Raw genomic sequence first — 115,343 nt, 5'->3', positions numbered from 1 at the left:
GGGACCGGCAAGTGGACCGGCATAGAGGCCCTCGATCACGGCGTACCCGTCACGCTCATCGTGGAAGCGGTCTTCGCCCGCTCCCTCTCCGCATTCAAGGACGAGAGGGTCCACGCCGCCGAGCTCCTGGGTGAACCGCTCGTGCCCTGGAAGGGTACGGAAGAGGAGAGAAGCCGCCTCGTCGACGACCTCGAGAAAGCCCTCCTCGCGGCGAAGATGGTCTCCTATGCACAGGGGTTCATGCTCATGAGGGAGGCCTCGCGCACCTATGGATGGGACCTCGACTTCGGGAAGATCGCCACGCTCTGGCGCGCGGGATGCATCATACGCAGCGTGTTCCTGGACACGATACGGGAGGCCTACAGGAACGAACCCGGACTCTCCAACCTCCTGCTGGCCCCCTACTTCAAGGAGACCATCCTCGAGGCCGAGGCCTCGTGGCGCAGGGTGGTGAGCACCGCAGTGACCCACGGGATCCCCACCCCCGCCCTCTCCTCGGCACTCTCCTTCCTCGACGGCTACCGCACCTCCAGGCTCCCCGCGAACCTCATCCAGGCCCAGCGGGACTACTTCGGTGCCCACACCTACGAGCGGGTAGACAGGCCACGGGGCCAGTTCTTCCACACCAACTGGACCGGCAGAGGGGGGGCCACCACCTCGGGGACCTACACGGTGTGACATCGAGGCGGCCATAGAAGAGAGGGGAGCAGATGTCCTGCTCCCCTCTTTGTGTCCCACCGTGTGTACGAAACGGATCGAGGAGGTGGCTACCGCGCGAGCCACCCTCCGTCCACCGCCACCACCGATCCGGTCATGTAGTCGCTCGCGGGAGAGGCGAGGAAGACCACCGCACCCTTCAGGTCGTCGGGCGAGCCCCACCGTCCCGCGGGAATCCGTCCCAGGATCTCCTTGTTCCGCACAGGATCCTCGCGCAGGGCACGGGTATTGTCGGTCTCGATGTAACCGGGAGCGATCGCGTTCACCTGGATGTCGTACTTCGCAAGCTCGTTCCCCAGTATCCGGGTGAGCCCCAGTACACCGCTCTTGCTCGCGGTATACGAGGGGACCCTGATACCCCCCTGGAAGGAGAGCATCGAGGCGATGTTGATGATCTTCCCCCCGGTTCCCTGTTCCTTCATCCTCCGCGCCACCGCCTGCGAGAGGAAGAACACCGATTTGAGGTTCACGTTCATCACCTCGTCCCAGTCCTCCTCCGAGAACTCCAGTATGTCGTCCCTCCGGATGATACCTGCGTTGTTCACCAGGATGTCCACCTTGCCGAAGGCCTTCACCGCCTCCTCCACGATCCTCTCCACCGGCTCGATGGAAGAGAGATCGGCCTCCACCCAGAGATACCGCCGACCGAGAGAGGTGATCTCCCTCTCCAGCCCGGGTTCCTCGCTGCGCATGACTGCCACGATATCGGCCCCCGCCTCCGCGAGGCCCAGGGCGAGCGCCCGACCTATCCCCCTCCTGCATCCGGTCACGATGGCCACCTTACCGTCGAGCTTGAACATGTCGAGAATCATCTGAGCACCTCCATGGGTACGGTATCCATATCGGTATAGGTCTGGTTCTCGCCGATCATGCCCCAGATGAAGGCGTAGTTCGAGGTCCCCACACCCGAGTGTATCGACCAGCTGGGAGAGAGCACGGCCTCCTCGTTCCGCATCACGATGTGGCGCGTCTCGTGGGGCTGCCCCATGAGATGGAACACCACCTGATCGGCGGGGAGTTCGTAGTAGAAGTAGACTTCCATCCGGCGCTCATGGGTGTGGGTGGGCATGGTGTTCCACACGTTGTGGGGCTTGAGGAGGGTGACCCCCATGCAGAGCTGGCACGTCTCAAGCACGTCGGGATGGATGAGCTGGTAGATGGTACGGGCATTGGAGTTCTCGTCGCTCCCGAGCTCGAGCTTCCTCGCATCCGTGAGGGTGATCCTCCTGGAGGGATACTCCTTGTGAGCCGGAGCAGAGAGGAAGTAGAACTTCGCAGGGCTCGTCCCCTCCTTGCTCATGAAGGAGACCTCACGAGCCCCCTTGCCTATGTACACGGCCTCGTTCTTCGCAATCTCGTACGCCGTGCCGTCGATGGTCACCACGCCGGGGCCGCCTATGTTGACCACTCCCCCCTCCCTCCGCTCGAAGAAGTACTCGGTGCCGAGCTCCTTGGAGGCACCCAGGGTGAGCCGGCCCTTCACGGGATGGAGGCCTCCCACGATGATCCTGTCGTTGTGGCTGTAGACGAGCCTGATCACGTCGGCCTGAAAGAGGTCGGTGACGAGGAACTCGTTCCGGAGTCTCTCGGTGTCGAACCCCTTCGCGTGTTCGGGATGTATACTATACCTCACTTCCATCATAACTTATCTCCTTCCTGTTATTTTGGTCTCATGAAAAATCTTACCCCCATCATTAGATCATGTCAATCTGACAACAATGTTTATGAGAACTAAAATGTTGACCTCCCCATCTTCCTGTCGTATACTGGATTCCGAATCTCATCTCCATGCAGGAGACGACCATGAGCCATACATCCATCGATCCGCTCTCTGTCGCCCGGGAGGCGGCCGAATCTCTCATGCACCGGTATCCCGATCCAGCCGAGCTCCCGCCCGCTCACAGGTGGCACTACCACCAGGGAGTCTTCCTCCTCGGGATGCTCAAACTCTGGGAAGAGACGGGGGAAGACCGCTACCTCGAATACGTGAAGGCCTACGTGGACGCGCTGGTCGACGAACAAGGCAACCTGGAGCTGGCTACCACGGAACTCGACGCCATGCAAGCCGGCAACCTCCTCTTTCCCCTCCATGAACGATACGGAGAGGCCCGCTACAAGAAAGCCATGGACTACATCCTCGGTCTCCTCGAGGGATTCCACACCACCCCCGAGGGAGGATTCTGGCACAAGGAGAAGTACCCCAACCAGCAATGGCTCGACGGGCTCTACATGGCAGGTCCCTTCTCCGTACACTACGCATCCCTCTTCGGACGACCTGAACTCTACGATTTGTTCGTGAAACAGGCCCTCCTCATAGAGCGACACACCCGCGACCCGCAGACGGGCCTCCTCAGACATGCCTTCGACTACAGCAAGCAGGCCCCCTGGGCGGATCCGGTCACCGGTATAGCCCCGGAGGCATGGGGGCGGGCCCTCGGCTGGTTCCCCGCAGCCCTCCTCGACATCCTCGATCACCTTCCCCCGTCACATACCGGCTACCGAGTCCTCGAAGAGATGTTCCGTGACCTCATGGGGCCCATCGTGCGGGTCCAGGACAGGGCCACGGGGCTCTGGTTCCAGGTCCTCGACAAAGGGCACGACCCTTCCAACTGGCTCGAGACATCCTGCTCGGCCCTCTTCCTCTACTCCCTCTCCAAGGGGATCCGCACGCACCGCCTGCCGGTGGATCCCTATATCACCCATGCCCGGAAGGCCTTCCAGGGAATCGTGGGCAAGACATCCCGTGACCCGGAGGGCTATCTCCACATCCACGACATCTGCATAGGCACCGGAGTGGGAGACTATCGGCACTACCTCGAGCGACCCCGCTCCATCGACGACCTGCACGGTGTGGGGGCCTTCATACTGGGATGCGTGGAGTTCCACCGGACGAGGGAGAGTATCTAGCCCTCGTCGTTCTCGAGCACGAAGAAACTGAGGCTCTCCTGCACGCGGGCGATACTCTGCTGGGTCTCGGCGTTCTCCTTCCGGAGGACGTCGAGCACCTTTTCGATCTCCTCGGACTGGCCCCCAATCGCTTTCATCGCCTGCTCGATCCGCTGTGTGAGCTCGTTGAGTCTGCCTGCCGCATCGAGGATGTGGGCATTCCCCTCGGCCATCTGGTGTGAGCCGTCCTTCACCTGGGCGGTGATGGAGCGCATCTCCTCGAGGGCCTGGAGGATCTGGGTACCCCCCGCCCGCTGTTCGTGGAGCGCGTTCCCCACCTGCTGGATGTAGGAAGCGACTCCCTCGAGCCGTTCGAGAATGAGCTCGAAGGTGCTGAAACTCGCCTGCGAAAGCCCCACCATCTCCTCGATGGCCCTCCGGATGTCCCGTATGCTCTCCCGGATACGCTTCGAGTGGTTGGTGGTCTGCTCGGCGAGCTTCCTGATCTCGTCAGCCACCACGGCGAACCCTTTGCCCTTCTCTCCCGCGTGAGCGGCCTCTATGGCGGCGTTGAGAGCCAGGATATTGGTCTCGGAGGCCACACCGGAGATGATCCTGTTCGCCTCTTCCAGCTGTTTCGACGTGTCGCGAATGACTTCGGCGAGCTGCACCAGGTTCTGGAGCCCCGACTTCCCCTCCTCGGAGGCACTCTGGAGGGTGGTGAAGTTGTCCGAGAGGGCTTCACCCATCCGTCCGATGGCCTCCACGTTCTTCACCATCTGTTCCACTGCGGTGGCCGACTCCTCGATCGAGGACGACTGCCGCGAGATGGCCTCGGAGAGCATCTCGATGTTGCGGGCCATCTGCTCCACCGCGGAAGAGGTCTCCACGATGCTCGTATTCTGTGCTTCGATATCCGACGAGGTACGGTCGAGCTGGGAGAGTATGTCCTCCACGGCGTGGGAGGTGTGGTCCACCGCCTGGGCGAGGGCCCCTCCGCTCCGGGCCACGAGGCTCATCTCCTCCTGCACCCTCCCCACCGTCCGGCGTATCCGCTCCACGAATCCGGAGAAGAGGTTGAGCATGAAGGCCATCTCATCCCGCCCCCTGATCCTGGGCGGCACCTCGAGATGTCCCCGCGAGACCTTCTCGATGCTCTGCTGAAGGAGGCGCACCCGCCTCACCACGAGGAGCCTGAGCACCATCACCACGAGGAGCCCCTGCACCGCCAGGGCGATCAGGGCCCCCACCCCGCCCAGGGCGAGGATCCGGAACATCCCTTCGAGGAGTTCGGCGCTTCGGGCCACCCCCACTACGAGCCAGGGGATGTCGTGGTAGAGCACCCACGAGTAGGCGATGGCCTCCCCCCCTCTCCGCAGGGTACCCGATTTTATGTTCCGCTTATAGAGCTGCTGGAAGAGCTCGGTCTGGGAGATGTCCGAGAGGAGCAGGGCGCTGTTCGGATGGGCGATGATCCTCCCCTCCCCGTCGACGATGTAGAGGTAGCCCGTCCTTCCGAACACGTTCTCCGAAAAAAAGAGCGTGTAGAAGTTGGAGATATCCACGAAGGCCCCGAGGAAACCCAGGAGCTCGCCGTCGCGTAACACGGGGGTCACGAGCATCATGCCCGGCCGTCCTTCCTGGAGGAGCACCGCCCCGGGGATGAGGATGGGTTCCTTCTTTATCAAGGCCTGGTTCCGTATCTCAAGGGGATCGAAACGCACTCCTCTCGCCTCACCGACCACGGGCGTCGCATCGGCTCCGTAGATCACCACGTCCGCGAAGAACCGTCCCTCCTCCGCCATCACCTCGGAGGCGATCTTCCGGAGCTCCTCCACATCCCCTTCGGAAAAGGCCTCTTGGACCTCGTCATCCTCCGCCTCCTCGGCGAGACGGACCCTCAGCCCTCCCATGAACAATTCTATGGTCTCGGACGCCTGATCCGTGGTATTGAGCATATCCTGAAGTTGAAGCGAGAGCACATATTCGGAGGCCTGGTGTCCCCAGAACACGAAGAGACCGATGAAGAAGGCCCCCATGATAAGCGAGAGGAGCAAGACCAGTCTGCGACTCAGGTACCCCCTGGGCGCTCCATGTGTGAGATTCGTATTCATCCCTCATTCCTCTAGTGTGATATCAGAATCAAGTATAACAGGTGCACTGCGGTTTTTCCATCCGGCACACCCGTTTTTACACAAAACTCCGTATATACTATCAATTCTTTTTCAAAAATAAACTTAATTAAAAAACAAGGTGATTACCATTTTTGAGCCACCTGTGGTATAATACCGAAGAGAGAGGTGGCACGGATATGGACGTCGTAAGTCTTTCAACACTTGCAAGCGATAGAGAGAAAACGGTCTCCTATCTGAGAGAGAAAGGTCTCCTCGTCACGTACACCCGGTGTCCCTTCTGTGGAAGTGAGCATATAGGCGAGGTGAGACGAGAGAAGTACAAGTGCTACCAGTGCAGGAAAGAGTGGAGCATACGACGAGGGAGCATCTTCGAGGGGATGAAGCTCTCCTGGGAGAAGATCCTGTGGGCAATGAAGCTCTTTGAGATGGAAGTTACCGCCCACAAGGCGGCTTTGCAGTTACGGCTCTCCTATGAGGTGACGCTGAGGCTCTACACATTGTTTCGGAAGGCGATATGGGTCCACACCCAGAAGGAGGGGAAGAGCCTGCTCGAAGGTGAAGTAGAGATGGACGAAAGTTATTTTGGAGGAAAGAGAAAGGGGAAGAGGGGGAGAGGGGCGGCAGGGAAGATTCCTGTGTTTGGGATTCTTGAGCGAGGGGGAAAAGTGCAGGTGGAAGTGGTGGAGCAGGTAAGTGCGGAGGAGCTTGTACGACTGGCAGTGGCCAAAGTGAAGCGGGGGTCGCTTGTGTATACCGACCGGTTCAAGAGCTATGATGGGCTTGTGAGCTATGGATTCAGGCACAAGCGGATTGATCACGGGAAGCGATTTGCGAATGGGAAAGTGTACATCAATGGGATAGAGGGGTTTTGGAGTTATGCGAAAGGGCGGCTGCTCCAGCATCACGGGGTGAGTGTAGAACGTTTTCCGCTCTACTTGAAAGAATTGGAGTGGCGGTATAATCATAGGGAGGAGGATCTATTCGAGCTTCTGCTGGAGGTACTTAGAGAGTACTCCCGGGTGGCAAATAATGGATAATCACCAATTGGTAAGTGAAGCCGTGACGGTGGTGTAATCATTAGAAGAGAGGATGCCTCCCCACCCCTGCTCTGAAAGAAAGATATCGGCTTGGTCCTGAAGGAAAAGGGTGAGATTCACAGTAGACTTGTACGTGATATCGATCTGAGAATAGGAAGACCAGTCGGCAGGTGTGGACCAGACGAATTCTGCCCACATATCAGTAGAAGATGAAGTCATTCTGAACGCCCCTTCGGTATCATCCACTGAGTAGTCCTGCACTCTAGAGGAAGCAGGGGAGAAAAGCTCATACAGCTCTTGGGGTCCGAGCACAACCCCCGACTTCGGAGAAGGGGAAGGCGAGGGGTGTTCTTCATCTGTCGTCCCGGTCGGGCACCCTCCCCCAAGCAGCAACACCCCACTCAGCAAGAGGAATAACACGGACCTATGGATAACTCTGCGACTCATACGTACGCCTCCCTTAAGCAAAATGCCTCCGTCTATGACGGAGGAGGGAGGGGGTGCTCAAGGCACCCCCGTTTCCCTCTACTTCATCTCAACATGAGACCAAGCGAGCGACCCCTTGTAGTGGATGTACCAGTACCCATCAGATGCAGGGGGCACCTGATGCTGTGCCACCCACCTATTGGTGTAATCGTTCCCGTTGATCTCAAGAAGATCGAGATTCCAGGAGTTCACATATCTTCCCCAATCCACCGTGGTGGAAAAATCATCGGTCTTCCATAAGTATTCTCCCGCCCCATCATAGGAAAAGGGGAGATCCATCTCGAGATACTCACCGCTGGTAGGCGCGGGGGTCGGAGTGGAACTGGGCGTTGGGGTCACGGTCGGGGTGGGTGTAGGCGTAGGGGTCGGGGTGGGTGTTGCCCCGGAGGAGGAGAGGTTCACCTCGTACGCACTTATGGCGAAGTCACGCCCTCCTGGAGAGGAAGTGATCTCCCATCCGAACTGGAGCTGGTCTACCTCCACATCGCCTATCCAGCCTGCACCCTGTAGCCACTCGAGGATCGCCTTTATATCCACTGTGCCCGAATCCAGAGCCGAGCGCCTCACAAAGGAGAAGACCTCCTGGGAACCGTTCGTTCCCCTGTACACATTCCAGGTATGGCCTCCCACCGTGATATCGGTGTAGACCGGAACTGGATTGCCTGAACTGTCCCACTCATAGGAGATGGGCTTTACGGCACCCACATAATTCATCCAGAGCATCACTTCATAGGCGTAGTCAGCAAGCCACACATCGTATGTCGAGTTGTAAGCACCGTCGGAGGGGCGGGTGGAGATGGTGAAGGAACTCGTGAGCGCCTCCAGCTCGCTTATCCGTAAATTGAGCATCCTGCTCACATTGGGATATGATTTGACCCCTCCTGTGTCAGGATGGTCCGCCCATACTCCCCAATCATAATAGGCGTTCGCCCATATCCTCTGCGATCCCGCTCCACTACCCCACACGTTGTTATAGAGCGTGTACTCTCCATCGGTCCACGTGGCCCACTGATCCCAGGACTCCCATACTGCTCGCGATGAGATCTCACCGGTTGCACCGGGAGACACGACCTCAGTACATCCTCCCAGCAGCAAGAGGGCTGCAAGGACTGCACCCCATAGGGCTCTTGTGTGTTCCATGAACACCTCCCATAAGACGGATTCTTCATTCCGCTCACAGCGGAAGGTACCCATCCTCACCGCTGGGAGCTATTCGAACTCCCAGTACACGATCCCCCTCCCGTTTGTTCCCATATACACTCGGCCATAAACCCGACGATCCCCCGTGATACACATCGCGACGCCGCACTGTTGAGAAGAGTCGTTCACTCGAAGCCAGGTCTTCCCTTCGTCATCCGACTGCCACACCCCCCACCCACCCCGATACTTCATCTGGGTGTACACTGCAGGGTAGTGACTGTCAGAGGCGGCCTTTCCGAACCCTACAGCCCGGGCCCACTCCACCCCAGGAATACGTTCCCACGTTTTACCCCCATCCTTTGAACGGAGGAGTCCTCTTTTTCCCGCAGCCACCCAGAGATGGCCTTCCTTCCCAAACACCGCCCGCATGTTGAGCTCCGTAATAAGAGATGGATCCACCTTGAAATCGATCTCGTTCACCAACACGAATGATCTCGCCCCATCAGTACTCTCGTACCATACCCCATCCTTGTAGGCATAGAATCGGGAGGGGTTCACCCGATCAGAGATGACCTTTGCAAAAGGAGGGAGCCCTTCACAGGGAGTCCAGGTTCGACCATAGTCAGAGGACCAGTGGGGGATGATCTCCACCCCCTCCTCTCCTGGAGGAGCCCACACAATCGTCGTACCATCGGCAGAGATGGCCGCCGAGCCCCCCCAATTCTTGCTCGTCCCTTTGAGTTTCCGGGGCACCGGCTTCCACGTCTTTCCCCCGTCTCTACTCACCCCGAGGGTTCCATCCCCCATCCGGATGATGATCGAGGGGACATGCTCAGCAAAGTCCACATCACTCACCGAGCCTATGTAAGGATTCGTGATCATAGGCTGTGCCTTATCAAGTTCAAAGTGAACGAACCCACCTATATCTCCCATACCGCTCACGAGTGGTGCCCCCTCCGGGAGACTCTCGAGATCGAGCACCGCAGTCTCTTCAATACCTTCAGCCCCCACAAAGATGTGAACCTTCTCACCTCTATCCCAGGCAGTGAGATTCTCGGTTCGGTAGAGGGTTGCTCCTGTCCCATACATCATGACATCGGAGTTGAAGGGATCTATGGCGAGCGCAGTGATCATCCATCCAAGCTTTGGACTTTCCTCGGGAGGGGCCTTTCGGGTCCCCCAGTCGAGCCAGGGAGCCAGGGAGTAATCGAGGGTGTAGTGATCCACCCTGGTAGGCCATTCAGTGATCTCCCATATCGGTTTCCACGTCTTTCCACCATCGGTGCTGCGATAGAGGATCTCATCAGGCCACCACTCATTAAGGGTGGACGCCACCAAGACCTGAGGATGCTGCCAGTCCACGGCCACTGCACCCACACCCCTATCGTTCGTACGATGCGAAGGATCCGGATCATGGGGAGGAAGGGAGATATCCTCCCATGTCCTCGTGTTGAAGGAAAATTTCCATATCGCCCCACCCTCATAGCTTGAATTGAACGGACCACACCCCGCATGGTAGGCCACGATCAGGGCCCCTTCAGGAGAGTAGATCCCCTTCACCGGATAGTATTTCCCCAATGGATCGTTCGAGGAGAGGAGACCGTGTTCCTTCACTCCCTCGAAAATCTTGCCTGGCTGACCTTCCAGAGGGTGCCAGGAGTCCCCCCCGTCCAGGGATTCATAGATTGTGGGACCGGTATCGATCACCCCTACGTATATATGCTTCGATCCCTCACCCAGCTCTCCAGAAGTCGGATCAAAGACCACCCATGGAATCCCGTAGAAGAACTTGTGCCCCACATAGGTGTAGAAATCTGCATCATAGACATTGCCTGTCACCGGGAACGACTCCACACGTTCCCAGGTATAACCGTGATCTCTCGATCTCCAGAGTCCTTGACCGAAGGAACCGAAATACACGATCCTGTTATCGTTTGGATCGATGGCGAGCCGCTCTCCCATCCCCCTCCCCGGCATGTTACCGCCCATCCGGAACGGCATCTCTACTCGGGTAAAAGTCTCTCCATAGTCCTCCGAGACGAGCATCTCGGCAGGCCCCTCGGTCCAATCAGTGGTATACATCCCCGCGGCGATGATGAGTCTGTTCGGCTCCACTGGATCGGTTGCGATACTCGCAATACCATACTGGTCATAGTCCTCAGGTCCCAGAAAGTCGATGAGAGGGATCCACTTTTTAGAGGAGGGATCCCATCGATAAGCCCCTCCTATATCGGTACGGAGGTACCAGAGATCCTTCTCCGAGGGATTGAAAATGATCCCGGGGATATACCCTCCACCTACGACCTTCACCTGCTTCATCGTCCTAATCCCTCGCGTATCTGTTACTCCTCCCTCCTCTGTTACAGAAGGGGAGACGCACGCAGTAGCGAGGAATCCCACACTGAAAAGGAGGATGACAAGCAGCACTAAAGATACGATCTTCATTTTCACTGGAGCCCCCTCATTCAGCCCGTATGCCTCGTGAGGTGTCGAACACGATGGAAGATCCTCTATTCAACACAATTCCCATGGAGGAGACCCGGCTTGGATCCCACTCCATGTTTCCCCAGGCCTGGGAGAGGTTGGTGATATCGATGATAATGGTCTCCCACTCCCCTGTGCCGTAGAGGGCTCCCCAGCCTGCAGTCCAGGCACTGTTCCAGTTGGCATCCGCAGTCGTGATGACAAAAGTGGCACCTCCAGTGAGCTTCACCGGTATGAGCAGGTTTGCATACCCCGAGAGATCCACCGGAGGCTCGATGTCAAAGTAGATGCCTCCGCTCTCCCCAGAGAACTCCACATACACGAGGGATCCCTCATCCCTGCGCGCACCATCCGCCCGTACCCGTACGATGGGAAGGAGGATCCCCTCCTCGACAGCAACACCTTCCCTCACCGTCTCATTTTCCTCTGCGTGGCCAGCTGGAGTGGAAACAGTGACACATGAGGGAAGAAGGAAGAGTACTCCCCAAAAGAGGACCCACCAAAGAAGCTTCACATGCCTCTTCATAGACATCCTCCTCTTTTCTCATACGTCTATTATGGAGCTGTTGAGAGGATCGGTCTTTGCGAATGTTGCGCATTGTGCGAACGAAATTGCGGAAACCTGTACTACACCTGCATACAAAAACCCTGCCGGCTCTGCGCCGGCAGGGCAGGAGGTACCGTATCCCGGATCACTCCGGGAACTGGAAGCCTGGATTCCAGAGCTCTATCCGCTCTCTCAGGAGACGGTTGAACTCTTCGGTAAGCCTGGGGAGACCGGCCTCTTCCATCTCCTTGAGGTAGGCGTCCCAGATTTCGTCGAACTTCTCGGGCGGCGCCATGATCGCCTCGGGGATTCTCCTCATCCCTATATCGTCACGCACCCTGTTGTCGATGGCCACGAGATCGGAATCGTCTATGCGAACCATCCACGCAGCGCCGTAGGGTTTGGGCGGGAACTCATCCGGTCCGGGGAAGAGATCCATCCACATCCTGGCTCCGTAGCCGGCGAGGACCTTCTTTTCCACCTCGGTATAGTTCTTGATCTGGTCCTCTGGCTCACTGTCAGGCATGATGTAGTTTCCGGTGGAATCCTTGATGCGGCCCCACTGCGGGAAGGGATAGCTGTAGTTCCCTATGCCCGTCTTCTTGGAAAAAGCGGGGTCGGTCCGCCGCATCTCGTCGATCTCGGGAAGGAAGACCCGTTTGCCGTTCTCGTCGTACTTCCAGTGGACACCCTCGATACCCCAGTGGGTGAGTATCTGCGCCTCCTCGGTCGCCAACCAGTCGAGGAACTCGATGGCCCTCGCGGGGTCCTTGCAGTCCACGGTGAGGGCGACGCCCCATCCGCCCGTATATCCCGGAGACTGGTTCACCCGGCATACCACGTCCTCGCTGATAACGATGGGGTACTGGCCGTACATCCGTTCTTCCATCCCTGCCTGCCTCAGTGCAGTGACAGGCTCTGAGATCTCCCACCCCGCATCAGCCAATGCGAGCACACGACCTGAGGCGATCTTGGCCTTGTACTGATCGTACTTCTGGATGAAGCTCTCCTTATCAAGGAGCCCCTCGTTCCACATGTGGTTGAGCCACCTGAAGTACTCCCGTTCGATCTCCCGGGTGTGGTGGCGCACCGCACGGAAGGTGGTCTGATCCACATACCACTCACCGTCGTCCGATCCACCCGTGGCAGCCCACGCCGGGTTGGTCACCGAGATGAGGAAGCGCCACCCGTCGGCGAGCAGTGTCATGGGGATGGTGGGCTGCCCATTGATCGTGGGATGTTTCGCATGGTAGGTCTTGATCGCATTCTCGAAATCCTTGAGAGTCTCGAGACGGGGGAAACCCAGCTCGAGGACCACGGCGTGCTGGAGCCAGAAGAGTCCGTTGGGCACGATGATCGGGTCGTGGACAGGATAGCTTCCCACGTAGTAGATGTGGGGATCTTCCTTGCTCCATCTGAGCCGATCGTAGAACTGGCCGTACATCTTCTTCAAATTGGGACCGTACTGGTCGATGAGTTCGTCGAGCTGGAGGATTCCGCCTGCATCCTTGAGCAGGTTGAGATCCCCCTTGGCGTAGACCAGATCCGGGTAGTCGCCGCTCGCGGCCATCACCGCGAGCTTCTGCTTGGGATCACCCACGGCGAACTCGATCTCCAGCGTCACCCCAGTGCGCTTCTTGATCTCCTGGGCTACCGGACTCTGGAACTCGTCCCAGTTGGGGTTCACCTCTGCGTTGAACATGGTGAACGTGATCGGCGTCTTGGTGCCGACCGTAGTCTCGGCGGCTTTCTCCCCCTGACCCGTGGCGAACACCACCATGGGGATAAGGAGGATGAGAGGCAGCAGTCTCTTCATCAGACACCTCCTGGTTAAGGTATACATTCCGCCCGACGGGCGGCTCGCCTACTGTTTCAAGGCCCCGAGCACCAGCCCCCTGGTGAAGTACTTCTGGAGGAAGGGATACACACAGAGGATGGGCACCGTGGCCACGATGGTCATCGCCATACGGATGGACTCAGGAGAGACCCTCCGGGTCTGCTCGGTGAGGGCATAGCTGTAGATATCCTGGGCCGAGGCCGCGGCCTGGGACTGGACGTTGGTGAGGATCTTCTGAAGTTCGAACTGGAGGGTCGTGAGGTACTTGTTGGAACTCGCGTAGAGATAGGTGTCGAACCACGAGTTCCAGTGTCCTACGGCGATGAAGAGTGCGATGGTGGCAAGCACAGGGAGACACAAGGGCATCACCACCCGTGAGAAGATCACGAAGTCGTTCGCCCCATCGATCTTGGCCGACTCCTGGAGCTCGTACGGCAGTCCCTCGATGTACGACCGCAGGACGATCACGTTGAAGGCACTGATGAGTCCGGGGAGGATGTACACCAAGAAGTTGTTGATGAGCCCCAGCGATCGTATGAGCATGTAGTCCGGGATGAGTCCCGCGCTTATGTACATGGTCATCACGAAGATCCCGGTGACGAACCTGCGCGCGAAGAAGTCCCTCCGGCTTATCGCATAGGCCACCATCGCGGTGGAGACCAGTCCCGTCACCGTCCCCACTGCGGTCCTCAACACGGACATCACCGCACCCCTCACCACACTCGGATAGCTGAACAGGTAGGCGTAGTTCTCCAGGGTGAATTTTCTCGGAAAGATGGTGATACCTCCCCGCACCGTGTCCACAGAATCGTTGAGGGATATGGCGAGGACATTGAGAAAGGGATAGAGGGTCGCGATCCCCAGGAGGATCATGGCCGTATAGTTGAAGGCATTGAAGAGGGCATCCCCTCGCTTCGCCCTTCTGTAGCGTTCCCTTACCATCACCGACTGCATCACCTACCTCCTACAGCACCCGCATGCCTGTGGTCTTCTTGCTGAGCCGATTCACCGTGAAGAGGAGGATGAGGCTCACCACCGACTTGAAGATCCCCGCGGCCGTCCCCAGGGCATACCGCCCGCTTCCTATCCCGTAGTCGAGCACATACAGGTCGAGCACGTCCGCATACTCCTTGGTGAGGGGAGTCCTCAGGAGGAACTGTTTCTCGAAGCCGATATTGATGAGGTTCCCGATACTCATGATGAGTATCACGATCACCGTGGGCATGATCCCCGGAAGGGTGATGTGCCACATCTTCCTGAACCTCCCTGCCCCGTCCATGGTGGCAGCCTCGTAGAGCTCCGGGTCTATGCCGGCGATCGCCGCGAGGAAGATGATGGAGTTCCATCCTATTTCCTTCCAGACATCAGAGAAGGTCACGACCCACCAGAAATAATGAGGCTTCGTGAGGAAGGGGACCGGCTCCTTCACCACCCCCAGAGAGAGGAGAAACTCGTTGAGGGGCCCCGAAGGACCGAGCATCTGGAAGACCAGGCTCGCCACGATCACCCAGGAGAGGAAGTGCGGCAGGTAGGTGATGGTCTGGATCACACGCTTGAAGAACATGTGCCGTATCTCGTTGAGGAAGAGGGCGAGCACGATAGGGAGGGTGAAGCCAAAGGCGAGACCCAGGAGGCTCATGGCGAGGGTGTTCCTCATCACCTCCCAGAACTTGAGATCTTGGAAGAGGATGATGAAATATTTGAGCCCCACCCACTTCTGCTGGAAGAAAGAAAGGCCTGGCTTGTAATCCTGAAAGGCCATGGTCCAACCCCAGAGGGGCAGATACCTGAAGATGATCACCCATATCACAAAGGGGAACGACATGAGTATGAGGTATCGCTGATTGACCAGCGTGGACCACCAGGAGGTCCCCCCTCTAAGCGAAGAAGAGGTCTTCGCGTGGTGCACTACACTCGCAGGCATCACTCATCTCCTTTCATAAAACTGTTCCTCCGTGTCATCACCTTCCACCGGTCTTCACCGCCCGGGGGGCATAGGCCCGCCGGTACTGGGCCGGGGTGAGTCCCGTGAACCTGTGGAAGAGCCGGATGAAGTAGCTCATATCGTTGAATCCGCACTCGTACGCCACGTTGAGCACCTTCTCGTCGCTCTCAATGAGCATGGCCATGGCCTTATGAACCCTGTAACGGTTGATGAACGCCACCGGCGTCCTTCCCGTGAGTCGCTTGAACTCCCTGATGAAATGGTACTTGCTGAGGTAGACCAACTTCGCCAGGTCATCCACCGAGATCTCCTCCTGATAGTGTTCCTTGATGTACTCGAGCGCAGGGAGGATCTTCTCCACGGCATAGACATCGCCTGCAACCTCGGATTTCTGGACCACCCCGTTCGAGAAGATGAGGGAGAAGACCTTGAACAGGGCCCCCTTGATACCCAACTCGTATCCCGGCCCCTTGTGATCTGCGAGATCCACCACCTCCATGAGCTCATGAAGAACGGCCTTTCCCCACAGGGTCTTGCGTGAGATCACCCCGGGGAACGAGAGGAGCCGCTTTTTGATCCCTGTGAAGTAACGCTTGTGGCATACGTCTTGGACCTCCCCCTCCAGGAGGTCGAGATGGAAGACCAGGGCGATGAAGTGGAAGGGCTGGTGGTCGAGTGATTCGGCGGCGTGAAAGGTCCTGGGAGGGATGAAGAGGGCCTCTCCCTCTCCTACCTCCACGAACTCTCCATCCCTGAGCACCCGGGCGTTCCCCCGCACCACCAGGAGAAACTCCATCTCCTCGTGCCAGTGAGGATCTATGGTGTAGCGACTGAAGTATGGATAACGCAAATAGTTATCGTAAAGGGCAAACGGGAAATCCTCGGTCCCATGTCTCCGATCTTCCTTGTCCTCAGGATGAAGGATGGGTTCCATGAGCTCACTCCTCTTCTCTGTGCTTACAAAACGATCCATAGTATCTCGGCCTCCCCTCTCCAGGAGATCGAGAGGTCATGGCTCCCCGAGGGGAAATGGAAGGGGATCACCACCTCCTTCCACTCATCCCCTGTGAAAGGAAGCGCACTCGCAATATTCACACTCTTCATACCGGATTCGACACGCAGCCCGGCTCCTTCCCCCCTATTCCTCACGAGAAGACGCATCTCTCGCCTCTCCGCCGCGCACTCCACCTTCTTGAACCGCACACGGGCGGTAGCTCCGGATGAGGGACGGAGTGCGGGGTAGAGATCTCGCCCCTCCACGAACCTACAGCCCTCGAAGTCGTCACACAGGGAGACAGGGATGCGAGTACCTGCAGTCCAGCAAGGAGGACCGGAAGCCTCCAGGGTGACCTCCTCTTCAAGGTGGATATCACGAGAGGACGACCCCACCTGGACCTTCCAGCGTCCTGGGATGGGGATGCGACGTCCGGCCGCAGGATGCCAGAACGAGAAGTCCCCGGCCGCAAGAAGCCAGGTAAGTTCTCTCTCTTCCCCCGGCACCAGGTGCACCCGGTCGAACCGCACCAGCACCTTCCTGGGAGAGAATGCTCCCATTGCAGGCGGCACGAGGTAGCACTGTACTACCTCATCGGAGGCCACAGCTCCCACGTTCCTCACCCTCACCTTGACCGTGAGTTCTGTCTCGGGCGTGAGTCGTGACGGTGAGCACTCCATACCTGTGTAGACACACTCCGTATAGGAGAGGCCGTAGCCAAAGGGGTAGAGGACGTCCTCTTCACGGGCATACCAGTAGGTCCTTCGCCCCTTGTGGATCTGGTAGTCGAAAATGCTCGAGAGCACAGAGGAGGATCGATACCAGGTGAGGCTGAGGCGTCCTGCGGGCGAAACATCGCCCAAAAGCACGTCAGTGAGCGCCCGACCCATCTCCTGCCCGCCGTGGGAGGAATAGAGGATGGCAGGGAGGTGTTCGTCCTCCCACGCAATCGAAAACGGATAGCTCCCTATGAGGATAAGCGCGGTGCGGGGATTCGCCTCAAAAGCAGTACGCACCAGAGCCTGCTGGAGGGGAGGAAGGATGAGGTCAGGACGGTCTACGGTCTCCTTGCCGTTGATGTAGGGGTTGTTTCCGCAGAAGGCCAGGACCACATCAGCCTTCCCCGCCAGTTCCCGGACCCGCTCGAGTCCCTCATCCACCACTTCGAGTTCGAACAGCTCGCGCATGGTATCGGCCCGATCTGAGAGATGCACCCTACCCGAGACATCACAGGAAAGATACTTCCCGTGCCAGGTGCGGATCGCATAGAGCCCTCCCACACGTTCTTCAAGGGAAAAGACCTCCTGGACGAACCAACCGCGCACCTGTTCCGCTGTGGCTGAGAGGTGAGTACCTTCAGGCGCGCAGGTGAGATACCTCCGGGAGGCCACGGACCTGAAGGTATGGCTTCCCCACCCCCAATCGAGCCAGTCCCAGAGGCCCTCTGCTGCCGGTATTTCCCCCGGGGGGGAGAGGGAGATATTCCCCTTTTCGTCTGATGCGAGCCACCGGTGGTAGGCAGCAGATCGGAATCTCACCCGTGAGGAACCTTCCTCATACCAGACCTCCGCACCAGTGAGCCGCTCCTTGAGGGCATCGAGGGGCGTGACTACATAGGGGAGGGTCCCGCTGTACCAGTCGGTGTGCACCTCATGTGCAAGGGGACCTACCACCGCCACTCTCTTCAGAGTATGTGCGTGCAGGGGGAGGAGGCCCCGGTTCTTGAGGAGCACCACGCTTTTCTGAGCGGCTTCCCGGGCAATCCGGGCATGGGAAGGAGCACACAGGGCGTCCTTCGTGATACCGGCGTAGGGATTCCGATCTGGGGGATCGAATTCGCCAAGCCTGAACCGTATGCGGAAGATGTTCCTGAGCGCGGTATCCAGGTCTTCCTCTTTGAGGAGCCCTCGCTCCAGGGCATGGCGAAGGGAGTCGATCACGATGGTGCGGTCATCCTCGGTGATGGCATCCACTCCGGAGCGGATGGTGGCGGCGATGGATTCGACGTGATCCTCGAAATAGGCATGCATCCCCACCGTCATACCGAAGTCCGCTGCATCGGTCACCACGAAGCCCGGAAGGCCCCACTCCTCTTTCACCAGCCTCTTCACCGCAGGGTGGATGAGGCATGGTATGCCGTTGACCGCGTTGTAGGCGGTCATGATGCACGTGACGCGTGCCCTCTCTATGATCCGCCTGAAGACCTCGAGGTAGTAGTTGTGCATGAGCCAGGGGTGCATCTCGGAGGAGGAAATACCCCGATCTGTCTCGTTGTTGTTTGCGAAGAAGTGCTTGAGGGTCGCTCCCATCCTGAGGTAGAAGGGGTGATCGCCCTGCATCCCCCTCACCAGGCTTCCTGCGAGCTCCGAGGCAAGGCACGGGTCCTCACCGTAGGCCTCTTCGGTCCTCCCCCAACGGGGATCCCTCACCAGGTCCACCGTGGGTGCCCAGAGGGTAAGGCCGAACTCGGTCCCCAGGATATCCCGGTAAGCCCGTGCCTCCACCCCTATCACCTCGCCGATGCGTCCAAGGAGATCCCTATCCCATGTGCATGAAAGCCCTACAGGCTGAGGGAAGACCGTGGCCTTACCTACCCATGCCACACCGTGGGCTGCCTCTCCTCCAATGGGATAGGGATCGATCCCTAACCTGGGAACAGCCGCCTGACGCACAGGAATGAGGGAGATTTTCTCCTCCAGCGTGAGGCGAGAGACAAGATCGTTCACCCTCTCCTCGAGGGGAAGATCCGGGTTTCTATAAAGTTCTTGACCTGGAGAAACATCCCTCCTCACATACACCTCACACACATGGCAGTATCACGATTGTATCACCCCCCCGATGCCCTGGCTAGGAAGATATTGGCCAAAAGTTGGACAATATTGCTCTTTTAGCCACCGCCCTCACAAAAAAAGAGGGACGGGCTCTACCGTCCCTCTTCAGAGAGAAGTCTCACCTCCCCCTCTCTCGAGAGGGAACATTCCACAGATCCCTCTCCCGCATCCCCATGTACCACCAGCCTCGCTTCTGAGAACCCGTTACTCTCGAACCTCACCCTTTCTCCCATTCTCTCGAGTCGGAGCGAGGCTACCCCCCTCCCCCGGGCATCCACCTGTTCCCACGAGACAACACCCGGCGAGGGCAGAAAAGCCTCACACACAATCCCTCGCGTGTAGTCGTACACCGCCCCTTCTTCTCTCCCCAGGATCACCAGCGACCCTTCCCGCTGGAAGAGGGGAAGGGAAAAGTAGTCGTATGTCCTCCTGAACCACCCTGGCCCTCTGAGCACCTCACCATCGAGGAGGTGGCGCCAGAGCCCTGGAGGAAGGTAGAACTCCACCTCGCCGCTCTCGCTGAAGACCGGGGCCACGAGAAGCGCAGGACCGAGCAGGTACTCCCTATCCACGTAGCGGCATCCAGGATCGGCTGGAAACTCCAGGAGGAGAGGCCGCATCACCGGCACGCCCCGCCTATGGGCCTCAACCGCTACGGTGTAGAGATAGGGCATGAGGCGGTGCTTGAGGGAGGTGAAGAAGCGCACCACCTCCACTGCCTCCTCGTCGAAGAGCCAGGGCACCCTGTAGGACTCGTTCCCGTGAAGCCTGCTGTGGGAGGAGAGGAGCCCAAAGGCCACCCAGCGCTTGTAGAGGTCGGGCGTCGCGGTCTTCTCGAATCCTCCTATGTCGTGACTCCAGAACGCAAATCCAGAGAACATGAGGGAAAGCCCTCCGCGGAGACTCTCTGCCATGGACTCATAGGTGGAGACGCAGTCGCCTCCCCAGTGGACCGGGAATTGCTGTCCCCCTGCTGTGGTCGCACGGGCAAAGCAGACCGCCTCTCCCCGTCCTCTCTTTCTCTCCAGCACCTCAAATACCGTCCGATTATAGAGAAACGAATAGTAGTTGTGCATCCGAATAGGGTCCGACCCGTCGTAATAGACCACATCCACCGGGATGCGCTCACCGAAGTCGGTCTTGAAGGAATCCACCCCCATCTCCAGGAGGTCCTCAAGCTTCGAGGCAAACCACTCACGCGCGCGCGGATTGGTGAAATCCACGATCGCCATCCCCGCCTGCCAGTCATCGGTCTGCCACACCGTGCCATCGGGCCTCTTGAGGAAGAACCCACCCTCAAGGCCTTCCATAAAGACTTCCGACTGCTGGGCGATGTAAGGATTGATCCACACGCACGAGCGTACTCCCTGTTCCTTGAGCCAGGCGAGGAGGCCCTCCGGATCGGGGAACCGCTCCCTGTCCCAGAGGAAGCTCGTCCAGTGGAGTCCCTTCATCCAGAAACAGTCGAAGTGAAACACACTCAGGGGGATTCCCCGGTCCTTCATCTCGGTGACAAAGCTCCGTACCGTGGCATCATCGTAGTCCGTGATAAAGGAGGTGGTGAGCCACAGACCAAACGACCAGGCGGGAGGAAGGGCCGGCTTGCCGGTAAGATCGGTGTACTTCTCGAGCACCTCCATAGGGTCCGGCCCGTATATGATGAAGTACTCGAGCCGTTCGCCCGGCACACTGAACTGAACCCTGGAGACCTTCTCCGAGCCCACCTCGAACGAGACCGGGCCCGCATCGTTCACGAATACCCCATAGCCCCTCGAGCTCAGGTAGAAGGGTACGTTCTTGTAGGCGAGCTCGCTGCTCGTCCCGCCATCACCGTTCCATATCTCCACCACCTGGCCGTTCTTGACAAACGGGGTAAAACGCTCACCAAGACCATAGATCAACTCGTCCACACTGAGCCGTAACTGCTCATGGAGGAAGGCCTCGCCCTCCGAAGTGACCACATAACCCAGGTTCTTCTCCTTCGAGTCGGTGAGGAACCGCCCCTCTCCCAGGAACTCGAGTCCCCACCTGGTGGTGGAGAGCCGCGCCGAAAGCCTCCCGGAAGAGACCATCAGGGCCTCCTCGGCCTCCTCTACCCGAAGGGGAAGGGGGCTCCTCCTCTCCGGGAGGAGGAGATCGGGGGCCTTGGGCACTCCTCCGAGGTGATGTACCACTTCCACACCGAGGACATCTTCCCTCGGCGACCATATCCGCACCGTGAGGAGGGGGACGTTGAGGGTATCACCCCTGTGTCGAACCTCTGTGCAGAGCACATAAGCCTTTACCTCTGTCTCCTCCCTGATCACCTCCCACACCGTACGAGGGAAAAAAGGAGTCACTCCCTTGCGCATCCGCCAGTACCCGTCGGTGAACTTCATCACGCCTCCTGGAGAAACCTCTTTATAAGAGACACTATAAAAGCGATCTCCCCGTCTATTCTATGCGAATTTTCCCCACGTCATCTTGGCCAATCTTGTGCTGAACATGGACAAAATTGCTCTCACCACCTATAGGAGAGTAGGGAGACAGCATAACACCCTGCCCTTCCTCTATCAGAACCCCGCTCGTGCAGAAAAAGGAATGCACCAGGAAATCTTTCCCTCGACATTCTCTATCTGGAGGCTCACATCGAACCAGCTGTTGGCGTCAAACCCCCACTCCACTCCTATGTTATATTGAGGTTCAAAGGCGAAATCTTCATTGAAAAGAAGAGGAACATCTCCCTGCTGCTGAATCCTCACATAAGGAATATACGTGCTGAGTGCATATGAGACTTTCACATCAAATGTCATGTACGAGGGGTCATCAGATCCACCAGTAAGTCGGAAGGTGAGTGGTATATGAGCCTGAAGGGAAAAATCTTCGAACGAATAGGAGAAATAGGGATCGAGTGAGATTCCTTGAAGCGCAAGGGGATCATCCGATGTCCCCCATGCGGACGCACTGGTATCGAATCTGAAGACAAATTGAAGGAATCCATACATTCCCTCAATGGCGGAGACGTCGAATCCGAACTTTGCGATTTTCTGCTCATGGGGTATCTCGGATGTTCCTTCTCCGAAACCATCATCTCGGAAAGAAGCTCCCACCGATCCTATTCCTGGAAAGGAGTATTTTACCACCGCTCCGTATCTCAGATCATTGGAGATGAGCTCTCCTTCCTGCATGAATCGAGTACCAAACCCCGGAGTGATTCCAAAGGCAAGATAGAGATTCTCCATCGGAGAGAGTTCCACTCCCACTCCTCCGCCTTCGTATCCTGCGTAGTTGGACCATCGAGTATCCCATGCCTGATACTGAGCATAACTCGCACCCGCAGGTGTTTGCCACCAGTCTAGCTGCTCTGTATAGAGATAAGACCCTACGTTTCCCACCGAGACAGTGACTACATCTATAGGTTTGAACCACACCTTTATTGATCTCAGCCTCAACAGGTTATCCTTATTGTTCTCCAATGGATACGCCCACACTCTAAAGTACATCCCGGCTCGTTTCCCGTTCACCCACACAGTGAGGGAGTCATCGTCCTTCTGCTCCTGGTTATTGAGAAGGAAACCATTCGTACCCCACACTTCACCTGTCATATAGGCACTCGCGCCTACCTCCCCAAAAAGAGGAAGGAGGAATGAAAGAAGCATTCCACAACAAAGAATCACCTTTTTCATGTGCCCCTCCTCATGATAAAGAATGGAACCTCCGACAGAGGACCTAGGGACACATGATAGGACTTCTTTCCCGTGGAGTCGTGGGAAATATTGCTCGTTTATTGGGGGATGTTGCTTCTTCAACCACTATGGGGGAGGAAGACACTCATCCTCATGATCAGTCCACCCTCCCCACCCCATCCGCGCTCCTCACCCGCAGCACCCCGGCCTCCACCCCCCACCGCGCCCCGTACTCCCCCAGCACCCCCTCGAGCCCATCCGCCACTCCCTCCCTCGCGAGCACCAGCACCGAGCCACCGAACCCCCCTCCCACCATCCGAGCCCCGTACACCCCCTCCACACCCTCCACCCGCTCCACCAACCAGTCGATCTCCTCGCAGGAGACCTCGTAGTCGTCCCGGAGACTCCGGTGCGAGGCAGAGAGCAGCCTCCCCACCTCCGCCACATCCCCCCTTTCGAGGGCATCCACCGTCCGCATCACACGCTCGTTCTCCGTGAGCACATGCCGCGCCCTCCGGCGGAGCGGATCGGGAAGCCCATCCACCTCCTCCGGCCGCACCTCCCTGAAACTCCCCTTCCCCAGCCGCTCCAGCACCGCCGCACACTCCGCCCGCCTCGTGTTGTACCCCGAGGAGGCCAGCTCGTGCTTCACCCCCGAGTTCACCAGGAAGAACTCCGCCCCCGGAAGAGAAATCGGCACCAGCCTGAACTCGCGCGTGTGCGTATCGAGGAGCAACGCGTGCCCCTCCCGCCCATGCGCCACCACGAACTGATCCATGATCCCGCACCGCATCCCCACGAACTCGTTCTCCGCCTCCCACGCCGCCTCCACCAGGAGATCCCTGTCCAGCTCGTACCCGCTCGCCGCACACACCGCCGCCCCGGTCGCCACCTCCAGGGCCGCCGAACTCGAGAGCCCCGCACCATCCGGCAGCGTGGCCCTCACCAGGAGCCGGGCCCGCCTGAGCGAAAGACCACGCTTCCTCAACGCCCACACCACCCCGGCCACATAGTCCGACCAGTCACCTCTCCGCTCATCAGGGGAGAACGGCACCTCCTCCCCCGTCCTCTCAGACCACACCACCCACCGATCCGACGGCTCCACCTCCACCTCGATCCACCGATCGATCGCAAACGGGAGGACGAACCCATCGTTGTAGTCGGTGTGCTCGCCGATGATATTCACCCTACCGGGCGCCCTGAACCTCATCCTGAACCTCCTTCACACAGGCTGCGAGACGTGCGGCCGCCTCCTCCGGCGGCACCGGATTGATGAACGCACCCGTCCCCGTCTCCACACTCGCCATCCACTTGAGCTTGTCCTTATCCCTCTTGGGAGGATCGAACTCCACGTGAAAGTGGAAGAACGGCGAGGCCACCCTAAGCGGAGCCGGGAAGAACATCATCATGTAGGGAAACGGTTCATCGAAGAGCCGATCGTAGGCCGCGGTCACGGTCTTGAGCATCCGTGCAAACTCGGCCCGTTCCTCGAACGAGAAGTACATGAGGTTGTCCACATGCCTCACCGGGTAGATATGTACCTCGTAAGGGAACCTCGCGTAGAACGGCACGAGGGCCACGAAGTGCTTCCCCTCCAGGATGATCCGCTCACCCCGGGCCCGCTCCTCCTCGAGCACCGCACACACCGGACATCGTCCGTGCTCCTCGCCGAAGGCCGCCGCCGCCTCCACCTTGGCCTTCACCCGGGGCGGGAGGAAAGGAAAGGCATAGATCTGACCATGCGGATGAGGGAGTGAGGCCCCCACCTCCTTCCCCCTGTTCTCGAAGATGAACACATATTCCACGAACGACAACGATGAGAGCTCCCTCATCCGATCGCACCACATGTGGACCAGCTTCTCCACCTGAGCGGTCTCCATCTCGGGGAGGGCCCCCTCGTGTTTCGAGGTGTACACCACCACCTCGCATACCCCTCTCGCCGCCGCCCGCCTCAACACCGGCGAGAGATCCTCCACCTCCTCGGCCTCACGGGAGAGCGAAGGAAAGCGATTCTCGAAACTCACCAGGTCGTAGTCCCCCGGAAGCTCGAGCCCACCCGGGCAGATGGGGCACTCGGACTGACCCGGCTGCACCGGCCGCCGCTGCGTGGCCCCCGAGACGATCACCCACTCACCGGTGAGCACGTTGTAGCGGAGTTCCATAGCTACTCCTCCCTGTGGTAGTACGTAAATCGCCGACCATCCCGCTCCTCCACCCGCCGCGAAAGACCAAGGGCCTGCTCCTCCCTCTCCAGCACCGTCCCATGAGGAGGCACCGTGGTGCCCTCCACCACCTTCGCCTCTTCAGAGAGGTTCACCAGAAGCCGCACCATCCCGCTCCTCGTCCCCTCGGAGATGACCTCATAGCAGGCCTCACCACACCTGCGCACATGGGGCCGCCCCCCTGTGAGGGACAGGGCCTCGTGCAGGAGCGCCTTTCCCTCCTCATCAACCAGGGCCAGGTCATCGCTGTCCACCAGCATCCCGTCGAGCGCCCCGGCCGTCAACGCGAACGTGCGCCTCTCCTCCTCAGAGAGCGAGATCCGCTCCTTCCTCAGGAGGAGGCAGTCGGGATCGTTGAGCCAGAACCGTCGGTGCATGAAGGCACGGTGGAGGGCGTTGCGGAGGGCGTACCGAATCGCCGGCGCACCGTTGTCGGGGATACTACGATCCCAGAAGGGAGTGGTGTCGGGCCCGATCCGCATCCCGTCCACCAGACCCACCGAGGGGAGGAGCGGCGCCCCGCACCCCAGGATGAAGGCATCACCGACCGCCTCCCGGATCGTCTCGAGTCCCATCCGGTAGGCCTCCACCGGGCTCACCTTCAGGTATCGCTCCCCCGGAACAGCCCCTGCGAAGAGAAAGTCTATCTTGAAGTACTCGTACCCTACAGCCCTAAGCGAGGAGAAGAGCCCCGTGAGGTGATCCTGCACCTCGGGATTCGAGAGATCGAGTGCATGGATGTCCTTGTCCCAGTTCCTGAAGGCCACACGCGGACGACCGTCCTCCTTCACGAACCACTCCGGATGCTCCCTGAAGACCCGGGAGGTGGAGGAGGCACAGAACGGAGCGGTCCATATCCCCGGCCTGAAGCCCGCCTCCTTGATCACCCTCGCCATCTCCTCCACCGACGGAAACCCCTCCCTCGGCTCGAGCCAGTCACCGATATCGGCCTCGTAGGCATCGTCCACCTGGAAGACCTCGAACGGCCATTCCCTCGCACGGGCGAGGTTCTTTCGCACCTCATCCCAGGTGAGGTCGAGGAAGTAGTGGTACCAGCTGCACCACCCCAGAGGCGAGTACGCAGGTACCCGCGCCCGGTTCTCCCTCCCCGCCATGGTCGCATACCCCTCCAGAAGCTCCCACATTCTCGCCCCCTCCAGCACCACAAGCGGCTCGAGGGGGACCGGCTCCTCGAACTCCCTGTCGAAGAACTCGAGGTAGCCCACCAGTTCCTCCCCCTCCACGGTGAAGAACCCGTGCGCATACCGCGAGGTGAGGAATCCCGCCATCCCGTGCTCCCATGCCACCAGGTAGTCGCTCACCACCCCCTCGCGCATGAGCTCAGGCACCGGGGAGACGGTATACCGCCAATCCTCGTACTGACGCTCGCCCCAGGGGAACCGCCACCCCTCATCCACAAGTGGACATGCCCCCCATGACTCCCACGAGTGGAGCAGAAGGGGGAACCGGAGCGGCAGACGCACCACCTCGAGCCGTCCCGGCCTCCCCTCCACGGTCCCACGTACCACCCAGCCGAGGGGTACACGTTCGACCTGGAACGAGAGAGAGCCTCCTTCGAAGGAATGGACGAAACACCCTTCCTGTACATGCACACCACACAGCCTCACCTGTTCCTCCTTACCACCGATCTCCTCCTTTATCGCACCCACGGCCCCATCTGTCAAGTTTTCCCTCACCATGCCCTTGGTTCCACCGACTTATTGAAAAAATTATGACCCGGTACACGTCGGAATATCAGAACTACACTATGTTTCGGTAAGAATTTCTTCATTTTCTCGGTTTCGTTACTTTTTCCAATTTTTGAAAATTTACTGCATTCTCCCCACACCCTATCCTGGGATACAGCCCGCGCGATGCGCGGAGTCCACTACACCACTACGGAGGTCGCTATGCGACACAAGATCTTCACTCCCCTGTGGCTCCTCCTCGGAGCGCTCCTTCTCACACTCCTCCTCGGAGGGTGCGGAAACGAGATCTTCGGCTCACACACCGATGTGGCCGATGATGTGGGGGCGAGAGCGACCAGCTCCCTCCAGATCGGGGTGGACCTCTCAGAGGCACTCTATGCCCAGAACCACGGGGTCCAGTACAGGGACACGAACGGTCAGGTGAAGGACGTCTTCCAGATCTTCAAGGATCACGGCTACACCTGGGTGCGTGTCCGCGTCAACGTCGATCCGCCCGACAATCCCAACTACGCCATGTTCACCGACCTCACCTATGCGAAACAGCTCGGTGCCATCGCCAAGAGCAAGGGGTTCAAACTCCTCGTCGACTTCCACTACTCCCACTGGTGGGCCGACCCGGGTAACCAGTGGACACCCTCTGCCTGGCAGACGAGCAACATCAACACCCTCTGCACCTATGTGTACAACTGGACCAAGGATGCGATTACCCAGCTCAGGAATGCCGGGGCGGCGCCCGATATGGTGCAGATCGGCAATGAGATCACCAACGGCCTCCTGTGGGACCTCGGCGGCCCCTATCGGTCAGGTGGCTCATGGCGCAATATGGCATGGCTCATCAATTCCGGCATCAACGGGGTGAAAGATGCAGGAAGCAGCGCCAAGATCATGATCCACCTCGATTCCGGCGGGAGCCGATCCACCACCCAGAACTGGATCACCAACTTCCGGAACAACGACGGCCAGTGGGGGGATGTGAACGCCATCGGTCTCTCCTACTACACCATGTGGCAGGGCTCGCTCAGTGATCTTTCGAACAACCTCTCCTATGTGAACTCCCTCGGTAAAGAAGTATACATCGTGGAAACGGCCTACTACTGGGACACCAATCTAAAGGGCTACTCAGGAAGCCAGGTGCCCTATCCCCAGACTCCTCAGGGCCAGTACCAGTTCCTCCAGGCACTCAAGAACACGGTGTCTGCATACTCCAACGTCAAGGGCATCTTCTACTGGGGAGCCGCCTGGTGCCAGTCTTCGAAGTGGCTCAGCGCCCCCGGCTGGTCCGACGACGACGCCTCCCGAAGGTCCCTCTTCGACGATGACGCCGTGGCCACCATGGGCATCGACGGTCTGTTCTAACAGTCCCTCCGGGGCGGAGCTCTCGGGCTCCGCCCTTCTCCTCCCTCCGTTTCTCTCCATAAGTCCATGTTGATTTTTTTCTCGATTTATTCTACACCTGAACAATCCAGTCGACATCAACAAGCCCTGGAGGTGACATGAAAACCCACAAGATCGCAGTGATCCCTGGAGACGGCACAGGTCCCGAGGTGGTGGCCGAGGGAGTAAAGGTCCTCACGGCAGCCGCAGCGAAGTATGGATTCAAACTCGACTTCACGTATTTCGACTACGGCGGCGAACGCTACCTCAAGACCGGGAAGATCATTTCCGACGAGGAAGTGCAGGAGCTCACCCACTTCGATGCCATCTACCTCGGCGCCATAGGCCACCCAGACGTGAAACCCGGCATACTCGAGACCGGACTTCTCCTCAAAATCCGCTTCGACCTCGACCAGTACATCAACCTCAGACCGGTCAAGCTCTATCCCGGCGTCGATTGTCCGCTCAAAGACAAGGGGCCCGAGGATATAGACTTTGTGGTGGTCCGTGAGAACACCGGTGGGATCTACACCGGACACGGCGGCGTCACCCGAAAGGGTACTCCTGACGAGATCGCCACCCAGGTGATGGTCTACGACCGGAGGACCGTGGATCGCTGCCTCGAGTTCGCCTTCGAACTGAAAAAACGGCGGAATGCAGAGAGCGAGAAGTCCCGCAGCAAGCCCATCCACCTGGTCCACAAACGCAACGTCCTCACCCACTGCGGCGATCTCTGGTACCGGGCCTTCGAAGAGATGGGCGAGAGAGAGTATCCCGACATCCCCAGGGACTACATGCACGTGGACGCCACCACCATGTGGTTCGTGAAGAACCCCGAGTGGTTCGACGTCCTGGTCACGGAGAACCTCTTCGGTGACATCATCACCGACCTGGGTGCCATGATCCAGGGAGGCATGGGAATCGCCGCAGGGGGGAACATCAATCCGGAAGGCGTCTCCATGTTCGAACCCATCGGAGGCTCGGCCCCCAAGTACACCGGGAAGAAGATGATCAACCCTCTCGCCGCCATAGAGGCAGGAAGGATGATGCTCGATTTCCTCGGTGAGCACGAGGCGGCAAAGGCCATAGAGAAGGCGGTGGCCCTCACCTGTACGAAACTCGAGAGCCTCTCTGCAGGCAAGATGGGATACAACACCGAAGAAGTAGGCGACATGGTCGCCGAAGCGGTGTGACGGGCGAAGAGCGCATCGTTCGACAGGGGGCACGAGGCCCCCTGTTTTTTTGAGGTTCTTTACTTTTTGGACGAACTCTTCATTTCCACTGCCCCTCGTTTCCGCTATACTCACTACGAAATCCACCCGTGAAGGAGGATCCATGCGTTTCGTGCTCACAGGCGGAGCAGGGTACATAGGGAGCCACGTGTACCGGCTTCTCAAGGAACGAGGTCATGAAGTCGTGGTCTACGACAATCTCTCACACGGACACAGGGAGGCTGTGGAGCCTTCAGACCTCAGAGTCGGAGACCTCCACGACACCGAGAAATTCCGCGAGGTCCTCCTCTCCTTCAGGCCCGATGTGGTGATGCACTTCGCCGCATTCATCGAGGTGGGGATCTCCACGGAACGGCCCCTCGAATTCTTCGAGAACAACACCGTGGGGACCATCCGGCTCGTGCAGGCCATGATGCACACAGGGGTCCACCACTTCATCTTCTCGTCCACTGCTGCAGTCTACGGCCATCCCGAGAGGGTGCCTATCTCCGAGGATGCGCGGCTCACACCGGTAAACCCTTACGGAAGCAGCAAGGTGATGGTGGAGGAGTTCCTCCGGTCCCTCTCGGAGTGGAGCTCTTTCCGATACGTGGCGATACGGTACTTCAACGCCGCAGGGGCTGCCGAAGACGGATCCATAGGAGAGGCACACGACCCGGAGACCCACCTCATCCCTCTCATCCTCAAGGCTGCAAAGGGCGAACGCCCGCACATCACCATCTTCGGCACCGACTTTCCCACCCCCGATGGCACGGCCATCCGCGACTACATCCACGTCACAGATCTCGCCGAGGCCCACCTCCTCGCCGCCGAGTACCTCATGGACGGGGGGGAGAGCCAGGCCCTCAACTGCGGCTACTCCCGCGGCTACAGTGTGAGAGAGGTGATCGACACGGCGAAGAAGGTCACCGGCCGCGAATTCCCCGTCATCGAGGGGGATCGGAGGGCCGGCGATCCTCCTGCCCTGGTGGCCGACTCGTCACGTATGAGGACCATTCTGGGGTGGAAGCCAACCCGGGACGACCTCGCGTACATCATCAAGACTGCGTGGAACTGGGAACTCAACCGTAGGTACTGAGAGCCCGAGTACAGGAAGAGCCCCGGCGAGCCGGGGCTCTTCCTCTCACAGAGGCATTCACGACTTCAGCACCACGTACCCGTAACCGGGCAGGATGAGGGCACCCCGACGCTCCCCTTCTTCCACCATGTCCCTCCACGTGCCCTCGGAAAGATCCACGACCACGGGGTGCTCCCTGAAATTGAGGAGCCACAGGTAACGGGTTCCATCCTCCCCCACTCGCACCGACACATCCACCCCCTCCGGCACCACCCTGAGCGCCGGCACCACCCCTGCCTCCTCCATGAGCTCCCCCACCAGACAGTCGATGCCCTGCTGCGCAGGCAAGGTCCCCACGTAGTAGGCCCACCCCTCACCTCGTCTCACCCGCGTCGCCGCCGGACTCCCCGCGTAGAACCCGTTCCCATACACCGCGCGTACCTCCACCCCCTCATCCTCCACCGCGAGCACGTCGCACAGGAGGCGCCCCTCACACACCCCCCACACCCCTGCCACCTGCCGCACCTCCCCCTCCACCAGCACATCCACCTCCCGGCTCCGCACTCCCACCAGCCCCCTCAAGGGCCCCGGAAACCCACCCACATGGCAGAGGTCATGCTCCTCCACCACACCGCTCCACACTGTGGTCACGAACACCCCGCCTCCCTCCACGAATCCCCTCACCCGCTCTGCCCACTCCTCCTTCACCATGTACCAGAGCGGCGCTATCACCACACGATACGCAGACCAGTCTCCCTCTGGATGCAGGACATCGCACCCCACCCCCCGCCGGTGCCAGGCATCGAACCACCGCCAGCACTCCTCCACGTAGTCGAGCCGCCCATCGTTCCTCGGCCCCTGCGCATCCTCCATCGCCCATCGATTCTCCCAGTCGAAGACCACCGCCACCTCGGCCTCCACCCTGCTCCCCTTTACCTCTGCAAGCCGCTCCAGCACCCCTCCCAATTCCCTCACCTCCTGGAACACCCGGCTATCCGTACGCCGGTCGTGGTACATCACCGCACCGTGGAACTTCTCGGACCCACCCCGACCCGCACGCCACTGGAAGTACTGGACCGAATCCGCGCCGTGCGCCACTGCGTGGAGCGAGGAGAGCACGTGCATCCCCGGCCGCTTCGGCTTGCTCCACGGCTGCCAGTTCGTATGGCTCGGCGTACTCTCCATGAGGAGGAAAGGCTTCCCACCACCCAGACTTCGGTGGAGGGCATGCGCCCACGCCACCCCACTCGCGAGCACCCAGTCCCTTCCCGCAGGATCCCAGTTGTGATCGAGATCCCCACTCGCCACCCTCGGCGTCTCAGTTCCCCTCCCATGCCAGAGGGGATAGCTATCCCATGAGACCACGTCCAAGTGCGAGGCAAGCCGGAAGTAGTCGAGATCCCTCTGGAACCCCATGAGATTGGTCGTCACCGGGAGGGAAGACCCTCCATCCCTCAAGGCCCGCACCTCCACCAGCATGAACTCCACGGTCTGGTGCGTCACAAATCGACGCCAATCGAGGTTGAGACCGTGCAGATTGGGCTCACCAAGGGGGGAAGGCGATGCGATCTCCTCCCAACGCGTGTACCTGTGGCTCCAGAAGGCCGTCCACCACGCCCGATTGAGGGCCTCAAGATCCCCCTCATACCGATCGTAGAGCCATCGCCTGAAGGCCTCCTGACACAGATCGCAGTGGCACTCTCCTGAGAACTCGTTCGAGATGTGCCAGAGGATCACATGATCCCTCCGACCGTACCGCTCCGCGAGCCTCCTGTCGAGTTCGTACACCTTCTGACGGAACACCGGCGAGGTGAAGCAGTGGTTGTGTCGCTCGCCGAACAGACGCCGCCTCCTATCCGGTCCCACCCTGAGCACCTCGGGATACTTGTACGCGAGCCACCTGGGCCTCGCCCCGGACGGCGTGGCAAGAATCACCCGGATCCCCGCTCTCTCGAGCCTCTCCATCACCTCATCCATCCACTCAAACGAATACACCCCTTCCTCGGGCTCAAGGAGCGCCCAGGAGAAGGTCCCCAGCGTCACCGTATCGATCCGCGCCTCCCTCATGAGCGCGATATCCTGCTCGAGCACCTCGGGATCGTCGAGCCATTGATCGGGATTGTACTCGGCACCATGAAGAATCCTATGCTGCATATACTGTTCCTCCACACACAAGTGATAATGGATCTGCCCGCTCGGGTCATCCATGAGAACACCGCACCCACGGTCCGACCCGGTATCCGAAGCCCACGCCCCCTTCAGGAGGCCATCTCGCCCCTCCGCTGCGCCCGCTTGAGCCGGGCCTGTTTCCTGTACTCATTGGGCGTCAGACGGGTATACTTCTTGAACACCGCGTGGAAGTGCTGCTTGTTCGTGTACCCCACCATCTGCGGTATCTCGTACACGGGCGCCTCGGTGTTCACCAGGAAGTGGATCGCCCTGCTCACCCTCACCTCGTTGATGTAGTCCGTCATCGAGACACCCACGTACTTCTTGAAGAGCTGTCCCAGGTATCCCGAGGAGAGGCCTATCCTGTCGGCCAGGGTGGCCACTCCCAGGTTGAAGTCGTCGTACTCCTCCTCGATGATCCTGCAGACCTCCTGGACGAGCTTCTTGTGATCGCTCGTCCTGTCATCCTCCATGTGCCGCACGAAACGTCGCACCTCGGATTCGAACACTGCAGAAACCTCTTCAGGCCCTTGGGCCCGTTCAACCTCCTCGAGGAACCGGACAGGATCGAGGCCGAACGTCGACACCAGGAACTGATTCTCCTGCTCCACCGCCCTGAGGAAAGCCGTGCAGAGCCGGTACTTCACCGACTGGAACACATGATACCCGAAGCACCTGGTACCCTGGAACACCTCCTGCGCCACCGAGACCGCGGTCTCTGCATCCATGTGGTGCAGGGCCTCCAGAAACTCGTGCTCCTTGTTCTGAGGGTACTCGTAGTGTCCGCGGGAGAGCACGCCGAGATCCTCGTGGGTGAACACGGCCTTCCCCTCGAGGAACCTCCTGTTGGCGAGCAGACTACTCATCTGGTTGTAGAGACGGGGAAGCGAAGCCGCCCCCCTCGAAAACCCCGCTACATAGAGTCGCACCGACGTCCCCAGGGCCCGCTCCAGCCTGCGGTGCCACTCCTCGAAGATCTCCCTCTGTCCCTGCCCCGGATCGCGCTCGGTCTCCACCACGAGCAGGAACTCGTCCTCCCTCTGGAGCCACTCCCACCGTACCTCCTCCCAGCCTTCCACCTCCTCGAGGAGGTGCGCGTACCAGTCTGCGAGAGCCTCATCCCCCCCCTCCCTTTCGCACACCAAGAGCGCGTACCAGGAATGGGGAGAGACTCGAATGGCGAGCAGGTCCCCGGCATCTCCCACTCGTACAGAAGCCCCATCCGGCCCCTTGAGGAGGAGATCCGAGAGCACCCTCGTCTTGAAGAACGAACGGTACGGAACCTCCCCGTTCTGCTCTCTTGAGAGACTCCTGAGGAGGCGGGTGAGCCGGTTGGAGAGCAGGAACGAAACGAGGAATCCCGCCGCGAGAAAGGCTGTCCCGATCTTGAGCAGCTCCCTCCGTATCACGAAGATCTCGTTCACCGCCTGGGAGAGGGGCACCACCTTCCCCACCACCCATCCCATATCACGCAGGGTCTCGTAGACCAGGAGATAGGTCTCCCTCCGGGTCGCCACCGTGGTGACCAGCGGCTGTCCTTCCTCCGAACCCTGTCCCTGGATCGTGGTGCGGACGAGGCCCACCAGGTCCTCATCCTTCATCGAGGCACCGATGAGGGAGCCCTCACGATCGAGGATGAAGGCCGGATACCCCTCGGAAGCGTCGAGCGACTCCATGATGCTGGTAATCCACTCGTACGAGATGTTGATCGCCACCACGCTCGGTCGCCTGGTACGCACCCCCATCACGTTGTAGAGATAGGTGAACACCCTCCTCCTCTGCCCGCCGAAGGGGAAGTCGCCCTCGTACGACCTGAAGATCGGCGCAGGACTGTTGATCCAGCGTCCGTCCTCCATGAGTTCGAGAAACTCTCTGTCGTACATCTCCTCCACCGGGAGAGAGAGGTTGGTGGAGGCCGACGTGCTCAGGTAGCACCTCCCTGTCGCATCGTTGTAGATGTAGACCGAGTCGAGGTAGGGAATAAAGGTGGAGTACTTCTTGAGGCTCTGGATGGCGAGGTACTCCTCCTGCGGATCCTCGGGCGGCACGGTCAGCAGCGGGACGATCAGCGGATCGTTGTAGATCTGGATGAGGAGATTCGTGGCCAGGTTCTGCATGAGCCGTATCCCGGTGACGGCGTTGTGGATGTTCTGCCGCTCCACCCGGTAGAGCCTGCGGGCCACGATGGGCTGGATGGAGAGGTAGATCGTTACCGTGAGCACGATGATGGTGAGCCCCGCAGTGATCGAGAAGAAGAGGAGCGTCCTCCTCAGCACGTGCTTCCATGGTGAACCCTCGTTCCTCATACCCTCCTCATCATGGAACAACAATCGTGAAAGAGAAAAGGGAGGCCCGCCGGGGTACACCCGACGGGCGCATCCTCTCGGTACCGGTCAGTACTGGGCCATGTAGGCCTTCCACTGCTTGAGGATCTCGTCCTTCACCTTCCCGAGCCCTGCTGCGTAGAACTTGTCCATCACCTCAGGATAGGTGGCCGGATCCGCGATACCCCAGAGGAGCGGATCCACGTACTGCGTCTTCAGGTTGTCCACGGCCGCGAACTCGGCGAGGATCGGCTCCTTGTCGAGGTAGAAGCTCACGTACTTCCTGTCCACCGCCTTTGCGAGGTACGCGCTGTACCAATCCTTTATCACCTGCCAAGTGGAGGCGAACTTGAGCGGATTGAGGCGGTAGAACTTCTCCTCCCTCCATCCCCACGGACACGGCCTGTCCCAGGCGAAACCGGTACTGTCGACCGTCACGCCCTCCGGAAGCACGATCTGGCCGTTCTCGTCGAGATCCCAGTGTTTGCCGCGGATACCATAGCTCGTGAGGTCGTGATAGCGCTGGTCCTGGTGAAGCTTCTCCAGGAACATGAGGGCCCGCTGGGGATTCCGGGAGCTCGCCGGTACGGACATCCCGTTGTTGATCGCGGGAGCCTTGGTCGGGTGATCGAGATTCAGGTAGGGGTTCCAGTAGTCGAGCTTCCAATCGGGATGCTTGGCTGCCACCTGCTGGTACACCTCGTTCGCATTGAGCGGGTTGAGGAGGGTGACCGCACTCGTCCCGTTGATGAACGCCTCGCGGGACCCCACCTGGTTGGAGAGCACACCCTTGGGAATCGCTCCGGCAAGGTACAGACCCCGCGAGAACTCGATCGCCTCCCTGAAGGACGGATGCTCGAGGATGAACTCGGGCTCAGGGGTCGGATCGTCGTAAAACACGTAGAAGTACGGCATGAGCCCCTGGATGATATCCTCGCCTCCCGCCTTGGGGAACGAGGGCATGGCGGCGCAGATCGTCTCGGGATAGGTGGTGAGATCGAACTCGCCCGCATTGTAGGGGATGATACCCTTCTCGTTCTTGGCGAGGGTCACCAGGTAGGTCTCCAGGTCCTCGATATTCCTGATCTTCCCGAGTCCGTACTTCTCGGCGAGATCGAGCCGGTAGAGGAACCCGTTCCCGTAGGGATCGGTGTAGTTGAAGGGGAGCATGTACACGTGTCCGTTCACCGTGGCCTGCTTGAGCACATCAGGAGAGTAGCTCTGCCAGGTCACAGGCGCGTACTTCGGGGCCAGATCCTCCAGCGGAAGCAGGAGCCCCAACTTGGAGGCCTCCTGGTAGATCCCCCAGGGCGCCATGTGGACCAGGTCGAAAGCCTCACCCGAGGTGAGGAGGAGCCGCAACTTGGTCTTCCAGTCGGTCCAGGTGGTGAAGTTCACCTTGATGGTGGCGTTGAGCTCCTCCTTGGTGAGCTTGTTGAGCTCCTGGAGCATGAGCTCATAGTCGGGCACCGAGTCGCCCACGAGCCACATCACCAGCTCGACAGGCTTGAGTTCCTGCGTCCCGCCGGCGGTTTCCCCCTCCTGAGCCCCGGTCGCCCAGAGCCCGAAGGAGAGCAGCACCATGAGGAGGCCGAGCCATACGCCCTTTACGACATTCCTCATACGTCACTCCTTACCAGTATAGTATATCTTCCACCGGGTAACACCCGGATTCATCCCTTGATCGCCCCCTTGCTCAAGCCGGTGACGAAGAACCGCTTGATGAAGGGGAAGATGATCGCGATCGGAAGAATCGCGATCACGGTCATCGCCATCTTGAAACTCTCGGTGGGCACCGAGGGGAGCACGATCCCCGCATTCGCAATGGCATTCTGCACCGAGAGGAAGTTGTGGAGCATGGTGTAGAGATAGTACTGGAAGGGATACAGTGCCTTGTCCGTGATATAGAGCATGGCCTGCACCCAGTCGTTCCAGTAGTAGAGAATCTGGAAGAGTGCGATGGTGGTGATGCCCGGCATGGCCATGGGAATCACCAGCCTCGTCATGATCGTGAACTCCTTCGCCCCATCGATCCTCGCCGACTCCACCACCGAATAGGGTATCTCGGTGAAGAAGTTCCTGAGCAGGAAGAGATTCCAGGCCGTGATCCATTGAGGAAGGATGAGGGCAAGGAGGGTGTTCTTCAGGTGGAGGTACCGCACCATGAGGATGTAGGTGGGGATGAGCCCGCCCGAGAAGATCGCCGTGAAGTAGATGAAGATCGAGAAGAACCGCTTGTAGGCGAACTCCGGCTGTATGAGCACGTACGCCACCATGCACGCCACGAACACACTCGTGATCGTCCCCGTTGCAGCCACCAATACACTTATCCACAGGGCCTGAAGCACATCCTTGGGCGCCTTGAACAGGATGCGGTACGCATCGAACGAGAACTCCCGCGGGATGAACCAGAACCCATGCTGATAGATGGACTCCTCGGAAGAGAGCGATCCCGACACCACGAGGAGAAGCGGTGCCACGCACAGAATCACCACCACGATCAGCAGGCCGTATCCTACGAACTGGAACACAAGCCCTTCCCTGGACATAGGTCTTCCGAACCGCATGAGATCCTCCTAGAAGAGTGCGTACTGGGGGCGGACCTTCTTTACCACCCCGTTCACGATCATCATGAGCAGGAAACCGAAAAACGACTGGAACAGCCCCGCCGCGGTCCCCAGCCCCACATCGAAGTTGGTGATGAGCATCCTGAAGACATAGGTGTCCACCACGTCGGTCGCCTCGAAAAGCTGACCGTTGTTCCCTATCACGTTGTAGAAGAGATCGAACTGCCCTTTGAAAATACTCCCCAACTGGAAGAGGACGATGGTGAGGAGCGTGACCTTCAGGTACGGCACGGTGATGTGCCATATCCTCGCGAGGGTGGAAGCCCCATCGATCTCGGCCGCTTCGTAGAGTTCGGGGTCGATCCCCACGATGGTGGTATAGTAGATGATGCTCGTGTACCCCACCCACTTCCACGAGTTGAGGAAGGTGAGGATAAAGACCCACACGTTCGGCATCTGGTACACGTTCACGGGCTCGGCTCCCCAGGCTTCCAGAAGGTTGTTGAACACCCCGAACTCGTAGCTGAAGATGTTGTACACGATGGCCCCCACCACCACGTATGAGACAAAATAAGGAAAGAAGGTGAGCGAATGGAGCAGGTTGTTGAGCTTCTTCAAGCGGAGCTCCGAGATGAGAATGGCCACCATCATCCCCAGGGCCTGACACGTGATCAGGAAGATCACGTTGTAGAACACCGTGTTGAAGAGGATCCTTCCGAAGGCCCCTGAAACGAAGAGGAACTTGAAGTTGGAAAGCCCCGCCCAGGGACTCTTCCAGAAACCGAGCGCCGGAATGTAGCGCTTGAACGCCAAGATGAGCCCCGCCATGGGTGCATAATTGAAGATGAGAAGATAGACGGTCACGGGAATGAGCATGACGAGGAACTGCCTGTTCTTCTTGAGCGTCGTCAGGAACGAGGCCGACCCCCTCGAGGGGGATCCGGACGGGGAGATGGATCCCGCCTCCTCCCCCACAGATCTGATCTCAATCATCCACACCTCCGGTCGTTTGTGATCAGCATTATGATGGCCCCTCGACTCCCGGTTGTAAATGAACAGTTTTTCAACAAAGTAAACTTTTTTCGACGAAAAGGTGTGCAAAAAAGGTTACTCGAACCCTCAGCCCTCTCACGCTCCCTCTCTCCGCCGTGTCCTCCACAGCCTGCCGGTGTACGGAAGATGATGTGACAATGAAACAGTTCCCTATACACTGAAAGGGGTTAGTGAGGATCTCCCCAGGATTCTCAAGAGGAAACACCCCTGGAATTCATCCGGAAATTCAGAGGTTTTCCACAATATTCACACGTTTTCCACAAGCCTTTCCCCTCACCTCAGATCCCGGACACGCGGGCAAGGGGAAGGGGTTGGAAATTTTGGAGATTTTAGAGATTTTTTTGATATTCCTCTTGACATTTTCACTCCACCTGTAGTATATTCTGAATCAGGTAATGGAACGATGTTCCTTCTCGGGTTTCACCTCCTTTCCCGAGAAGGACGCGAAGAGTTACCCGCTTTGTTCCCCCCAGGTTTCTACCTCCTTTCCTGGGGGGACTTTTTTTACCTTCCGGACTCTCTATTGACCTCACCCTGAACCTCCTGTATCATCTTTCACCATGAAAAACTACTCATTCAGAGACATAGAAAAGAAATGGCAACGCTACTGGCTTGAACACAAGACCTTTTCCGTCAAGGAAGATCCGTCGGTTCCGAGGGAAAAACGAAGATACGTCCTCGACATGTTCCCCTATCCCTCGGCAGAGGGCCTCCACGTGGGACACCCGGAGGGCTACACCGCCACCGACATCTATTGCCGCTACCTCCGGATGCGAGGCTATCAGGTCCTCCATCCCATGGGGTTCGACTCCTTCGGCCTGCCTGCCGAGATCTACGCCATCACCACGGGAACACATCCCCGTATCACCACCGAGAGAAACATCAATCGTTTCAGGAAGCAGATCCAGTCCCTCGGCTTCTCCTACGATTGGGACAGAGAGATCGCCACACACAGGCCGGAGTACTACAAGTGGACCCAGTGGATGTTCCTCAAGATGTATGAGATGGGACTCGCGTACATGGCGGAGGTGCCTGTCTGGTTCTGTGAGGCCCTCGGCACGGTGCTCGCGAACGAGGAGGTAATCCAGACCCCCGAGGGACCACGCTCGGAACGGGGAAACCATCCCGTGATCAGAAAACCCCTCAGACAGTGGATGCTCAGGATCACCGCCTATGCAGACCGACTCCTGGAAGGTCTCGACAAGCTCGACTGGCCCGAGTCCATCAAGACCATGCAGCGCAACTGGATCGGCAGAAGCGAGGGGGCGGACATCCGATTCCCCCTCAAAGACCACGACGGTCATATCGAGGTCTTCACCACCAGACCCGACACGGTCTTCGGCGCCACCTACATGGTGCTCGCGCCCGAGCATCCGCTCGTGCAGAAGATCACCACCCCTGAACAGCGAGAGGCTGTCGAGGCATACGTACGACAGGCCCAGCTCAAATCCGATCTCGAGCGCACCGATCTCGCCAAGGAAAAGACCGGTGTGTTCACAGGGGCCTACGCCATCAACCCTTTCACGGAGAGAGAGATCCCGGTGTGGATCTCCGACTACATCCTCATCACCTACGGTACGGGCGCCATCATGGCTGTCCCGGCCCACGACGAGCGAGACTGGGAGTTCGCGAAGAAGTTCGACCTTCCCATTGTCCAAGTGGTCTCGAGGAACGGCAAGGAAGAAGAACTCACCGAAGCCTTCGTGGAGGAAGGCATCAGCATCAACTCGGGCCCCTTCAGCGGCCTCCCCACCAAGGAGATGAAAGAGAAGATCATCGCCTACATGGAGGAAAAGGGAATCGGGAAGCGCGCAGTGAACTACCGCCTGCGGGACTGGATCTTCTCACGACAGCGGTATTGGGGTGAACCTATTCCCGTGGTACACGTAGAGGGAGATGGGGTTCAGCCAGTGCCCTACGACCAGCTTCCAGTGACCCTCCCAGAGGTGGAAAGCTACAAACCAACCGGTACCGGAGAATCTCCACTTGCGGCTATCAGGGAATGGGTTGAGACCACCGCGCCCGATGGATCAGGGAGAAAGGCCTACCGGGAGACCAACACCATGCCGCAGTGGGCCGGTTCCTGTTGGTACTACCTCCGGTATCTCGACCCGCACAATGACCGGGAATTCGCATCGCGCGAGAAGATCGACTACTGGATGCCGGTAGACCTCTACGTGGGAGGGGCAGAACACGCAGTACTCCACCTCCTCTACGCCCGGTTCTGGCACAAGGTGCTCTACGATCTCGGACTCGTGAACACCGACGAGCCGTTCATGAGATTGGTGAATCAAGGCATGATCCTGGGCGAAGACGGGGAGAAGATGTCGAAATCCCGGGGCAACGTGGTGAACCCCGACGATATCGTCGAGGAGTACGGTGCGGATTCCCTGAGGATGTACGAGATGTTCATGGGACCGCTCGAGGCCACGAAGCCCTGGTCGACCAAAGGGCTCGTGGGGGTACACCGCTTCCTCAACAGGGTGTGGGACATAAGCGAACGGGAGATCACGGACGAAGAACCCGATCCCGACCTCCTCAAGCTCCTCCACAAGACGATCAAGAAGGTCACAGAGGACACCGAGCATCTCAGGTTCAACACCGCCATCGCCCAGATGATGACCTACATCAACGAGATCTACAAGCTCGAGCGCGTGCCTCGGTCCCTGTGGGAGCCATTCGTCCTCATCATCGCCCCCTATGCACCCCATATCGCCGAAGAGATGTGGGAGAAACTCGGCCATGAAGGCACCCTCGCCTACCACCCCTGGCCCACATACGACGAGGCCCTCACCATCGACGAGGTCGTCACGGTGGTGATCCAGGTGAACGGCAAGGTCCGGGCCAGGATCGAGGTACCGAGGGACCTTCCCAAAGAGGAACTCGAGAAACGGGCACTCTCCCACGAGCGCATCCGCCAGTGGATCGACGGGAAAGAGATGAAAAAGGTCATCACCGTCCCGAACAAGATCGTGAACATCGTGGTCTAGAACACTCTTTGCAGCCATCAGTCGAGAGGGCTCAGGAATCCCTGGGCCCTCCCTTTTTCATCCACATACACACAGAAGAGAGAGGCGGCCTCCTCATCGAGGAAGTGGTGGATCCCTGAGCAGAGCTTCACGGTACAGGTACCGGACAGGACCTCCGTTGCCCTCATCGGATTCCCACTCCTCCAGATCCCAGGCGGGAAGGCAAGGGTCACATCGAAGACCTCTTTGCCCGCGATATCGTAGACAGAGATGTCCCGTCCGATGATGGCATCCCTCACCCGCTCCCTGTCGAGCTCCCACGGATCCTCCACACGCACCCGGACCTCTTCCACGAACCTCCTCACGTTGAACTCCTCCAGAGGGAACCCTCCGGCCTGGAGCTCGTAGAGCAGACTGCAGGCGGCCCCGTCCTCCCACGAGACAGCGACCTCCCCTCCCTCCCCCCACAGCACCACTCCACCTCCAGGCCGCACCACTCCCTCCCATCCCCGCACCACCCCCTCCAGCACCCACACCCACACCATCCCCCGGTCCACCACCACCTCCACCACCTCACCCGGCCGCACCCCCTCCACCACACCCCCTTCTCCCCCGCTCCAGGCAAGCCGCCACTCCACCGCCCACTCTCTCCAGCCATCCGGCATTCCCGGCAACTCCACCCTCATCACCACCGGGGGCGCCCCACACCCCCCTACCACCCCCACCCAGCAGACGAGGAGCAACCATCTCTTCACACCAGCCTCCATCCCCCCAACAGCCGCACCTAACCTCCCGCTTCACCACCCACCTGCTTCAGCCATATCCTTCGCTTCTCCACATAGAGGCGCCGCATTCGCTTGAACACCTCCTGGTACTCCCTGCTCCTGTAGTCCGGATACGTCCAGGGAAGCGACGAAAACCGCTTCTCACGATACACAAGCGTCACCTCTGCGTAGATACCCTCCTGGAGCGGGATGCGGTGTGCATGATCCTTCGTGCTCGCGAGCACCACCCTGCTCAGATTGAGCAGCCCCGGATCGAGATTGACCCTCCGTCTTCCTCCTTCCCTCCACCGATCCTCCAACTCATTCGACCTCACCTTGAACTCCCACAGGCGAGACGGATCGACGAGCCGCTCGAACGAGAGGAACCACCTGAGTATACCCTCTCCCATCTCCTTATCGTAATATGACGTGTAGCGGAACGGCATGAGGTCGGAGACGAAATCCACAGGCCCCCACTCCATTTCCAACACCCGCTGCACATCCAGGGCGTACACCTCGCTCGAGAGGAGCACCCCCACAAAGAGATTCCAGGGTTCGAACGACCTGCGCAGGCCCATACTCCCTCCTGGTCTATGATATATTCACCCACAACGGATACCGTCGTACACCGTGTCGAAAAGGACCAAGGGTGACTATCGACCGTGTACCGCCCTGCTCTCTAGATGCCTCGACCAGCATATCACACAGATTCTCCCCACTGATTATATCTCCGCACTCGTTCTTTACAAGTAGAGGGAATAGCGATCTATGACCAATGCTACCGTGACACCGCACCTCGTATGGGTCTACATGTTCGCTCCCGTAGTAAGGGAGACGAGTGTACTCAGAGTATTCTCCACGAACGAGACCGTGTTCTCACTCACGAGTCCTGAAAGGCCGAATAGTCCATCACACTGTGGGCTTTCAGACTCAGCATAGGTGACGGGCAATAGGCAACCCCTAAAATAAAAGCCCGTTCGCCGGGAAACCCAACGAACGGGGACCACCGACCCCCGCAGGGGTGGGCACAATTACAGTACTCCTCTCTATCGGAATACGCCATGTTTCAATCCACGCACCCGCGGGGGGCGCGACTGCACACCTTTTTCTCTCTATATGTGAATAGCTTACACCCTCCATCCCCCGAAATCAAGTCCCTTGTACGCCATCCCCCTCTCCCTTCTCCCCTTTTTTCTTCCCTTCTCTCCAGTTATCAAAGAACGAACCTCCCGAGGATGTTTCACACCTTCGGGTTCGCGACCGTATTAGATGATCATAGGTTCATCGGGCTCAAACGATCGCTGTTTCCCCAGGCTCTCCACGCGTCGCTTCCAATTGGCACCCAGGAAATAGAACCTCACACTATCGTACTCCGGATTGATGATCGAGGAGATATGCGCTTTCAGGTTGACCCATTGCGCGGGGTCGACGAGGCACTCAAAGACCGAGTATTGAACCCGCTGTCCAAACCCTTCACAGAGCTTCGCCATTTTGCGAAGTCTTTTTTGACCTCCTTCATCCTGCCCCACATCATAGCTCACTACTACCATCATCTCGAACCACCCCCTTGCATCTTACTTCCAGAAAAAGGCGGGATACCCATCCAAGTCGCCTCGTATGTATCGGGCGAGCAACAGGCCTTGTACATAAAACAAGAGACCTATCGGGATCTTCTCTCCCAAGAATGGATGGGTGATCTCCTCCTGTTTCCTCTGCTGATACGCAGTAAGTACCTTTTTTCTCCCCTTCTCGGTGAGGAAGACCGCACCGTTATCCAAAAGTTCGAAATCTTCTGCTTTTATCTGTCGCAAGTTCACAAGAGAAAGGGCTATCCTATCCCCGAGATAGGCCCTGAGTTCTTCAATGAGATCCAACGCGAGGGACGCCCTTCCCGACCTGTCCTTGTGGAGGAATCCCACTGCGGGATCGAGGCCCACCGCCTCAAGTGCCGATATCATGTCGCAGTAGAGGAGCGTATACAAAAACGAGAGAAGGGCGTTCATTCTATCGAGTGGAGGTCGTCGGGAACGCTCATGGAAAAAGAAGTCGGCCTTCTGACTCGTAATGCACTGATCGAACAAGGTAAAATAAAGACGAGAGGCATCTCCTTCTATCCCTCGGAGTTCTGTGATCGTCGGGGTCCGTGCTACTCTCTCCTTAAGACGCAGCAAAAGGCCAATAGCGCGTTGAAACCTTTTGGGATCTGTGATTTTCTCTCCATGATCCTGAAAGGCTCGCTGAAGCACACGTCTCGAGTTATGGATCTTGGCCAGAATCACCGTTCGAACAATCGGAAGACTGCGCTCTTCACTGTCCGCGATGCGATACTGTTCCCTCCTGAGTAACACATTTCCCCGGGTGGGGCCTGTGGCTCTGGCCAAGAAACGACCGTTCCTTGAAAAAAAGGATACGGAGATTCCGTTCTTTCCACAGTGTCCCAAGAGAAACGGAGTCACGAGCACGTTCCCGAAGCAGACAATCTGGGAGAGCTGAATGAGTGGGATACGCGTGAGGAGGCGCTTTTTCTGAAAGATAGCCACACACTCATGGTCTTTCTTAAGATAGAGCTTCTCGGTAGTGATAAATAGTGTATTGAGGAGTCGCTTCAAGAGGATGAGAGGGTCTTCCCTCCGCCTGTAGGGACAGTAAGGGAGAAGAAGCCCTGGGGCTCTCGGGCCGCATCGAGACATGCCCGGTAGATCTCTCCACGTATGGCATCAAGCGGAGAGGGATGGGAGGTGCGCTCCTCCAAAAATCTCTCCATCGAGCCGAAAAAGCGGGCATGGAGCGTCTCGATCGATGGATACGTGCCTCTGAGGCGTGATCTCTCAGGGTCCATAAATCGCTCGGTATCGAGAAAATCCGCATCCACAAGAGCCGAGTAGAGCATCTTCACAAAAAGATAAAGGTACATCCCTGCGAGGGTGAGATCCGGAGGGGTTTTTGAGAGATACCTCCCCAGGTCTCGCTTCAGCCTTTCTACCTGGTGTGCAAGGGCGTCTTCGGATACCTCCAGGAGGTGTGCCACCTGCTGGAGGTTGTGGGGAGGTAAAGGGGAGGTCTTCTGAAGGCGAGTAAAGAGGTTGTGGTCCGAGGCATCTTTCCCATTGGGGAGTCCGGTATGGTGCCCCGCGATCGGGTAGGCAAGGAACATACCAAGCGGTTCCCACTCCTTCCCACGCTGGGAGAACTGCTCTTTTACGAAAAGGGCTCCGGGTGTGGAATGGTCTACCGGGGTGGATGAACCTTCCAGTCGTTTGAGAAAGGCGTCCTGAGCCTTTCCCAGATCATGATACCTCCCTTGTGATTACTCCTAGTACCTCTGCATCCCACTTCCTTGCAAACCTGCCTGCAAGAGAACCGACTTCCGCCAGATGCTCCTCAAGTGTCTGCCATTTCTCCTTTGGCAGATCAGGACGGGAGTGAGCATAGAACATGCAGCCCCTCCTTTCCTTCCTCCTTTAGCTTTACTATGAGCGTTCCTTTCCTCACTCACTCATTATACCACTCTCCGTTGCAAATCCTGCAAACCACTCTCACTTTTCCCCGCATTTTCCCCAATACAGCTCATACATGGCTCTGGCTTCCTGAGCGAGGTTTTCACGGAGCCATTGGGGGGACAGGACTTCCACGTCTTTGCCCCACCCTCGTATCCAGGGGAGCATCTCGCGCGGCTCGCTGATGCGGGCACGCCAGATGATGCTGCCGTCGGCTTGAGGCGCTTTTTCCTCGCGCTCGTGCCACTGTGTCTCCACCACCCGGTAGGCCACGTCCCTGGAGAAACGGAGCACCACCTCTTCCTCTTCCTCACCCCACCACACGTTCCAGGCGGAGGAGAGGCGCGCGGTGAGGTCGATGCCGCGAGGGGGCTCGAACCGGGTGAAGCCCTGCTGGCGCACCCGACGGATCCTGTCCACCCTGAAGGTGCGCAGGTCGCCGAGCTCGGGACACCAGGTGATGAGGTAGTAGCTCCGACCCACCAGGTTGGGCCTGATGCCGAGGATGCCGCAGAGGTAGGTCTTCTCCGGCTTGTGAGGGGCCTGGTAGGTGAGCTCGATCATGGTGCCTTCGAGCCAGGCGCGCGAGACGGTGTTGAATATCTCGTCCACCGGAGGCGAGGAGGGTCGGCGCGATCTCATGCGATCGGCCTCCTCCCTGAGGAGGGCCCGGAACCAGGAGGGGGCCACGGTGAGGCGGTCGGCGATCTTGGCGAGCATGCCGGCTGCGAGGGCGCACTCCCTGTCGAGGTGGGCGGCCATGAGGAGGGCGGCGTTGTAGAGCCAGACGATCTCCTCGCGGGAGAAGGGGAGTTCCACTTTCTTGAGCGACACGAGGGCCTCACCCCGACTCCCCCTCCCGTACTCGAGGGGATAGCCCATCCGCTCGAGATCCTGGAGATAGCGGGTGATGGTGGAGAAGCTCACGCCGAGCCGCTCCGCGAGGTCTCTCCTGCTCCTCGGTGCCGAGGAAAGGAGGTTCATGAGGTCGAAAAAACGGGTGGTCTTGGTGCCTTCACCGCGATGGTGCGCCACGTCGTCCTCCTTTTTCCCCCTTCCCACTCCCCAGTATATATAGAAGCGGACGAATGTTCCATATTTTTATATCAAAAGGTGATTATCCATTATTTGCCACCCGGGAGTACTCTCTAAGTACCTCCAGCAGAAGCTCGAATAGATCCTCCTCCCTATGATTATACCGCCACTCCAATTCTTTCAAGTACAGCGGAAAACGTTCTACACTCACCCCGTGATGCTGGAGCAGCCGCCCTTTCGCATAACTCCAAAACCCCTCTATCCCATTGATGTACACTTTCCCATTCGCAAATCGCTTCCCGTGATCAATCCGCTTGTGCCTGAATCCATAGCTCACAAGCCCATCATAGCTCTTGAACCGGTCGGTATACACAAGCGACCCCCGCTTCACTTTGGCCACTGCCAGTCGTACAAGCTCCTCCGCACTTACCTGTACTGCGCCCATTAAGTCAAGACAAAAAGGGTAGGGAGAAATGGTAGTACCGAAAGGGGTCATGCGACCTCCTCTCCTTGCATCTGCGCCCAAAGGGCCTCATATTCCTCGGGGCTCCTGTACCCTAGCGCACTGTGGACATAGTGCTGGTTGTACTCCTCCGCCCATCCCCTCACCGCCTCCTCCAGCTCCCCCACGTGCTCCCACTCCCGCAGCCACAACAGCTCCTCCTTCATCGTCCGTATCATCCGCTCCGTGTCCGCATTCCCCTTCGGATTGTTGTAGCTCGTGAACACCTGTTCGATCCCCAATACCTCCATCGCCTTCATGAACGACCGGCTCAACGGTTGGCTCCCGTTGTCACTCACCAGCCGAAGCCCTCTCCCCCTCACCCCCTCGGGAAACTCCCGCTCCACCGCCATCTCCATCGCCGCACACCACTCCTCACTCCTCCCCCTCACCGACACCTTCCACCCCACCAGCTTCTTCGTGTACCAGTCAAGTACGATCACGAGATAGACCCATCCTATCCCTTTCACCAGCACCTTCGTCATGTCGATCCCCCACCACTCCCTCGGTCTCCTCGCCACCGGCTTCCCTCGCCCACTCCCACGTCTCGCTTTCTTCTTCTCCCGTCTACACATAAGCCCCGCACCCTTCATAAGTCCTCTCACCCGCTTCTCGCTCACCTCCTCCCCCTCCCGCCTCCTCAACCACCACGCCACCCGCCTGTACCCCCAGTACGGATGCTCCCCCACAAGATCCCTGATCTTCTCCATAAGCCGCCCATCGTCCCTCTCCTTCTCCTCCCGCTTCTTCCCCACCTTCTGCCCCCTTTTCCTCCTCGCATAGTACCGGCTCCGACTCACGCCAAGTGCCTCACACGCATCCTTCACCCGGTACCCTTCCCCCACCAGCCGCTCCACTGCCTCTATCTCCCCAACAGCTCCTTCGTTTTTTTAGTATCTCGATCTGGATCGCCTGCTTCGCTATGATCTTCTCAAGCTGCTCTATCTTCGCTCGATAGGTGTCCTTCTCCTTCCTGCCGTCTGCAAGGGCTCTCGTGCCCCCTTCCAGAAACCTGTCCCGCCATCGGTAGTACATCGTCTGGCTGATCTGGTGTTCCCGGCAGATCTCGGCGATCTGCCGTTCGCCTCGGAGTCCTTCCAGGACGATCGCAAGTTTCTCTTCAGTGGTCCATGTCCGCTTCTTCATCTGCGTCCTCCTCCCTTATTCCAGTCTTACCTCTACCATTTCTCCGTGTCCACTCCTACGGGACGCAGTATATACCTGCTCCACCACTTCCACCTGCACTTTTCCCCCTCGCTCAAGAATCCCAAACACAGGAATCTTCCCTGCCGCCCCTCTCCCCCTCTTCCCCTTTCTCTTTCCTCCAAAATAACTTTCGTCCATCTCTACTTCACCTTCGAGCAGGCTCTTCCCCTCCTTCTGGGTGTGGACCCATATCGCCTTCCGAAACAATGTGTAGAGCCTCAGCGTCACCTCATAGGAGAGCCGTAACTGCAAAGCCGCCTTGTGGGCGGTAACTTCCATCTCAAAGAGCTTCATTGCCCACAGGATCTTCTCCCAGGAGAGCTTCATCCCCTCGAAGATGCTCCCTCGTCGTATGCTCCACTCTTTCCTGCACTGGTAGCACTTGTACTTCTCTCGTCTCACCTCGCCTATATGCTCACTTCCACAGAAGGGACACCGGGTGTACGTGACGAGGAGTCCTTTCTCTCTCAGATAGGAGACCGTTTTCTCTCTATCGCTTGCAAGTGTTGAAAGACTTACGACGTCCATATCCGTGCCACCTCTCTCTTCGGTATTATACCACAGGTGGCTCAAAAATGGTAATCACCTATCAAAAAAAGCCGGCCGTGCGGCCGGCATCGGTGATTGAGGAGGGTGTTAGAGCCCTGTCCTCGCCTGGGCGCTGAGGAGCTCCCGTCTCACGAAGTGGCGCACCATCCGTTCCTCGAGTATGCCCAGGACGTGTCCTCGATCGTCCAGCACGGGAAGGAAGTCCACGTTGCGGCGACGCATGATGCGGAGGGCTTCATGGAGCGGGGTGTGGGGGTGGACGGTCTCGGGGAAAGGGGTGAGGATGTCCTCGGCGATGACGAACTCCTGGAGCTCAGGCTCGGCGAGGGCCTCGCGCAGGTTCTCGAAGCCCACCACACCCCGGTACCGATCCTCGGCATCGACCACGGCCCACACGTTCCAGTCGTGTTCGGCATAGAGCCTGAGGAGCTCCGAGAGCCGGATCGTGTTGGGCACCACGGCCCTGTCCGCGGGAAGCACGTCGGCGACTCTGTGACGCGTGAGGATGTCCTCCTCCGTCACGTTGAGCCCGGCCTCACCGGCCTTCTCGAGCGCCACCTTCACGAGCGCAGGTCCCACAAGCTGGACCACGAAGACCGTGGTGGTCACCACCACGAGGATGGTCTGGCCAATGGTCCCGGGAAAGCGCTGATATGCGATGAGGGAAAGGCCGATGGCGACACCCGACTGGCTCAAGAGACAGAGGGGGAGGTAGCGTCCCACCTTCTCGGGTGCCCCGCTTATCCAGGCGCCCATGCGTGTGCCGACCGTCTTCCCCCCTATCCGGAAGAGCAGGAAGGCCGCGATGAACACAAGGGCCGAGAGGGAGATGCTCGCCACCTCGAGGCTCGCACCGACGAAGACAAAGAAGAGCAGGTAGATGGGACCTGCGAACTTCTCGAGGAGCCGGAGGATGACCTCGGTCTTGCGCGGCGCATACTGGCGCAGGGCAAACCCCATCACGGTGGCGGCCATGAGCATGTCGAGGTCGAGGGCAAGGGAGAGGCCCAAGACCAACACGACCATGCCGGTGGTGAACACAAAGATACGCTCCTCTTCGGTGTATTGTGCGAGCTGTCGAGAGAGGAGCCATGCTGCCACCCAACCGAGCAGAGTAGCTCCTCCTATCTCATAGAAGGGTCGGCCTATAGTTACAACGAGGTTGGCGGAAACCCCCATAAGTGCAAAGGAGATACTGGAGGTTATCGCAAAAAGGAGAAGGGCGAGCACGTCATCGAGGGCAATGATCCCCAGAAGGGTGGTGGTGAGCACGCCTTTCGCCCGGTATTCCCACACCACGTCGGTGGTGCCGGCTGCGGCCGTGGCCGAAGAGATGGACCCGGCGAGCAGGGCGATCACCAGCGAGGTCGTCGGATCGAAGAAGAGTCGTCCGAGGAGGAAGAAGCCGGTGCCCACCATGATGAAGGCGCCGAAGACCTCGAGGAAGAGGACCCAGGTGAGGACCTTCCCGTGTTTCTTGAGGAGCGAGAGGTCGAGTTCGCCGCCCAGGGCGAAGCTGATGAGCCCCAGGGCGAGGTAGTTGAACGGTTCGAACGAGGAGAGGAAGTCTTCGGAGAAGAGCCGCAGGCCGCTCTTCCCCACGAGGATGCCCAGGAGGATGTAGGCGATGACCTGGGGGATGCGTGCCTTCTTGAAGTACACGGCCCCGATGGTGCCGCCGAAGAGGACCACGCCCAGAAGGAGGAGGACGTTGAGCTGTTCGACGGAGATACGTGAGACCAGATCGTGGAACACCTCCATCAGTCGTCCTCCCGCTTCAGGACATCCACCACTTCCTCGGGGGAGCGGGCCGAAAGGAGGGCCTTTCGCACCTCTTCTCTCTTGAGGGCCTTCACCACTCCCGAGAGGATGCGGAGATACTCGCGGTGCTGGCCCTCTCCTACGAGGATGAGCACCAGGATCTTCACCGGCTCACCGTCCATGCTCTCGTAGTCCTCGATTCCCTGCGGTTGCAGGCCTATGACGATACAGGGTTCCTTCACTCCCTTGTAGCGGAGGTGGGGGACCCCTATGCCGAGGCCGATGCCCGTACTCATGAGGCCCTCACGTTCGTGGAGCCTCTCGAGGAGGTCATCGGGTTCGAAGGGTGAGACCGCACCCGCGAGCCGGGAGACGAGGGCTTTGAGGGCCTCGTCCTTGGATCGCGCAGACAGGAAGACCACCCTGTCGTGTGAGAGATACCTGCTAAACGTCATCTTTCTCCCTCTCCTTCTCGTACGAGGTGATATGGGAGATCACCTCCTGGGGGCTGCGTGCAGAGAGGAGCCTCTCCTGCACTTCTTCATGGGAGAAGAGTTCCCCCAGGGCCGCGAGGATCTTCAGGTGAAGCTGCAGACTGGGGATGGCGAAGAGTGCGATGAAGTGTACGTCGCCGTCCCCCGGTGCATCGCTGAAAGGCACACCCTCGGGGCTTATGGCGAGCACGAGCGCGTACTCCGGCACCACCTCGGGGCCCACGGCGCGGGGGTGCGGGAAGGCGACCCCCGGCCGCATCACCGTGGAGCACTGGCGCTCCCGTATGAGCACGAGGCGCACGAGCTCCTCCGGATCCTTCACCCTCCCGGCCCTGAAGGCCGCGTCCACCATCTTCTGGAAGGCTTCCTCTTCTCTTGTCGCCGAGAATCCCGTCAGCACGCACTCGGGCGAGAGGAGTTCCGCCACCCCTCCGTGCCACTGGGGAAGACGCTCCCACAGGGCGAACTCACCGCCCGCCATCTGTCTCTCGATCCACTCGGCGAGCTTGTCCCTGCTGAAACGGAACTGTCCCCCCACCTTCATGGCGGGGATGGTCCCCTCACGGGCGAACTTGAGCACCGTGCGTTCGCTGAGCCTGAGGATGCGCGCCACTTCCTCGGTGGTGAGGATGGGAGGATATTCATCAAGCATAAAAATCCTCCAAAAGGGGCTATTTTCCTCTATTTTCCCCTCTTTTAAGATTACTTCTCCTTGCCGAAAAAGACAACCCCCGACGTCCTCGTCGGGGGTTCCGGGCGGTTCATCCCGCCGGGGATGGCCGGCAGGCACTCAGGGGAAGAGATCGACCCCTACCCAGTGCTCCACGGTGCTCATGTCCTGGGCGATCATTCCCATGGGGACGTCGTCCGTGAGTTCGGCCACCAGGTAGGTCCCGCCATTGAAAGGAAAGCGCGCACCGTCTCCCGGCACATCCACCGCGGCCATCGCGTGCCGGTACACCGAGGAGACCATGAGGATACCGTCATAGCCCAGGTGGTGGAGGATGATCAGATACGCGAGGGCGAGGGCATCGCAGTCGCCTGCGTGGCGCCTCACCGCCGATATGGGAGCCCTGAGGTCGGAGAGCGTGCCCGTGCGCTCGAAGGCGAAGCCCTGGAACCAGGAGAGGAGCCTCGAAGGCACATCACACGCGCCTCCTCCCATCCGCTCGGAGAGTTTCGCCGAGACATCCCTGAACCTGGGGTACTCGTCGCGCACCACCATGCGGTAGTAGCGCCTCCAGGCCTCCACCGACGGCGGATCTCCGTAGGCCAGGAGGACCCTCGCCTCGCGTTCTATGAGGACCTGAGCGGCATCCTCCTCGCCGGGATCGAGGAGGAACGCGAGCGTCCCCCCCTCGAACGGGACGTCCACTCTGGTGCGCGAGGGTCCCTCCACCGGGTAGTAGAACTGGCCGATGGGGCCCGGGTAGAGATACCAGTCGCTGGAAGGGGCGAAGGAGTCGATGGCGCTCAGGAGGAAGTCGTGATACCTCTCGTACACCTCCTCGGGCGCATAGGCCATGAGGATGTAGTCGGCTTCTTCTCCGTTGATGAAGACGAAATATCCTCTCACGGTGCCGCCCTCCACCGGGAAGGCGGCGTCGGCGAGAATGGCCTGCATCCCTCCGTAGGGGGCGAAGGCGCTCACATCGCCCTCGGCCTCCAGGGAGGAGAAGAACGCCTCACCCATATCCACGGCGGAGGAGAATCGTTGACCTGGAAAGGCTGCCACCTGGAACGAAGCCACCTGGTAGGGATCCGTCACCGAGACCCCTTTCTCGGAAGGAGAGAGCTGCCACCCCTCGGGTGGATCGACGATGAATCCCCAGCGGTCGTCCACATGGGGGGCGCCGGAGAGCACCATCGCGGCCGCGAGAATCGATACCCCCACGCGGATCCCTTTGGACAGTTTCAATTCGCACTCCTCACTCGCAGTATAGGTTTTGAATCGGGAGATTCACCGCCTTTGTTTACATTATAATGGAAATGCTTGCAGTTTTCGATAAATCGACTATAGTTAAAAAGAGAATTCACACAGGAGTGTACCCTATGGCGAAGACGGTACTGGTCGTCGACGATGCGCTTCTCGCCCGGAAGATCGCACGAAAGATCCTCGAAAAAGAGGGCTATCAGGTGGAGGAAGCGGAGGGCGGACAGGAAGCCATCTCCATGCTGGAGGCCCAGCGCCCCGACGTGCTCCTCCTCGATCTCCTCATGCCGGGGATGGACGGCATCCAGGTCCTGGAAGAACTCGCAAAGAGGCGCGTCTCCGTGCCCACCATCGTGGTGTCCGCGGACACCCAGGAGAGCACGAAGCAGCGGTGCATCCAGCTGGGAGCCAAGGTGTTTCTCAACAAGCCGCTCACCGAGGAGGAGTTGAAAAAGGCCTTACAAGAGGTGTCCCAATGAAGATATCCGAGGTCCATCTGGACTACCTCAAGGAACTCATGAACATGGGGGTGGGAAGGGCAGCCCGGGTGCTCGGCAGTCTCCTCAACGCCCCCATCGAGCTGAAGGTTCCGGAGATCTACATATACACCAAGGCGGAGATCCTCAAGGAGTTCTCGGCCTTTCCCGGGGATCGTATCTCCTCGGTGCTCCTCCCCTTCGACGGGGCCTTCACCGGCCTCGCCTTCCTCCTCTTCCCTCCCCAGAGTGCACAGCACCTCATCAGTCTCCTCGTCCAGGAGATGGACGAGGATGAAGACCTGGACGAGATCAGGGCGGGCACGCTCTCGGAGATCGGCAACATCGTCCTCAACTCCATCATGGGTACCTTCTCCAACTTCTTCTCCTCGCACATTCAGTACACCGTACCGAGCTACACCGAATCACGGCCCGAAGAGCTCTTCCAACACTACACCAAGGCCCACAAGGAGTATTCGTTCCTCCTCGCGAGGACCAGGTTCACGGTGAGCTCGCTCAACATAGAAGGCGACATCGTCATCCTCATGGAGGTGACCCCGTTCCAGCATCTCCTCAAGGAGATAGACGCACACTACGAGAGCATCGTGCGGAAGAAATGAGCAGAGAAGAGACAAGGGACACCACGATCCTCCACCTCCCGGCTGAACTCTTCAACGCGGTTTCGGTGGGGCTCCTGATCCTCACCGAGGAATGGAAGGTGCGCGCCTGGAACCACAGGATGCAGGAGTTCACCGGTATAGAAGAGGAACGCGTGGTGGGGAGAGACCTTCGGGAGTTCCTGCCCGAGTTCAAGAAGGAGAAGTACCAGGTGCTCCTCAACATCGTCTTCACGGACGGCGCACCGGTGATCCTCTCCCCCCAACTCCACAGGAAGCTCTACGTACCCGCCCCCATCTACCCCGAGGCCCCTCTCCAGGAACGGTTCTTCTTCACCACCATCGCCCCCGCATCCCTGGAGGGACTTCCCTGTGCCGTGTTCACCGTACAGGACGTCACCGATCTGGTGAAGCGTATACAACTCTACAAGGAGATGAAGGACCGCGCCCTGGTGGAGATAGAGCGACGCAAGCGGGTGGAGGAGCAGCTCCTCGCCATCAACAAGAAGCTCGAACGGTCGGCCCGCACCGATCCACTCACCGGGCTGGGAAACCGCAGGGAGATGGAGGAGCGACTGGATGCCGAGATCGGGAGGGCCCTGCGTACGGGCTCGCCGTTCTCCATCATCATGGCCGACATCGACAACTTCAAAACATTCAACGACACCTACGGCCATGACTGCGGGGACTACATCCTGGTGAAGCTCGCACAGCTGTTCAAGCAGAGCCTCAGACGACAGGACTCGATCTCCCGATGGGGGGGAGAGGAGTTCCTCATCCTCCTGCCGGACACGAGGAAGGAAGGCGCCCTCGTGGTGGCCGAGAAGCTGAGGACTCGTGTGGGAGAGACCCCCTTCCTCTTCGCGGGGAAGGAACACAACGTGACCCTCACCTTCGGGGTCTCCACCTTCGACGAGACATCGCACACGGTCTATGAGTACATAAAGCGGGCCGATCAAGCCCTCCTGGTGGGAAAGGCCTCTGGAAAAAACTGCGTCCGTTTCCTATGATGTGGCCCTATGGAGGTCAGCGTCCAGCCGGGACGGCTCTCCGGACACATCCCCGTGCCGCCGTCCAAATCGCACACCATCCGCGCCCTGCTCGTAGCCGCAGCCGCAGGGGGTACGAGCCGCATCCGTAGCCCGCTCTTCTCGCGCGACACGAGGGCCTGCATGAGAGCGGTCTCGCTCCTGGGTGCCGTGGTGAGGGAGGAGGGGGCGGACCTCCTCGTGGAGGGGACCGGAGGACGGTTCTCGGTGCCCGAGGATGTGATAGACGTGGAGAACTCAGGCACCACGCTCTACTTGGCGGGGGCCATGGCCGCCCTCATAGAGGGAGGCCGGGCGGTCTTCACCGGGGATGCGCAGCTGCGGAGGAGGACGGCGGGTCCGCTCCTCGCGAGTCTCCACGACCTGGGTGCGAGGGCGGAGAGCACGCGTGGGAATGGGTGCGCCCCCCTGGTGATAGGAGGGCCTCTACGGGGCGGCAGCACCTCCATCGCGTGTCCCACGAGCCAGTACCTCTCGGCACTGCTCCTCGCCTGCCCGTTGGGGAAGGGGGATTCGCTGGTGGAGGTGGTGGAGCTCAACGAACATCCCTACATCGACATGACGCTCTGGTGGTTGAAGGCCCAGGGAGTGGCACTGGAACGGGAGGGCTATGACCGATTCAGGATTCCCGGGGGACAGTGCTACCGGGCCTTCGATCTCACCATACCCGGCGACTACTCCTCGGCCACGTTCTTCCTGTGCGCCGCGGCCGTCACCGGCTCCACCCTCACCCTCACCAATCTGTATCCGGACGATCCTCAGGGTGACAGAGAGGTGCTCGACATCCTCGAGCGTATGGGCTGCACGGTGGAGGTGTCCCCGGAAAGGAGGGAGGTGACCATCACGGGTGGGCCGCTCTCCGCCACCAAGGTGGACATGACGCGCATCCCCGACGCCCTCCCCGCACTCGCCGTGACCGCCTGCTATGCGGAAGGCACCACACGGCTCTACAACGCGGCCCACACGCGGCTCAAGGAGACCGACAGGATTGCGGTGATGGCGCAGGAGCTTTCGCGCCTCGGAGCGCGCGTGGAAGAGCTCCCCGACGGGCTCCTCATCCACGGTCCCTGCCCGCTCACCGGCGGAATCGTCTCGAGCCACGACGACCACCGGGTGGCCATGGCCTTGGCCGTGGGGGCTCTTGCGGCACGGGCTCCGGTCACCATAGAGGGGGCGGAGGCGACGGAGGTGACCTTTCCGGAGTTCTTCTCCCTCCTCGAAGCGCACCGCACGGGGTGAGACGGGATCGAAACAGGTGCCGCTCGGTATTGACAAAGGAGAGGAGTATCGGTATTATATCCACCGAATCGTGCTGTGGTGGTGGAATTGGTAGACACGCTAGCTTGAGGGGCTAGTGGGCGTTAAGCCCGTGGAGGTTCAAGTCCTCTCCACAGCACCTCAAAGCCGCCCTTCTCAGGGCGGCTTTTTCGTGCCCTCCCCGATGGGAGGCCCCATCAGCCGGGGGGCCACTCCATCTGCCTGCCGCCCAGGATGTGCACGTGCAGGTAGGCCACACTCTGCTGCCCGTGCCGTCCCTGGTTGATCACCACCCTGAAGCCGTTCTCCTCGAGCCCGAGCTGCTTCGCCACCATGCTCACCCGCTTGAGGAACTCTCCGAGATAGGAGGGGTCCTGGTCGGTGAACTCGGTGAGCGTGGCCGCTCTTCGCTTGGGGAGAACCAGGACATGCACCGGGGCCTGAGGGTTGATGTCGCGGAATGCGAGGGCCACCTCGTCCTCGAAGACGACATCCGAGGGGATCTCCTTCCTTACGATCTTGTCGAATATCGTGTCTCCCATGGCTGCCTCCTTGTCCCAACTATGCCACACACAGGGGAAAGACACAATTCCGCAGTACACCAGGGTCGAACTCATGTTGACGGCCGTTCCCCACTCTTTTATGCTCATCGTGGTGGAAAAGAGCATGCTGTACACCTATATTGTGGGGCTGGGAGTGATCCCCCTCCCCCCACTCCCTCTGCCCTTCGAGTCCCTCGACACGGCGCGCGTGCTGCTCTTCTCCTTCCCGTCCCTCATCGTCGGGTTCGTCGCGGGGAGGACGAGGCGGAGGAGAGGCCGCACCATCAGGAGAGCCACGAGCGGATACTCCTCCCCCGTGCCTGAGGGGAGCGGGCTCCAGAGGTGGGTCCTCCATGTCCGCTACAAGAACCTGCTCCAGCTCTCTCCCGAAGAAGCGGATCGTACCCTCGTGCATCTGCAGGAAGTCTGGCACGATCTCTTCAGCGAATCCCCCCACCTCGTGGTGAGCTTCAGGGGAGACGAGGGGTGGATCGTCGGCACCACGCCCGTACTGGAGGCCTGCAGGATCGCCGTACGCCTCTCGGAGGGATACGAAGGGGCGATTCCTCCAAGCATGGGACTACATCGGGGCGACGCACACCTCCTGGCCCCCTCTCCCACCCTCCCCCCCCTGGTCGTGGGAGAGGCATCCCGTACGGCCCACCTCCTCTCCGACGCCGCCGTGGGGGGGAAGCTCCTCATCTCTCCTTCGATCTATCACGAGGTGAAGGAACAGGTCGTCGTCGAAGGTCCCAGACACATCCGCCCGCAACCCGGCGTCCACAAGACCGCCTACGTCTTCACCTCGTTCAAGGAGGACACGTGACCCTGCCATGGCCCGCCCTCACCGCAGGCATCCTTCTCTTTGTCGCTTCAACCCTCCTCGTGGTGCGGAAAGCCCGTCGGAGGAGGGGAAAGGTGCTCCTGGAACGGATCCTCTCACCCCGCGGTTCCGACGATACCGGTCCTCCCATCCTCAGAGACATGCTCTTCGCCTTGGAGGAGGCCTACACCCGACAGGAACCGGCCCCTGCGGTCTTCTTCCTCTCCGACGACATGCAGGATCAGCTCCAGGTGGATGTGTTCCTCGATCGCCTCCTGGGGCGACGCACCTCCTTCTCCAACACCAGGATACTGGGGAGCACGCTCCTCGAACGGAAAAGAGAGGGAGACACCGAACGGTCCTTCTGGATCATGGACCTCTCCCGGAAGGTGCAGCGCACGGATGCGTCGGCCTCCTCGCTCCTCCTGGAATCATCCCGCACCATCTGGTCCCTCCACAAACACGTGGCCGCGCCCGATCAGATCCCCGGCGCCGGCGGGAGGTGCCCCTCCTGCAAGACACCGCTCCCCGAACGCCCCCACTCCCCCCGATGCCCCTACTGCGAAGCCGCGCTCAACTCCGGCCGGTACGGCTGGACCCTCACCCGCCTCCAGGCCCCCCTCACCTTCGCCCAGCACACCCTGCTCTCCCCCCGCAGCACCCACTCCCCCCTGCTGGAAGCCGCCCTCCGCCGCACCATCCTGCACACCATCCTCCCCGAGGCCTTCCCCACCACCAACACCCTCCCCTGCCTTCCCGGCGCCCGCACCCGCCTCCTCCAGATGATCCGTCCGGCACACACCTCCCCCATCTGCCTCACCGTGAACGACGTGCAGGTCCTCGCATCACTCTCACCCCGCACCCGCCACGCCCTCCTCACCCTCACCTTCCAGCGCGCCATCCTGGAGGGCCCCGCCGTCGAGGACCTCCTCGACCCCTTCCCCCTCACCCGCCACCTCCTCCTCCACATCGACGAGCCCTCCTCCACCGTCACCGGCGTGGAACTCCCCGAGGCGGGCCACCCCTTTCTCGCCGCGCGCCTCACAACCCTCTACACCCCCTCCATCGATGCCCTACTCCTCCTCGCCGGCGTACTCCTCGCAGAAGGCCGAAACCCCTCTCGCATCATGGAGGACCTGGAACCCCTCCCCATCCCCCTCCACCTCCGCACGCTCCTCCACTACCACCTCCCCCTGGCCGCCCAGGGCCGCACCGGCATCCCCCTCCCCCTCACCCCGGCCGCACGCCGCGCCACCCTCACCGCCCTGCAACGCCTCGCGAACCGCATCAGCCCCCCACCCTCCCCCGTCCTCCTCTCCTACCTCCGCGACCTGTTGGAAGACTAGGCCGCTCTCTGGTACCCTGGGGTACCGCACCCATGGGCCCCGGAGGCCGTCTCCGGCCGCCCATGGAAGACATCACACGAGGAGGCACCATGAAGAGCTACCGCAAGGAACTCTGGTTCAACACCCCCGGCAGGGTCGCCTTCATCAACATCACCCCCCAGATCGAAGAAGCCGTACGGGAGAGCGGGGTGAAGGAAGGCCTCTGCCTGGTGAACGCCATGCACATCACCGCGAGCGTGTTCATCAACGACGACGAACCGGGCCTCCACCAGGACTACAGGGACTGGCTCGAAGAGCTCGCACCCCACGAACCCACAAGCCGGTACCGGCACAACCGCACCGGCGAAGACAACGGTGACGCCCACCTCAAACGCCAGATCATGGGGAGGGAGGTCGTGGTGGCCATCACCGACGGACGACTCGACTTCGGCCCGTGGGAGCAGATCTTCTATGGCGAGTTCGACGGCAGACGGCCGAAACGCGTCCTCATGAAGATCATCGGGGAATGAAGGGGAGGCCGGCCTCCCCTTCGCGCGATGCACCATCCCCGGCTCCCTCCTCTCTGGTGCCGGGTTCGTCGTGCACGACCTACAAACATGTAGGACATCAAAGCATTACCTGCATTTTTGTAGAAAAATCCCCCATCCCTGCGTCCCTTCCCTCCCATCTCCTTACCTAACCATGAGTTGCGAAATGCCTCAATCCTGGCCCCGTTTTTGCATACTCACTCCCAGGAGGTATCCATGAAGAAGGCGCTCGTGGTCGACGACTCCCGAACCATACGGAACCTGCTCGCCGGGATCCTCGAGGAGATGGGGATAGAGGTCGCGGGCTTCGCCGCCGACGGAGAGGAGGCCATCGTGGCCTTCCAGCGGATCCGTCCCGACCTGGTCACCCTCGACATCACCATGCCCCGGGCGGACGGGCTCCTGTGTCTCGAACGCATGAAGCAATTCGACCCGCGCACCGCCATCGTCATCATAAGCGCGCTCTCCGACGAACGCACCGCCCTCACCGCACTCAAGAAAGGGGCCGCAGGATTCATCAAGAAACCCTTCACCCCCGAGGAGGTGAAGCGCACCCTCTCACACGTCCTGGAGGTGACCGCATGACCAGGGAGGAACTCAAGGCCGTGGTGGACTGCACCACGCGGTACTTCTCCACGGTGACCCCGCACCCCGCCACCATAGGGGTGCCGTTCATCAAGAGAAAGGAACAGGCCTTCTTCCTCGACTACACCGGCATGATCGGCATCTCGGGATCGAGGAAGGGGGGCATCTACCTCACCGCATCGGGGGGCATGCTCTGGAACCTGGGCCACCTCATCCTCTCGGAGGAGGTGATGGAGGAGGAGCTGCTCATGGACATCGCAGGCGAGGTGGCCAACACCGTGGCAGGCAACCTGCGAGAGGCCTTCGGCCCCGAGTTCATGATCTCCGTGCCCCTCGTGGTGCGGGGCGTACCCGACGACCTCCTCATCCACGTACAGTCGCCCGTGTACATCATCCCCATCCTGTGGGAAGGGTTCCAGAGCTTCCTCGGCGTGGGCCTCGATCCCGCCTGAACCACGGGATGCACATACCTACATCGTAAGGAGGGATACGGATGGAACCGAACGTAGGAGATCTGCTCTGGATCACCGTGGCCGCCGGGCTCGTCTTCCTCATGCAGGCCGGGTTCACCATGCTCGAGGCGGGATTCACCCGTTCGAAGAACAGCATCAACGTGGCGATCAAGAACCTCGCCGACGTGGGGATCTCCTCGGTGGGGTTCTGGGCGGTCGGCTTCGGGCTCATGTTCGGCACCACCTGGCAGGGCCTCACGGGACGCGACCACTTCCTCTTCCTCCCCAACGAGGGCCTCGCCGGGGTGTGGGAGGCGGCCTTCTTCCTCTTCCAGCTCATGTTCGCCGCCACGTGCACCACCATCGTCTCGGGCGCCGTGGCCGAGAGGATGCGCTTCGCCGCCTACCTGGTGGTGAGCACCGTGATCACCGTGGTGGTCTACCCGGTCTTCGGCCACTGGGCATGGGGCGGCGCCCTCTTCGGATCGCCCGAGGGGTGGCTCGTGCGGAGGGGGTTTGTGGACTTCGCGGGATCCACGGTGGTCCACAGCATGGGCGGCTGGGTGGCCCTCGCCGCAGTCCTCATCATAGGGCCGAGGAAGGGGCGGTTCGAGGAGGGGGCCCGGATGCAGGGGAGCAACATCCCCATCGCAGTGCTGGGCGCCCTCCTCCTCTGGCTGGGCTGGTTCGGGTTCAACGGGGGCAGCACCCTCGCCCTCGACGACCAGGTGCCGGGGATCATCCTGCGCACCTCGCTCGCAGGAGCGGCGGGCCTCATGGCCGCGATGGCCGCAGGATGGGTCCTCACCGGCAGGGCCGACGTCTCGCACGTGATCAACGGCTCCATCGCAGGGCTCGTGGCCATCACCGCCAACTGCCACGCGGTCACCGAGGCAGAGGCCCTCATCATCGGAGCGGTCGGCGGCCTGGTCATGCTCGGCTCCCTCCGGCTGCTCGAGCAGCTCAGGATCGACGACGTGGTGGGTGCCATCCCCGTCCACCTCGCCGCAGGGATCTGGGGCACCCTCGCGGTGGGGCTCTTCGGTGACCCCGCGCTCCTGGGAACGGGGCTTCCCTTCTGGGAACAAGTGGGCGTGCAGACCCTGGGCGTGGCAGTGGCCGGGGTGTGGGGGTTCGGTGTCTCGTACCTCCTCCTGCGCCTCATAGACCGCTTCTTCCCCTTGCGGGTTCCCCCCGAAGCAGAGGAGATGGGGCTCAACGTGGCCGAGCACGGCGCCACCACCGAGCTCTACGACCTGTTCACCACCCTCACCGAACAGGCCAGGACCGGCGACCTCTCGCTCCGCGTGCCCGAAGACCCCTTCACCGAGGTGGGACAGATCGCGCGGGCCTACAACCGGGTGATGGACCGCCTCCAGGAGACCACCGTGGACCGGGACGAGTACGTGCGTCTCCTCTCCGTGATGCGGACCGGTCTGTGCGTCATCGACAGGGACGGGAGGATCGCCCCCCACTATTCCAGGGCCTTCCTCGAGATCTTCGAGCTCAGTGAGGAGGAGGTATCCCGCCTCACCTTCCTCGATATCCTCAAGTCGAGGGTGCCCGAACGCACCTACACCTCGCTCTCCGAGTTCCTCGAGGTGATGTGGGCACCCCACGTGGACGAGGAGGTGGCCCGGTCGCTCAGCCCCTTCCGGGAGCTCGACCTCTTCTGTCCCCACGGACATCGGTTCACCCACAAGGTCATCAGGGCCGAGGTTCAGAGGATATGGGGAGGGGAGGCCATCACCCACCTCCTCTTCGTGATCGAGGACATCACGGAACAGGCCCTGCTGGAACGCGAGCTCCAGGAAAAGGAACGGCGCACCGCCTCCGAGATGGAGATGTTCTACCACATCCTCCACACGCACCCTGTGATCCTCGATCAGTTCCTCCAGAGCGTGGAGGAAGACCTGACCACCATCGCAGAGATCTGCGAGCGCGAGTCGGACGACCCGGAACGAGCCCTCTCCCTCATCTACCGCTACGTCCACAGCATAAAGGGAGACGCCTATGCCGTGGGACTCGATCCGATAGGGGAGACGGCCCACCAGATAGAGGAGCACATCCTTAAGATGCGGGAGTCCGGGACGTGTTCGGAGGAGGCCCTCGTGGACCTGGGGGTGAAGATGGGCGAGATCCGCACCCTCCTCGAGCGTGCACTCAGCCTCAAGGAACGGCTCCTCGCCTTCCACAGGGAGAGCACCGAGGCCCCCACGAGCGACCCCATCGTCTTCGACGTGGAGCGGTTCCTGGAGCGGATCAGAACGGAGGAAGGGAAACGGGTGCGGGTGGACTTCAGCGCCTACCACAGGGAGGAGATCCCCCTCGAGATCTACAAACCGGTGAAGGACATGGTCCTCCAGTGCGTGCGGAACGCCGTCGCCCACGGGATAGAGGACGAGGCCGAACGTGAGGCGCGGGGAAAGGCGGCCGAGGGGTGTATCCGCATCAGCACCTCCCGCGAAGAGGAGGTGCTCCGCATCATCGTGGAGGACGACGGCCGCGGCATGGACCTCGCACGCCTGAGAGCGCGGCTCCTGGAGCGGGGACTCATCGCCCCCGATGCCCCACCCAGGGAGGTGCTGAGGGCCCTCTTCACCCACGGGGCCTCCTCAAGGGACGAGGCGGATGCCCTCGCCGGACGGGGGGCAGGGCTCCCCCTCATCGGCACCCTGGTCCGCAGGCTGGGAGGAAGAATCGCGCTCACCAGCACCCCGGGCCGGGGGACGCGGATCGTCATCACCCTCCCCTGCTCCCCCGCCTCCCACATCCCCACCCCCGGGATGCGGGATCAGGAGCTCTCCCGGAGCTGACGCACCTTGAGGGTCCGCAGACGGTCGATGGCGGCCGCAAGCTCGAATCGGCGGAACGCGGCATAGTCGCCCACGGGGAAAGGAGAGAGCACGTCGAGCCCCTCACGGGCCACATCCTCCATGACGCGATCGAGGATCTCGGCGAGGGGCCTGCGGCCGTCCATGTACCTGGTGGCGTAGTAGATGGCATCCCCTATGGCCCTGGTCTGGCTCACACTCGCGAGCTGCTCCACCGCCCCCAAGTCGATCTCGTGCGTACCGAAGTGGATGGAGGTGAGGCCCTTGGGAGAGATCTTCACCTCCCGCTTCCCCTTGCTCGGATCAAAGCTCTCCGAGAGCGGGACACGGGGGGTGATCATCCCGAACCTCTCCCCGCCCTCCTGGCGGCGGTCGGTCCGGTACCGCTGGGCGATCTCCTTGGCCTTGGCCGTCACCTCGTACGGTCGGTACTCGATGAGGCACACCACCCGATCGGCCACGTCGAAGTAGTCGCCGGATCCGCCTATCACCATCACCGTGGAGACGCCGTAGTCGCGAAGCATGAGCCGCACCTTGTCGATGAAGGGGGTGATCGGCTCATGGTCCTTGGAGACCAGCTCCTGCATCCGGTGATCCCTGATCATGAAGTTGGTGGCCGAGGTGTCCTCATCGATGAAAAGGAGCTTGGCCCCTGCCTCGAGGGCCTCGATGATGTTGGCCGCCTGGGAGGTGCTCCCGCTCGCATCCTCGGTGGAGAAGCTGGTGGTGTCCTTGCCGAACGGCAGGTGCGAGATGAAGGGAGAGATATCCACCTTCTCGATACGGCGGCCGTCTTCGGCCCGGATCTTCACGGCCTCGGGGATGGTGACGCAGAACTCCCTCCCGTCACCCGGGATGTGATTGTAGACCCCCATCTCGAGAGCGTTGAGGAGGGTGGACTTGCCGTGGTAGCCCCCTCCCACGATGAGCGTGACTCCATGGGGGATCCCCATGCCGGTGATCTTTCCCCGGTTGGGGAGGGTGAACTCCACCCTGAGGGAAGGGGGCGATTCGAAAGGCACCACCGTCCCCGCGGAAAGGGGCTTCTGGCTCACTCCGCTCTCCCTCGGGAGGATGGCGCCGTCCGCCACGAAGGCAACGATCCCTGCCTTCGAGAGCTCGGCCCTCAGGGCATCGGCGTCCTCGTTGGTCTTGAGGTGCTCCACCAGGCTCCTCCCCTGGATGGAACGGTAGAGCCCCGCCCTCCGCACCAACGCCGGGATGTCCTCGAAGAACATCTCCTGGGCGATCCTGCCGGCGATCCTCCGCCCGAAGGCGGGCAGCCCCACGGTGAAGCGGAGCTCCACCTCCCTGTCGTTCACGAAGCAGCTCGTACGCTCGAGGATCTCCTGTCCCGGCCGGTCGATGCTGATGACCCCGCTCTTACCCGTGGCGCGGGGTCGTTGAAACCGGCCGGCCTCCCGGGCGAAGATCCTGGTGATGTAGTCCCGAAGGGCCACCTCCCTGCTCTTAGGCCGGTAGGCCGCCTCAGGAAAGCCTGCCACGCGCTGGGGGATACGGACCCGAACCCTGCTGGGTGCCGCAAAGGGATCGCCCTGGACATGGTCTATGATGAGCACGAAGTCGTCGAAGTCGTACGCACCTTCTATGTCCTTATAGGCCTTGTATCCTGCGCCGTCGATCCTGCGCAGGGTATTCCTGAGCACATCTGCTCGTTGCATTCCGGTCGCTCCTCTTCTCGATGGAATGGTCCTCTGGTGCCTGCTGTCGCGTTATTCGCCGAAGAACGAGCCTATCATCCTCGGTCCCCCCTCCCCCTTTCGCTGAACCTGCCCCGCAAGGATCCTGTCCGCGAGCCGGGCGAGCGGCAGGCTCTGGAGGTAGACTACACCCGGCCCGGTAAGCTCTGTAAGGAAGAGCCCCTCCCCTCCGAAAAGGGCGTTCCTGAAGCCTCCCACAAATCGCACATCGTAGTCCACTGGGGGAGAGCACCCCACAAAGCACCCCGTGTCTACCCTCAACGTCTCACCGGCCGCAAGCCGTTTCTCCACAATGGTGCCTCCTGCATGTATAAAGGCCCAGCCATCACCTCTTAGCTCCTCCAGGATGAACCCTTCACCGCCGAAGAAGCCGGCTCCTAACCGCCTGGTGAAGACTATACTGATATCGATACCGACCGCGGCGCACAGGAAGGCGTCTTTCTGGCAGATGAACCGCCCGCCGAGCGTGCCGAGGTCGAGCGGCACGATCTTACCCGGATAGGGGGCTGCGAAGGCCACCGCCGCCCTCCGTGAGCCCGTGTTCACAAAGTTGGTGATAAAGAAGCTCTCTCCCGCGAGGATGCGTTTGAACCCTCCGAGCAGCCCGCCCTCCATCCGGGTATCCATGGTGATCCCTTCTTCCATGTAGAGCATGGCTCCCGCTTCGGCTCGCACCCCCTCCCCGGGATCGAGGATCACCTCCACAAGCTGCATGTCGTCACCGTGAATCGTATAGTCTATACGGTCTGCCATCGAACTCCGCTACCCATCGGTTTCCCCCAGGATAGACAGAGGAACGAGAAGGGGCAAGGGGTATTCTCCATGTCTCTCCTCCCATTGACCGGAGGAAGGGGTGCGTGCGACCATAGGGGTATGGATCTTAAGGTGAACGTCTACGTATGGGGGGACCTTTCCCCTGAGGAACGCCGCAAGCTCCTCTCCCGTTCAGAGGAAGATATTGCCCGGGTTGAGGAGGCGGTGCGGCCGGTGGTGGAAGCGGTGCGGACTGAAGGGGATGCGGCCCTCCTCAGGTTCACCCGGCAATTCGATGGGGTGGTACTCTCACCCGATCGGCTCAGGGTCACCGAGGAGGAGTTTAAGGCCGCAGAGGAGGCCCTCCCGGAGGAGATCAGGGAGAGTCTCGACTATGTGATAGAGAATGTGGAGCGCTTCCACCGCACGCAGGTGCCGGAGCCTTCCCCCATGGTGGAGGTACGTCCCGGGGTGATGGCGGGTGAGCGGGCCACGCCCGTGCCTTCGTGCGGGCTCTACGTGCCCCGGGGCCGGGGGAGCTTCCCCTCCATGGTGTACATGCTCGCCGTACCGGCGAGGCTCGCAGGGGTGCCCCGTGTGGTGATGGTAACCCCACCTGAGAAGGACGGCTCGGTCAACCCGGCGTGTCTGTATGCAGCGAGGCGCTGCGGGGTACACGAGGTCTACCGCGTGGGTGGCGCCCAGGCCATCGCCGCCCTCGCCTACGGCACTGAGTCGATCGCCCCTGTGTCGATGATCACCGGTCCGGGGAGCGCGTATGTGACGGCGGCAAAGCGGCTCGTGGCGCACGTGGTCCACACAGGCCTCCCTGCCGGCCCCTCTGAGTCGGTGATCCTCGCGGATGAGAGCGCAGACCCGTGGAAGGTGGCGCTCGACCTCCTCGTGGAGGCCGAGCACGGCGCAGACTCGGCCGCCCTGCTCGTGACACCGTCGCGGGAGCTTGCCGGTCAGGTGGAGGCACACCTTCTGTCGTGCATTCCCCGCCTCCCTTCACCCCGCAGGGAGTTCGTCCAGGCGGTGTTCTCAGGGTACGGCGGGATCATCCTGGTGGATTCGATCGAGGAGGGGGCCGAGGTGGTGAACGAGTGGGCTCCGGAACACCTGCAACTGCGCACCAGCGATCTCTTCGCCACCCTGAAGCTCATCAGAAACGCCGGCGAGATCCTGCTGGGTGAGCACCTCCCCTTCAGCCTCGCAAACTATGCCACAGGGCCCAATGCCGTATTGCCCACAGGGAGAAAGGCAAAGGTCTTCTCTCCGGTCTCGGTGCGCGATTTTCTCAAGTTCTCGTCGGTGATCCACGTGAGCGAGGAGGGGCTCGCCGAACTGGGGCCGCACGTGGTGCGTCTGGCCGAGTATGAGGGGTTTCCGGCCCATGCGGCTGCGATTGTGCACAGAGATACTCCCGGCTCCTATTCACCCCGAGGTTGAGGAGGCCTTCCGCTACCTGGAACGGTTCGCCAACTTTGAGCGGCGGCCGGGCGAGGTGCGGGAGTTCAGACTCGACCGGGTGCGGGCGCTCTGCGGGCTCTTCGGACACCCGGAGGAGGAGCTTTCCTTTGCCCATGTGGCGGGATCGAAGGGCAAGGGCTCGACGTGCCACTATTTCGCCCGGGCCCTGGAGGCCTCCGGATTCTGTACTGGGCTCTACACCTCCCCCCACCTGGTCTCCTACACCGAACGCATCACGCAGGCAGGGCGTCAGTGGCCTCCTGAGGTCTACCTCGATGCCCTTGCGCAGCTCAGGAGACGGCTCGAAGGGACGGCGGAGGGGAGGGCGCTCCTCCCTGAGGTGACGACGTTCGAACTGCTCACGGTGCTGGGGTTTCTCGTCTTCAAGGAGATGGGATGCAAGTGGGTGGTGCTGGAGACGGGGATGGGGGGAAGGCTCGATGCCACCAATGTGGTGCAGCCAAAGGTGACGGTGATTACGCACCTCGAGCTGGAGCACACGGAGTACCTGGGGGATACGATCGAGAAGATTGCCTTCGAGAAGGCGGGGATCATCAAACCGGGCGTGCCGGTGGTGGTGGCACCACAGGAGGCGGGGGCGATGCGGGTGATCGAGGGGCGGGCGGGGGAGCTGGGGGCACAGGTGGTGCGGGTGGTGGGGAGGCAGGATGGAGGGGAGGATGCCGACGGAGGAGGGGCCGGGGAAGGCGGCCAGGTGGTGCGGTGGGAGGCTGCGAAGGGGGAGAGAGGGCTTGACCTGCGCGTGAGGTGGGAGGACGGGCTCGTGGTGCACACCGGGCTCTCCACACCGCTCCTCGTACAGGCGGAGAACGCGGCGCTCGCTGCAGCAGCGTGGCGGGTGTGCGTGCCGGAGGGGGAGGTGGGGGCGCTGGCGCAGGGGCTGGGGAGGGCGACCCTCCCGGGCAGGCTCCAGCAGGTAGCAGAGGACCCGGATGTGTGGGTGGATGGATCGCACACGCGCGACTCGGTGCGGGCCGTGGTGGAGGCGCTGGGGCGGAGGTATGGGTGGGGGGAGGTGGTGGGGGTGTTTGGGTGCGTGGCGGGGAAGGATGCGCGGGGGATGCTGGGGGAGCTGGGGCGGCTGTGCAGGGAGGTGGTGGTGACGAGGGCGGGCCGGTTCAGGGAGAGCAGGCCGGAGGAGGTGGGGAGGATGGCGGAGGGGGTGGTGCGGGCCGTGGTGGTGGCGGAGGAGGAAGGGGCGCTGAGGGAGGCGCTGCGGAGGAGCGAGGGACGGCCCGTGCTGGTCACAGGTTCCTTCTACCTCGCTGGCGAGGTGCTCAAGGTGCTCTCACGGTGGGCGAGTGCATAAAAAAAGCCGCAGACTTCTGCGGCACTTCGGCTTTCTTCAGGGAACACTCATGCGGGTTGAATGGCCCCAAACCCGCAGAACCGCACGCACAATCCACACCCAGTGCACCGGGAGGGATCCACCTGGGGTGCGCGGTATCCCCGCTGCACGAGCGCCCCCCTGGGGCACATCCTCACCGCCGGGCACGGGTGGTTCTGCGGACACCTGTGCGGTACGACCTTGATCGCCATGAGTCCTCCTGCATGTGTATAGGATTCGGGATGGAGCGTATTATTCGGATCAATTAATATTAAAAAAATCATATATTGTCAACATCCCCCTTGCCCGCTTCCCCTGGATAGCCGTACACTCTGTGCATGTCCTTCAACTGGAAAGAGGTGGACTACGCTCTCAAGGCCCTCTCACTCCGGGGGGCCCTCGTTCAGGACATCTTCCAACCCGATTTCAAACACCTGGGCCTCAAGCTCTATCTCCCGGGACGCTCTTTCACCCTCCTCTTTCGAATGGACCAGTCCGGCGTGGCATTCTTTCCACTCACCACAAAACTCCCCCGGCTCCCCCATCCTCAGCGGTTCACCCAGTTCCTCAGGGCCCACATCCGCGGGGGAAAGATCACCGGTGCTTACCAGATAGGGAGGGAGCGTCTCATCCGGATCGCGGTGGCTCGCGAAGGCACCACCACCCTCCTCTGGATCCGCCTCTGGGCCACGGCTCCCAACATCATCGTCACCGATGAGGAGATGACCATCCTCGACTGCATGTTCCGTCGGCCGCGCAGAGGCGAAGTCTCGGGAGAGCGCTTCGACCCCTGGCCACAGCTCATGCGCACCTATAAGGACGAGGACCCCCGCTTCTCGGTCCGCTTCCTCGATGAGGCATCCTCCTCCGAAGAGTGGTTTTCACGTATGGAAGCCTCCTATCTGGAGACGGACCGGGGAGCGCGGGTGGAGAAACTGAAGGCAGACCTCGTCCGTCTCCTCGAACGAAGAATCACCACCCTTCGAGCGACCCTCATGGAACTCACCTCTCGGCGGGAACGCATCCGGGATGCGGAACGCTACAAGGAATACGGAGATCTCATCATCACCAACCTCTGGCAGATCCCCCGCGGCCAGGAATGGATCGAGGTGGAGGACTACTTCCGAGGCGGCACGGTGAGGATCCCCCTTGATCCCGCCCTCGGCCCGCAGGAAAACGCCGAGCGCTACTATCGCGAGCACCGCAGGCTCCTCCAGCAGGAGGAGAACCTCGCCGCGCGCATGCAGGACGTCTCCAGGGACCTCAGCCACCACGAGCGCCTTCTCGAACAGATCCCCTCCATGGGAGAAGAGGATCTCGAGACCCTCTCCCGCACCTTCCTGAAGGAGACGCGAGCACGGGAGAAGGACACCGGGGTACCCGGCCTCCACGTCCTCTCCCATGGTTTTCTCATCATCGTGGGCCGTAACGCGAAAGAGAGCGACGAGGTGCTCCGGCACCATGCGCGGGGCAACGACCTGTGGCTCCACGTGCGCGATTGGCCGGGCGGTCACGTGATCATACGGTCTCAGAAAGGGAAGGAGATCCCCCACCCCGTGATCCTCGATGCAGCCCAGCTCGCCGTCCACTTCAGTAAGGCGAAACACGAAGAGGTGGTCGACCTCTACTGTACCCACGTGAAGTATCTCAGGAGGGCCAAGCACGGTACCCTGGGAACCGTCATCCCCACCCGGGAGAAGAACATCGCCGTGCGCAGGGATCCGGCCCGCATCTCTTCCCTCCTCCAGAGGGAAGAGATGCGGGAGGAGCCTCCCTCAACTTGATTCTTCCCCCTCTTTTTCTTTACCTTACAAGCAGAGGGGGTTCTATACAGTGAAGGGGAATGGGATGAACCAAGGACGCAATGCCCTCACCCAGACCGAGGAACTCGTGAGAGAGCCCATCGTCGAAGGCATTTTCTACCCCGACGCTGCCGACACACTCGAGGCGCGTCTCGATGCCCTCCTCTCCCGCCCTTCCCCCGAGAGCCCCCCGCCCCGTCCCTTCGCCCTCATCGTGCCCCACGCCACCTGGGACTACGTGGGCGACCTTCTGGGGGCCGCATTCGCGCACGTACTCCCCTGGCGCGAACACTTCCGCCGTGTGGTCCTCTGGGGCCCCACCCACCGCGAGCCATTCCCCACCCTCTTTCTTCCCGGATCCACGCTCTTCGCCACCCCCTTGGGCCCTCTCGCACTCGACCTCCCCGCCACCCAGGAGGCCCTCGCCTCCAGCACCGCCTTTGCGGTGGACGATCTCTCCCACATGGAGGAACACTGTCTGGAGGTCGTCTTCCCCTTCCTGCGGAGCATCCTCCCCCACGCCCCCATCCTCCCCGTACTCGTCGGCGCCCCCCTCCTGACCCTCGCCGAGACCCTCGCCCGCGCCCTCTACCTCATCTACGCCACCGAATGGGAGCACACCCTCTTCGTGGTGAGCACCAATCTCACCCCCTTCGCCCCGCGGAAAGACAACGCACGCCGTGCGGAAGAACTCATCCGCACCCTCCTCTCCACGCCGTCCCACACCCTTCTCTCCCGCATCCGCACCCAGCACAACCCGGAAAAGCTCCTCCTCCTGGTCTGGCCCCTCCTCATGCTCGCCGAAGCCCTCGAAATCCCCCTCTCCTTCCACCTGCTGGGCAGGGAGACGAGCCCTCCCGAGGACGGCCACACGGTGGAGTACGCCTCATTCCTCGTCACAGGAGGAAACGACCATGAGACACACTGACGAGGAACGAAAGCTCCTCCTCTCCGCGGCCCGTGAGGTCATCACCGCCGCCACCGAAAGCCGCACCCCCCGCCTCCCCGACCCACCCCCACGGCTCCTCGAACCGGGAGGAGCCTTCGTGACCCTTCACAAGGAGGGCACGCTCCGCGGCTGCATCGGCCACATCATCGCGGATCGCCCCCTCTGGGAGGTGGTACAAGACATGGCCTACGAGAGCGCCTTTCGCGACCCACGGTTCCCTCCCGTCACCAGACCGGAGGTTCCCCTCCTCGACATAGAGATCTCGATCCTCTCCCCCCTCTTCCCCATAGCCCCGGAGGAGGTCGAAGTGGGGACCCACGGCCTGCTCATCCGCAAAGGCTGGCAATCCGGTCTTCTCCTCCCCCAGGTGCCGGTGGAACAGGGATGGGAGAGGGAGACCTTTCTCGCTCACACCTGCCTCAAGGCAGGGCTCCCCCCCGACGCATGGAAAGCCCCAGACGCCCAACTCTTTGGTTTTACCGCGGAGGTGTTCGGTGAACGCGATTACGAATAGGAACACACCCCACCTCACCACCATCGAAGGACAGGAGAAACTCGCCATTCCCACCGGCATCGTCGACTACACACCGGCGGTCGCCAAACAGTACACCCTCGTGGACAAGACGTGCAGACTCGTGATCGGGAACGCCGTCTACCCCATGACCTGCGAAGGCCTGAGGATGGTGGAAGGACAGGGATACCTCATCTTCAGAGCCGCCCGGCCCATCGCCTCCCTCAAGGAGATCGCCGACCATCCTTCCCCCTCTCACCTCCCACTCCTCCACCAGGCAGGCGAAGCGCTGGAGACCCTCCGCGGGCACGACATGCCCCTTCCCCCTGCAGCACTCGAGGCCATCGTCTTCCTCGATGAAGGCATCCTCGTACTCAACGACGACCTCCTCCAGCTCATGAGGGAACATCGCCCTCCCGCCGCCGACCATCCGCTCCAGGAGGAAATCGAGGACACCTCCTGGTCGTACGGCCTCGCCTTCCTCTCCTACCTCTGCATCACTGGAAGACCCCCCTTCGGTAACGGCATCCGGGAAGAACGCCTCTTTCGACGGACCAGGAAGCGTTTCCCCCGTATCCGTCCCTCGGGAGAGTCAGCACAGCCTTTCATCCACTGGGTCCATCGAGCTCTCGAAGAACCCGACAGACTCCTCCTGCCGATGCCCGCCCCCCCCGGAGCCACAGTGGGCACGGTCTCGTTCGACCCGCTCGAAGAAGCCCGCATCCACCGGGCCTTCCGCGTGCACCGCTTCTTCAGGAGGTACGGGGCCATCCTCGGTGGAGGAGCCGCTGCACTCGGCCTCATCCTCCTCGTGCTGATCTCCACGATACAGAACGCGAACCGCCCACCCGCCACCATCGGCCTCGGCCCCCTGGAGGTGGCCCGCCTCTACTACGAGAGCATCAACCGCATCGACCCGGAGACCCTCCGGGACTGCCTCGTCTCTGACGACGACCCGGTCTATCGGGAACTCACCCACCTCTTCGTGATCGTACGGGTCCGCACCGCAGTGGAACGCACGCTCCCCCTCGTGAGCCCGGAGCAGTGGGTGGAGGAAGGGATGCCGCCCCTCCCCGAGGGCACGGTTCTCTACGGCGTGGCAGGCCTCACACTCTCCACCCTCCAGGAGACCTCGGAACAGGCCACCGTCAGGGCCTCCTATCTCAGGTGGACACTGGAACCGGGAGACCCCGAAACCGGCACCCCGGCAACGAGCAATCCCTCCAGGATCGAGGAGATAATGGAACTCGTCTTTCTCGGGGACCGGTGGGCCATCCGGCAGAAGAAGGTCATGGAAGAGACGCCCCTCTCACAGGAGGAAGCCCTGGAGGCCCTCTCCGCTCGGACGTCTGCTCAATAGGACACGGAACTGCCTGCGATGTACGAGATGATCCCCGAGACGATCGCCACCCCCCCGACGGAAAAGAGAGAGAGGGCGAGGTCGGGTCTGTCCTGATACGGCCAGTAGGGCGAGGCCACGTCCTCTCCATACCCCACGAACACCCCCAGGCCGGTGAAGAACATCCCGGAGAGGAAGAGGGCTCCGCCCCAGGCACGCTGCCTCCTCGCCTTGAGGAGGCCGGACTCGAGGTCCACCTGGTCCGAAGCGGTGAGCATCCGCGGCTCCTGTGCGACATCGAGCGAGGCCGACTGGATCGCCCGCCCCTCCCGTTGCACCACACTCCCCTCTACGGGCCCCCCCTCGGTCTCCAGGTGAGGAAACAGCCGGGCGATGAGGTCTGGAGACAGGGGCTCGTGCACGAACGCCAGGGAGGGAAGACCCCCGACCGTGCTCCTCCCCTTCGTCGCCGTGATCCCTATACGCCCCCGTTCGTCCACCTCCTCCGACACCTCGACCTTCTCACCCGGACCTGCCCGCACCTCTTCCCCTACCCTGCCCTCACCCAGCGGCACGACCCGCACCGATCCCGCCCGGACATCCACCGACGTGGTGGTGATACGCATACCCTCGGAGGAAGAGACGAACCGGTAGATCACATCGCCCTCCGAGAAATCGACCCGGGCACCCCTCCCCTCCACCACGACCGGTACGGCCTCCCTCCCCGTCCTCACCCTCACCGTACCGTACGCCACCCGGAGCCGCACCCCCTCGCCCTCGGCCCGGATCTCGCAGGTGGTGTTTCTCCCCACCTTCACCATCACCCGACTCCCCAACACCTGCACCTCGAGCATGCTCTCCGCATCGGTCTGGAAAAGATCGCCGCTCTTCACCGCGAGCCCCACCACGGGGTTCCTCCCCACGTCGAAGCGGAGGGCGTCCTGGCCCCGATAGAGGGAGAAGGTCCCTCCCTCGGCATAGAGGAGCACCCCCACCGCCTCCTCGGCCCAGAGCCCCATCGCCACGAAGTGTACGAACAGCACGCACAGGATCCGCGACCTCATACCGCCTCCTCCTTGAAGCATACCGCAAAAACCGCCCCCCTGCAATCGGAAAAGCCCCTCAGGAACCCGACGCATACGGTAAAAGAGGAGGACGCACCTCTTCTTTGTCATCCTCTGTACGATGGTGGAGCATCCGTGGGAATCTCTCTTGAGGAAAGCCTAAACTACATGTGACACACACTTTCTCATAAGACTGTTACTCTATCTTCTTTGATCAAGATCAAGAGATGCGGCCTGAGATTCTAGAAAGTGGAAACTCCGGGAAAGCTCCCTTCCATGTACGCAGGTTGTAGATCCCGCATCCTTCCACCAAACGTCTCTTCCATCTTCCAGAACGAGGACCTGTGAGAGGGAGCTTCTGCTTCAGAGCATCAATCCTTGACAGCAACAACGCCTCATCCAGTTGATTCGAAGCGATGATTATATAGTATCGTATGGGCTTAGTGATTCGATCTTCAGCCCATCGATACAAAAAAGAATCTCTGAATTTCTGAACAAGGTCTCTATCCAGTTCCGAAGATTGCAGATCACGCAAAAATCTCTGCCGATCTTTCTCTCTCGCTTGAGGGTGATCAGGATCCTTTATTTCTATGAACCAAATATGAGAGTCGGTCTCTATAATAAAATCCACCGCTTTCATACAGTGGGAAAGACCGTGACTCCCATGGTCATCAAATTTTTCAACACTCTGAACATCATCTGGGATCTCGATTCTGAGATCTCCTTCTTCCAGAACTCTCATTCTTGTGTGTCCTCACCCAACGTACGTTTTATCTCCCGATCATAAAGATCGGCAAATGTCTCCACGATGGCATTAGGATGAAGTTCGAGAAATTCAGCAGTAGACACACAGCGGATTTCTCTCGTCTCCTTTTCTCGATAAAGAGAATGGAATAATATCTCATCTCCCTTCTTTCTCCTCAGATCTATCTCCTTGAGGATCACATAATCATGAGTGGTGAGAAAAATCTGCACTCCCATCCGATGGAGCTCAAGAAGGATGTCCATGAGGGGACCATAGAGTCGGGGATTAAGGTTTGTCTCGGGCTCATCCCAAAAGAGCACAGAACCTCTCAGCAACGTACCGTTCTGAATGAGCAACCACAAGAGCCCTAATTTACGAATGCCTTCAGCGAGAAGAGTAAACTCCAGATTACCCTGCTTATTCCTCAAAAAAAATTCTTCGTCCTTTATCGTGACATTTCCCTCAATTAGTGTGTTGAGTTTTTCCAATAGTTTCTTTCGCTCTCTATCAATCGGACCGCGCAAAGGAGGACGATACGCCCTATCGAGGAGATCTGAATATATCTCTTCAAAGTGAATCTCTCTCTGAGCATAGAGGGATCGGAAACCGGGGGCTGCCGAGAGCATCTCCTTTACCGGTATGTATACCGCCTCAATGGGGTACTCTATCCACTTTTGGACCCCCTCTGTCTGTGCAGACTTTGGATTCTCAGTATGGTTCGTAAAAGAGATCCTAATGCGTAGTGGCTCGCCAGGTTGTTCCTCTTCTCTTTTGAGCTCAAGAGAGGCCCGACTGCTTCCTTGCTGCCGTTTTACCAATCTTCTGAGCATCCTCCCGGAAGGAAGAAACGTGCGAATGAGCTTATCTGCAAAATTGTCTTTTGTCTTACTGATATCACATGCGGCATAAGCGGCCTTGATCAAATGGGTTTTTCCTGTTCCGTTCGTGCCTACGAAGACATTAATCCCGGGACTCAAGTTGAGCTCCAGAAAGGAGAAAGCGGTGAAATTTTCGAATTTTATGTACGTAAGCGGCATGTTGCACCTCCCTATTGCGGACTTCACCACTGCAATTTCGAAATCATACCTCTATATACCTCCTTATCTGTGCGTCTCATTCTACCACAAAAGAAACAAAAAAGAATCCCCAGACCTCTATCTCGCAGTACCTCCGTACGTATAGAGCCTCCTTCCCGCTCTCAAAATGGTTCCTTGAAATGAGCCCCGCCATGGAGTATAACTTCGGTAAGGATGGAAGTAGCGACCCAGGTTCTCCCGCTCACCTGGAGCGATCCCGAGATCAACGCAGTCCTCGCCTCGGCCTCCGAGGCCTTCCCCCCCGTCTCGCGTCACTTCACCCAGAACGAGGACTTCTTCCTCCTCCTCCCCCGCGAGTTCTCGGTACCCCACCTGCCGGTACACCACGACATACGGGAGACACGTCCCTCACGGGAGTACCTCAGGCACCTTCTCCCGGTGGTCCGGGAGCTCGTAGGCATCTGCCCGGGTCTCTTCCACGGCCTCACCCACCTCTTCGATCCTGCGAGCATCCTGAGGCCCGCCTTCTTCCGTCTCTACCGCATGGGGGAAGCCCTCTACCTCTACCTCCTCAGGATCGACCTCTCGTACCACCCTCACGACCACACCCTGGTGGAACAGGGAACCAACGACACCACGCCCTCCTACCGTACGAGAAAGCTCATGCTCGAGGCCGACCTCATCCCGCTCGAAGACCTCCATACCGAAGAGGGCAGGCCCCGCGGCTTTCTCATACGGCAGGTGATCTCCCGCACATGGATAGGGGAGATGGGGCGGGGCTACTTCGTGCAGGGCATCTGGCTCGATCGTGACCTCTCCAAATTCTTCTCCAGCGTCTTCCTGCCCGAAGGGGCCAGGACCTACCCCTACTACCCCCTCACCTGCAAGTACCGATCCATATGCCTCATGCCCCCCTCCTACGATCCCGCATCCCGCAAGACCTACCTGCCGTTCCTCTACCGCGCTCAGCGTATCCTGGAACCGTACGTCGACGAGATACTCGAGGTGCTCCGGAAGGAGAAGTTCTCGCCCGACCTCCCCCTGGTCAAGGAGATACGGAGCACCGTGCCCCGGGAGATGATCGCCCAATGGGAGGGGATCAGCATCGCCCGATACCTCAACGAACACCAGATGAGGGAGTACAGACTCGATGTACAGCGACATGCGTAGCCTGCTCGGAGGCAAGAAGGTCCTCGTGATGGGCCTCGGCGCCCACGGAGGGGGGGCGGCCGCCGCCAGGTTCTGTGTGGAGGAGGGGGCGATCGTGACCGTGACCGATCTGCGCACGGAGGAGGAACTCGCCCCCTCCCTCGAGGCCCTCGCGGGATACGACATACGCTACGTCCTCGGCACCCACCGGGAGGAGGACTTCCTCGAGGCCGATGTGGTGATCAAGAACCCTGCGGTCCCCCGAACCTCCCGATTCCTCTCCCTCGCCCGCCACGTGGAGACCGACATCTCCCTCTTCCTGAAGGCCTGCCGCTCCCCCATCCTGGCGGTCACCGGGAGCAAGGGCAAGTCCACCACGGCCTCGGCCCTCCACCACATCCTCTCGGCCGCCTTCCCGGGTGCGAGGCTCGGGGGCAACATCACCACGAGCCCCCTCACCTTCCTCCGCGAACTCTCCGAGGAGACCCCCGTGGTCCTCGAACTCTCCTCCTGGCAACTCGGCGACCTGGGCGGAAGGATCTCCTTCACCCCACAGGTGGCGGCCCTCACCAACATCTACCCCGACCACCAGAACGCCTACGCATCCATGGAAGCCTACGTGGAGGACAAGTTCTGGATCACCGCAACCCAGGATCCCTCGCAGACCTTCCTCTACCCCGCCTTCGATCCCTGGGGCAGGTGGATGGCCGCCAACACCCCGGCGACGGCTCTCCCCTTCTTCGAGGAGCGGCCGACCTCCCCACCCCCTCGCGCCGCCTTCCTCACCGAGCAGGAGGGCCTCTTCCTCGACCACGGGAAGGAGATCCCCCTCCTCCCCGAACGCCTCCTGGTGCCGGGCGCTCACAACCGGCTCAACCTCCTCCTCGCCGGGGCCATGGCGTACACCTTCGGCACAGACCCTGCGCTCATCCGTACCCGGCTCTCCTCCTTCCCCGGTATTCCCCACAGGCTCGAGCTCGTACGGGAGAAAGGAGGAGTCGCCTTCTACAACGACTCGGCCGCCACCATACCCGACGCCGTCCTCGCTGCGGTCTCCGCTTTCGAGTGTCCCGTCCACCTCATCACCGGCGGCACCGACAAGAACCTCGATCTCTCCCCCTACCGAGGACTCGCAGACAAGCCGGTCACGGTCTACCTCCTGGAAGGGAGCGCCACCAGACGCCTCCTCCCCCTCCTCGAAGAGTCCGGCATCTCCTATCTGGGCCCCTATCGGAGCCTTGAAGAGGCCCTCGCCGAGGCTCACCACAGGGCTTCATCCGGCGAAGTGGTGCTCTTCTCCCCCGGAGCCGCCTCCTTCGAGATGTTCAGACACGAGTTCCACCGAGGAGAGGTCTTCCGAGACCTCGTCCGGCGGCTATAGCCGGCTGGCGCAGAGGCGCGCCTCACTCCGCCCGGAGCCTCGAGATGTCGTAGACCTCTATGTTGTGGTCCAGGAAGTCGGAGAACACCAGGTACCGCCCGTCCGGCGAAACGGCGAGCCCTGTGGGCTGGTTCCTTCCCCATACCCAATCCACCACCTCGAGCGTCCTCGTATCGAGGACGAAGACCTTCCCGTGATCGGGTCCCTTCTTGAGGTAGGTCTCGGGGTTGTTGTGGCCCCTCGAGGAGACGAAGAGGTACCTGTCATCGGGCGAGAGAGCGATGGTATTGAGCTTGGGACCGATGTAACGCTCATTCACAGGCGCCTCGGATCCAAGGTCGAACTTGGTGATGGTACCCAGATACATGTCGGAGAGATAGAGGAACCTGCCTTGCCTGTCCATGACTGCGTGGCGCTTGGCCCCAAACTCCCAGTCGATCACCTTCACCACCCGCTGGTGAGGGATGTCTATCTTCTCCAGCACGCCGGTGTCATAGTTGCACACGTAGAGAAACCTGTCGTCAGGCGTGACCGCAAGCCCCCTCGGCGTGGCGGACACGGGGACCCGTCCCACCACCCGCCCCGAGAGCGGATCGAGGAAGGCGATGTCGTTCGATTCCCAGTTGGAGACGAAGAGGAGATCTCCGCGGTGCGTGCCTGCGATCACCTTGGGCCAGACGCCCACCCGATCCGAGGTGAAGAGATAGCTGCCATCCAGGGAAAAGGCGTGCACCCGGTTCGTGGTCATCTGCGAGACCCAGAGGATGCCGTGCAGGATGTACCCCTCCACGAAACCCCTCTGTCCGGCAAAGTACGGGGGCGGACTCGCCCTCCCCACGTAGGCCGGAGGATCGGCGGAAAAGATCTCCACCCCCTCACCGTCGAGCAGGGTCACATAGAAGAATCGTCCATCTGGAGAGAAGGAGATACCCTTGGGCTGGCAGCCCGTGGGGAACTCCCCCACGAGTCGGAGGCGGGAGTCCTTCCGCTCGAGCTTCTCCTCTATGAAGACCGACTTCGAGAGAGAGAGGTGGAGGAACTTGGAGAGATACCCGGGGGCCCACAACTCGAGCAGGTGGTCACCGGCCGGCAACCAGTAGTAGGCCACAGTGTCCTTCCTGCCGGTGGGTGTGAGGGGTCTCCCGTCTTCGAGCAGGAGGGCATCCTGAGGAAAGACCTTGAGTGAGAGGGTGAGGGCTGAGAGTGAGGAGAGGCACACAAGCATGAGGAGTAGAGCCTTCACGAATCTCATGGCCGCGCATTCACCTTCGGAACAGCTTCCTCACACGTTTATAGTAGACATCACGCACACGTTCGGCCGTTCGATAGAGCCCATAGAGCGGGGAGAGAGGGAGGTCCCAGCACCCGGCCCTGTGGACGATCCGTCCCCCGAACCCGGTCTTAAACCGGTAGAGCCCGTACATGGGGTGCGAAGGGTCGGGCCTGGGAGGTATGCCGTAGAGGTCGTAGTCCACCGCCCCCTCCCCTCTGGCCCACTGCATAGCCTCCCACTGGAGGAGGTAGGTGGGCATGAGGTTGCGCTTCTGGGAACGGCTCGCTCCATAAAGATAGACCGCTCGGTCACGATAGAGGGCCACGATGTTGCCCGCGAGCGGCTCGCCCCCGTGGTAGGCCATGAAGAGCACCACACGAGGCTTCGGCCCCTCCCAGGTTCGGGCGAGACGGAAGAGGTGGGCGTAGTACTCGAAGGAGTGGATGGCGATGCGATCACGCCGAGCGGTCTCCTCGTACATGCGGTACCAGAGGGGGAGTGCCTCCTCTCCCTCCTCCCGTACCACCACCCCTTTCTTCTGCGCGAGCCTGAGGTTGTATCGGGTCTTGTGGTGCATAGAGGAGAGGAGTTCCTCATCGGAAAAACGCAGGTCGATGAGCACCGTGGAGGGTGGCTGAATATCGGTGGGCGCCTTCCTGAGCACTCCCCGTGGAGGCCCCTCCTCCCACGGGAGGTCCACCCGGAAGAAGAGCGGCTTCCGCTCCATGAGTGAGGCGATCTCGCGAAGCCGGGCCACCATCCAGCCTCCCGTACGGAGCCTCGTCTCCACAGCTTCCCACGGATGAGGAAGATAGGCGAGATCCATCCCGCCGGGAAGGCGTCGCGTGAGCACGAGGACCTGTCCACCTTCGCCCTCGAAGCCCCACGCCCGCCATCCAAAGGCCTGCTTGAGCGCGCCCCAGAAACCACTCTGGAGGAGGGAGGCCCCCTCGAGTTCCTCGAGCCTCACACGCCTCACGGGCTATCCCACCTTCCCTTCCTTCACCGAGGAGGTGGTGATCTCCCGACCATCTGCCACAAGTGGCGTCTCCCCTACTCTCACCACTCCCCCCTTCACCGTGATGGGCACACTGAAGAACTCGTCGATGGTGATCTCGCCCGCCTCCCCATAGGAGGTGGGATCGTCGCCCTTGAGCGCCACCCTCGTACCAGGAGCCGCATGGTCGGCGAAGAGCACCTCCACCGAGCCCTCGGCCTCGGCGGCGAGGAGCATCCCATGGCTCATCTCGCCTCGGAGCTTCGCCGGTTTGAGATTCTCCACCACGATCACATGCCGGCCGAGGAGCTCCTCCTCCTTGTAGTAGGGGACCAATCCGGACACGATCTGCGATTCCCTCCCGCCCAGGTCGATCTTCTCTATGTAGAGCTTCTCGGCATTCGGATGCCGCCTCACCTCGGTGATCTTCGCCACCACCAAACGGACCTTGTCACGAAAGACATCCTCGGAACGGGGCCGGGAGCTCTCCTCGCGTTCGGCCTGGGTGCCGGAGAACCGTATACGGAGGGCCTCCACCCGGTCGTCCTCGAGCCGCTCGAAGAGGATCTCGGGCTTGCGCACCTCGGAGAGCCCCTCAAGTCTCCCGAGTTGAGCCCACGTCGCCGGCGGATTGCCCAGGAACTCGAGTATGCGGCGGGAGGTGGCAGGGAGATAGGGCTCCACCAGGATGGCCAGGTCGCGCACGAGGTAGGCGAGGTGCCTGAGGAGTTTCTCCGCCTCCTCAGGGTTTTCTGTACGCGTCTTCCAAGGTTCGCCAGCCTGGAAGGCCTTGTTCCCCAGGTCGGAGAGGGCGAACACGGTCCTGAAGGCGTCGCGCAACTGAGCCCCCTCGAGATATTCGGTGATCTTCTCCTCCAGTTCCCTCACCCTTCCCCAGAAGGCCGTATCCGTAGGGGCCTCGGGGATCCTTCCCTGGTAGAAGCGATGGATGAACGAGAGGGTCCGGTTCACCAGGTTGGCGAAGTTCCCTATGAGCTCGCCGTTCACCTTCTCCTGGAAGTCCTTCCAGGTGAAGGTGTAGTCGGAAGTCTCGGGTCTGTTGTAGAAGAGGTAGAACCGCCACACGTCGGCCGGTATCCCCGTGTCCTTCGCGTCATTGCCGAAGACCCCCACCCCCCGGCTCTTGGAGAACTTCCCGCTCTCGTAGTTGAGGTACTCGGTGGACGACATGGTCTTGAGCAGCGTCCACTCTTCCCCTGTACCGAGGAGGGTGGAAGGGAAGATCACGGTGTGGAAGGGGATGTTGTCCTTACCTATGAACTGGTAGAGCTCCACCTCATCGGGGTTTTTCCACCACTCCTCCCACCTGTCGGTGTAGGTGGCCGTGATGGAGATGTAGCCTATGGGCGCATCGAACCACACGTAGAACACCTTGTTCTCGTAACCCGGCTTGGGCACAGGCACACCCCACTTGAGGTCGCGGGTGATACACCGTTCCCGGAGGCCGTCCCGTATCCAGCTCTCGGTCATGCGGATCGCATTGGTGGCCCACCGCCCCTCCACCGAGGCCTTCTCCATCCACGCCTTGAGCTTGGGGAGAAGGGCGGGGAGGTCCAGGTAGAGGTGCTTCGTCTCCCTGAGGACAGGGGTGGATCCGTCGATGGCGCTCCGGGGATCGATGAGCTCGGTGGGGTCGAGCAGCTTGCCGCAGTGCTCACACTGGTCTCCCCGCGCATCCTCGTATCCGCAGTGCGGACACGTCCCACGCACGTACCGGTCGGCGAGGAACATATCCGACTTCTCGGAGTAGAGCTGCTGGATGGTGCGCTCCTTGATGTAGCCGTTCCTGTCGAGCTTGAGGAAGATATCCTGGGTGATGCGGGTATGTTCAGGAGTGGAGGTGCGTCCCCACTTGTCGAACTGTATCTCGAACCATTCGTAGATCTCGGTGTGGATGGCATGGAATCGGTCGCACAACTCCTTGGGCGAGATGCCCTCCTCGAGGGCCCTCGTTTCCGTGGCGGTACCGTACTCGTCGGTCCCGCACACGTAGAGTGTCTCGTAGCCCGCACTCCTGCAGTAGCGTGCGAAGACATCCGCGGAAAGGACCTGGATGAGGTTCCCGAGGTGCGGCACGTTGTTCACATAGGGAAGTGCCGACGTGATAAGCCTTTTCTTCTTCATAGGAGGTACTATAGAGCAGGGCTCATACCAGGGTCAAGGCGCGGATCGGAACACCCCCACCGCCACCAGCCCCTCCGCCGCACACACCACCACCTCCCCACCTCGGTACCACACCAGCCCCCCTGCCTTCATCCGGACCTCGGAGAACCCTCCCGTACGCTCCGACTCGAGCAGGGGCGCGAGGTCCACCGTCGCGAACGTGCCCCCCCGCTCCACCACCAGCACGTGGGCGCGTCCTGCGAGCGGCTCCACCCGCACCCTTCCCCCCTCCCCTCCCCCCGCTCCCTCCACCACCTCACCCTCCCCTCCCCCGATCGCCCCACTCTCCATCCCCACCTCCCCCTCATCGCCACTCCCCACCCCCCTCTCCTCCCCCGCCACGAACTCCACCCCCCCTCCCGAGACCATCACCTCGTAGCGCTCCACCCCTCCCCCCTGCACCACCAACACCTCCTCCACTCCACCGTCAGGAAGCGAAAGGTATGCGAGCAAGGCGAAACACACCTCCAACACCTCATCCTCCTCTCCTCCATTCTACCACACCCCTTCCTCTCCCGCTACTCCCAACTCCCGAAAGGACGGGCCGTCCGAACACGCCGGACGGCCCTCAAGGAAGATACCATGAGGAGGTACGATCTATTCCCTACGCCGCTTGGATGCCACGTCCAGATACACCGCGATGATGAGCACGAGACCCCGCGTCACGTACTGCCAGAAGATCGGCATGTTCATCACGCTCATACCGTTGACGATACTCGCCATGATGAGCGATCCCACGAGGGCTCCGAAGATCGTCCCCTCGCCGCCCATGAGGCTCGTGCCGCCGATGACGCACGATGCGATGGTATCGAGCTCGTAGTTGATACCGCCGTTGACCGTTCCCGCCGCCACGTATCCCGTGAGCACCACGCCCGCCACACCGGCGAGCAGGCCCATGAGGACGTGCACCTGAAAGACCGTCTTGCGGATGTTGATCCCCGAGAGCCTCGTCGCCTCCCTGTTACCACCTACCGCATACACGTAGCGTCCGAAGCGGGTATTGTTCGCCACGTAGGAGATGATGAGTGCCACCACCGCCAGGAGGAGCACAGGGAGCTGGACCCCCCGGTACATGTTCATGAGCACCACGTAGAGGATCACGAGGAAGGAGAAAAACCCCGCCTTTGCGAGATCCTTCCAGAGAGGCGGCACCTCGAACCCGTACTCCACCTTCTTGCGCCGCGAGGTGAGCGTGGAAAGGAAGATGAGCACCACCACCACCGCTGCGAGCACGAGCCCCACTACAGGTGAAAGATACCCCTGCGCGATGTAGACCAGGGAGTCCTCCACCGGCACGATGGTCTTCCCCTCGGTCACCCCGAGCACGCCACCGCGGAAGATGAGCATGCCTCCCAGAGTCACGATGAAGGCGGGGATCCCGCCGTAGGCGATGAGACTGCCCTGGAACAGTCCTATGACGATCCCCACCAGCAGGGCCACCGCGATGGCGATCGCCGTGGAGAGGATGCCGATCGTCCCCTGAGGAAGGGAAGGGAACAGGGAAGGCAGGATGTTCGCGAGGACACGCGCCTGGAGAAAGGCGGTCACCGCGCTTATGAAACCGGTCACCGACCCCACCGAAAGGTCGATGTTCCCCAAGACGATCACGAGCACCATACCCGTCGCGAGGAACGAGATGATCGTCATCTGTCTGAAGAGGTTGGAGAGGTTTCTGGGAGAGAAGAAGATCCCCCCGGTGAGCACTCCGAAGAGGAACCAGATGAGGAGAAGGGCGATGATCATGGTGTAGGTCTTGGCATTCACCTGCACCGCCCGCTTCAGACGATTCATAAGGTCATTCATTCCTTACGTCCTCCTACACATCAATGGAATAGCTTCGTCGCCAGGCTCATGATCCGTTCCTGGTCGAACTCTTCCCGTTCGAGGATGCCGGTGGCATGGCCCTCGCACATCACGAGGATCCTGTCGCTCATGCCCATCACCTCTTCGAGCTCCGAAGAGATGAGTATGACGGAGACTCCTGACGCCACCAGTTGGTTGATGAGCTTGTAGATCTCGTACTTGGCCCCCACGTCGATCCCCCTCGTGGGATCGTCCAGGATGAGCACCTTCGGCTCCTTCATGAGCCACTTGGAGATCACCACCTTCTGCTGGTTTCCGCCGCTCAAGGTGTCCACCGGCGCGTGGAGCGAGGGGGTCTTCACCGTGAGCCGGGTGGAGTACTCGGTACAGAGCTTGAGCTCCTTGTTCTTGTCGATGTAGCCGAACCCGGAGAACATCTCCATATTGGGAAGGGCCATGTTCTGAAGAATGGTCTGCCGGAGGATGAGTCCCTGCTTCTTCCTGTCTTCCGGCACCAGGCTTATACCTTGAGAAATCGCATCCTGCGCCGACCTTATGAAGAGTTCCCTTCCCTCGAGGAACACACGCCCCCTCACCACGCGCCCGTACTCACCGAAGAGCGACATCACCAGCTCGGTCCGCCCCGAACCCATGAGGCCTGCGATTCCGAGCACCTCGCCCTTGTGGAGCGAAAATGAGACATCGTGTATCACCACCTTGCCGGGACGCTCGGGATCCTCCACGGTCCACCCCTCCACGGAGAAGATCTCCTCACCGGGGATCACGTTCCTCGAGGGGAATCGCTCCTTCATCTCGCGCCCCACCATGAGTGAGATGAGGTGCTCCACGTTCGTCTCGCTCGTCTTGAGGGTGTCGATCACCTTACCGTCTCGAAGCACCGTGATGGAATCCGTAATTTTAAAAAACTCGTTGAGCCGGTGCGTGATGAAGATGCACGTGACCCCCCGTTCCTTCAACGTGCGAAGGATCCTCATGAGGGTCTCCACCTCGGCATCGCTCAACGCGGAAGTGGGCTCGTCGAGTATGAGGACCTTCGCGTTCTCCGACAAAGCCCGGGCGATCTCAACCATCTGCTGCTTCCCCACGCTCAGGTCCTCCACCTTGGCGGAGAAGTGGATATCCAGTCCGAACTCCTCGAGCAGGGCCTTGGTGTCGGCGTAGAGCCTGTCCCAATCGATGGTACCCGCCGGTGTACGCGGTTCTCTCCCGAGAAAGATGTTCTCACCCACCGTCATCTTGGGTACCAACGCGAGCTCCTGATAGACGATCGCGATGCCCTTCTCTATCGCCTGACGGATGGCACCCTGTTCGAACCGGATCTCCTCTCCATCGAGAAAGACATTCCCCTCATACGTACCGTGGGGATACACCCCTGCGAGAATCTTCATGAGGGTCGATTTTCCGGCCCCGTTCTCCCCGCACAGTCCGTGGATCTCTCCCCGCCTCACCGAGAACGACACATCGTCCAGGGCTCTCACCCCCGGGAAATCCTTGGTCACATGCTCTATGCGAAGAATGTACTCGTCACCCATACCGCATTCCTCCGGAAATGAAGAGAGGGAGAGCCCCTCGAGGGGCTCTCCCGGTGTACTCACTTAGGGACGGGGCGGCCGCTGATCCTCGGGGATGTCGCGGTAGACCTCGTCGTAAGGCTGGAAGCCGCTCTTTATCACTTCCTCGTACACGTTGGTCTTGTCCACTTCCACCACCGGGAGGAAGTAGCAGGCCACCTTCTTGCCGCGGAAGGACTCGTCGAGCGTGAGATCGGCGAGATCGTAGTCCTTGATCTCAGGATACTTCTGCCTGATGTCCTCTCCCCTGGCGAGGGCGAGGGCAAGATCGAAGGCGAGCGGAGTGAGCTTGCGGATGTCCTTGAAGACCGTCATGGTGAGCTCACCCTCCACGATGGACTTACACCCGGCGAGCGTGGCGTCCTGCCCGGAGATGGGCACCTTGCCGGCGAGTCCCTGGGCCTTGAGGGCCTGGAGCGCACCCAGCGCGGTCCCGTCGTTGGAGGCCACCACCGCATCGATCTTGTTGTCGGTGGCGGTGAGGATGTTCTCCATGATCTTCAAGGCGTTCGCGGGATCCCAGTTCTCCACCCACTGGTCGGCGACGATCTCGATCTGTCCCTTGTCGATGTAGGGCTGAAGGACCTCCATCTGTCCCTTGCGGAAGAGGATGGCGTTGTTGTCCGTGGGGCTTCCGCCGAGGAGCACGAACCTGCCGCGATCCTTCACCTTGAGCACGCCGCGGGCCTGGGCCCTACCGACCTCCACGTTATCGAAGGAGAGATAGGCGGCGATCTTGTCGGTCTTCACGAGCCGGTCGTAGGCGATCACGGGCACGCCTTCACGCGCCGCGGCCTCGGCAGCCGTGGCGGCGGCATCACCATCCTGGGCGATCACCACGATCACGTCGGCGCCCTGGAGCACCATGTTCTCGATCTGATCGTTCTGGAGCTTGGGATCCTGGTTCGCCACCTGGACGATCACCTGTACCCCGTTCTCCTGACCGAGCTTGGTGAACAGAGCGGCTTCGTTCGGCCAGCGCTCGGTCGCGAAATCGGAGAAGGACACCCCGATGACGATCCTGTCGTCCCCCTGTCCCTGCCCCTGGGCGAAGAGGCCGGTCACAGCGAACAGAAGGATGAGCGCGGAAAGTAGAATACGCTTCATAGGACCTCCTGAAAAGAGTTTGTATCTGTATACCATCTAGCAACGGGCGTGCCATCTTGCGCATCATCGACTATAAGTTTACCCTGTAAACAAAAGGAGACTTCTCAGACTCCACGCAACGTCCCGGAGTGTGCACCATTCGCCACATCTTCCTCCCCGATCGTGCACGAATCGACACATTCCGGGCTGCACTCGAAGAATCTCCACAAAATCCCATTCTGTGCTATACTCTTCGTAATGGGAGAACAGAAACGATTCTCGCTCCTCATCGTGGACGACGAGGCTGCCCTCTGTGAATCGCTCAGCGAGTACTTCTCCGCCCTCGGGTACGAGACCTACACCGCCCAGCGGGCCGAAGACGTACGACGGATCCTCTCACACCTCCATGTGGATCTCATCCTCATGGACATCAGGATGCCGGAAAAGGACGGCATCACCCTCCTGCGGGAACTCAAGACCTCCCACTCGTCCACCCCTGTGATCATGATCTCCGCCTATGTGTCGGTCGAGAACATCGTGCGCTCCATGAAGTACGGAGCCATCAACTTCTACGAAAAACCCCTCGACCTCAGACGCCTGTCCCGTGAAGTGGCGCAGATCGCCGCCGCCCGTGCGGCACGGGCACCCCAGGGCCCCTCGCTGCCGCTCATCCACCAGAGCACGGCCATGCAGGACATCCTCGCCACCATAGAAAAGGTGGCTCCCACCGACGCCCCGGTCCTCATCACCGGAGAGAGCGGCACGGGCAAGGAACTCGTGGCCCATGCCCTCCATCACAGAAGCGAGCGGGCCCGTGGCCCCTTCCTCAAGCTCAACTGCGCCGCCATCCCCGAGACCCTCCTCGAATCCGAACTCTTCGGCTACGAGAAGGGCGCCTTCACCGGAGCGGTGGCCCAGCACAAGGGAAAGTTCGAGCAGGCCCAGGGAGGCACCATCTTCTTCGACGAGATAGGGGACATGCACCTGGGCACCCAGGCGAAGCTCCTGCGCGTCCTCCAGGAAAAGGAGTTCCAGCGCCTCGGTGGATCGGAGATCCTCTATGCAGACGTACGTATCATCGCGGCCACCCACCAGTACCTGCCCGGACTCATCGAAGATCATCGCTTCAGGGAGGATCTCTACTATAGGCTCTCGGTGATCACCATACACATCCCCCCTCTCAGGGACAGGAAGGAGGATATCCTGCCCCTCACCCGTTACTACATCGACTACTTCTCGAAACTCTACGGAAAGAGGGTGGAAGGGCTCTCTCCCGAGGTGGAACGACTCTTCCTCTCCCACTCATGGCCCGGGAACGTCCGGGAACTCAAGAACACCATAGAACGGGCCGTCATCTTCACCGAGGGCGCACGTCTCACCATGGACGACCTGCCTCCTCAGTACCGGGAAGCCGTATCCCTGGAACCCGTACCGGAGGGGGATCTCTCCACGGCCATGGACCACCTTTCCCGGGAGATCATCCTCAAGGCGCTCGAGAAGGCCGGGGGGAAGAAGCAGAAGGCGGCCGAGCTCCTGGGTATCCACCGGAAGACCCTCTACAACAAGATGAAAAAACTGGGGCTTCTCTGATGGAAAACGAGATCCGTCTGCTCATGCGCACCATCCACTACCATGAAGGAAACCAGGAGATCCTGAAAGGAGTGGACTTCGAACTCCGGAAGGGGGAGATACACGCCCTGGTGGGTGAGCACCGGTGTGGAAAGAGCACCCTCATGCACCTCCTCATCGGCGAGAAGCGCCTCCAGAAGGGAGAGATCCTCTTCAACGGGAGACGGATCCAACCCCAGGACCCCTCCGATGCCTACAGGCTGGGCATCGCCATGGTACACCAGACCCCCCAGGTGATCCCCTCCCTCAATGCCGTGGAGAACATCTTCGCCACCAGGCTCCCTCCTTTCTGGTCGGGCCTTCCACAGTACTACCGCTATATCAGGGAGACGAGACACCTCCTCGCACTCCTCGGCAAGTCCTTCGACGTCCTCATCCCTCTCAAGCTCCTTCCCGCCACCGACCAGCATGCCGTGGACATCGCCCGTGCCCTCTCCTACGATCCGGACATCCTCATACTCGACGAGATCTCCAACAGGCAGACCCCCGAGGAACTGGAGAGACTCTTCGCCATCCTCAAAGACATGACGAGCAAGGGCAAGAGCATCATCTACGTGACTCCCCACATCGACGAGATCTTCTCGATCGCGGACAGGGTCACGGTCCTCAAGAACGGCTACCGGCAGAGCACCGAGGACGTACACCAGATAAGCAGTCTCAGGCTCTTTAGACTCGCCTACTCCCTCATTTCGGAGATCGAGCCGGACGAGAGTGCAATCTCGCACCCCCTCATCTCATCCCGACTCTACAGCGAACACTTCCTCCGGGAGCTGCCGGTGGGCATCATCCTCCTCAACGAAACCCATTCGGTCTACTACCTCAACCCTGCGGCCGAGTCCATACTCGACCTACCGGCACACGCCGTCTCGGGCCGCCCCATCCACACCGTCATCACACCCGAACAGTGCCCTCACGCCACCGCGCTCCTCAGCGCCGTCTACCACGGCAAGAAGAGGAAGTGGCGGGGTGTCCCTTTCGGCAAGGCCCTCTATTCCGAAGTGCACATCTACCCGCTCCGCGAGGGGGACGAACTGGTAGGAACGGTGATCATGATCGAGGACAGGTCTCTCGACCACCACATAAAGGAATACCTCTCGTCCACCGAGAGGCGGATCGCCACCGCCGAGGTGGCGGCGGAGGTGGCCCACGAGATCAACAACCCCTTGGGCATCATCTCCGCCTACATAGAGGTACTCAAGCTCCAGGACCTCTCCCCCGAGATCTCCAGGAAGCTGGAGAAGATACAGAACGAGATCACCCGTATCCAGAACTTCGTCTCCTCGCTGGGGAGACTGGCGGACGCCTCCCGGATGGAACGGGGGACGGTGGACCTGGTGGAGATGGTGAAGGACGTGCTCCTCCTCTTCCAGCACCTCTTCCAGGAGAAGCGGATCACGGTCTACACGGACCTGCCGGAAACCCCGGTGAGGATCGAAGGGGATGCAGGGAGGCTCAAACAGCTCCTTATCAACCTGGTGCTCAACAGCGTGGAGGCCCTGCTCCATGGTGGGTGGATCCGCATCCGGCTGGAGCGAAAAGAGGGGAAGATCCTCCTCTCGGTGAGCGACAACGGACACGGGATCCCCAAGGAGATCCAGGACAGGATCTTCCGTCCCTTCTTCAGCACCAAGGCCGGGAAGCAGAGCACGGGGCTGGGCCTCGCCATCTGCGAGCACATCGCAAAGCTCCACGGAGGAGAGATCGGCTTTACGAGCACACCGGGCGAGATCACCACCTTCACGGTGACCTTTCCCGCAAGGCCTGTCTTGTTCCCTTCGGGGAAGGTAGGTTACCATCGGCCTGATGAGTGACCGTTTCTCCCTCAGGCGCTACGGTGCGGCCGTCTTCTCCGCCGTGCTCTTCTCGCTTGCGATACCGAACGAGATCTTCCAATGGGGCATGCCGCTCCTTGCGCCTTTCATCCTCACCCCCCTCTTCTGGGGCCTCGAGGGATCATCCCTCCCCCAGGCCCGGAGGATGCTCGTGCTCTTCGGGCTCGTCTTCACCCTCACCTCCAACTACTGGCTCGCCTTCTTCGGCGACTACAGCATCTGGACCATAGGGGGCGTGACCCTCGGCTACATCCCCTACTATCTCTTCCTCTCGCACTTCCTCTGGGATGCGGCGAGGCGTCCCCTCCCCTTCCGTCCCCTCCTGCTCGCGGCGGTGTGGACCGTCTTCGAGTACTGCAAGTCGTCGGGGTACCTGGGCTACCCCTGGGGCCTCCTCCCTTACCCCCTCCATGGGATCACCCCCCTCATCCAGGTGAGCGACCTCCTGGGGATCTGGCCCCTCACCTTTCTCCTCGCCTGGATAAGCGCCCTGCTCGCCGGGATCCTCTCCCCCCCTGCCCCTCCGGCCCCCTCCCGCCTCACCCCCTCACCCCTCCCCCAGCTTGCCGCCGCAGGGCTGCTCCTTGCGCTCTTCCTCGCCTACGGCCTCGTGCGGATGTACCTCATCCCGCTGCCCGAGCGGACTACCCTCACCGCAGCCCTCATCCAGCACAACGCCGACTCCTGGGACGAATCCCCCGAAGCAGATGAGAGGAGCATCCTCCAGGCCGAGCTTCTCTCCCTTGAGGCGGTGGAGAAGCATCCCCACGTTGAGCTGGTGGTGTGGAACGAGACCGTGCTCACCTACCCCTACAACTACCGCCCCGTCTTCTACGACCGTCGCCCTGCCGAGAAACCCTTCTTCTCCTTCCTCGTGGAACTGAACAGGCCCCTCCTCACCGGGAGTCCCTACCGCGAGAAGGTGGGCGAGGAGGTGCGCTACTACAACAGCGTCCTCCTCATCGGCCCGGACGGTGCCATACAGGGCGCATACAAGAAGAAGCACCTCGTGCCCATGGCCGAGCACATCCCGTTCTGGGACCTGCCGCTCGTACAGCAGTTCTTCCGAGGTACCATCCGTCTCTACGGAACGTGGCACGCGGGCAGGGAGGCCTTCCTCTTCACCCTCCCCCTTGAGGACGGCACCATCGTGCGCTTCGGCACCCCCATCTGCTTCGAGGACGCCTTTACCGTGATCAACCGAACCTTCGTGCGCCTTGGGGCAGACCTGCTCATCAACCTCACCAACGACAGCTGGTCGCGCACGGTCTCCGCCCAGGTCCAGCACTTCGTGGCCGCGCGATTCCAGGCCGCAGCCCTCAAGACCACCATGGTACGCAGCACCAACAGCGGCTACACCTGCGTGATAGATCCATGGGGAAGGGTGCGCGCCGACCTGCCCATGTTCACCTCTACCTACCTGGTGGCAGACGTGCCGATCTACGATCGGCCTCTCACCCTCTATGCCCTGCTGGGCGACCTCCTCCCCCGCCTCCTCTTCCTGTGGGTCATCGCCCTCCTCCTCTGGGAGCGGGGAAGGGGAGGGACGAGGACTCCCCACGGGTGAACACCCTTCCCACAAAAAACCGCCGCCGGAGAGGCGGCGGCCGCTTAAGTGCGTCGTGATCAGTTTATCTTCGTCGCCTCTGCGAGGGCCTCGTCCAACTCATCGGTGGACGAGGGTTCGGACGTGTAGGTCACCTCCACCAGTACGTCGTTGAGGTACTCCTCCACCGTGAGTACGAGGTTCTCGTCCTCGAAGGTGTACGAGGCCTCGCGTCCATCCTCGAACGTGATGCGCTTCATCGACTTGTCGAGGTCGCTCACATTCTCGGAACGGATCGTGTAGACCACCTCACCCTTCGTGTACATCCCGCCGTCCGAGGAGTCCTCCAGCAGGGTGTAGATCTCGTAGTAGGCCACGGTGAGGAAGGAGATGCGGATGTACTCCTCCTTGAGGACATCCTCCCTGGTACCGTCCCCATCCACGTCCTTGGTGGTCACCTGCGGAAGGGACGTGACAGAGGAACCGATCTCCACCTCGGTCACCTTCCAGACCCCCTCGGGATCGTAGAAGAGGAGCTCACATCCAGCGAGGAGGACAACGGCCACTATACCGAACACGAGCGCGCGCACATACGCCTTCATACATCACCTCCACTCAGATTCGAGATACATCACTCTTCTTCAAGTATAGCCCACGAACAGGAATTATTCAGGGACATCCGGAGGGATCAGACGCTCTCCCAGCCTGCCACACCCACACGGCCTCTTCCATGATCGTCCGCCACATCCGCGCCCCGCCGGAGGAGAGGGCGTCCCACTCCTCCAAGGTGTACACAAGCACGTCTGCCGGCACGGGAAGGTCGAGTGTATCCCACTCTGCGGGCCGCCGTTCAAAGGGAAGGGAGGAGTCCTCCACGATCACCACCAGGTCCACGTCGCTTCCCACGCCCCAGTCCCCCCGTGCATAGGAGCCGAAGTAGCCGATGCGGACCACCCCCTCCTTCTCGCGCACCATACGGCCTGCCCACTCCCTCACCGCCCGGTCCACCTCATCCTTCGAGGGCCATCGCTTTACCGACGAACGCGAGTATGTCACGGGCATACCGTATCGCCTCCTCGCTCTGGAGCGGGCCGTAGTGCTCGAAGGGGGCCCCCTCTGGATGGCCGTTGGGGTACCGGGTGGGGATGTAGAAGTTGTCGAGCACCTTCGCCTTTTCTATGAGATCCTCAGGCACGGGGCAGAGAGGCGAGAGGTCCTCGAGGAGCTTGGCCACCACGTGGCCCCACCCTTCCTGGTGGTGGTAGAGGTGCAGGGCCTTCACGGCCTTCTCCGCGGCCTGGTGTGCCGCGAAACAGGCCCACTCGTGCCTCCCCGCCTTCCGCGAGTCCTCTGCCTGCTCCAGATCCCTCTTCGCCTGCGCGAGCCAATCAAAGGCCCTGTTCATGTCCCCAAGTATACCGGCCGGCTCTCGCGTCGCACAAGCCCCTAGCCTTCCAGCACCCGCTTTATCCTCTCAGGCTCAAGGCGGAAGGGCGAGCCCCTGCCCTCCAGGAAGTGGTAGCGTTCGAGGAGGTGGAGGTTGAGGTCGGTGAACACCAGCTTCTCCCCGTTGGCGAGGTTGGTCACCTCGGTGTTGACCTTGCGGAAGATCCCGTCCTCGAAGGGAGAGGGGAGGTGGCCCCTCGCATCGTCCACCCTCACGAGCCACTTCCCCTCCACGGTGACCGGCTCTCCAAGGCCCTTCTTCCCCTCGTCGCGGAGGGCCTTGAGCTTCGCGGCCACCTCCTCGAACGAGAGCCCCAGCCGGGCGAACTCCTCTTCGTCGGCCTCGATGATGTCGGCCAACGGGCGCGGGTCATCTCCCAGGAAGCCCTCCGCGGTGATCACCCCCGGCTTCATGTTCTCGTATGCCCTGGCGTAGCGCGGGTCGGTCTTCATACACCCTCCTTCAGGCGAATTTGTCGAAGTAGATCTTGTCCTCGGGTATGCCGTACCGGCGCATCACGTTCATGCACGCATCGAGCATGCCAGGACTCCCGCAGAGGTAGCCCTCCTTGGGCGTCTCCCTGTCCATGGCGGTCTCGATATAGCGTGCGAGCACCTCGGTGATGAGCCCCTTCTCGCCCTCGTAGTCGGGGTCTTCGGAGAGGGCGGGGACGAACCTGAAGACCGGCCACTTCTCCTCGAGGTCCCTCCAGAGGTCCACGTAGAACAGGTCGCGCCGGGTACGGGCCCCGAAGAAGAACCACACCTGCCGGTTGTTCACCCCCCTCCGGTACATGTCGAGGAGGATCGACTTGAAGGGGGCCATGCCGCTCCCCCCCGCCACACAGAGCATCACCGCGTCGGTCTCCCTGAGGTAGAAGTCGCCGAACGGGCCGATGAGGGCGAGGCGCTCCCCTTCCTTCATGTGTTCGTGGACATAGGTGGTGGCGATCCCGCCGGGCACCTTGCGGATGAGGAGCTCGATCTCCTCCTCGTCGGGGAGGGAGGAGATGGAGTAGGCCCGCTGGGTGGGTTCCTTTATCTTGGCGTAGGGCGGCACCTCCAGCTGGACGTACTGGCCGGGCTTGAAGGGGATCCGCTCTCCCTCGGGGAGGCGGAAACGCACCTCCTTGATGTCGTGGGTGAGGTCGCGGATGGAGGAGACCTCCGCCACTACCCGCCGCACGAGGAAGAGCTCCTCCGGCACCTCGATCGAGAGGTCGTGCTTCACCTTGACCTGGCACGAGAGCCGCACGTTCTGCTTCTTCTCCTCTTCGGTGAGGTAGGGGACCTCGGTGGGGAGGTGCGGTCCTATGTCGGTCTCCACCCTCACCTTGCAGGCCCCGCAGCTCCCCCTTCCCCCACACGCGGAGGGGATGAAGATCTGCTCCTGGGCGAGGGTGAGGAGGAGCGGGCTCCCCCCTTTGACGGTGAGGGTCTTCTTGCCGCCGTTGATGGAGATGGTGAACGTGCCGTAGTTGTTGACCACCCTGTCGGTGAGCCAGATGAGGAGGGCCAGGGCGGCGGTGATCCCTCCTACGGCGAGCGGTGCGATGACGAGTGCGCTCATCCCGCTCCTCCTTACTGAACCGCGACCATGCCGGAGAAGCCGATGAAGGCCATGGCCATGAATCCTATGGTGATGAGGGTGATCCCCGGGCCTTTGAGGCCGGCGGGTACCGGGGCTCGTTCGATCTTCTTGCGTATGGCGGCGAGGAGCATGATGGCGAGCCACCAGCCGAGGCCTGAGCCGAGGCCGTAGACCACGGACTGGAGCAGGGAGTAGCCGCGTATCTCGATGAAGAGGGCCACGCCCAGGATGGCGCAGTTGACCGTGATGAGGGGGAGGAAGATCCCCAGGGCCATGTAGAGCGAGGGCGAGATCCGGTCGATGACCATCTCGAGTATCTGGACCACGGCCGCGATCACGATGATGAAGACGATGAACCTGAGGTAGACGAGATCGAGGGGGATGAGGACGTAGTGGAGCACGAGCCAGTTGATGGCGCTGGTGATGGTGAGCACCACGGTCACGGCGAGACCGAGGCCGTTCGAGGAGGAGAGGTCCTTGGAGATGGAGATGAAGGAGCACATCCCCAGGAAGTTGGCGAGGAGGATGTTGCTCGTGAAGATCGATGCCACGAAGAGGGCGAGGGGAGAGATGTCGGGGGTCATGCGGCCTCCTTGTTCATGAGGGTCTTTGCGGCCCAGAGGACCATGGCGAGGATGAAGAAGGCGCTGGGGGCCATGACCATGATGGTCCAGGGTTCGAAGCCTTCAGGGAGCACCCGGATGTTGAAGAGGGTGCCGAAGCCCAAAAGCTCACGGATCAGGGCGATGAGCATGAGGACCCACATGTACCCGAGGCCCGAGGTGAGGCCGTCCCAGAGGGAGAGGAGGGGCGGGTTGCTCTGGGCAAAGGCCTCGGCCCGGCCCATGATGATGCAGTTGGTGATGATGAGGCCCACGTAGGGTCCCAGGCTCTTGTGGATCTCCGGAAGGTAGGCCTTGAGCAGGATGTCCACGATGATGACGTAGAAGGAGATGATGAGGGTCTGGGTGATCATCCTCACCCGGTGGGGGATGAGGGTCTTGAGGAGCGAGACGGTGAGGCTCGAGAAGCCGGTGACGAAGGTGACGCCCAGGGTCATGATGAGGGTGTTGGTGAGGTTGTTGGTGACGGCGAGGGTGGAACAGATGCCCAGGATCTGGATAAAGATGGGATTGTTGGTCCAGATGTTCTCGGTGAGGATCTGTCGGGGTGTGGCTGCCATCAGCTGCTCCTTTCATCGTCAGGGGATGTGCGAGCCTGAGGGGCCTCGACAGGGGCGAAGTCCTCCTCGGAGAGGGTGGGAAGGGCCTCCTTGAGGGTGGTGATGGCTCTGTCGACCAGGGTCTCGATGGCCTGGCTCGTGCGGGTGGCGCCGGTGATGCCGTCCACCAGGCTGTTGTCGGGGTCGGGGTCGCCTGAGCGGCCGGTCTGGCGCACGGCGATGCCGTCGGGACCTATGCGTTCGCCTTCGAATTGCGAGAGGAACCAGGGCTCGGTGATGCGGCCGCCGAGGCCCGGGGTCTCGTTCTGCTCGAGGATGGCGAGGCCCAGGATGCGGGAAAGGTCGCCCGAGATGCCCACCACTGCCCGGATGGTGCCCCAGAGGCCCGGTCCTGAAAGCTCGACGGCGTAGGAGCGGGGCTCGGGGGTGCGGTAGATACGGGTGCCGTTGGGGAGGGCGGCGACGGAGAGGCGAGCGAAGGTGCGCCGGGCCTCCTCCCCGGAGGCGGGGGTCTTGAGGGCGTGGAGCACGGCCTCCTGGAGCCGGCGCTCCTCGGCGAGGAGGACGCGCTCCCTGGTGCCGAGGTGGGCGGCGGCGAGGACGGTGACGAAGAGCGCGGTGACGATGAAGGAGAAGAGCACCACGTAGGGGAGGGAGTTGCGGTTCATGCGGCGCCTCCTTTCGGGGCCGGGCGGCGGGCGGCCGCCGGGCGGCGTGGGAGAAGCTCGTCGAGGAGCGGGGCGACGGCGTTGGCGAGGAGCACGGCGAAGCTGGTGCCCTCTGAGAAGAGGGAGAAGGTGCGGACGAGGACCACCACCGCACCGATGAGCAGGCCGTAGAGCCAGTGGGCGCGGGGGTTGTTGGGGGCGGTGACGGGGTCGGTGGCCATGAAGACCGCCACGAAGAGGAGGCTGCCGGCGAGGAGGGTGTAATGGGGCGGGGCGGCGCCGGGGAGGCCGGCGTAGTGGAGGCCCGCGGAGAGGAGGAGAGCGCCTCCCAGGGTGGAGAGCATGATCCGCCAACTCGCGGTCCTGGTGGCCACGAGGTAGATGCCTGCGAGGAGGATGAGGGGGAGGGCCGACTCGCCCATGCTGCCGGGGTGCAGGCCGAGGAGCATGTCGGGGAGCGAGGGAAGGGTGCCGGCCCGGATGGCGTCGAGGGGAGTGGCCGAGGTGAGGGCGTCGGGGAGCAGGCCGAAGGCGCCGGGCTTAAGCCAGGAGCGGGTCATGAGGGTGGGGAAGGTGATGTAGACGAAGAGCCTGCCCGCGATGGCTGGGTTGAAGACATTGCGGCCGAACCCTCCGTAGACCTCCTTCGCCATGAACACGCCGAAGGCGATCCCAATGGCCGCCACCCAGAGCGGGACGGCGGGAGGGAGGGAGAGGAGGAAGAGGCTGCAGGTCACCAGGACCGCTTCACTCACCTTCCTCCCCCTCCGCCTCTCCATGAGGTACTCCACCGCCACGCCCACGGGAAACACCACCAGGGCGAGGGCGGCGAGCCATACGCCGTAGAAGTACGCGGCCCACAGGAAGATGGGAACGAGCGAGAGGAGCACCTTCCTCATGGGCGGCTGTTTCTGAAAGATCTTCAGGTCCACAGGGCCTCCTTACTACTACCATCATGCGACATCCGCGCGCATGGTGCAATACCAATCGATATGATAATAGCAAATATTACGTTTTTAGTCAGCTATCTCCCCAAAAAACCCACCCCGAAGGGTGGTTCACGCCGGATCGCCGCCCCCCAGCATCCGGACGGTCTCCTCGGCGTGGTAGCTCGAGCGGACCTTGGGGCCCGCGCTGCAGGCGATGAACCCCAGGGAGAGGGCGTAGTCCCTCAGCCGGTCGAACTCCTCAGGGCTCCAGTACCGCGCCACGGGGAGGTGCTCCTTCGTGGGCTGGAGGTACTGGCCTATGTTCACCATCTGCACGCCCGCGGCCCTAAGGTCGTGGAGGGTCTCCTTCACCTCCTCCTCGGTCTCCCCGAGCCCCACCATGAAGCTCGACTTGAGGAACCCGCCATACTCCCTCACCCGCAGCCCCGCCTCCCTGAGGAAGGCGAGGGAGCGCTCGTAGCTCGCACCGGAGCGCACCCTGGGGGTGAGCCTGCGCACGGTCTCCACGTTGTGGCTCATGATCTCGGGCCGGCTCTCGAGCACCGTCTCGAGGGCCGCGAGATCCCCTCTGAAGTCCGAGGTGAGGATCTCCACCCTCACACCCGGAGAGGCCTTCCGCACCTCTCTCACCGCGGCCGCCACATGCCCCGCCCCACCGTCCGGCAGGTCGTCCCTCGTCACCATGGTGAGCACCACGTGCCGAATCCCGAGCCGGGCCACCACCTGCGCCACCCGGGCCGGCTCCTCCGGGTCGGGGGGGCACGGCCTGCCGTGGCCCACGGCACAGAACCTGCACCGCCGGGTGCACACCTCTCCCAACAGCAGGAACGTGGCCGTGCGGTAGCGGCCCCAGCACTCGTGCAGGTTGGGGCACCGCGCCTCCTCACAGACCGTGTGGAGCCCGTGCCGGGCGAGCTCACGCCTCACCTTCTTGTGCTCGGGCGAAAGTCCCAGATCTATCTTGAGCCACTCGGGCTTTCTCAGCTCTTCCATCATCTCCTCCCACCCCCATCATGCCCCACCCCCCACCCCCCGTGCAACCCCATCCCCCTTGCCCGCCTCCACCACCCTGCGCTACCCTTACCCCCATGCTCGGCCCATTCATCGTACAGAGCGACGGCACCATCCTCCTCGAAGTCTCGCATCCCGAGGCCGACGAGGCCCGGAACGCCATCACCCCCTTCACTGAGCTCCTCACCTCCCCAGAGTACATCCACACCTACCGCATCACCCCCATCTCCCTCTGGAACGCCGCCTCTGCAGGCCTCACCTACGACCAGATCGCCGAGCGCCTCTCCCGCTACGCCCGCTACCCCGTGCCCCCCACCCTCCTCGACACTATCCGCCACACCCTCGAACGCGCCGGCACCCTCACCCTCCTCCCCACCCCCTCACCCCACACCCTCCTCCTCAGCATCCGCCCCCCTGCGAGCCGCCGGGAACTCCTCTCCTACCGCCAGCTCGCCCGCCTCCTCGAACCCTCCACACCCGACCTCCCACCCCGAGACGACGCCCTCTACGTGCCCCTCATCCACCGCGGCACCATCAAGCAGCTCCTCATCGACCTCGGCTACCCCGTCACCGACCTCGTCCCCCTCCAGGAAGGCGAACCCCTCCCCCTCATGCTCCGCACCACCACCCGCTCCAGCCGCCCCTTCGCCCTCCGCCCCTACCAGGAAGCCGCGGTCAAGGCCTTCACCGGCGACGACGGACCCGGCACCGGCTACGGCACCATCGTCATGCCCTGCGGCGCAGGCAAGACCGTGGTGGGCCTCGCCCTCATGGCCCACTACCGGACGAGCACCCTCATCCTCACCCCCAACGTCGCCGCCGCCCACCAGTGGATCGACGAGATCCTCGACAAGACCACCCTCACCGAAGACCAGATCGCCGAGTACACCGGCGAGTCCAAGGACATAAAACCCGTCACCGTCGCCACCTACCACATCCTCACCTGGCGACCCGACCACACCCAGGAGTACTACCCCCACTTCGACCTCTTCCTCGCCCGCAACTGGGGCCTCATCATCTACGACGAAGTCCACCTCCTCCCCGCCCCGGTCTTCCGCATCACCGCGGAACTCCAGGCGAAACGCCGCTGCGGCCTCACCGCCACCCTTGTGCGCGAAGACGGCAAGGAACGCCACCTCTTCGCCCTCGTGGGACCCAAGCGCTACGACATCCCCTGGAAAGACGTGGAGGCCCAGGGCTGGATCGCCGAGGCCCTCTGCTACGAGATCCGCATACCCCTCCCCGAGGACCTCCGACTCGCCTACATCGCCGCAGACCAGCGGAAGAAGCACACCATCGCGAGCACCAACCCCCTCAAGGACCGCGTCGTGGCCGCGCTCCTCGAGCGACACGCAGACCTTCCCACCCTCATCATAGGCCAGTACCTTAACCAGCTTGAACGCATCGCCCGCACCCTCGGCCTTCCCCTCATCACCGGCCGTACCCCCAACAGGGAACGGGAACGCCTCTACCGCGAGTTCAAGGAAGGCCGCATCACGCGCCTCGTAGTCTCCCGCGTCGCCAACTTCTCCATCGACCTCCCCGACGCCGCGGTCGCCATTCAGGTCTCCGGCACCTTCGGATCCCGCCAGGAGGAGGCCCAGCGCCTCGGCCGCATCCTCAGACCGAAACACCACCACGCCTACTTCTATACGATTGTGACGCGTGATACACTGGAAGAACACTTCGCCGCCAACCGGCAGCGATTCCTCACCGAACAGGGCTACCGCTACCAGATGGAGCTATGGAGCGAAGACGAGCTGACATAGACCGCCTCACCGCCTACCTCCTCACCCTTCCCGACAGGGACTTCCTCCGCCTCATACGCAACTACCTCGGCAGGATCGAGACCCCCTACCACAAACCCCAGCTCGTCGAACGCCTCTACCGCTTCCTGGAATCGCCCCGGATACAGGAGGCGATCCTCGCCCTCCTCACCCCTCAAGACAGGGCCCACCTCTCGCTCATCGCGGCCCTCGGCGAACCCCCACCCGAGGTCTTCACCTCGTTCCTGGAGGAAGAGGGGGAGGAAGAACCCCACCTCGTCCTCCACCGCCTCAGGGACCGCCTCCTCGTCTACCTCGACACCGGGGACGAGCCCCCACGCATCCGCTTCACCCCTCCCCTCCGCCCCCTGCTCGAGACCCACATCCTCTCGCTCGAGGCCCTCCTCCCCCCCGAAGGCCCCACCCCTCCCTCCTCCCCGCCCCACCCCTGGCTCACCGACCCCCTCCTCGGCGCCCTCCTCTCCCTCCTCACCGACGACCCCGCCCTCCTCGACCACAAAGACGGCATACCCACCTCGCGGGCACGCACCCGTATCGCATCCCGCATCCCCCACTTCTCCCATCACCCCGAGCACCTCCCCCTCCTCGTCCGGGCCCTCACCCGCCTCTCCCTCATCCCCGCCCCCACCCCGGCCGCCCTCCTCACCCGGTTCCGTACCCTCGCCGACCTTCCCCCCTCCACCCGCCTCCCCCTCCTCTGGGCTGCGGCCATCACCCCCGAGGGGGCCGACCCCCACCCCCTCGCCGCCGCCCTCCTCGCCCTCCCCGACCTCCTCCCCCCCACCCACACCTACACCCCCTCCACCATCACCCGCGCCCTCCGCCTCGCCCTCACCCTCCACACCCAACCCCACACCCCCCCACCCATCGAGGACCTCGCCTCGCTCGGCCTCCTCGTCCCCCACGAAACCACCCTCTCCCTCACCCCCCACATCCCCACACTCCTCAACCCCCCGGAGACCCCTCCGTTCAAGGTGGAGGCCTCGGGCCACCTCATCGTACATCCCCACGCCGTGCTCTCGGACCTCCTCGTCCCCTGTGCGGCCCTCTCCCTCATACGCCACGACGCCGTCTCCCGCTACGAGCTCACCAAACCCGCCCTGCGCCGCGGCCTCGAGGCAGGGGTGGAGACAGCCGAGCTCCGCCTCGCCCTCACCGTGGGAAGCGGCCACCCCCTCCCCCAGCCGGTCGCCGCCACCCTCACCCTCTGGCAGGAGGAGGCCGAGCGGGCCCGTCACCTCCGGGGAATCGTGGCGATCCTCGAGCCCGAGTACGCCCGGATCGTCCGACAGAGCCCACAGTTCTCCACCTGCGTGTGGGAGACCCTTGGAGAGACCATCTTCCTCGTCAGGGAGGAACGGTGGGAGGAGTGGAAGACCCTCCTGGAACACGCCGGGATAGGCCTCCTCGGTCCCGTAGAGGAAGAGACCCCTCCCTCGGAGGAGCCGCTCCCCCTCCCGACCCACCTCGACCCCCCCGTGGTACCCGTGCTCCCGGAAACCCCCACCGCCCCACCCCCCGACCTCAGGCCCGCCCTCCTCGAGGCCCTGGAACGCACCCCACTCTCGGAAGAGGCGCGCCACCTCCTCAAGGCCCGCATCGAGGAAGGCTACATCCTCACCCCCGAGCAGCTCACCGAGGAGACAGCAGACACCGAACTCCTCGAATCCGACGGACTCGACTACCACGGCAAACTCAGGGTAATAGAAGAAGCCCTCTCCCACGCAGGCGACCTGGTGGAAGTGTGCATCCTCGGGCACAAAGACCACACCCCCCTCCTCGTGCGCCCTCTCGCCCTCAAAAAGAAGGGGGCCTCCCACTACCTCGAGGCGATCCCCGAGGGAGAAGAGGCCCCGCTCCACATCCCGGTCCGCACCATACAGCACGTCCGCCGCATCCCCCGCACACTCACGGGCTAGCTTCACTCCACCATCACCCGCATCCCCATCCCCAGCCCCCACTCGGTGCTCTCCATACCGCTCTTCCCGTCCGCAGCCCGGTACCACGTCCCGTCTTCCTTGAAGTACGAATCCCCCTTTGCCATGGAGACGAGCCTGTACCACCCCCTCCCGTAGAGGGACAGACCCTTCCACAGGAAGACCTCGAACTCACCCTCCACATCCAGGAGCATACCCCCTGCCATGTGATCGAGGAAGAGAAGATCGCGAAGCAGGTGTTCATCAAGGGTCACGGCAAGAGGATACGGCGACCACATCACCGAAGAATCGACCCCGAGCCAGGCAAAAGGCCTCATCCCGCACCGGAAGAGGAGCATCGGCCCCATCACCTCCTGCTCATAGGTGATGACCTCGCCGTCGAAAGAAGACTTCGGCTCATCCCCTGTCCACTCGGGGTAGGGCCACCCCGTACCGGAAGAAGGATCATAGGAGTCCCCCACCCCACTCGGGTACTGGGAGTAACCGTCACGGGCCGACCAATATCGGTGGAGGTACTGCCACCCCGCTCCCAATGAGACGGTCACCGTCTTCCGGTCCACGATCCGGAACGAGAGGCCCCCTCCTATCTCGCGGTACGGGCCCAGCTCCACAGGGTGGGTGGAAAAGTGCGTGGGATCGGGATCCCCCAGGTTCATGTAGTCGTAGTCCTCCATCCACGCACCGGGCTCACGGCCACCCACGAGGAAGGCATACCAGCCCTCGATCCCCACCCTCCACCAGGAGAGGCCGGCCTCTGCCTCGAGGAGCCAGCCTTCCGCCGGCCACACGAGCCGGCTGAGGAGGTGATCCCCCTCGTCCCACTTCTGGTAGACCAGCTCGTGGGCCTCGCCGGTGAACCACGAGGTCTCAAGAGAGGACGAGAAGCCCCAGCCGTCAAGGGCAAAGAGCCCACCCACCCCCACACTCACAAGCCACACGAACACGCGGAATCGAGGCATACTGGGAAGTATAGCGCACAGGGCACGATCCTTCCATACGCGCCACCGGTCAACGCATCCCCAGCTCCCGCATCCTCCTCATGAGGTTTGAGGGAGCCATGCCGAGCTCGCGCGCCGTCCTGGAGACATTCCCCCCACACCGCGAGAGGTGATAGGCGATGTAGGCCCGTTCGAACTCCCTCCGCGCCTCGCCGAGTGGGCGGGGAGCGAAGAGGAGGTCATCCGAGAAGGCCTTCCTCCCCTCATCCCTCACCTTCCCCACCACCTCGGGCCCGATCACCGGCCCCTCGGAGAGGAGGGCCGCCCGCCACACGAGGTGCTGGAGCTCCCGCACATTGCCCGGATACTCGCCCTCCATGAGCACCGAGAGGGCCTCACGGGAGAAGGTCCGCTCCTGCCCCAGCTCCTCGGACACCCGCCTGAGAAAGACCTGCGCGAGGAGCGGGATATCCTCCCTCCGTTCCCTGAGTGGGGGAATGTGGATCCTCAAGACCCCCAATCTGTAGTAGAGATCTGCGCGGAACGACCCTTCCCTCACCATGGCCTCGAGGTCTCTGTTTGTGGCGCACACCACCCGCACATCGGCCCTGCGCGGCCTCTCGGCCCCCACGGGATAGTACTCCCCGGTCTCGAGGACCCGCAAGAGCTTCGCCTGCTGGGAGGCCGGCAGCTCCCCCACCTCGTCCAGGAAGAGCGTGCCTCCCCTCGCCTCCTCGATCCTCCCCCTGCGCCGCCTCTCGGCCCCGGTGAAGCTCCCCTTCTCGTGTCCGAAGATCTCGCTCTCGAAGAGATCCGCAGGGACCGCAGCACAGTTGAGGGCCACGAGCGGCCCCCTCGCCCTCCTGCTCGAGAGGTGCACGAGCCGCGCCACGTGCTCCTTCCCCGTGCCGCTCTCACCGGTGACCAGCACGGGGACCTCCACCCGGGCCGCCTTCTCGATGAGCCGCCGCACCTCCCGCACGGCCTCCGACTCCCCGAGGAGGGCGTACCGCTCCCTCTCCTGTTCCACCACCCTTCGGGCGAAGACCTCGCTCGCGGTCCGCTCGGCTACGATCCTCACCTTCTCGAAGGAGAGCGGCTTCTCCAGGAAGTCCACCGCGCCCAGCCGCAGGGCCTCCACCGCCCGCTCCACCGTGCCATAGGCCGAGATCATCACACACGGAAGCTCCGGCCGGCGCTCCTTCATACGCCCGAGGAGGGAAAGCCCGTCCTCCCTCCCGAGCCTCACGTCGAGGAACACCAGGTCCACGGGCTCGGACTCCAGCACCCTCAAGGCCTCCGCGCCCGACCCGGCCCCCCTCACCTCCCACTCGGGGAAGGCCATGCGGAACCCCTCCACCACGTCGCGCTCGTCGTCCACCACCAGTACCGTCATACCCCCTCCCATCCGGGAAGCCGCACCTCCACCCGCGTCCCCTCTCCCACACGCGACCACATCACCACCCTCCCCCCCATCTCCCCCACCAGGAGCCGCACCAGCGCCAGTCCGAGCCCCATCCCCCCCTCCTTTCCGCTCACCCCCGGCTCCCAGACCCGCTCCTGCTCCTCCTCCGGGATCCCCGGCCCCCTGTCCCACACCTCCACCACCCCCTCATCCCCCTCACTCCACACCCTCACCCCTGCCAGCGCCCCCGTATCTCTCGCGTTCGCACACAGGTTGCGCACCACCTCGGCGAGGAGCACCCCATCCGCACGCACCACCACCTCCCCACACACCTCGCACCCCATCCCCGGAAACTCCCCCACCACCTCCCTCACCACCTCGCCCACCACCACCCGACCGGGCCTCGCCTCCGGCAGGTGCGCCAGGTCGCGCAGGCGGGCGAGCACCCCGTCCACCTCGCCCAGCTTGCGGAGCACGAACCCCAACCGCTCCCCGCAGAGCCCCTCCCCTACGGAGAGCCCCTGCTCCACCACCATACGGACCGGCGAGAGGAGGTTCCGCACCTCGTGGACGCAGACCCGCGCCATCTCCTTCCAGCCCCTGAACCGCGCCAGATCCCCCACCTCCTGCTCGTACCGCTCGAGCCTCCGGAGCATCCCCGTATAGGCCGCAACGAGCCGCCTCACCTCGTACACCCCCCCTCCCGCCGGCACCTCGCCCCCGCGGAACTCCTCCATGAGCCGGGCGAGCTCCAACACCGGCCCCCGCACCCTCCCCACATAGAAGAAGACCACAAGCCCACTCAACACCACCTCACCGGCGAGCACCGCGAACATCGTCCGAAGCACCTCCACCCTTCTGCGCTCCTGCAGGAGCCGCACCCCCTCGAGCACCCCGCCGAGAAGACGCGCATCCTCATCCGAGAACCGCCCCTTCACACCTTCTATCGAAGACATGAGCGCACCCTCCACCCGATCGTACACCGTCACCACCACCCCCGTTGCCACCACCCAGAGGAGGAGGAAGAGCACCAGCGCCAACAGCACCCACGCCCATCCCCTCACCGCTCATCCCCCCTCACGAAGACGCCCGCAAGGGCCTCCTTCTCACCGTATCGATTCACCACCTCACGGACCTCAATCACCACCATCATCACCTCCCTCAGGGACAACCCACTCTCCCTCGGTCACCGGGTTGTTCCCCCAAAGATCCTGCACAGGCGAGAACACAGAAGAGTAGAGCGCAAGGGAGATCCTCACCCGGACCTTCCTCCCCCGGTACCGCTCCACATCTTCGAGCACCCTCACCTTGAACAGAGAAAACACATCCTCCACCCTCTCCCGAGCGAGAGGCCCCTCCCCCTCCACCTCGTAGAACTCCCCCACGCGCTCCACCTTCTGGGAGACGGCAAACCGCCTCACAAGACGATCGTCCACCCACACCTCCACCCTGGTCACCACCGTCACAGGGACATAGGCATCGATGAGCGAGAAGAGCTGATCGTTGATCACCCCGGAGGCACGAACCTTCACGAAGAGCCCTCCTTCCTCCACATGGAAAGAGGGCTCCGAAAGCCACACCTCGGGAAAGGGGCTCGCCAGTCCCAACACCAACCCGAGGATACGAATGATACGCTGCACGCACCCTCCTTTCCCTTAACTATACCACACCGCCGTGCGTGCTACTCCTCCTCCCACTCCGCCCAACCCCGGTCGTTCACCTTCCCCCTCTCCGAGAACACCCCACCGAAGACCACTCCAACCCCGAGGAAGAACCGGTGAGGAGATGAGGAGGGAACACCCTCCACCGGATAGGTGTACTCACCCGGCCCCATGATGCTCCAACTCTGGTACGGCACGTAGAAGTAGTAGGCCTTTATGAGAAACCCTGCCACACCGGGCATCCACAGAAAATGAAGGCCTGCCCCTACCCTGATCTCGGAAGAGGTGAGCCGTACCCCTACCCCGGGATCATCGAGCAGATCATCGAACGAGGCCGAACCGCTCGGAGGATCGATGAGCTCGATATCGGTCCCTCCTGCACCTATCGTCCCCACCGGCATGAAGATCACCTGACCAAGACTGAGCGGCACGCCGACCTCAACCCCTCCGTAACCGCTCATCCGGCTGAGGATCTTTCCATCGGGCCCTTTACTCTCGGCAAAGAGCCCCTCACCAACACCCCACCCCCCGATATACACGCTGCCGATGAACGCGCCACCACCTCCCCCCATACCGAAGGTGAACGGTGAGAACTCGCCGTACCCATGCGCGCGCAAGAGGGCATTGAGGGGAAGCGAGTCACCGGGAAGCCCCTCCATCACCCCTGAGGCCATCACGTATCCCATCCCCCCCCACGCTTCGGCGGGAATCACCGAAGAAGCCAGGCACAAGAGGACCAGGGAGAACGCAACCCTTTTCATGTCTCACCTCCACACGTCGTAGTCTTCCAGAGAATTAGCAAATACCGTACCATATCGAGCGAGAGGGGTGGAATTGATTCCTCGTCATAACATCATTCCATGGAAGGATTTGAGGCGCGCACCTCCCCCTCGGAGAGGAGGGATGTGGTGAGACCTCTCATGTCATATCACCTTCGATATATCGATTTCGATAAGCCCTTAGCTCGTCTGCCTGTCGTTCCCGTCGCGCTGCGTGGTATAGAGGAAACGGCGGATCTTATGGGTGGCCGTCTTCTCGAGCGGCTCCTCCCTGATCTCGACCTTCCGTATGCGGGAGAACCCCGGCAGCCGGCGATTCACCATCGCCACCAGTTCCTTCACCACGTCCTCCACCCCTCTCCTCACCTGCTCCGTCCCTTCCTTTGCAGCCGAAGTCACCTGCTGGACGAACTCACCCACCTCCCTCGTCACCTCGTGCACCCCTTCCTGAGCCGCCCTCCCGGCCTCCTTTATCCCGTCTTCGAGCGCGGCATAGAGGGTCTTCGCCCTCTCGCTCAACACGATGAGGGCCACGAGTTCTCCCTTCTCGCCCTCGTATACCAACGACTCTTCCACGTAGTCGGAGAGGTTGAGGAGCGACTCGATCTCCTCGGGGTAGATGTTTTCCCCCGAAGGCCCCACGATCACCGACTTGAGCCTCCCCTTGATGAAGAGCCGGCCCTTGCGGTCCATGGCCCCCAGATCCCCGGTCCTGAACCACCCGTCCTCGGTGAAGGCCTCCCTGGTCCGCTCCGGATCACGGTAGTAGCCCTTCATCACGTTGGGACCCCGGACCTGGATCTCTCCTTCAGCACCGGGCCGGGCATCCCTCGGCGCTCCCACACCCCCCACGACCCTCCCCTCTTGATCCACGATCCTCACCTCCACCCCTTTGAGGGCAGGTCCGGTGGACCGGAGCACCGTCTTGCCCACCGAGGAACCTGCCACCAGCGGGGCGGTCTCGGTGAGCCCATAGCCTATGGCATAGGGGAAGCCCGAGGCCTTCAGGAACGCCTCCACATCAGGTGCAAGGGCGGCTCCCCCGATACCGAAGAACCGGATCGCCCCGCCGAGGGAGGCCAGGAGCTTCCGGCCCGCGATCTTCGTCGCGAGCGGACGGGTGAGGGGAAATCGATAGAGGGGATGGGACTCGAGGGATGGTTTCACCTTGGTGCGATAGATCTTCTCTATGATGAGGGGCACGGTGAGCATCACCGTAGGCCGTACCTCATGCAAGGCGGGGAGGAGGACGCTCGCCGTGGGCGGCCTTCCGAGATAAGTGGTACGCGCCCCGCTCGCCGTGGCGATGAGCATCCCGATGGTACACTCGTAGGTGTGAGCGAGAGGAAGAACCGAGAAGAACCTGTCCCTGGGATAGGCCTTGAAGATGGAACGCGAGGCCTCCACCTCGAAGACCAGACTGGCGTGGGAGAGCATCACCCCCTTGCTGTGCCCCGTGGTGCCCGAGGTGTAGATGAGGGAAGCGGTCTCATCCGGATCGGGGAAGACCGGAGTGAAGTCCGGCGCGTACTCCCTACGCCTCCGCTCCCCTCCTTCGAGGACTTCGAGGCCGGCATCGTCCATACTGTCGATGAGCAGCACGGGGAGATCTCCCTCGAGGAGCCCTGCCTCGCGCAGCTTCTCGAGTGACCGCTCCGTGGCACACACCACGCGTACCCCTGCGTGGGAGGCCACCTCCCTCACCTGGTCGGTGGAGAAGTCGAGGAGCACCGGCACGGATATCGCGCCCGCCAAGGAAATACCGAAATAGGCCACAGGCCAGCCCGGCCTGTTCTCGGCGAGGATCATCACCCGGTCCCCCGGCCCGACGCCCAGGGCACGGAGTAGAGAGGCCACCCCCGTGCTCCTCGCACCCAGTTGGGCGTACGTCACCGGCTCCTCAAGGCGCCCGTTCCAGAACAAGTCGAACGCCGGCCGCTCCGCGTACTCCTTCGCCGCTGCAAGAACCAGGTCGCTCAAGGTCTTTCTCTCGATGTGTACCATCCGGAAACCTTCTCTCCACGATCTTTCCTCAATATATTACTGAATCCCGGCTGATAAAGCAAATCGCACCGGCCTACCGCCGGGGTAGATGCCGGAAGACGATCCCCATCACCTGATACACGAGGCGTGCGGCCACGAAGGCCCCCACGTGACTCCCCTTCGCAGGGGCCAGCTCCACCACGTCGAATCCCACGATGGGGTGCGCCTCAGCCACCCGCTCGATGAAGTCGAGCACCTCGTACCAGAAGAGGCCGCCGGGCTCAGGGGTCCCGGTCTCCCATACCACCGAGGGATCGAACCCATCCACGTCGATGGTGAGGTACACGTTCTGAGGGAAGTCGGGAGGAAGGGCGAGGGTCGCACCGGCCTTCCGCAGCTCGGGGGCATCCTGCCAGAACACCTGACTTCCAGCCAACTCCCTCCGGAGCGCCACCTCCTCGGGAGAGAGGCTCCTCACCCCTGCCTGGAAGATGCGGAACCCGTGATCGAGCGCCCTGCGCATCACGCACGCATGACTGAAACGGGAGCCCTCGTAGGTGTCTCGCAGGTCCGCATGGGCGTCGATCTGTACGATACCCACTTCTCCGGGCCCGAAACGTTCCGCCAAGGCCTCCCACGCCCCCACCGAGACCGTGTGTTCCCCGCCGAGGAGGACGGGCACACTCCCCGAACGAAGAGCCGGCCGCATCCGGGCCGCCACCTCACGGACCATGCGTTCAGGAGTGTGGACCTTCACTGGCCCTCCGGTGTGGATCCCTGCATCCGCCGGGATGCCCCACCCGTCCCATACCTCGAGTTGGCCCGAGGCCTCGAGGATCCCAGACGGCCCCCGGGCCGCTCCCTTGCCGAAGGATGTGGTGCGCTCATAGGGCACCGGGATCACGTGGAAGAAGGCCTCAGAGGCCAAACTATTGGGGATCTCCGTGTAGAGGAAGTGGGGATAGCGCATGAGGCCTCCTGTACACTTCGCCGAGGTCTTACGAGAGGCGCCGCTTGAACTCCTCATACCCGAACGAACGGACGAGGGTGAAGGACTGCTCCTTCGAACTCCATATCCCGATCGAGGGGAGCTTCACACCGTTGAAGGTGGTGGTCTTCACCATGGTGTAGTGGGCCATGTCGTCGAACACGAGGCGGTCGCCCACCTCGAGGGGCCTGTCGAAGCTGTAGTCCCCTATCACATCGCCGGCGAGGCACGAGACACCACCGAGGCGGTAGGTGTACGGCCTCTCGCCGGGGAGTCCCGCGCCCCACACCTCGGGCCGGTAGGGCATCTCGAGCACATCGGGCATGTGGGTGGTCGCCGAGGTATCGAGCACCGCGATCCGCATCCCGTTCTCGACGATGTCGACCACCTCGGCGACGAGCACCCCCGTCCCCAGGGCGATGGCTTCACCGGGCTCCAGATAGACGTCGACCCCGTAGCGGGATCTGAAGTCCTTCACCAGGTCGATGAGCCTGTCCACGTCATAGTCGGGCCGGGTGATGTGGTGTCCCCCTCCCCAGTTCACCCACCTCATGCGGGGCACGAACTCGCCAAACCGCTCTTCAAAGGCCTGGAGCACCGTCTCCAGGGCGTCCACGTTCTGTTCACAGAGGGTGTGGAAGTGGAGCCCGCTGATCCCGTCGAGGAGCTCAGGCCTGAACCGGCTGCGCACCACCCCAAGCCGTGAGTTGGGGCCCGAGGGATCGTAGATGGCGGCAGGGGCCCCCGAGCGCTCGGGGTTCACCCTGATCCCCGCCTCCACCCGGCGGGGAGCCGTCCCGAGGAGGGATCTGAACCGCTCCCACTGGGCGAAGGAATTGAAGATCAGGTGGTCGGTGAGGGTGAGGAGTTCCCGCACTTCCTCTTCTTTGTAGGCAGGACCGTAGGTGGAGACGATCCCCCCGAAACACTCCCTCCCCAGCCGGGCTTCCCACACCCCAGAGGCACAGGTGCCGGAGAGGTACGACGAGACGAGAGGCGCGAGGCTCCACATCGCGAACCCCTTCAGGGCGAGGAGCACCCGCGCCCCGCTCTCCCTCTGCACCCTGTCGAGGATCTTGAGATTCTCCTCCACCGCATCGCGGTCCACCACGAAGCACGGGCTCGGGACCGCCTGCGGATCGAACCCCTGGAACGCCCCCTCTCTCATGCCTCGGGATCCAGCTCCACCAGCTTCCAGGGAAGGCCGTACTCGCCGATCCGCTCCATGAAGGGATCGGGGTCGAACTCCTCAGGGGTGTACACCCCCGGCTTCTTCCAGGCCCCATCGAGGACGAGGGCGGCGCCAAGCACGGGAGGCACGCCCGCGGTGTAGCTCACCGCCTGGGCTCCCGTTTCCTTGTACGCCTCCTGGTGGTCACAGATATTGTAGATGAAGATCTTCCGCTTCTTGCCGTCCTTGACCCCGGTCATGATGTTCCCGATACAGGTCTTCCCCTTGGTACGAGGCCCGAGCTCCGCAGGATCGGGGAGGATCTTCCTCAGGAAGTCGAGCGGGGAGATCTTCACCGGCCCGAGGTCCACCGGCTCGATGCTCGTCATGCCGATCTTCTGGAGGGTCCGCAGGGTCTGGAGGTACTCGTCCGAGAACTTCATCCAGAAGGTGGCCTTCTTGATCGTGGGGAAGTTCCGCACCAGGGTCTCGAGCTCCTCGTGGTACATGAGGTAGACCGGGTAGGTGCCCAGTCCTTCCGGACACTCGAAGTCCCTCTTCTCCGAGAGCGGAGGGGTCACCTTGAACTCCCCACCCTCCCAGTGGCGGGCCGGGAGGGTGATCTCCCGTATGTTCACCTCGGGGTTGAAGTTGGTGGCGAAGGGAAGACCGTGGTCACCGGCATTCACGTCCACGATCTCGAGTTCGTGTATCTCGTCGAAGTAGTGCTTTACGGCATAGGCCACGTACACGTTGGTCACCCCTGGGTCGAACCCGCAGCCAAGAAGGCCCACGAGCCCCTGCCTTCGGTACGGTTCCTTGTACGCCTTGAGCTGCCAGTCGTAGGAGAAGGACTTCTCATCCTTCGGTTCGTACGCCGCCGTATCCACGTAGTGCACGCCCTCTTGCAGGCAGGCCTCCATGATGGCCATGTTCTGATAGGGAAGCGCCACGTTGATCACGATGTCGGGCTTGAAGTCCTTGATGAGCGCCTGCACCTGTTCCGGGTAGTCCGCATCAACCTGGGCGGTGCGAATGGGCCTCTCGATCTCGCTGGCGATCTTCTCGCACTTCGAGACCGTCCTGCTCGCGAGCATGATCTCGGAGAAGATCTCAGGATACTGCGCACACTTGTGCGTGGCCACACGTCCTACACCGCCTGCCCCGATGATGAGCACCCGTGCCATGAGCGTCCTCCTCTTGTCCTGGGATAGCGAGACTCAAACAGGAACAAGAGTATAGCAGATCGGGCCGCGGGGGGGAACCCCCGTCCTCCTACCCCCGCAACTCCCTGTATCGGGCGGCGAAGAGCCTCATCTGTTCCTCGGCCTGTGCCTCGAGCATCCTGTCGCCCGTGATGATCCGGCATCCCGCCCGCCGGGCAGCTTCGAGAAAGGGGGTGATGCGAGGGGTATAGACGATGTCGTAGCAGATCTCGTCGCCCTCGAAACGATACCACGGGACAGGGCTGGCCGGTTCCTTTCCCTCCATACCCACACTCGTGGTCTGGACGATGAGCCCCCTGAACTCCCTCATGCGCTCCGCACTCTCAGGGGAAAGGGCCCCCCAGTCCACCCCGAACTCCTCGGCGAGGACCCGCGCCCGCTCCTCCGTGCGATTGAGGACGAGGACCCTGAACCCTTCCTGGACGAGTCCGTACACCACCGCACGGGCGGCCCCCCCCGCCCCCAGCACCACCGCCGCCTTCATCACGGGGTCCCCACCCCGAGCGATCTCCTCGCGAAGCGGCCGGAGAAACCCCTCCACGTCCGTGCTCGTCCCGAACCACCCGCCGTCCCTCCTCACCATGGTGTTGCACGAGCCCACCGCCTGGACCACGGGGTCGCGGACGGTCAAGAAGGGAATCACCCCCTCCTTGTGGGGGATGGTCACCGAAAGGCCCTGGAGGGAAAGCTCGTCGGCGAGGTCCATGAACGACGTAAGGTCATCCACCTGGATGGGAAGATACACCGCATCCATCCCCTCCCTCCGGTACACAGGGTTGTGGAGGTGCGGAGAGCGGGAATGGAGCACCGGGTTTCCGATCACGCCGAAGAGCACCGTGGATTCGGAGAGTTCCCGCACCCGGTAGAGATCCGCCATGACGCCGGGGTCGAGGTGTCCCGGCGCCGCGGTCCTTCCCGGATCAGAGGAGAAGGTGAGGAGACTCCCCCATGCGAGGGAGAGGATCCGTGAGGGCACACCATAGGGCCCCATGCCGAGGAGGATGTAGGAACCGGGGGGAAGCCCCTCCGCAGTGATGCGCCGATGGAGCCGCACGAGCCGGAGCAGGTCCTCCGTGCCCCCGAGCATGCACGCCGCCTTGGGGACGAGCCCCTGGCCTGCCGTCTCGACCATCCAGTGCTCGAGGTCCTCCGGCACCCCATCCATCACGTGCCGCGATCGTATCACGTGCATCCCACGCCGCCGGACCTCGTCCACCAGCCAGTCGGCCGCCCACGCCTCCACGTCCACATACGCCCATCCCCCTTGGCGGACGAGCTCCCCCAGGGCCTCGTCGTGTACGTCCTCCGTGCCCTCGAAGAATCCACCGTCCCTGTCGGACCTGAGCGTGAGGATCGCCGGGAGACCGAGACCGGACGCCCACTCCCCCAGCCCCTCCCACGCGCTCTCGTCCATGCAATCAGCCCGCACCTCCACCAGGTCCACTTTCTCCCGCCAGCGGGCGAGCTGTTCCTCTGCCTCTTCCTTGGTCCTCCCGGTGAGAGAAAGACAGACGCCGCCCCTCATCAGGCCTCCTTGCGCCGGATGTTATCGCAACCGGTCATCCATGACCGGACGCCATGCTAGAAGTCCGCCCGATAGACGTACACACCCTCGATCCTCCCCTCTTTCCGCAGCACCTGCATCCTCACCGGGAAACCCCTGTCGGGCAGCTCGAACACCGCGATCTCCCCCTCCTCCTGGAGGAGTCTCCCCTCCACCGAGGCCGCCACCTCTTCCCACACCATCCCCACCTCGATCCCCGCCACCCCATCCCC

Annotated in this window: 99 protein-coding genes, 1 tRNA gene and 2 pseudogenes (2 of these 102 only partly in view); 31 read left to right on the top strand and 71 right to left on the bottom strand. The window is 61.5% G+C overall.

Annotation, left to right across the window (positions count from 1 at the left end; translation table 11 throughout):
• Window positions 1-678: the 3' portion of a decarboxylating NADP(+)-dependent phosphogluconate dehydrogenase gene (gene gnd, locus SPITH_RS01910; protein ID WP_014624062.1), read on the top strand. It extends 786 nt beyond the left edge of the window; only the last 678 of its 1,464 coding nucleotides appear in the window; its start codon lies beyond the left edge, outside the window; it ends in the stop codon at window positions 676-678.
• A gap of 89 nt (window positions 679-767) precedes the next feature.
• Here gnd and kduD read toward each other — a convergent pair whose 3' ends face one another.
• Window positions 768-1,529, bottom strand: coding sequence for a 2-dehydro-3-deoxy-D-gluconate 5-dehydrogenase KduD (gene kduD, locus SPITH_RS01905; protein WP_014624061.1), 762 nt, complete (start codon window positions 1,527-1,529; stop codon window positions 768-770).
• On the bottom strand, window positions 1,526-2,359 hold the full coding sequence (gene kduI / locus SPITH_RS01900; protein ID WP_014624060.1) for a 5-dehydro-4-deoxy-D-glucuronate isomerase: 834 nt from the start codon (window positions 2,357-2,359) through the stop codon (window positions 1,526-1,528). Before kduI ends, kduD begins: the two co-directional genes overlap by 4 nt.
• Before the next feature lie 161 nt (window positions 2,360-2,520).
• Here kduI and SPITH_RS01895 point away from each other — a divergent pair, with 161 nt between their 5' ends.
• A complete protein-coding gene (locus SPITH_RS01895; protein WP_014624059.1) occupies window positions 2,521-3,624 on the top strand; it encodes a glycoside hydrolase family 88/105 protein in 1,104 nt (367 codons plus the stop codon).
• On the opposite strand, the gene SPITH_RS01890 is transcribed toward SPITH_RS01895, so the two are convergent.
• Window positions 3,621-5,717 (bottom strand): methyl-accepting chemotaxis protein, encoded by a 2,097-nt coding sequence (locus SPITH_RS01890; protein ID WP_014624058.1) that lies wholly within the window; start codon window positions 5,715-5,717, stop codon window positions 3,621-3,623. The two genes, SPITH_RS01895 and SPITH_RS01890, sit on opposite strands and share 4 nt — an antisense overlap.
• A gap of 197 nt (window positions 5,718-5,914) precedes the next feature.
• On the opposite strand from SPITH_RS01890, the gene SPITH_RS11745 reads away from it, so the two are divergent.
• The gene (locus SPITH_RS11745; RefSeq protein WP_014624057.1) at window positions 5,915-6,775 is read left to right on the top strand and encodes an IS1595 family transposase; all 861 of its coding nucleotides are present in this window, start codon (window positions 5,915-5,917) and stop codon (window positions 6,773-6,775) included.
• Here SPITH_RS11745 and SPITH_RS01880 read toward each other — a convergent pair whose 3' ends face one another.
• The 14 genes from SPITH_RS01880 to SPITH_RS01815 form a co-directional block, all read right to left on the bottom strand.
• Window positions 6,776-7,222, bottom strand: coding sequence for a hypothetical protein (locus SPITH_RS01880; protein WP_041623966.1), 447 nt, complete (start codon window positions 7,220-7,222; stop codon window positions 6,776-6,778).
• Window positions 7,223-7,300: 78 nt separating this feature from the next.
• Window positions 7,301-8,401: a GH12 family glycosyl hydrolase domain-containing protein gene (locus tag SPITH_RS01875; RefSeq protein ID WP_014624056.1), complete on the bottom strand. Its 1,101-nt coding sequence runs from the start codon at window positions 8,399-8,401 to the stop codon at window positions 7,301-7,303.
• 69 nt (window positions 8,402-8,470) lie between these two features.
• On the bottom strand, window positions 8,471-10,720 hold the full coding sequence (locus tag SPITH_RS01870; protein ID WP_052296240.1) for a sialidase family protein: 2,250 nt from the start codon (window positions 10,718-10,720) through the stop codon (window positions 8,471-8,473).
• 142 nt (window positions 10,721-10,862) lie between these two features.
• A complete protein-coding gene (locus tag SPITH_RS01865) occupies window positions 10,863-11,297 on the bottom strand; it encodes a hypothetical protein (protein ID WP_155816490.1) in 435 nt (144 codons plus the stop codon).
• A 280-nt stretch (window positions 11,298-11,577) separates the two neighbouring features.
• Complete coding sequence (locus SPITH_RS01860) at window positions 11,578-13,248, bottom strand: ABC transporter substrate-binding protein (protein ID WP_014624053.1); 1,671 nt, start codon at window positions 13,246-13,248, stop codon at window positions 11,578-11,580.
• A gap of 48 nt (window positions 13,249-13,296) precedes the next feature.
• Window positions 13,297-14,223 carry a carbohydrate ABC transporter permease gene (locus tag SPITH_RS01855; RefSeq protein ID WP_014624052.1) on the bottom strand — a complete coding sequence of 309 codons (927 nt, stop codon included), beginning with the start codon at window positions 14,221-14,223 and terminating at the stop codon, window positions 13,297-13,299.
• A gap of 10 nt (window positions 14,224-14,233) precedes the next feature.
• Window positions 14,234-15,193, bottom strand: a complete 960-nt coding sequence (locus SPITH_RS01850; RefSeq protein ID WP_014624051.1) for an ABC transporter permease — start codon at window positions 15,191-15,193, stop codon at window positions 14,234-14,236.
• Window positions 15,194-15,230: 37 nt separating this feature from the next.
• The gene (locus SPITH_RS01845) at window positions 15,231-16,148 is read right to left on the bottom strand and encodes an AraC family transcriptional regulator (RefSeq protein ID WP_014624050.1); all 918 of its coding nucleotides are present in this window, start codon (window positions 16,146-16,148) and stop codon (window positions 15,231-15,233) included.
• Between the two features lie 23 nt (window positions 16,149-16,171).
• A complete protein-coding gene (locus SPITH_RS01840) occupies window positions 16,172-18,934 on the bottom strand; it encodes a glycoside hydrolase family 3 C-terminal domain-containing protein (RefSeq protein WP_245523420.1) in 2,763 nt (920 codons plus the stop codon).
• 197 nt (window positions 18,935-19,131) lie between these two features.
• A complete protein-coding gene (gene yicI / locus SPITH_RS01835) occupies window positions 19,132-21,417 on the bottom strand; it encodes an alpha-xylosidase (RefSeq protein ID WP_014624048.1) in 2,286 nt (761 codons plus the stop codon).
• A gap of 174 nt (window positions 21,418-21,591) precedes the next feature.
• Window positions 21,592-22,704 carry a hypothetical protein gene (locus SPITH_RS12060; protein WP_014624047.1) on the bottom strand — a complete coding sequence of 371 codons (1,113 nt, stop codon included), beginning with the start codon at window positions 22,702-22,704 and terminating at the stop codon, window positions 21,592-21,594.
• Between the two features lie 157 nt (window positions 22,705-22,861).
• Window positions 22,862-23,914 carry a galactokinase gene (gene galK, locus SPITH_RS01825; RefSeq protein ID WP_014624046.1) on the bottom strand — a complete coding sequence of 351 codons (1,053 nt, stop codon included), beginning with the start codon at window positions 23,912-23,914 and terminating at the stop codon, window positions 22,862-22,864.
• Window positions 23,892-24,866, bottom strand: a complete 975-nt coding sequence (galT, locus tag SPITH_RS01820) for a galactose-1-phosphate uridylyltransferase (protein ID WP_014624045.1) — start codon at window positions 24,864-24,866, stop codon at window positions 23,892-23,894. The genes galK and galT overlap by 23 nt, the downstream gene beginning before the upstream one ends.
• Window positions 24,867-24,868: 2 nt before the next feature.
• Window positions 24,869-26,611, bottom strand: coding sequence for a glycoside hydrolase family 36 protein (locus SPITH_RS01815; protein WP_245523419.1), 1,743 nt, complete (start codon window positions 26,609-26,611; stop codon window positions 24,869-24,871).
• Between the two features lie 225 nt (window positions 26,612-26,836).
• On the opposite strand from SPITH_RS01815, the gene SPITH_RS01810 reads away from it, so the two are divergent.
• From SPITH_RS01810 to galE, 3 genes are all read left to right on the top strand, one after another.
• Window positions 26,837-27,991, top strand: a complete 1,155-nt coding sequence (locus SPITH_RS01810; protein ID WP_014624043.1) for a glycoside hydrolase family 53 protein — start codon at window positions 26,837-26,839, stop codon at window positions 27,989-27,991.
• A gap of 137 nt (window positions 27,992-28,128) precedes the next feature.
• Window positions 28,129-29,202: a 3-isopropylmalate dehydrogenase gene (locus SPITH_RS01805; RefSeq protein WP_014624042.1), complete on the top strand. Its 1,074-nt coding sequence runs from the start codon at window positions 28,129-28,131 to the stop codon at window positions 29,200-29,202.
• A gap of 142 nt (window positions 29,203-29,344) precedes the next feature.
• Complete coding sequence (gene galE, locus SPITH_RS01800; protein WP_014624041.1) at window positions 29,345-30,319, top strand: UDP-glucose 4-epimerase GalE; 975 nt, start codon at window positions 29,345-29,347, stop codon at window positions 30,317-30,319.
• Between the two features lie 57 nt (window positions 30,320-30,376).
• Here the strand turns inward: galE and SPITH_RS01795 are convergent, their stop codons facing one another.
• The 5 genes from SPITH_RS01795 to SPITH_RS01775 form a co-directional block, all read right to left on the bottom strand.
• A complete protein-coding gene (locus SPITH_RS01795) occupies window positions 30,377-32,452 on the bottom strand; it encodes a beta-galactosidase (RefSeq protein ID WP_014624040.1) in 2,076 nt (691 codons plus the stop codon).
• Window positions 32,453-32,556: 104 nt separating this feature from the next.
• Window positions 32,557-34,773, bottom strand: a complete 2,217-nt coding sequence (locus SPITH_RS01790) for an AraC family transcriptional regulator (protein ID WP_014624039.1) — start codon at window positions 34,771-34,773, stop codon at window positions 32,557-32,559.
• Window positions 34,774-34,860: 87 nt separating this feature from the next.
• A complete protein-coding gene (locus SPITH_RS01785) occupies window positions 34,861-36,414 on the bottom strand; it encodes an ABC transporter substrate-binding protein (RefSeq protein WP_014624038.1) in 1,554 nt (517 codons plus the stop codon).
• A 50-nt stretch (window positions 36,415-36,464) separates the two neighbouring features.
• Entirely contained in the window at window positions 36,465-37,358 is an 894-nt protein-coding gene (locus SPITH_RS01780; protein WP_014624037.1) for a carbohydrate ABC transporter permease, read from the bottom strand.
• 9 nt (window positions 37,359-37,367) lie between these two features.
• Window positions 37,368-38,351, bottom strand: a complete 984-nt coding sequence (locus tag SPITH_RS01775) for an ABC transporter permease (protein ID WP_014624036.1) — start codon at window positions 38,349-38,351, stop codon at window positions 37,368-37,370.
• A 620-nt stretch (window positions 38,352-38,971) separates the two neighbouring features.
• Here SPITH_RS01775 and leuS point away from each other — a divergent pair.
• Window positions 38,972-41,401: a leucine--tRNA ligase gene (leuS, locus tag SPITH_RS01770; protein WP_014624035.1), complete on the top strand. Its 2,430-nt coding sequence runs from the start codon at window positions 38,972-38,974 to the stop codon at window positions 41,399-41,401.
• Between the two features lie 17 nt (window positions 41,402-41,418).
• On the opposite strand, the gene SPITH_RS12260 is transcribed toward leuS, so the two are convergent.
• The 14 genes and pseudogenes from SPITH_RS12260 to SPITH_RS01700 all read right to left on the bottom strand — a co-directional run bounded on the left by SPITH_RS12260 (window position 41,419) and on the right by SPITH_RS01700 (window position 53,106).
• Window positions 41,419-42,135, bottom strand: a complete 717-nt coding sequence (locus SPITH_RS12260) for a hypothetical protein (protein ID WP_014624034.1) — start codon at window positions 42,133-42,135, stop codon at window positions 41,419-41,421.
• 29 nt (window positions 42,136-42,164) lie between these two features.
• Window positions 42,165-42,722, bottom strand: coding sequence for a DUF4416 family protein (locus SPITH_RS01760; protein WP_014624033.1), 558 nt, complete (start codon window positions 42,720-42,722; stop codon window positions 42,165-42,167).
• Between the two features lie 687 nt (window positions 42,723-43,409).
• Window positions 43,410-43,697, bottom strand: a complete 288-nt coding sequence (gene cas2 / locus SPITH_RS01755) for a CRISPR-associated endonuclease Cas2 (protein WP_013313196.1) — start codon at window positions 43,695-43,697, stop codon at window positions 43,410-43,412.
• A 21-nt stretch (window positions 43,698-43,718) separates the two neighbouring features.
• Complete coding sequence (gene cas1c / locus SPITH_RS01750) at window positions 43,719-44,753, bottom strand: type I-C CRISPR-associated endonuclease Cas1c (RefSeq protein WP_014624032.1); 1,035 nt, start codon at window positions 44,751-44,753, stop codon at window positions 43,719-43,721.
• Window positions 44,750-45,397: a CRISPR-associated endonuclease Cas3'' gene (locus SPITH_RS01745; protein WP_245523478.1), complete on the bottom strand. Its 648-nt coding sequence runs from the start codon at window positions 45,395-45,397 to the stop codon at window positions 44,750-44,752. Before SPITH_RS01745 ends, cas1c begins: the two co-directional genes overlap by 4 nt.
• Before the next feature lie 34 nt (window positions 45,398-45,431).
• Window positions 45,432-45,581, bottom strand: coding sequence for a hypothetical protein (locus SPITH_RS12055; protein WP_155816486.1), 150 nt, complete (start codon window positions 45,579-45,581; stop codon window positions 45,432-45,434).
• 99 nt (window positions 45,582-45,680) lie between these two features.
• Window positions 45,681-46,676 (bottom strand): helix-turn-helix transcriptional regulator, encoded by a 996-nt coding sequence (locus SPITH_RS01740; protein WP_014624031.1) that lies wholly within the window; start codon window positions 46,674-46,676, stop codon window positions 45,681-45,683.
• Between the two features lie 82 nt (window positions 46,677-46,758).
• Window positions 46,759-47,109 (bottom strand): annotated as a pseudogene (locus tag SPITH_RS01735) (IS1595 family transposase); the annotation flags it as partial.
• A gap of 59 nt (window positions 47,110-47,168) precedes the next feature.
• Window positions 47,169-48,324, bottom strand: a protein-coding gene (locus SPITH_RS01730; protein WP_245523417.1) for an IS3 family transposase whose coding sequence is annotated in 2 segments (ribosomal slippage) — window positions 47,169-48,069 and window positions 48,068-48,324 — 1,158 coding nt in all. Because the reading frame shifts where the segments join, the coding sequence is not laid out codon by codon here.
• Window positions 48,325-48,405: 81 nt separating this feature from the next.
• Window positions 48,406-48,912, bottom strand: a pseudogene (locus tag SPITH_RS11740) (transposase); the annotation flags it as partial.
• Between the two features lie 108 nt (window positions 48,913-49,020).
• Complete coding sequence (locus tag SPITH_RS01715; protein WP_014624027.1) at window positions 49,021-50,694, bottom strand: cation:proton antiporter domain-containing protein; 1,674 nt, start codon at window positions 50,692-50,694, stop codon at window positions 49,021-49,023.
• Window positions 50,694-51,149 carry a PTS sugar transporter subunit IIA gene (locus SPITH_RS01710; protein WP_014624026.1) on the bottom strand — a complete coding sequence of 152 codons (456 nt, stop codon included), beginning with the start codon at window positions 51,147-51,149 and terminating at the stop codon, window positions 50,694-50,696. Before SPITH_RS01710 ends, SPITH_RS01715 begins: the two co-directional genes overlap by 1 nt.
• Window positions 51,139-51,840 (bottom strand): PTS sugar transporter subunit IIA, encoded by a 702-nt coding sequence (locus SPITH_RS01705; RefSeq protein WP_014624025.1) that lies wholly within the window; start codon window positions 51,838-51,840, stop codon window positions 51,139-51,141. The genes SPITH_RS01710 and SPITH_RS01705 overlap by 11 nt, the downstream gene beginning before the upstream one ends.
• A gap of 138 nt (window positions 51,841-51,978) precedes the next feature.
• Window positions 51,979-53,106, bottom strand: a complete 1,128-nt coding sequence (locus SPITH_RS01700) for a hypothetical protein (RefSeq protein WP_014624024.1) — start codon at window positions 53,104-53,106, stop codon at window positions 51,979-51,981.
• 134 nt (window positions 53,107-53,240) lie between these two features.
• Here SPITH_RS01700 and SPITH_RS01695 point away from each other — a divergent pair, with 134 nt between their 5' ends.
• From SPITH_RS01695 to SPITH_RS01675, 5 genes are all read left to right on the top strand, one after another.
• The gene (locus tag SPITH_RS01695; protein WP_013313184.1) at window positions 53,241-53,600 is read left to right on the top strand and encodes a response regulator; all 360 of its coding nucleotides are present in this window, start codon (window positions 53,241-53,243) and stop codon (window positions 53,598-53,600) included.
• On the top strand, window positions 53,597-54,217 hold the full coding sequence (locus SPITH_RS01690) for a chemotaxis protein CheX (protein WP_014624023.1): 621 nt from the start codon (window positions 53,597-53,599) through the stop codon (window positions 54,215-54,217). Before SPITH_RS01695 ends, SPITH_RS01690 begins: the two co-directional genes overlap by 4 nt.
• Window positions 54,214-55,224, top strand: a complete 1,011-nt coding sequence (locus SPITH_RS01685) for a sensor domain-containing diguanylate cyclase (protein ID WP_014624022.1) — start codon at window positions 54,214-54,216, stop codon at window positions 55,222-55,224. The genes SPITH_RS01690 and SPITH_RS01685 overlap by 4 nt, the downstream gene beginning before the upstream one ends.
• Before the next feature lie 9 nt (window positions 55,225-55,233).
• Window positions 55,234-56,502 carry a 3-phosphoshikimate 1-carboxyvinyltransferase gene (aroA, locus tag SPITH_RS01680; RefSeq protein WP_014624021.1) on the top strand — a complete coding sequence of 423 codons (1,269 nt, stop codon included), beginning with the start codon at window positions 55,234-55,236 and terminating at the stop codon, window positions 56,500-56,502.
• Between the two features lie 72 nt (window positions 56,503-56,574).
• A tRNA-Leu gene (locus SPITH_RS01675) sits at window positions 56,575-56,659 on the top strand.
• Window positions 56,660-56,717: 58 nt separating this feature from the next.
• Here the strand turns inward: SPITH_RS01675 and SPITH_RS01670 are convergent.
• Window positions 56,718-57,062 (bottom strand): histidine triad nucleotide-binding protein, encoded by a 345-nt coding sequence (locus tag SPITH_RS01670; RefSeq protein ID WP_014624020.1) that lies wholly within the window; start codon window positions 57,060-57,062, stop codon window positions 56,718-56,720.
• 112 nt (window positions 57,063-57,174) lie between these two features.
• Between SPITH_RS01670 and SPITH_RS01665 the strand changes: the two genes are divergently transcribed.
• From SPITH_RS01665 to amt, 6 genes are all read left to right on the top strand, one after another.
• Entirely contained in the window at window positions 57,175-57,888 is a 714-nt protein-coding gene (locus SPITH_RS01665; RefSeq protein ID WP_245523416.1) for a hypothetical protein, read from the top strand.
• The gene (locus SPITH_RS01660) at window positions 57,885-59,231 is read left to right on the top strand and encodes a hypothetical protein (RefSeq protein WP_014624018.1); all 1,347 of its coding nucleotides are present in this window, start codon (window positions 57,885-57,887) and stop codon (window positions 59,229-59,231) included. Before SPITH_RS01665 ends, SPITH_RS01660 begins: the two co-directional genes overlap by 4 nt.
• Before the next feature lie 89 nt (window positions 59,232-59,320).
• Window positions 59,321-59,740, top strand: coding sequence for a secondary thiamine-phosphate synthase enzyme YjbQ (locus SPITH_RS01655; protein WP_014624017.1), 420 nt, complete (start codon window positions 59,321-59,323; stop codon window positions 59,738-59,740).
• Window positions 59,741-59,974: 234 nt separating this feature from the next.
• On the top strand, window positions 59,975-60,343 hold the full coding sequence (locus SPITH_RS01650) for a response regulator (protein ID WP_014624016.1): 369 nt from the start codon (window positions 59,975-59,977) through the stop codon (window positions 60,341-60,343).
• Complete coding sequence (locus SPITH_RS01645; protein WP_014624015.1) at window positions 60,340-60,795, top strand: chemotaxis protein CheX; 456 nt, start codon at window positions 60,340-60,342, stop codon at window positions 60,793-60,795. Before SPITH_RS01650 ends, SPITH_RS01645 begins: the two co-directional genes overlap by 4 nt.
• 41 nt (window positions 60,796-60,836) lie before the next feature.
• Window positions 60,837-63,611: an ammonium transporter gene (gene amt, locus SPITH_RS01640; RefSeq protein WP_014624014.1), complete on the top strand. Its 2,775-nt coding sequence runs from the start codon at window positions 60,837-60,839 to the stop codon at window positions 63,609-63,611.
• Here the strand turns inward: amt and SPITH_RS01635 are convergent.
• Window positions 63,590-65,311: an ABC-ATPase domain-containing protein gene (locus SPITH_RS01635; protein ID WP_014624013.1), complete on the bottom strand. Its 1,722-nt coding sequence runs from the start codon at window positions 65,309-65,311 to the stop codon at window positions 63,590-63,592. The two genes, amt and SPITH_RS01635, sit on opposite strands and share 22 nt — an antisense overlap.
• A gap of 51 nt (window positions 65,312-65,362) precedes the next feature.
• Window positions 65,363-66,103 (bottom strand): TIGR00266 family protein, encoded by a 741-nt coding sequence (locus SPITH_RS01630; RefSeq protein WP_014624012.1) that lies wholly within the window; start codon window positions 66,101-66,103, stop codon window positions 65,363-65,365.
• Window positions 66,104-66,223: 120 nt separating this feature from the next.
• On the opposite strand from SPITH_RS01630, the gene hisD reads away from it, so the two are divergent.
• Both hisD and SPITH_RS01620 read left to right on the top strand, forming a co-directional pair.
• Complete coding sequence (gene hisD, locus SPITH_RS01625; RefSeq protein ID WP_014624011.1) at window positions 66,224-67,555, top strand: histidinol dehydrogenase; 1,332 nt, start codon at window positions 66,224-66,226, stop codon at window positions 67,553-67,555.
• Entirely contained in the window at window positions 67,500-68,906 is a 1,407-nt protein-coding gene (locus SPITH_RS01620) for a bifunctional folylpolyglutamate synthase/dihydrofolate synthase (RefSeq protein ID WP_014624010.1), read from the top strand. The genes hisD and SPITH_RS01620 overlap by 56 nt, the downstream gene beginning before the upstream one ends.
• Before the next feature lie 47 nt (window positions 68,907-68,953).
• Here SPITH_RS01620 and SPITH_RS11885 read toward each other — a convergent pair whose 3' ends face one another.
• Window positions 68,954-69,136, bottom strand: coding sequence for a 4Fe-4S binding protein (locus SPITH_RS11885; protein WP_014624009.1), 183 nt, complete (start codon window positions 69,134-69,136; stop codon window positions 68,954-68,956).
• 126 nt (window positions 69,137-69,262) lie between these two features.
• Here SPITH_RS11885 and SPITH_RS01615 point away from each other — a divergent pair, with 126 nt between their 5' ends.
• The 4 genes from SPITH_RS01615 to SPITH_RS01600 all read left to right on the top strand — a co-directional run bounded on the left by SPITH_RS01615 (window position 69,263) and on the right by SPITH_RS01600 (window position 73,546).
• Complete coding sequence (locus tag SPITH_RS01615) at window positions 69,263-70,708, top strand: NFACT RNA binding domain-containing protein (RefSeq protein ID WP_014624008.1); 1,446 nt, start codon at window positions 69,263-69,265, stop codon at window positions 70,706-70,708.
• A 64-nt stretch (window positions 70,709-70,772) separates the two neighbouring features.
• Window positions 70,773-71,654 (top strand): AmmeMemoRadiSam system protein B, encoded by an 882-nt coding sequence (gene amrB, locus SPITH_RS01610; protein WP_014624007.1) that lies wholly within the window; start codon window positions 70,773-70,775, stop codon window positions 71,652-71,654.
• Window positions 71,641-72,189, top strand: a complete 549-nt coding sequence (gene amrA, locus SPITH_RS01605) for an AmmeMemoRadiSam system protein A (RefSeq protein WP_014624006.1) — start codon at window positions 71,641-71,643, stop codon at window positions 72,187-72,189. Before amrB ends, amrA begins: the two co-directional genes overlap by 14 nt.
• Window positions 72,170-73,546, top strand: a complete 1,377-nt coding sequence (locus SPITH_RS01600) for a hypothetical protein (RefSeq protein ID WP_014624005.1) — start codon at window positions 72,170-72,172, stop codon at window positions 73,544-73,546. The genes amrA and SPITH_RS01600 overlap by 20 nt, the downstream gene beginning before the upstream one ends.
• Here SPITH_RS01600 and SPITH_RS01595 read toward each other — a convergent pair.
• The 3 genes from SPITH_RS01595 to SPITH_RS01585 all read right to left on the bottom strand — a co-directional run bounded on the left by SPITH_RS01595 (window position 73,540) and on the right by SPITH_RS01585 (window position 76,371).
• A complete protein-coding gene (locus SPITH_RS01595; protein WP_014624004.1) occupies window positions 73,540-74,589 on the bottom strand; it encodes a hypothetical protein in 1,050 nt (349 codons plus the stop codon). The two genes, SPITH_RS01600 and SPITH_RS01595, sit on opposite strands and share 7 nt — an antisense overlap.
• Before the next feature lie 220 nt (window positions 74,590-74,809).
• Complete coding sequence (locus SPITH_RS01590) at window positions 74,810-75,331, bottom strand: hypothetical protein (protein WP_014624003.1); 522 nt, start codon at window positions 75,329-75,331, stop codon at window positions 74,810-74,812.
• Window positions 75,328-76,371: an AAA family ATPase gene (locus SPITH_RS01585; protein ID WP_014624002.1), complete on the bottom strand. Its 1,044-nt coding sequence runs from the start codon at window positions 76,369-76,371 to the stop codon at window positions 75,328-75,330. The genes SPITH_RS01590 and SPITH_RS01585 overlap by 4 nt, the downstream gene beginning before the upstream one ends.
• 213 nt (window positions 76,372-76,584) lie before the next feature.
• Here SPITH_RS01585 and SPITH_RS01580 point away from each other — a divergent pair, with 213 nt between their 5' ends.
• Complete coding sequence (locus SPITH_RS01580) at window positions 76,585-77,541, top strand: hypothetical protein (protein ID WP_014624001.1); 957 nt, start codon at window positions 76,585-76,587, stop codon at window positions 77,539-77,541.
• Window positions 77,522-78,901 carry a UDP-N-acetylmuramoyl-L-alanine--D-glutamate ligase gene (gene murD / locus SPITH_RS01575; protein WP_014624000.1) on the top strand — a complete coding sequence of 460 codons (1,380 nt, stop codon included), beginning with the start codon at window positions 77,522-77,524 and terminating at the stop codon, window positions 78,899-78,901. The genes SPITH_RS01580 and murD overlap by 20 nt, the downstream gene beginning before the upstream one ends.
• 22 nt (window positions 78,902-78,923) lie before the next feature.
• Here murD and SPITH_RS01570 read toward each other — a convergent pair whose 3' ends face one another.
• From SPITH_RS01570 to SPITH_RS01540, 7 genes are all read right to left on the bottom strand, one after another.
• The gene (locus SPITH_RS01570; RefSeq protein WP_014623999.1) at window positions 78,924-80,153 is read right to left on the bottom strand and encodes a YncE family protein; all 1,230 of its coding nucleotides are present in this window, start codon (window positions 80,151-80,153) and stop codon (window positions 78,924-78,926) included.
• 10 nt (window positions 80,154-80,163) lie between these two features.
• Window positions 80,164-81,153 (bottom strand): lipid II:glycine glycyltransferase FemX, encoded by a 990-nt coding sequence (locus SPITH_RS01565; protein WP_014623998.1) that lies wholly within the window; start codon window positions 81,151-81,153, stop codon window positions 80,164-80,166.
• A gap of 3 nt (window positions 81,154-81,156) precedes the next feature.
• Window positions 81,157-83,316 carry a methionine--tRNA ligase gene (metG, locus tag SPITH_RS01560; protein ID WP_014623997.1) on the bottom strand — a complete coding sequence of 720 codons (2,160 nt, stop codon included), beginning with the start codon at window positions 83,314-83,316 and terminating at the stop codon, window positions 81,157-81,159.
• A gap of 33 nt (window positions 83,317-83,349) precedes the next feature.
• The gene (locus SPITH_RS01555; protein ID WP_014623996.1) at window positions 83,350-83,829 is read right to left on the bottom strand and encodes a hypothetical protein; all 480 of its coding nucleotides are present in this window, start codon (window positions 83,827-83,829) and stop codon (window positions 83,350-83,352) included.
• 123 nt (window positions 83,830-83,952) lie between these two features.
• Complete coding sequence (locus SPITH_RS01550; RefSeq protein ID WP_014623995.1) at window positions 83,953-85,158, bottom strand: sugar ABC transporter permease; 1,206 nt, start codon at window positions 85,156-85,158, stop codon at window positions 83,953-83,955.
• 20 nt (window positions 85,159-85,178) lie between these two features.
• Window positions 85,179-86,711, bottom strand: coding sequence for a sugar ABC transporter ATP-binding protein (locus SPITH_RS01545; protein ID WP_014623994.1), 1,533 nt, complete (start codon window positions 86,709-86,711; stop codon window positions 85,179-85,181).
• Between the two features lie 63 nt (window positions 86,712-86,774).
• Window positions 86,775-87,857, bottom strand: a complete 1,083-nt coding sequence (locus tag SPITH_RS01540; RefSeq protein ID WP_014623993.1) for a substrate-binding domain-containing protein — start codon at window positions 87,855-87,857, stop codon at window positions 86,775-86,777.
• Between the two features lie 237 nt (window positions 87,858-88,094).
• On the opposite strand from SPITH_RS01540, the gene SPITH_RS01535 reads away from it, so the two are divergent.
• From SPITH_RS01535 to lnt, 3 genes are read left to right on the top strand one after another with little or no spacing between them, the layout of a single operon-like run.
• The gene (locus SPITH_RS01535) at window positions 88,095-89,426 is read left to right on the top strand and encodes a sigma-54-dependent transcriptional regulator (RefSeq protein ID WP_014623992.1); all 1,332 of its coding nucleotides are present in this window, start codon (window positions 88,095-88,097) and stop codon (window positions 89,424-89,426) included.
• The gene (locus SPITH_RS01530; protein WP_014623991.1) at window positions 89,426-91,276 is read left to right on the top strand and encodes an ATP-binding protein; all 1,851 of its coding nucleotides are present in this window, start codon (window positions 89,426-89,428) and stop codon (window positions 91,274-91,276) included. The genes SPITH_RS01535 and SPITH_RS01530 overlap by 1 nt, the downstream gene beginning before the upstream one ends.
• The gene (lnt, locus tag SPITH_RS01525; RefSeq protein WP_014623990.1) at window positions 91,269-92,864 is read left to right on the top strand and encodes an apolipoprotein N-acyltransferase; all 1,596 of its coding nucleotides are present in this window, start codon (window positions 91,269-91,271) and stop codon (window positions 92,862-92,864) included. The genes SPITH_RS01530 and lnt overlap by 8 nt, the downstream gene beginning before the upstream one ends.
• Before the next feature lie 59 nt (window positions 92,865-92,923).
• Here lnt and SPITH_RS01520 read toward each other — a convergent pair whose 3' ends face one another.
• The 10 genes from SPITH_RS01520 to lipA form a co-directional block, all read right to left on the bottom strand.
• A complete protein-coding gene (locus tag SPITH_RS01520) occupies window positions 92,924-93,445 on the bottom strand; it encodes a hypothetical protein (RefSeq protein ID WP_014623989.1) in 522 nt (173 codons plus the stop codon).
• 67 nt (window positions 93,446-93,512) lie between these two features.
• Window positions 93,513-93,905, bottom strand: a complete 393-nt coding sequence (locus tag SPITH_RS01515) for a nucleotidyltransferase domain-containing protein (RefSeq protein WP_014623988.1) — start codon at window positions 93,903-93,905, stop codon at window positions 93,513-93,515.
• The gene (locus tag SPITH_RS01510; RefSeq protein WP_014623987.1) at window positions 93,853-94,248 is read right to left on the bottom strand and encodes a HEPN domain-containing protein; all 396 of its coding nucleotides are present in this window, start codon (window positions 94,246-94,248) and stop codon (window positions 93,853-93,855) included. Before SPITH_RS01510 ends, SPITH_RS01515 begins: the two co-directional genes overlap by 53 nt.
• Before the next feature lie 41 nt (window positions 94,249-94,289).
• A complete protein-coding gene (locus SPITH_RS01505; RefSeq protein WP_014623986.1) occupies window positions 94,290-94,742 on the bottom strand; it encodes a hypothetical protein in 453 nt (150 codons plus the stop codon).
• A 10-nt stretch (window positions 94,743-94,752) separates the two neighbouring features.
• Window positions 94,753-95,859, bottom strand: coding sequence for an NADH:ubiquinone reductase (Na(+)-transporting) subunit F (locus SPITH_RS01500; RefSeq protein ID WP_014623985.1), 1,107 nt, complete (start codon window positions 95,857-95,859; stop codon window positions 94,753-94,755).
• A gap of 11 nt (window positions 95,860-95,870) precedes the next feature.
• Window positions 95,871-96,464, bottom strand: a complete 594-nt coding sequence (locus SPITH_RS01495) for an NADH:ubiquinone reductase (Na(+)-transporting) subunit E (protein WP_014623984.1) — start codon at window positions 96,462-96,464, stop codon at window positions 95,871-95,873.
• Window positions 96,461-97,063, bottom strand: a complete 603-nt coding sequence (nqrD, locus tag SPITH_RS01490; protein ID WP_014623983.1) for an NADH:ubiquinone reductase (Na(+)-transporting) subunit D — start codon at window positions 97,061-97,063, stop codon at window positions 96,461-96,463. The genes SPITH_RS01495 and nqrD overlap by 4 nt, the downstream gene beginning before the upstream one ends.
• The gene (locus SPITH_RS01485) at window positions 97,063-97,731 is read right to left on the bottom strand and encodes an RnfABCDGE type electron transport complex subunit G (protein ID WP_014623982.1); all 669 of its coding nucleotides are present in this window, start codon (window positions 97,729-97,731) and stop codon (window positions 97,063-97,065) included. Before SPITH_RS01485 ends, nqrD begins: the two co-directional genes overlap by 1 nt.
• Window positions 97,728-98,663, bottom strand: coding sequence for an RnfABCDGE type electron transport complex subunit D (locus SPITH_RS01480; protein ID WP_014623981.1), 936 nt, complete (start codon window positions 98,661-98,663; stop codon window positions 97,728-97,730). Before SPITH_RS01480 ends, SPITH_RS01485 begins: the two co-directional genes overlap by 4 nt.
• Window positions 98,664-98,789: 126 nt before the next feature.
• Window positions 98,790-99,674, bottom strand: coding sequence for a lipoyl synthase (gene lipA, locus SPITH_RS01475; protein WP_014623980.1), 885 nt, complete (start codon window positions 99,672-99,674; stop codon window positions 98,790-98,792).
• Window positions 99,675-99,769: 95 nt separating this feature from the next.
• On the opposite strand from lipA, the gene SPITH_RS01470 reads away from it, so the two are divergent.
• Window positions 99,770-101,461 carry a DNA repair helicase XPB gene (locus tag SPITH_RS01470; protein WP_014623979.1) on the top strand — a complete coding sequence of 564 codons (1,692 nt, stop codon included), beginning with the start codon at window positions 99,770-99,772 and terminating at the stop codon, window positions 101,459-101,461.
• Complete coding sequence (locus SPITH_RS01465) at window positions 101,437-103,398, top strand: hypothetical protein (protein WP_014623978.1); 1,962 nt, start codon at window positions 101,437-101,439, stop codon at window positions 103,396-103,398. The genes SPITH_RS01470 and SPITH_RS01465 overlap by 25 nt, the downstream gene beginning before the upstream one ends.
• 2 nt (window positions 103,399-103,400) lie before the next feature.
• Here SPITH_RS01465 and SPITH_RS01460 read toward each other — a convergent pair whose 3' ends face one another.
• From SPITH_RS01460 to SPITH_RS01410, 11 genes are all read right to left on the bottom strand, one after another.
• Window positions 103,401-104,375, bottom strand: coding sequence for an omptin family outer membrane protease (locus SPITH_RS01460; RefSeq protein ID WP_014623977.1), 975 nt, complete (start codon window positions 104,373-104,375; stop codon window positions 103,401-103,403).
• Window positions 104,376-104,424: 49 nt separating this feature from the next.
• Complete coding sequence (locus SPITH_RS01455; RefSeq protein WP_014623976.1) at window positions 104,425-105,750, bottom strand: sigma-54-dependent transcriptional regulator; 1,326 nt, start codon at window positions 105,748-105,750, stop codon at window positions 104,425-104,427.
• Window positions 105,747-106,823, bottom strand: a complete 1,077-nt coding sequence (locus SPITH_RS12710) for a sensor histidine kinase (RefSeq protein WP_014623975.1) — start codon at window positions 106,821-106,823, stop codon at window positions 105,747-105,749. The genes SPITH_RS01455 and SPITH_RS12710 overlap by 4 nt, the downstream gene beginning before the upstream one ends.
• 72 nt (window positions 106,824-106,895) lie before the next feature.
• Window positions 106,896-107,399 carry a hypothetical protein gene (locus tag SPITH_RS01445; protein ID WP_014623973.1) on the bottom strand — a complete coding sequence of 168 codons (504 nt, stop codon included), beginning with the start codon at window positions 107,397-107,399 and terminating at the stop codon, window positions 106,896-106,898.
• Between the two features lie 41 nt (window positions 107,400-107,440).
• The gene (locus tag SPITH_RS01440) at window positions 107,441-108,181 is read right to left on the bottom strand and encodes a hypothetical protein (protein WP_014623972.1); all 741 of its coding nucleotides are present in this window, start codon (window positions 108,179-108,181) and stop codon (window positions 107,441-107,443) included.
• Between the two features lie 198 nt (window positions 108,182-108,379).
• A complete protein-coding gene (locus SPITH_RS01435; protein ID WP_014623971.1) occupies window positions 108,380-110,203 on the bottom strand; it encodes an AMP-binding protein in 1,824 nt (607 codons plus the stop codon).
• 73 nt (window positions 110,204-110,276) lie between these two features.
• Window positions 110,277-111,152, bottom strand: coding sequence for an agmatinase (gene speB / locus SPITH_RS01430; RefSeq protein WP_014623970.1), 876 nt, complete (start codon window positions 111,150-111,152; stop codon window positions 110,277-110,279).
• A 28-nt stretch (window positions 111,153-111,180) separates the two neighbouring features.
• Window positions 111,181-112,338 carry a carboxynorspermidine decarboxylase gene (gene nspC / locus SPITH_RS01425; protein ID WP_014623969.1) on the bottom strand — a complete coding sequence of 386 codons (1,158 nt, stop codon included), beginning with the start codon at window positions 112,336-112,338 and terminating at the stop codon, window positions 111,181-111,183.
• The gene (locus SPITH_RS01420) at window positions 112,335-113,528 is read right to left on the bottom strand and encodes a saccharopine dehydrogenase family protein (RefSeq protein ID WP_014623968.1); all 1,194 of its coding nucleotides are present in this window, start codon (window positions 113,526-113,528) and stop codon (window positions 112,335-112,337) included. Before SPITH_RS01420 ends, nspC begins: the two co-directional genes overlap by 4 nt.
• A gap of 88 nt (window positions 113,529-113,616) precedes the next feature.
• Window positions 113,617-115,092, bottom strand: coding sequence for a type I 3-dehydroquinate dehydratase (locus tag SPITH_RS01415; RefSeq protein ID WP_014623967.1), 1,476 nt, complete (start codon window positions 115,090-115,092; stop codon window positions 113,617-113,619).
• A gap of 56 nt (window positions 115,093-115,148) precedes the next feature.
• Window positions 115,149-115,343: the 3' portion of a hypothetical protein gene (locus SPITH_RS01410; protein ID WP_014623966.1), read on the bottom strand. It continues 261 nt past the right edge of the window; only the last 195 of its 456 coding nucleotides appear in the window; the start codon falls outside the window, past its right edge; it ends in the stop codon at window positions 115,149-115,151.

The organism is Spirochaeta thermophila DSM 6578 (genome assembly GCF_000184345.1).
Classification (GTDB): Bacteria; Spirochaetota; Spirochaetia; order Winmispirales; family Winmispiraceae; genus Winmispira; species Winmispira thermophila.
The sequence above is the reverse complement of the archived record's forward strand: the minus strand, read 5'-3'. Positions and strand labels throughout refer to the sequence as shown.

Bases quoted from the DNA above. Each gene is read 5' to 3' on its own strand.
- SPITH_RS01695 (WP_013313184.1), top strand. From the start codon at position 53,241: ATGGCGAAGACGGTACTGGTCGTCGACGATGCGCTTCTCGCCCGGAAG.
- SPITH_RS01790 (WP_014624039.1), bottom strand. From the start codon at position 34,773: ATGAGGAACGAGGGTTCACCATGGAAGCACGTGCTGAGGAGGACGCTC.
- nqrD (WP_014623983.1), bottom strand. From the start codon at position 97,063: ATGGCAGCCACACCCCGACAGATCCTCACCGAGAACATCTGGACCAAC.
- nspC (WP_014623969.1), bottom strand. From the start codon at position 112,338: ATGAGAGAGGGGGCGTTCCAGGGGTTCGATCCGCAGGCGGTCCCGAGC.
- SPITH_RS01570 (WP_014623999.1), bottom strand. From the start codon at position 80,153: ATGAGATTCGTGAAGGCTCTACTCCTCATGCTTGTGTGCCTCTCCTCA.
- SPITH_RS01515 (WP_014623988.1), bottom strand. From the start codon at position 93,905: ATGCCCGTGACATACTCGCGTTCGTCGGTAAAGCGATGGCCCTCGAAG.
- SPITH_RS01705 (WP_014624025.1), bottom strand. From the start codon at position 51,840: ATGCTTGATGAATATCCTCCCATCCTCACCACCGAGGAAGTGGCGCGC.
- SPITH_RS01760 (WP_014624033.1), bottom strand. From the start codon at position 42,722: ATGGGCCTGCGCAGGTCGTTCGAACCCTGGAATCTCTTTGTGGGGGTG.
- SPITH_RS01440 (WP_014623972.1), bottom strand. From the start codon at position 108,181: ATGAAAAGGGTTGCGTTCTCCCTGGTCCTCTTGTGCCTGGCTTCTTCG.
- SPITH_RS01505 (WP_014623986.1), bottom strand. From the start codon at position 94,742: ATGAAGACCGACCCGCGCTACGCCAGGGCATACGAGAACATGAAGCCG.
- SPITH_RS12060 (WP_014624047.1), bottom strand. From the start codon at position 22,704: ATGAAAAAGGTGATTCTTTGTTGTGGAATGCTTCTTTCATTCCTCCTT.
- leuS (WP_014624035.1), top strand. From the start codon at position 38,972: ATGAAAAACTACTCATTCAGAGACATAGAAAAGAAATGGCAACGCTAC.
- SPITH_RS01655 (WP_014624017.1), top strand. From the start codon at position 59,321: ATGAAGAGCTACCGCAAGGAACTCTGGTTCAACACCCCCGGCAGGGTC.
- SPITH_RS01645 (WP_014624015.1), top strand. From the start codon at position 60,340: ATGACCAGGGAGGAACTCAAGGCCGTGGTGGACTGCACCACGCGGTAC.
- aroA (WP_014624021.1), top strand. From the start codon at position 55,234: ATGGAGGTCAGCGTCCAGCCGGGACGGCTCTCCGGACACATCCCCGTG.
- SPITH_RS01880 (WP_041623966.1), bottom strand. From the start codon at position 7,222: ATGAGTCGCAGAGTTATCCATAGGTCCGTGTTATTCCTCTTGCTGAGT.
- SPITH_RS01435 (WP_014623971.1), bottom strand. From the start codon at position 110,203: ATGGTACACATCGAGAGAAAGACCTTGAGCGACCTGGTTCTTGCAGCG.
- SPITH_RS01585 (WP_014624002.1), bottom strand. From the start codon at position 76,371: ATGCCGCTTACGTACATAAAATTCGAAAATTTCACCGCTTTCTCCTTT.
- SPITH_RS01855 (WP_014624052.1), bottom strand. From the start codon at position 14,223: ATGCAGTCGGTGATGGTAAGGGAACGCTACAGAAGGGCGAAGCGAGGG.
- SPITH_RS01590 (WP_014624003.1), bottom strand. From the start codon at position 75,331: ATGAGAGTTCTGGAAGAAGGAGATCTCAGAATCGAGATCCCAGATGAT.
- SPITH_RS01715 (WP_014624027.1), bottom strand. From the start codon at position 50,694: ATGGAGGTGTTCCACGATCTGGTCTCACGTATCTCCGTCGAACAGCTC.
- galE (WP_014624041.1), top strand. From the start codon at position 29,345: ATGCGTTTCGTGCTCACAGGCGGAGCAGGGTACATAGGGAGCCACGTG.
- lipA (WP_014623980.1), bottom strand. From the start codon at position 99,674: ATGGAAGAGCTGAGAAAGCCCGAGTGGCTCAAGATAGATCTGGGACTT.
- SPITH_RS01795 (WP_014624040.1), bottom strand. From the start codon at position 32,452: ATGCAGCATAGGATTCTTCATGGTGCCGAGTACAATCCCGATCAATGG.
- amrB (WP_014624007.1), top strand. From the start codon at position 70,773: ATGAACCAAGGACGCAATGCCCTCACCCAGACCGAGGAACTCGTGAGA.
- lnt (WP_014623990.1), top strand. From the start codon at position 91,269: ATGAGTGACCGTTTCTCCCTCAGGCGCTACGGTGCGGCCGTCTTCTCC.
- cas2 (WP_013313196.1), bottom strand. From the start codon at position 43,697: ATGATGGTAGTAGTGAGCTATGATGTGGGGCAGGATGAAGGAGGTCAA.
- SPITH_RS01530 (WP_014623991.1), top strand. From the start codon at position 89,426: ATGGAAAACGAGATCCGTCTGCTCATGCGCACCATCCACTACCATGAA.
- SPITH_RS01810 (WP_014624043.1), top strand. From the start codon at position 26,837: ATGCGACACAAGATCTTCACTCCCCTGTGGCTCCTCCTCGGAGCGCTC.
- SPITH_RS01460 (WP_014623977.1), bottom strand. From the start codon at position 104,375: ATGCCTCGATTCCGCGTGTTCGTGTGGCTTGTGAGTGTGGGGGTGGGT.
- murD (WP_014624000.1), top strand. From the start codon at position 77,522: ATGTACAGCGACATGCGTAGCCTGCTCGGAGGCAAGAAGGTCCTCGTG.
- SPITH_RS01470 (WP_014623979.1), top strand. From the start codon at position 99,770: ATGCTCGGCCCATTCATCGTACAGAGCGACGGCACCATCCTCCTCGAA.
- SPITH_RS01670 (WP_014624020.1), bottom strand. From the start codon at position 57,062: ATGGGAGACACGATATTCGACAAGATCGTAAGGAAGGAGATCCCCTCG.
- metG (WP_014623997.1), bottom strand. From the start codon at position 83,316: ATGAAGAAGAAAAGGCTTATCACGTCGGCACTTCCCTATGTGAACAAC.
- SPITH_RS01535 (WP_014623992.1), top strand. From the start codon at position 88,095: ATGGGAGAACAGAAACGATTCTCGCTCCTCATCGTGGACGACGAGGCT.
- SPITH_RS01545 (WP_014623994.1), bottom strand. From the start codon at position 86,711: ATGGGTGACGAGTACATTCTTCGCATAGAGCATGTGACCAAGGATTTC.
- SPITH_RS12055 (WP_155816486.1), bottom strand. From the start codon at position 45,581: ATGTTCTATGCTCACTCCCGTCCTGATCTGCCAAAGGAGAAATGGCAG.
- SPITH_RS01850 (WP_014624051.1), bottom strand. From the start codon at position 15,193: ATGCCTGCGAGTGTAGTGCACCACGCGAAGACCTCTTCTTCGCTTAGA.
- SPITH_RS01775 (WP_014624036.1), bottom strand. From the start codon at position 38,351: ATGATTGAGATCAGATCTGTGGGGGAGGAGGCGGGATCCATCTCCCCG.
- SPITH_RS01635 (WP_014624013.1), bottom strand. From the start codon at position 65,311: ATGCAACGAGCAGATGTGCTCAGGAATACCCTGCGCAGGATCGACGGC.
- SPITH_RS01465 (WP_014623978.1), top strand. From the start codon at position 101,437: ATGGAGCGAAGACGAGCTGACATAGACCGCCTCACCGCCTACCTCCTC.
- galK (WP_014624046.1), bottom strand. From the start codon at position 23,914: ATGAGGTTCAGGGCGCCCGGTAGGGTGAATATCATCGGCGAGCACACC.
- SPITH_RS01860 (WP_014624053.1), bottom strand. From the start codon at position 13,248: ATGAAGAGACTGCTGCCTCTCATCCTCCTTATCCCCATGGTGGTGTTC.
- SPITH_RS01495 (WP_014623984.1), bottom strand. From the start codon at position 96,464: ATGACCCCCGACATCTCTCCCCTCGCCCTCTTCGTGGCATCGATCTTC.
- SPITH_RS01780 (WP_014624037.1), bottom strand. From the start codon at position 37,358: ATGCGGTTCGGAAGACCTATGTCCAGGGAAGGGCTTGTGTTCCAGTTC.
- SPITH_RS01455 (WP_014623976.1), bottom strand. From the start codon at position 105,750: ATGACGGTACTGGTGGTGGACGACGAGCGCGACGTGGTGGAGGGGTTC.
- SPITH_RS01620 (WP_014624010.1), top strand. From the start codon at position 67,500: ATGCGGCTGCGATTGTGCACAGAGATACTCCCGGCTCCTATTCACCCC.
- SPITH_RS01415 (WP_014623967.1), bottom strand. From the start codon at position 115,092: ATGAGGGGCGGCGTCTGTCTTTCTCTCACCGGGAGGACCAAGGAAGAG.
- SPITH_RS01870 (WP_052296240.1), bottom strand. From the start codon at position 10,720: ATGAAGCAGGTGAAGGTCGTAGGTGGAGGGTATATCCCCGGGATCATT.
- SPITH_RS01550 (WP_014623995.1), bottom strand. From the start codon at position 85,158: ATGAATGACCTTATGAATCGTCTGAAGCGGGCGGTGCAGGTGAATGCC.
- SPITH_RS01500 (WP_014623985.1), bottom strand. From the start codon at position 95,859: ATGAGCGCACTCGTCATCGCACCGCTCGCCGTAGGAGGGATCACCGCC.
- SPITH_RS01510 (WP_014623987.1), bottom strand. From the start codon at position 94,248: ATGAACAGGGCCTTTGATTGGCTCGCGCAGGCGAAGAGGGATCTGGAG.
- SPITH_RS01540 (WP_014623993.1), bottom strand. From the start codon at position 87,857: ATGAAGCGTATTCTACTTTCCGCGCTCATCCTTCTGTTCGCTGTGACC.
- galT (WP_014624045.1), bottom strand. From the start codon at position 24,866: ATGGAACTCCGCTACAACGTGCTCACCGGTGAGTGGGTGATCGTCTCG.
- yicI (WP_014624048.1), bottom strand. From the start codon at position 21,417: ATGAAGTTCACCGACGGGTACTGGCGGATGCGCAAGGGAGTGACTCCT.
- SPITH_RS11885 (WP_014624009.1), bottom strand. From the start codon at position 69,136: ATGGCGATCAAGGTCGTACCGCACAGGTGTCCGCAGAACCACCCGTGC.
- SPITH_RS11745 (WP_014624057.1), top strand. From the start codon at position 5,915: ATGGACGTCGTAAGTCTTTCAACACTTGCAAGCGATAGAGAGAAAACG.
- SPITH_RS01890 (WP_014624058.1), bottom strand. From the start codon at position 5,717: ATGAATACGAATCTCACACATGGAGCGCCCAGGGGGTACCTGAGTCGC.
- hisD (WP_014624011.1), top strand. From the start codon at position 66,224: ATGGATCTTAAGGTGAACGTCTACGTATGGGGGGACCTTTCCCCTGAG.
- amt (WP_014624014.1), top strand. From the start codon at position 60,837: ATGGAACCGAACGTAGGAGATCTGCTCTGGATCACCGTGGCCGCCGGG.
- kduI (WP_014624060.1), bottom strand. From the start codon at position 2,359: ATGATGGAAGTGAGGTATAGTATACATCCCGAACACGCGAAGGGGTTC.
- SPITH_RS01630 (WP_014624012.1), bottom strand. From the start codon at position 66,103: ATGGCAGACCGTATAGACTATACGATTCACGGTGACGACATGCAGCTT.
- SPITH_RS01785 (WP_014624038.1), bottom strand. From the start codon at position 36,414: ATGAGGAATGTCGTAAAGGGCGTATGGCTCGGCCTCCTCATGGTGCTG.
- SPITH_RS01595 (WP_014624004.1), bottom strand. From the start codon at position 74,589: ATGAGGTCGCGGATCCTGTGCGTGCTGTTCGTACACTTCGTGGCGATG.
- SPITH_RS01420 (WP_014623968.1), bottom strand. From the start codon at position 113,528: ATGGCACGGGTGCTCATCATCGGGGCAGGCGGTGTAGGACGTGTGGCC.
- SPITH_RS01895 (WP_014624059.1), top strand. From the start codon at position 2,521: ATGAGCCATACATCCATCGATCCGCTCTCTGTCGCCCGGGAGGCGGCC.
- SPITH_RS01690 (WP_014624023.1), top strand. From the start codon at position 53,597: ATGAAGATATCCGAGGTCCATCTGGACTACCTCAAGGAACTCATGAAC.
- SPITH_RS01520 (WP_014623989.1), bottom strand. From the start codon at position 93,445: ATGAAGGCGTATGTGCGCGCGCTCGTGTTCGGTATAGTGGCCGTTGTC.
- amrA (WP_014624006.1), top strand. From the start codon at position 71,641: ATGAGACACACTGACGAGGAACGAAAGCTCCTCCTCTCCGCGGCCCGT.
- SPITH_RS01580 (WP_014624001.1), top strand. From the start codon at position 76,585: ATGGAAGTAGCGACCCAGGTTCTCCCGCTCACCTGGAGCGATCCCGAG.
- SPITH_RS01845 (WP_014624050.1), bottom strand. From the start codon at position 16,148: ATGGAACCCATCCTTCATCCTGAGGACAAGGAAGATCGGAGACATGGG.
- SPITH_RS01650 (WP_014624016.1), top strand. From the start codon at position 59,975: ATGAAGAAGGCGCTCGTGGTCGACGACTCCCGAACCATACGGAACCTG.
- SPITH_RS01805 (WP_014624042.1), top strand. From the start codon at position 28,129: ATGAAAACCCACAAGATCGCAGTGATCCCTGGAGACGGCACAGGTCCC.
- speB (WP_014623970.1), bottom strand. From the start codon at position 111,152: ATGCGCTATCCCCACTTCCTCTACACGGAGATCCCCAATAGTTTGGCC.
- SPITH_RS01615 (WP_014624008.1), top strand. From the start codon at position 69,263: ATGTCCTTCAACTGGAAAGAGGTGGACTACGCTCTCAAGGCCCTCTCA.
- SPITH_RS01710 (WP_014624026.1), bottom strand. From the start codon at position 51,149: ATGACGTTTAGCAGGTATCTCTCACACGACAGGGTGGTCTTCCTGTCT.
- SPITH_RS01685 (WP_014624022.1), top strand. From the start codon at position 54,214: ATGAGCAGAGAAGAGACAAGGGACACCACGATCCTCCACCTCCCGGCT.
- SPITH_RS01485 (WP_014623982.1), bottom strand. From the start codon at position 97,731: ATGAACCGCAACTCCCTCCCCTACGTGGTGCTCTTCTCCTTCATCGTC.
- SPITH_RS01875 (WP_014624056.1), bottom strand. From the start codon at position 8,401: ATGGAACACACAAGAGCCCTATGGGGTGCAGTCCTTGCAGCCCTCTTG.
- kduD (WP_014624061.1), bottom strand. From the start codon at position 1,529: ATGATTCTCGACATGTTCAAGCTCGACGGTAAGGTGGCCATCGTGACC.